Origin of the sequence: Rhodococcus sp. BP-261 (assembly GCF_019835205.1) — a bacterium.
Lineage (GTDB): Bacteria > Actinomycetota > Actinomycetes > Mycobacteriales > Mycobacteriaceae > Rhodococcoides > Rhodococcoides kyotonensis_B.
Window position 1 is genome coordinate 288358 of record NZ_JABUCO010000003.1, and the last position, 114541, is coordinate 402898.

110 protein-coding genes and 1 pseudogene (2 of these 111 running past the window's edge) are annotated in these 114541 nt (G+C 64.2%); 63 read left to right on the forward strand and 48 right to left on the reverse strand.

What is annotated here, in order from left to right; translation table 11 throughout:
* Positions 1-538: the 5' portion of a LacI family DNA-binding transcriptional regulator gene (locus HQ354_RS05185; protein ID WP_068431592.1), read on the reverse strand. Its footprint begins 473 nt before the window's first position; 538 of the gene's 1011 nt are visible here — the first part of the coding sequence; it begins with the start codon at positions 536-538; its stop codon lies beyond the left edge, outside the window.
* A gap of 188 nt (positions 539-726) precedes the next feature.
* On the opposite strand from HQ354_RS05185, the gene HQ354_RS05190 reads away from it, so the two are divergent.
* Genes HQ354_RS05190 through hydA form a run of 4 tightly spaced genes read left to right on the forward strand, consistent with a single transcriptional unit; the run spans position 727 to position 4616 of the window.
* Positions 727-1692, forward strand: a complete 966-nt coding sequence (locus tag HQ354_RS05190) for a dihydrodipicolinate synthase family protein (protein WP_068431595.1) — start codon at positions 727-729, stop codon at positions 1690-1692.
* Entirely contained in the window at positions 1682-2830 is a 1149-nt protein-coding gene (locus HQ354_RS05195; RefSeq protein WP_068431598.1) for an FAD-binding oxidoreductase, read from the forward strand. Before HQ354_RS05190 ends, HQ354_RS05195 begins: the two co-directional genes overlap by 11 nt.
* A 14-nt stretch (positions 2831-2844) precedes the next feature.
* On the forward strand, positions 2845-3231 hold the full coding sequence (locus HQ354_RS05200; RefSeq protein ID WP_068431601.1) for a gamma-glutamylcyclotransferase: 387 nt from the start codon (positions 2845-2847) through the stop codon (positions 3229-3231).
* Positions 3228-4616, forward strand: a complete 1389-nt coding sequence (hydA, locus tag HQ354_RS05205) for a dihydropyrimidinase (RefSeq protein WP_068431604.1) — start codon at positions 3228-3230, stop codon at positions 4614-4616. The genes HQ354_RS05200 and hydA overlap by 4 nt, the downstream gene beginning before the upstream one ends.
* 20 nt (positions 4617-4636) lie before the next feature.
* Here the strand turns inward: hydA and HQ354_RS05210 are convergent, their stop codons facing one another.
* The 4 genes from HQ354_RS05210 to HQ354_RS05225 form a co-directional block, all read right to left on the reverse strand.
* On the reverse strand, positions 4637-7120 hold the full coding sequence (locus HQ354_RS05210) for an ATP-binding protein (RefSeq protein WP_167674677.1): 2484 nt from the start codon (positions 7118-7120) through the stop codon (positions 4637-4639).
* 235 nt (positions 7121-7355) lie between these two features.
* Positions 7356-7697, reverse strand: coding sequence for a hypothetical protein (locus HQ354_RS05215; RefSeq protein ID WP_222634280.1), 342 nt, complete (start codon positions 7695-7697; stop codon positions 7356-7358).
* A 188-nt stretch (positions 7698-7885) separates the two neighbouring features.
* On the reverse strand, positions 7886-8176 hold the full coding sequence (locus HQ354_RS05220) for a hypothetical protein (RefSeq protein WP_157105431.1): 291 nt from the start codon (positions 8174-8176) through the stop codon (positions 7886-7888).
* A gap of 290 nt (positions 8177-8466) precedes the next feature.
* Positions 8467-9171, reverse strand: a complete 705-nt coding sequence (locus tag HQ354_RS05225; RefSeq protein WP_068431617.1) for a GAF and ANTAR domain-containing protein — start codon at positions 9169-9171, stop codon at positions 8467-8469.
* 555 nt (positions 9172-9726) lie between these two features.
* Between HQ354_RS05225 and HQ354_RS05230 the strand changes: the two genes are divergently transcribed.
* A complete protein-coding gene (locus tag HQ354_RS05230; RefSeq protein WP_222634281.1) occupies positions 9727-10053 on the forward strand; it encodes a hypothetical protein in 327 nt (108 codons plus the stop codon).
* Positions 10054-10273: 220 nt separating this feature from the next.
* Here HQ354_RS05230 and HQ354_RS05235 read toward each other — a convergent pair whose 3' ends face one another.
* On the reverse strand, positions 10274-10669 hold the full coding sequence (locus HQ354_RS05235) for a metalloregulator ArsR/SmtB family transcription factor (protein ID WP_167674679.1): 396 nt from the start codon (positions 10667-10669) through the stop codon (positions 10274-10276).
* Between the two features lie 62 nt (positions 10670-10731).
* Between HQ354_RS05235 and HQ354_RS05240 the strand changes: the two genes are divergently transcribed.
* Positions 10732-12681, forward strand: a complete 1950-nt coding sequence (locus tag HQ354_RS05240; protein WP_374107298.1) for a heavy metal translocating P-type ATPase — start codon at positions 10732-10734, stop codon at positions 12679-12681.
* On the opposite strand, the gene HQ354_RS05245 is transcribed toward HQ354_RS05240, so the two are convergent.
* Positions 12682-13710, reverse strand: a complete 1029-nt coding sequence (locus HQ354_RS05245) for a hypothetical protein (RefSeq protein WP_308115118.1) — start codon at positions 13708-13710, stop codon at positions 12682-12684.
* A 254-nt stretch (positions 13711-13964) separates the two neighbouring features.
* Between HQ354_RS05245 and HQ354_RS05250 the strand changes: the two genes are divergently transcribed.
* Entirely contained in the window at positions 13965-16055 is a 2091-nt protein-coding gene (locus HQ354_RS05250; protein WP_167674684.1) for a catalase, read from the forward strand.
* Positions 16056-16058: 3 nt separating this feature from the next.
* Here the strand turns inward: HQ354_RS05250 and HQ354_RS05255 are convergent, their stop codons facing one another.
* Positions 16059-16517, reverse strand: coding sequence for an ankyrin repeat domain-containing protein (locus HQ354_RS05255; RefSeq protein WP_308115117.1), 459 nt, complete (start codon positions 16515-16517; stop codon positions 16059-16061).
* A gap of 43 nt (positions 16518-16560) precedes the next feature.
* Between HQ354_RS05255 and HQ354_RS05260 the strand changes: the two genes are divergently transcribed.
* Genes HQ354_RS05260 through HQ354_RS05275 form a run of 4 tightly spaced genes read left to right on the forward strand, consistent with a single transcriptional unit; the run spans position 16561 to position 18854 of the window.
* Complete coding sequence (locus HQ354_RS05260) at positions 16561-18111, forward strand: YhjD/YihY/BrkB family envelope integrity protein (protein WP_167674686.1); 1551 nt, start codon at positions 16561-16563, stop codon at positions 18109-18111.
* Positions 18108-18380: a hypothetical protein gene (locus HQ354_RS05265; protein ID WP_068431635.1), complete on the forward strand. Its 273-nt coding sequence runs from the start codon at positions 18108-18110 to the stop codon at positions 18378-18380. Before HQ354_RS05260 ends, HQ354_RS05265 begins: the two co-directional genes overlap by 4 nt.
* Positions 18377-18649, forward strand: coding sequence for a DUF4235 domain-containing protein (locus HQ354_RS05270; protein ID WP_068431638.1), 273 nt, complete (start codon positions 18377-18379; stop codon positions 18647-18649). The genes HQ354_RS05265 and HQ354_RS05270 overlap by 4 nt, the downstream gene beginning before the upstream one ends.
* A gap of 37 nt (positions 18650-18686) precedes the next feature.
* Positions 18687-18854, forward strand: a complete 168-nt coding sequence (locus tag HQ354_RS05275; RefSeq protein ID WP_165839527.1) for a hypothetical protein — start codon at positions 18687-18689, stop codon at positions 18852-18854.
* A 52-nt stretch (positions 18855-18906) separates the two neighbouring features.
* On the opposite strand, the gene HQ354_RS05280 is transcribed toward HQ354_RS05275, so the two are convergent.
* Positions 18907-20367, reverse strand: coding sequence for an aminotransferase class I/II-fold pyridoxal phosphate-dependent enzyme (locus tag HQ354_RS05280; RefSeq protein ID WP_167674688.1), 1461 nt, complete (start codon positions 20365-20367; stop codon positions 18907-18909).
* Positions 20368-20445: 78 nt separating this feature from the next.
* On the opposite strand from HQ354_RS05280, the gene HQ354_RS05285 reads away from it, so the two are divergent.
* The 6 genes from HQ354_RS05285 (at position 20446) to HQ354_RS05310 (ending at position 26207) form a co-directional block, all read left to right on the forward strand.
* Positions 20446-21831 carry a cytochrome P450 gene (locus HQ354_RS05285; RefSeq protein ID WP_167674690.1) on the forward strand — a complete coding sequence of 462 codons (1386 nt, stop codon included), beginning with the start codon at positions 20446-20448 and terminating at the stop codon, positions 21829-21831.
* A 1-nt stretch (position 21832) separates the two neighbouring features.
* Positions 21833-22921, forward strand: a complete 1089-nt coding sequence (locus HQ354_RS05290) for a glutamate--cysteine ligase (RefSeq protein WP_167674692.1) — start codon at positions 21833-21835, stop codon at positions 22919-22921.
* Positions 22922-22925: 4 nt separating this feature from the next.
* A complete protein-coding gene (locus tag HQ354_RS05295; protein ID WP_167674694.1) occupies positions 22926-23990 on the forward strand; it encodes an NAD-dependent epimerase/dehydratase family protein in 1065 nt (354 codons plus the stop codon).
* Between the two features lie 74 nt (positions 23991-24064).
* Positions 24065-24571: a CinA family protein gene (locus tag HQ354_RS05300; RefSeq protein ID WP_068431647.1), complete on the forward strand. Its 507-nt coding sequence runs from the start codon at positions 24065-24067 to the stop codon at positions 24569-24571.
* Between the two features lie 44 nt (positions 24572-24615).
* Positions 24616-25458 carry an ammonia-dependent NAD(+) synthetase gene (nadE, locus tag HQ354_RS05305; RefSeq protein ID WP_167674696.1) on the forward strand — a complete coding sequence of 281 codons (843 nt, stop codon included), beginning with the start codon at positions 24616-24618 and terminating at the stop codon, positions 25456-25458.
* Positions 25455-26207 carry a CDP-alcohol phosphatidyltransferase family protein gene (locus tag HQ354_RS05310; protein WP_167674698.1) on the forward strand — a complete coding sequence of 251 codons (753 nt, stop codon included), beginning with the start codon at positions 25455-25457 and terminating at the stop codon, positions 26205-26207. Before nadE ends, HQ354_RS05310 begins: the two co-directional genes overlap by 4 nt.
* On the opposite strand, the gene HQ354_RS05315 is transcribed toward HQ354_RS05310, so the two are convergent.
* Positions 26100-26927, reverse strand: coding sequence for a YihY/virulence factor BrkB family protein (locus tag HQ354_RS05315; protein WP_261769121.1), 828 nt, complete (start codon positions 26925-26927; stop codon positions 26100-26102). The genes HQ354_RS05310 and HQ354_RS05315 overlap by 108 nt on opposite strands.
* A 157-nt stretch (positions 26928-27084) precedes the next feature.
* Here HQ354_RS05315 and HQ354_RS05320 point away from each other — a divergent pair, with 157 nt between their 5' ends.
* A complete protein-coding gene (locus HQ354_RS05320; protein ID WP_222634329.1) occupies positions 27085-28290 on the forward strand; it encodes an NAD(P)/FAD-dependent oxidoreductase in 1206 nt (401 codons plus the stop codon).
* Between the two features lie 29 nt (positions 28291-28319).
* Complete coding sequence (locus tag HQ354_RS05325; protein WP_068431660.1) at positions 28320-29636, forward strand: NAD(P)/FAD-dependent oxidoreductase; 1317 nt, start codon at positions 28320-28322, stop codon at positions 29634-29636.
* Between the two features lie 4 nt (positions 29637-29640).
* Here HQ354_RS05325 and dapA read toward each other — a convergent pair whose 3' ends face one another.
* Positions 29641-30519, reverse strand: a complete 879-nt coding sequence (dapA, locus tag HQ354_RS05330) for a 4-hydroxy-tetrahydrodipicolinate synthase (protein WP_084424065.1) — start codon at positions 30517-30519, stop codon at positions 29641-29643.
* Positions 30520-30653: 134 nt separating this feature from the next.
* Here dapA and glsA point away from each other — a divergent pair, with 134 nt between their 5' ends.
* On the forward strand, positions 30654-31859 hold the full coding sequence (gene glsA / locus HQ354_RS05335) for a glutaminase A (RefSeq protein ID WP_222634282.1): 1206 nt from the start codon (positions 30654-30656) through the stop codon (positions 31857-31859).
* Here glsA and HQ354_RS05340 read toward each other — a convergent pair whose 3' ends face one another.
* The gene (locus tag HQ354_RS05340; protein ID WP_222634283.1) at positions 31860-32474 is read right to left on the reverse strand and encodes a TetR/AcrR family transcriptional regulator; all 615 of its coding nucleotides are present in this window, start codon (positions 32472-32474) and stop codon (positions 31860-31862) included.
* A 115-nt stretch (positions 32475-32589) separates the two neighbouring features.
* Between HQ354_RS05340 and HQ354_RS05345 the strand changes: the two genes are divergently transcribed.
* The 7 genes from HQ354_RS05345 to HQ354_RS05375 all read left to right on the forward strand — a co-directional run bounded on the left by HQ354_RS05345 (position 32590) and on the right by HQ354_RS05375 (position 39439).
* The gene (locus HQ354_RS05345; RefSeq protein WP_068431670.1) at positions 32590-34167 is read left to right on the forward strand and encodes a carboxyl transferase domain-containing protein; all 1578 of its coding nucleotides are present in this window, start codon (positions 32590-32592) and stop codon (positions 34165-34167) included.
* A gap of 8 nt (positions 34168-34175) precedes the next feature.
* Positions 34176-36167: an acetyl/propionyl/methylcrotonyl-CoA carboxylase subunit alpha gene (locus HQ354_RS05350; protein ID WP_222634284.1), complete on the forward strand. Its 1992-nt coding sequence runs from the start codon at positions 34176-34178 to the stop codon at positions 36165-36167.
* A gap of 2 nt (positions 36168-36169) precedes the next feature.
* Positions 36170-37336: an acyl-CoA dehydrogenase family protein gene (locus HQ354_RS05355; protein ID WP_222634285.1), complete on the forward strand. Its 1167-nt coding sequence runs from the start codon at positions 36170-36172 to the stop codon at positions 37334-37336.
* Positions 37333-37818, forward strand: coding sequence for a MaoC family dehydratase (locus HQ354_RS05360; RefSeq protein ID WP_374107300.1), 486 nt, complete (start codon positions 37333-37335; stop codon positions 37816-37818). Before HQ354_RS05355 ends, HQ354_RS05360 begins: the two co-directional genes overlap by 4 nt.
* Positions 37815-38627, forward strand: a complete 813-nt coding sequence (locus HQ354_RS05365; protein WP_222634286.1) for a CoA ester lyase — start codon at positions 37815-37817, stop codon at positions 38625-38627. Before HQ354_RS05360 ends, HQ354_RS05365 begins: the two co-directional genes overlap by 4 nt.
* A gap of 61 nt (positions 38628-38688) precedes the next feature.
* Positions 38689-38988 carry a WhiB family transcriptional regulator gene (locus tag HQ354_RS05370; protein ID WP_308115116.1) on the forward strand — a complete coding sequence of 100 codons (300 nt, stop codon included), beginning with the start codon at positions 38689-38691 and terminating at the stop codon, positions 38986-38988.
* Between the two features lies 1 nt (position 38989).
* Positions 38990-39439: a MarR family winged helix-turn-helix transcriptional regulator gene (locus tag HQ354_RS05375; RefSeq protein WP_222634287.1), complete on the forward strand. Its 450-nt coding sequence runs from the start codon at positions 38990-38992 to the stop codon at positions 39437-39439.
* Between the two features lie 12 nt (positions 39440-39451).
* Here HQ354_RS05375 and thiD read toward each other — a convergent pair whose 3' ends face one another.
* The 10 genes from thiD to HQ354_RS05425 form a co-directional block, all read right to left on the reverse strand.
* Entirely contained in the window at positions 39452-40243 is a 792-nt protein-coding gene (gene thiD, locus HQ354_RS05380) for a bifunctional hydroxymethylpyrimidine kinase/phosphomethylpyrimidine kinase (RefSeq protein WP_222634288.1), read from the reverse strand.
* Positions 40244-40414: 171 nt separating this feature from the next.
* Complete coding sequence (locus tag HQ354_RS05385) at positions 40415-41605, reverse strand: CaiB/BaiF CoA-transferase family protein (RefSeq protein ID WP_222634289.1); 1191 nt, start codon at positions 41603-41605, stop codon at positions 40415-40417.
* Positions 41602-43065: a dihydroorotase family protein gene (locus HQ354_RS05390; RefSeq protein ID WP_222634290.1), complete on the reverse strand. Its 1464-nt coding sequence runs from the start codon at positions 43063-43065 to the stop codon at positions 41602-41604. The genes HQ354_RS05385 and HQ354_RS05390 overlap by 4 nt, the downstream gene beginning before the upstream one ends.
* Before the next feature lie 28 nt (positions 43066-43093).
* Positions 43094-44449 carry an FAD-binding protein gene (locus HQ354_RS05395; RefSeq protein ID WP_222634291.1) on the reverse strand — a complete coding sequence of 452 codons (1356 nt, stop codon included), beginning with the start codon at positions 44447-44449 and terminating at the stop codon, positions 43094-43096.
* The gene (locus HQ354_RS05400) at positions 44446-45078 is read right to left on the reverse strand and encodes a hydantoin racemase (RefSeq protein WP_222634292.1); all 633 of its coding nucleotides are present in this window, start codon (positions 45076-45078) and stop codon (positions 44446-44448) included. The genes HQ354_RS05395 and HQ354_RS05400 overlap by 4 nt, the downstream gene beginning before the upstream one ends.
* 11 nt (positions 45079-45089) lie before the next feature.
* A complete protein-coding gene (locus tag HQ354_RS05405; RefSeq protein ID WP_207890766.1) occupies positions 45090-45794 on the reverse strand; it encodes an ABC transporter ATP-binding protein in 705 nt (234 codons plus the stop codon).
* Complete coding sequence (locus tag HQ354_RS05410; protein ID WP_222634293.1) at positions 45791-46513, reverse strand: ABC transporter ATP-binding protein; 723 nt, start codon at positions 46511-46513, stop codon at positions 45791-45793. The genes HQ354_RS05405 and HQ354_RS05410 overlap by 4 nt, the downstream gene beginning before the upstream one ends.
* Positions 46510-47553, reverse strand: coding sequence for a branched-chain amino acid ABC transporter permease (locus tag HQ354_RS05415; RefSeq protein WP_222634294.1), 1044 nt, complete (start codon positions 47551-47553; stop codon positions 46510-46512). The genes HQ354_RS05410 and HQ354_RS05415 overlap by 4 nt, the downstream gene beginning before the upstream one ends.
* Entirely contained in the window at positions 47550-48542 is a 993-nt protein-coding gene (locus HQ354_RS05420) for a branched-chain amino acid ABC transporter permease (protein WP_084424067.1), read from the reverse strand. Before HQ354_RS05420 ends, HQ354_RS05415 begins: the two co-directional genes overlap by 4 nt.
* A complete protein-coding gene (locus tag HQ354_RS05425; RefSeq protein ID WP_222634295.1) occupies positions 48539-49759 on the reverse strand; it encodes an ABC transporter substrate-binding protein in 1221 nt (406 codons plus the stop codon). Before HQ354_RS05425 ends, HQ354_RS05420 begins: the two co-directional genes overlap by 4 nt.
* A gap of 250 nt (positions 49760-50009) precedes the next feature.
* On the opposite strand from HQ354_RS05425, the gene HQ354_RS05430 reads away from it, so the two are divergent.
* Together HQ354_RS05430 and HQ354_RS05435 are read left to right on the forward strand one after the other, a co-directional pair.
* The gene (locus HQ354_RS05430) at positions 50010-50810 is read left to right on the forward strand and encodes an IclR family transcriptional regulator (protein WP_261768479.1); all 801 of its coding nucleotides are present in this window, start codon (positions 50010-50012) and stop codon (positions 50808-50810) included.
* Positions 50807-51646, forward strand: a complete 840-nt coding sequence (locus HQ354_RS05435; protein ID WP_261768477.1) for a CoA ester lyase — start codon at positions 50807-50809, stop codon at positions 51644-51646. Before HQ354_RS05430 ends, HQ354_RS05435 begins: the two co-directional genes overlap by 4 nt.
* A 51-nt stretch (positions 51647-51697) precedes the next feature.
* On the opposite strand, the gene HQ354_RS05440 is transcribed toward HQ354_RS05435, so the two are convergent.
* Together HQ354_RS05440 and HQ354_RS05445 are read right to left on the reverse strand one after the other, a co-directional pair.
* Positions 51698-53110 (reverse strand): MmgE/PrpD family protein, encoded by a 1413-nt coding sequence (locus tag HQ354_RS05440; protein WP_222634298.1) that lies wholly within the window; start codon positions 53108-53110, stop codon positions 51698-51700.
* Positions 53107-53919: a cyclase family protein gene (locus HQ354_RS05445; RefSeq protein ID WP_222634299.1), complete on the reverse strand. Its 813-nt coding sequence runs from the start codon at positions 53917-53919 to the stop codon at positions 53107-53109. The genes HQ354_RS05440 and HQ354_RS05445 overlap by 4 nt, the downstream gene beginning before the upstream one ends.
* A gap of 162 nt (positions 53920-54081) precedes the next feature.
* Between HQ354_RS05445 and HQ354_RS05450 the strand changes: the two genes are divergently transcribed.
* Complete coding sequence (locus tag HQ354_RS05450) at positions 54082-55440, forward strand: MmgE/PrpD family protein (RefSeq protein ID WP_222634300.1); 1359 nt, start codon at positions 54082-54084, stop codon at positions 55438-55440.
* Here HQ354_RS05450 and HQ354_RS05455 read toward each other — a convergent pair.
* The 4 genes from HQ354_RS05455 to HQ354_RS05470 are packed head-to-tail and all read right to left on the reverse strand — an operon-like array spanning position 55434 to position 58750.
* Entirely contained in the window at positions 55434-56795 is a 1362-nt protein-coding gene (locus HQ354_RS05455; RefSeq protein ID WP_068431710.1) for an NAD(P)/FAD-dependent oxidoreductase, read from the reverse strand. The genes HQ354_RS05450 and HQ354_RS05455 overlap by 7 nt on opposite strands.
* Positions 56792-57802 carry a hypothetical protein gene (locus tag HQ354_RS05460; protein ID WP_068431712.1) on the reverse strand — a complete coding sequence of 337 codons (1011 nt, stop codon included), beginning with the start codon at positions 57800-57802 and terminating at the stop codon, positions 56792-56794. The genes HQ354_RS05455 and HQ354_RS05460 overlap by 4 nt, the downstream gene beginning before the upstream one ends.
* 13 nt (positions 57803-57815) lie before the next feature.
* Entirely contained in the window at positions 57816-58307 is a 492-nt protein-coding gene (locus HQ354_RS05465; RefSeq protein ID WP_068431715.1) for a hypothetical protein, read from the reverse strand.
* The gene (locus tag HQ354_RS05470) at positions 58304-58750 is read right to left on the reverse strand and encodes a hypothetical protein (RefSeq protein WP_068431718.1); all 447 of its coding nucleotides are present in this window, start codon (positions 58748-58750) and stop codon (positions 58304-58306) included. The genes HQ354_RS05465 and HQ354_RS05470 overlap by 4 nt, the downstream gene beginning before the upstream one ends.
* Positions 58751-59001: 251 nt before the next feature.
* On the opposite strand from HQ354_RS05470, the gene HQ354_RS05475 reads away from it, so the two are divergent.
* The 4 genes and pseudogenes from HQ354_RS05475 to HQ354_RS05490 all read left to right on the forward strand — a co-directional run bounded on the left by HQ354_RS05475 (position 59002) and on the right by HQ354_RS05490 (position 64623).
* A complete protein-coding gene (locus HQ354_RS05475; protein ID WP_068431721.1) occupies positions 59002-61674 on the forward strand; it encodes an aminotransferase class III-fold pyridoxal phosphate-dependent enzyme in 2673 nt (890 codons plus the stop codon).
* 245 nt (positions 61675-61919) lie between these two features.
* Positions 61920-62797, forward strand: a pseudogene (locus tag HQ354_RS25475) (MMPL family transporter); the annotation flags it as partial.
* 129 nt (positions 62798-62926) lie between these two features.
* The gene (locus HQ354_RS05485) at positions 62927-64018 is read left to right on the forward strand and encodes an MMPL family transporter (protein WP_261770481.1); all 1092 of its coding nucleotides are present in this window, start codon (positions 62927-62929) and stop codon (positions 64016-64018) included.
* 23 nt (positions 64019-64041) lie between these two features.
* Positions 64042-64623: a phosphoribosylanthranilate isomerase gene (locus HQ354_RS05490; RefSeq protein ID WP_068431727.1), complete on the forward strand. Its 582-nt coding sequence runs from the start codon at positions 64042-64044 to the stop codon at positions 64621-64623.
* Between the two features lie 92 nt (positions 64624-64715).
* Here the strand turns inward: HQ354_RS05490 and HQ354_RS05495 are convergent, their stop codons facing one another.
* Positions 64716-66023, reverse strand: coding sequence for a DUF3500 domain-containing protein (locus tag HQ354_RS05495; RefSeq protein ID WP_222634332.1), 1308 nt, complete (start codon positions 66021-66023; stop codon positions 64716-64718).
* Between the two features lie 162 nt (positions 66024-66185).
* Here HQ354_RS05495 and HQ354_RS05500 point away from each other — a divergent pair, with 162 nt between their 5' ends.
* The 3 genes from HQ354_RS05500 (at position 66186) to HQ354_RS05510 (ending at position 68460) form a co-directional block, all read left to right on the forward strand.
* Positions 66186-67130 (forward strand): iron-siderophore ABC transporter substrate-binding protein, encoded by a 945-nt coding sequence (locus HQ354_RS05500; RefSeq protein ID WP_222634303.1) that lies wholly within the window; start codon positions 66186-66188, stop codon positions 67128-67130.
* A gap of 80 nt (positions 67131-67210) precedes the next feature.
* Positions 67211-67624, forward strand: a complete 414-nt coding sequence (locus tag HQ354_RS25860) for a GntR family transcriptional regulator (protein ID WP_157105435.1) — start codon at positions 67211-67213, stop codon at positions 67622-67624.
* 44 nt (positions 67625-67668) lie between these two features.
* Entirely contained in the window at positions 67669-68460 is a 792-nt protein-coding gene (locus HQ354_RS05510) for an SDR family NAD(P)-dependent oxidoreductase (protein ID WP_068431737.1), read from the forward strand.
* 12 nt (positions 68461-68472) lie between these two features.
* On the opposite strand, the gene HQ354_RS05515 is transcribed toward HQ354_RS05510, so the two are convergent.
* On the reverse strand, positions 68473-68835 hold the full coding sequence (locus HQ354_RS05515; protein ID WP_068431740.1) for a hypothetical protein: 363 nt from the start codon (positions 68833-68835) through the stop codon (positions 68473-68475).
* Between the two features lie 128 nt (positions 68836-68963).
* On the opposite strand from HQ354_RS05515, the gene HQ354_RS05520 reads away from it, so the two are divergent.
* The gene (locus tag HQ354_RS05520) at positions 68964-70388 is read left to right on the forward strand and encodes an MFS transporter (protein ID WP_068431743.1); all 1425 of its coding nucleotides are present in this window, start codon (positions 68964-68966) and stop codon (positions 70386-70388) included.
* Entirely contained in the window at positions 70385-70786 is a 402-nt protein-coding gene (locus HQ354_RS05525; protein ID WP_068431746.1) for a MarR family winged helix-turn-helix transcriptional regulator, read from the forward strand. The genes HQ354_RS05520 and HQ354_RS05525 overlap by 4 nt, the downstream gene beginning before the upstream one ends.
* Before the next feature lie 9 nt (positions 70787-70795).
* Here the strand turns inward: HQ354_RS05525 and HQ354_RS05530 are convergent, their stop codons facing one another.
* The 5 genes from HQ354_RS05530 to HQ354_RS05550 all read right to left on the reverse strand — a co-directional run bounded on the left by HQ354_RS05530 (position 70796) and on the right by HQ354_RS05550 (position 77930).
* On the reverse strand, positions 70796-72691 hold the full coding sequence (locus tag HQ354_RS05530) for a carbohydrate-binding domain-containing protein (protein WP_068431749.1): 1896 nt from the start codon (positions 72689-72691) through the stop codon (positions 70796-70798).
* Between the two features lie 437 nt (positions 72692-73128).
* On the reverse strand, positions 73129-74739 hold the full coding sequence (locus tag HQ354_RS25485) for an HNH endonuclease signature motif containing protein (RefSeq protein ID WP_068431752.1): 1611 nt from the start codon (positions 74737-74739) through the stop codon (positions 73129-73131).
* 43 nt (positions 74740-74782) lie between these two features.
* Entirely contained in the window at positions 74783-75751 is a 969-nt protein-coding gene (locus HQ354_RS05540) for an arabinofuranosidase (protein WP_068431755.1), read from the reverse strand.
* A gap of 69 nt (positions 75752-75820) precedes the next feature.
* On the reverse strand, positions 75821-76255 hold the full coding sequence (locus HQ354_RS05545; RefSeq protein WP_068431757.1) for a DUF6069 family protein: 435 nt from the start codon (positions 76253-76255) through the stop codon (positions 75821-75823).
* A gap of 226 nt (positions 76256-76481) precedes the next feature.
* On the reverse strand, positions 76482-77930 hold the full coding sequence (locus HQ354_RS05550; RefSeq protein WP_068431760.1) for a glyceraldehyde-3-phosphate dehydrogenase: 1449 nt from the start codon (positions 77928-77930) through the stop codon (positions 76482-76484).
* Between the two features lie 249 nt (positions 77931-78179).
* On the opposite strand from HQ354_RS05550, the gene HQ354_RS05555 reads away from it, so the two are divergent.
* Genes HQ354_RS05555 through HQ354_RS05570 form a run of 4 tightly spaced genes read left to right on the forward strand, consistent with a single transcriptional unit; the run spans position 78180 to position 80784 of the window.
* Positions 78180-78677, forward strand: coding sequence for a pyridoxamine 5'-phosphate oxidase family protein (locus tag HQ354_RS05555; RefSeq protein ID WP_068431762.1), 498 nt, complete (start codon positions 78180-78182; stop codon positions 78675-78677).
* Positions 78678-78695: 18 nt separating this feature from the next.
* Positions 78696-79079 carry an STAS domain-containing protein gene (locus HQ354_RS05560; protein ID WP_068431765.1) on the forward strand — a complete coding sequence of 128 codons (384 nt, stop codon included), beginning with the start codon at positions 78696-78698 and terminating at the stop codon, positions 79077-79079.
* Positions 79076-79507 carry an ATP-binding protein gene (locus HQ354_RS05565; protein ID WP_068431768.1) on the forward strand — a complete coding sequence of 144 codons (432 nt, stop codon included), beginning with the start codon at positions 79076-79078 and terminating at the stop codon, positions 79505-79507. Before HQ354_RS05560 ends, HQ354_RS05565 begins: the two co-directional genes overlap by 4 nt.
* A complete protein-coding gene (locus HQ354_RS05570) occupies positions 79504-80784 on the forward strand; it encodes a PP2C family protein-serine/threonine phosphatase (RefSeq protein WP_222634304.1) in 1281 nt (426 codons plus the stop codon). The genes HQ354_RS05565 and HQ354_RS05570 overlap by 4 nt, the downstream gene beginning before the upstream one ends.
* 23 nt (positions 80785-80807) lie before the next feature.
* On the opposite strand, the gene HQ354_RS05575 is transcribed toward HQ354_RS05570, so the two are convergent.
* On the reverse strand, positions 80808-82004 hold the full coding sequence (locus tag HQ354_RS05575; RefSeq protein ID WP_068432076.1) for an ROK family transcriptional regulator: 1197 nt from the start codon (positions 82002-82004) through the stop codon (positions 80808-80810).
* 123 nt (positions 82005-82127) lie between these two features.
* Here HQ354_RS05575 and HQ354_RS05580 point away from each other — a divergent pair, with 123 nt between their 5' ends.
* Positions 82128-82442 carry a WhiB family transcriptional regulator gene (locus HQ354_RS05580; protein ID WP_084424080.1) on the forward strand — a complete coding sequence of 105 codons (315 nt, stop codon included), beginning with the start codon at positions 82128-82130 and terminating at the stop codon, positions 82440-82442.
* 21 nt (positions 82443-82463) lie between these two features.
* Here HQ354_RS05580 and HQ354_RS05585 read toward each other — a convergent pair whose 3' ends face one another.
* Positions 82464-83489: a LacI family DNA-binding transcriptional regulator gene (locus tag HQ354_RS05585; protein ID WP_068431774.1), complete on the reverse strand. Its 1026-nt coding sequence runs from the start codon at positions 83487-83489 to the stop codon at positions 82464-82466.
* A gap of 143 nt (positions 83490-83632) precedes the next feature.
* Here HQ354_RS05585 and HQ354_RS05590 point away from each other — a divergent pair, with 143 nt between their 5' ends.
* A complete protein-coding gene (locus HQ354_RS05590; protein WP_068432078.1) occupies positions 83633-84808 on the forward strand; it encodes a Gfo/Idh/MocA family protein in 1176 nt (391 codons plus the stop codon).
* 71 nt (positions 84809-84879) lie between these two features.
* Positions 84880-85872, forward strand: a complete 993-nt coding sequence (locus tag HQ354_RS05595) for a sugar phosphate isomerase/epimerase (protein WP_068431777.1) — start codon at positions 84880-84882, stop codon at positions 85870-85872.
* Between the two features lie 66 nt (positions 85873-85938).
* Here the strand turns inward: HQ354_RS05595 and HQ354_RS05600 are convergent, their stop codons facing one another.
* Genes HQ354_RS05600 through HQ354_RS05615 form a run of 4 tightly spaced genes read right to left on the reverse strand, consistent with a single transcriptional unit; the run spans position 85939 to position 88817 of the window.
* Entirely contained in the window at positions 85939-87174 is a 1236-nt protein-coding gene (locus HQ354_RS05600) for an alpha/beta hydrolase (protein WP_222634305.1), read from the reverse strand.
* Complete coding sequence (locus HQ354_RS05605) at positions 87171-87416, reverse strand: hypothetical protein (RefSeq protein WP_222634306.1); 246 nt, start codon at positions 87414-87416, stop codon at positions 87171-87173. The genes HQ354_RS05600 and HQ354_RS05605 overlap by 4 nt, the downstream gene beginning before the upstream one ends.
* On the reverse strand, positions 87413-88042 hold the full coding sequence (locus HQ354_RS05610; protein ID WP_068431785.1) for a VOC family protein: 630 nt from the start codon (positions 88040-88042) through the stop codon (positions 87413-87415). The genes HQ354_RS05605 and HQ354_RS05610 overlap by 4 nt, the downstream gene beginning before the upstream one ends.
* Before the next feature lie 22 nt (positions 88043-88064).
* On the reverse strand, positions 88065-88817 hold the full coding sequence (locus tag HQ354_RS05615) for a maleate cis-trans isomerase (RefSeq protein ID WP_068431788.1): 753 nt from the start codon (positions 88815-88817) through the stop codon (positions 88065-88067).
* Positions 88818-89073: 256 nt separating this feature from the next.
* Here HQ354_RS05615 and HQ354_RS05620 point away from each other — a divergent pair, with 256 nt between their 5' ends.
* From HQ354_RS05620 to HQ354_RS05640, 5 genes are read left to right on the forward strand one after another with little or no spacing between them, the layout of a single operon-like run.
* Positions 89074-91176, forward strand: a complete 2103-nt coding sequence (locus tag HQ354_RS05620; protein WP_222634307.1) for a hydantoinase/oxoprolinase family protein — start codon at positions 89074-89076, stop codon at positions 91174-91176.
* 18 nt (positions 91177-91194) lie between these two features.
* The gene (locus HQ354_RS05625) at positions 91195-93516 is read left to right on the forward strand and encodes a hydantoinase B/oxoprolinase family protein (RefSeq protein ID WP_222634308.1); all 2322 of its coding nucleotides are present in this window, start codon (positions 91195-91197) and stop codon (positions 93514-93516) included.
* Positions 93513-95210 carry a (2,3-dihydroxybenzoyl)adenylate synthase gene (locus HQ354_RS05630; protein WP_261780793.1) on the forward strand — a complete coding sequence of 566 codons (1698 nt, stop codon included), beginning with the start codon at positions 93513-93515 and terminating at the stop codon, positions 95208-95210. Before HQ354_RS05625 ends, HQ354_RS05630 begins: the two co-directional genes overlap by 4 nt.
* Before the next feature lie 32 nt (positions 95211-95242).
* Positions 95243-96769, forward strand: coding sequence for an FAD-dependent monooxygenase (locus HQ354_RS05635; protein WP_222634309.1), 1527 nt, complete (start codon positions 95243-95245; stop codon positions 96767-96769).
* 25 nt (positions 96770-96794) lie between these two features.
* Positions 96795-97502 carry a TetR/AcrR family transcriptional regulator gene (locus tag HQ354_RS05640; RefSeq protein WP_206030354.1) on the forward strand — a complete coding sequence of 236 codons (708 nt, stop codon included), beginning with the start codon at positions 96795-96797 and terminating at the stop codon, positions 97500-97502.
* A 28-nt stretch (positions 97503-97530) separates the two neighbouring features.
* Here HQ354_RS05640 and HQ354_RS05645 read toward each other — a convergent pair whose 3' ends face one another.
* The 3 genes from HQ354_RS05645 to HQ354_RS05655 all read right to left on the reverse strand — a co-directional run bounded on the left by HQ354_RS05645 (position 97531) and on the right by HQ354_RS05655 (position 98731).
* Positions 97531-97800, reverse strand: coding sequence for a lipopolysaccharide assembly LapA domain-containing protein (locus tag HQ354_RS05645; protein ID WP_114329878.1), 270 nt, complete (start codon positions 97798-97800; stop codon positions 97531-97533).
* Positions 97801-97899: 99 nt separating this feature from the next.
* Positions 97900-98070, reverse strand: a complete 171-nt coding sequence (locus tag HQ354_RS05650) for a CsbD family protein (protein WP_222634310.1) — start codon at positions 98068-98070, stop codon at positions 97900-97902.
* A 406-nt stretch (positions 98071-98476) separates the two neighbouring features.
* Positions 98477-98731 (reverse strand): hypothetical protein, encoded by a 255-nt coding sequence (locus HQ354_RS05655; RefSeq protein WP_222634311.1) that lies wholly within the window; start codon positions 98729-98731, stop codon positions 98477-98479.
* 299 nt (positions 98732-99030) lie between these two features.
* Between HQ354_RS05655 and HQ354_RS05660 the strand changes: the two genes are divergently transcribed.
* The 3 genes from HQ354_RS05660 to HQ354_RS05670 all read left to right on the forward strand — a co-directional run bounded on the left by HQ354_RS05660 (position 99031) and on the right by HQ354_RS05670 (position 100362).
* Positions 99031-99606 (forward strand): dihydrofolate reductase family protein, encoded by a 576-nt coding sequence (locus HQ354_RS05660; protein ID WP_222634312.1) that lies wholly within the window; start codon positions 99031-99033, stop codon positions 99604-99606.
* A gap of 76 nt (positions 99607-99682) precedes the next feature.
* Positions 99683-100087, forward strand: a complete 405-nt coding sequence (locus tag HQ354_RS05665) for a VOC family protein (protein ID WP_114329879.1) — start codon at positions 99683-99685, stop codon at positions 100085-100087.
* The gene (locus HQ354_RS05670) at positions 100084-100362 is read left to right on the forward strand and encodes a helix-turn-helix domain-containing protein (RefSeq protein ID WP_068431866.1); all 279 of its coding nucleotides are present in this window, start codon (positions 100084-100086) and stop codon (positions 100360-100362) included. Before HQ354_RS05665 ends, HQ354_RS05670 begins: the two co-directional genes overlap by 4 nt.
* 12 nt (positions 100363-100374) lie before the next feature.
* Here HQ354_RS05670 and HQ354_RS05675 read toward each other — a convergent pair whose 3' ends face one another.
* The 3 genes from HQ354_RS05675 to HQ354_RS05685 form a co-directional block, all read right to left on the reverse strand.
* Positions 100375-101418, reverse strand: coding sequence for an NAD(P)-dependent alcohol dehydrogenase (locus HQ354_RS05675; protein WP_068431869.1), 1044 nt, complete (start codon positions 101416-101418; stop codon positions 100375-100377).
* A gap of 148 nt (positions 101419-101566) precedes the next feature.
* Positions 101567-103063 carry an MFS transporter gene (locus tag HQ354_RS05680; protein WP_068431872.1) on the reverse strand — a complete coding sequence of 499 codons (1497 nt, stop codon included), beginning with the start codon at positions 103061-103063 and terminating at the stop codon, positions 101567-101569.
* Positions 103064-103673: 610 nt separating this feature from the next.
* A complete protein-coding gene (locus tag HQ354_RS05685) occupies positions 103674-104564 on the reverse strand; it encodes a LysR family transcriptional regulator (protein ID WP_068431875.1) in 891 nt (296 codons plus the stop codon).
* A gap of 120 nt (positions 104565-104684) precedes the next feature.
* Between HQ354_RS05685 and HQ354_RS05690 the strand changes: the two genes are divergently transcribed.
* Entirely contained in the window at positions 104685-105932 is a 1248-nt protein-coding gene (locus HQ354_RS05690; protein ID WP_222634313.1) for an MFS transporter, read from the forward strand.
* A gap of 47 nt (positions 105933-105979) precedes the next feature.
* Here HQ354_RS05690 and HQ354_RS05695 read toward each other — a convergent pair whose 3' ends face one another.
* The gene (locus HQ354_RS05695) at positions 105980-106615 is read right to left on the reverse strand and encodes a TetR/AcrR family transcriptional regulator (RefSeq protein WP_206030356.1); all 636 of its coding nucleotides are present in this window, start codon (positions 106613-106615) and stop codon (positions 105980-105982) included.
* A gap of 286 nt (positions 106616-106901) precedes the next feature.
* On the opposite strand from HQ354_RS05695, the gene HQ354_RS05700 reads away from it, so the two are divergent.
* From HQ354_RS05700 to HQ354_RS05735, 8 genes are all read left to right on the forward strand, one after another.
* Complete coding sequence (locus HQ354_RS05700) at positions 106902-108080, forward strand: LLM class flavin-dependent oxidoreductase (protein ID WP_068431878.1); 1179 nt, start codon at positions 106902-106904, stop codon at positions 108078-108080.
* Positions 108081-108091: 11 nt separating this feature from the next.
* Positions 108092-108955 (forward strand): enoyl-CoA hydratase/isomerase family protein, encoded by an 864-nt coding sequence (locus HQ354_RS05705; protein WP_167674730.1) that lies wholly within the window; start codon positions 108092-108094, stop codon positions 108953-108955.
* 2 nt (positions 108956-108957) lie between these two features.
* Positions 108958-109755, forward strand: coding sequence for an enoyl-CoA hydratase/isomerase family protein (locus tag HQ354_RS05710; protein WP_068431880.1), 798 nt, complete (start codon positions 108958-108960; stop codon positions 109753-109755).
* Between the two features lie 150 nt (positions 109756-109905).
* Positions 109906-111795 carry a long-chain fatty acid--CoA ligase gene (locus HQ354_RS05715; protein ID WP_068431883.1) on the forward strand — a complete coding sequence of 630 codons (1890 nt, stop codon included), beginning with the start codon at positions 109906-109908 and terminating at the stop codon, positions 111793-111795.
* A gap of 8 nt (positions 111796-111803) precedes the next feature.
* Entirely contained in the window at positions 111804-112559 is a 756-nt protein-coding gene (locus HQ354_RS05720) for a creatininase family protein (RefSeq protein WP_068431886.1), read from the forward strand.
* Positions 112560-112635: 76 nt separating this feature from the next.
* Complete coding sequence (locus tag HQ354_RS05725; protein ID WP_261768475.1) at positions 112636-113154, forward strand: flavin reductase family protein; 519 nt, start codon at positions 112636-112638, stop codon at positions 113152-113154.
* Positions 113151-114185 carry a 3,4-dihydroxy-2-butanone-4-phosphate synthase gene (locus HQ354_RS05730; RefSeq protein ID WP_068431889.1) on the forward strand — a complete coding sequence of 345 codons (1035 nt, stop codon included), beginning with the start codon at positions 113151-113153 and terminating at the stop codon, positions 114183-114185. The genes HQ354_RS05725 and HQ354_RS05730 overlap by 4 nt, the downstream gene beginning before the upstream one ends.
* A gap of 87 nt (positions 114186-114272) precedes the next feature.
* Positions 114273-114541: the beginning of an AMP-binding protein gene (locus HQ354_RS05735; protein WP_068431892.1), read on the forward strand. Its footprint extends 1354 nt past the window's final position; only the first 269 of its 1623 coding nucleotides appear in the window; its start codon is at positions 114273-114275; its stop codon lies off the right edge, out of view.

Here is a 114541-nt window from a genome sequence, read left to right on the forward strand (position 1 = left end):
TGCGGGTGTGCCCGAGCGAGAGCAGGTGCGCGGTCGCCTCTTTCGCTCCCTCCAGGTCGTCGGCGAGAACCGTCGGCGCCCCACTGCCCCGAACGGACCGGATGAGATTGACGACGCCCCTTCCGGCCGACAACAGTGCGTTCGACGCGTCGGCGCTGCGACCGCTGCCGATGACGATAGTGCCGTCGACCCCGTGTTCGCCGAGCATCGACAGAACGTCGTTCTCCTTGCCGGGGTCGGCGTCGGTGATGCACAGCAACACCTGGAATCCGCTCGCCGACGCCCGCTTCTGCACGACCTCGGCGACGGTGTGAAACGTCGCGTTGATCAGGTTGTTCATGACGAGCCCGATGAGATGGGACCGATTGGAGCGCAGCGCGCTCGCTGCACGATTGGGCCGGTAACCCAGGGCCCGTGCCGCGTGTTCCACTGCTGCGCGGGTCTCGGCAGAGATCAGCGATGATCCACTGAGGGCGCGGGACGCTGTACTCCGCGACACTCCCGCAGCCTGTGCGACATCGATCAAGGTGACTGTCATTCGCTCCTGCTCGCTCTCGGACCTGGTTGTCGCGTAGGGGTATTCGATCGCGTCTGCGTTACATCTGTGTTTCCCGCTTGACTGCTCGACCCCTCCGACGGCAGTCTATGCAATCGATCCCATAACCCGCGCACAATCAGCGCGATCGGATATTCGAATCTCAGCGCACTCCGCTCGAAAGGCTCCTCATGAATCGCGATGACGTCGCATGGTCCGGTTACTGGCCCGCAGCTCCCACCCCGTTCACTGCAACCGGCGCCCTCGACACCGACGGCCTCGGTGCCCTGATGAACCTCTACGCGGACATGCGCGTCGACGGGGTTCTGGTGAACGGAAGTACCGGTGAATGGTACAGCCAGACCGAAGACGAGCGCCGTACCGTGACAGAGGTGGCGGTCGACGCAGTCGCCGGACGCTTCCCTGTCGTGATCGGCGTCAGCGCCTACACCGAAACCGAGTCGTCCGCCCTCGCCAAGCACGCCGAATCCGCCGGTGCCGACGGAGTTCTGGCGACGCCACCGCCGTACGTCCACCCGAGTCCCGACGAAATCGTCTCGTATTACGACGCCGTCGCGGGCGCGACACAGCTCCCCTTCATGGTCTACAACTGGCCGCGCGGCGTTGCGGTCGACATGGGGTCGACGCCCGGCCTGTTCTCTCGGCTGGCAGACATCGGAAACGTGGCGGCCATCAAGGACAGCACCGGGGACTGGCTGAAGATGCTCGACACCGTCGAAGCGGTGTCCGATCGAGTACGCGTTTTCGGCAGCTTTCTTCACCGCCGCGGTCTCGCCACCCTGCTCGACCTGGGTGGCGACGGCAACATCGACGGTGGCGGCGTCGGTGCGCCGTTCGCAGTCCCGTTCTATCGGGCGGTGGCCGACCGCGACGTCGAGACCGCGCGTATGTGGGCGGACAAGTACCGCGCGTACTCGTCTCGTCTCATCGGCGGCGATTACAGCGGTGTGTACGCGTCGCCGATCCCCCAGCTCAAAGCCGTCATGAATCTTCTCGGCCAACCCGGCGGACACGTACGCCCGCCGCTGTTGCCGGTCACTGCCACCGACACTCTCGCCGCGCTGCAGACCATTGTCGACGAGTCCGGCGTCGCCGAGGCATCGGCACGAGTCCTCGGAGCAGGCCATGCAGCCTGAGGTGGATGTCGTCGTCATCGGAGCCGGAATCGTCGGCGCGGCTACGGCGCTCGCTCTGGTCCGCGCCGGGTCCACGGTCGCAGTCTTGGACCGGTCCCAGGCCAATACCCAGGGTTCCGGAACCACCGCAGGCAACCTGCATATCCAGAGCATCCACACCCGACGCCCGGGGCAGGGAACGCCGATGGATGTGAAGAAGCTTCTGCCACTGCAGAATGCGACGAGCATTCTGTGGGACGGTTTGGCCGAGAACGTTCCTCAGCTGGGGCTGAATCGGTGTGGCGGCTTCATGGTCGCCGAAACCGAAGCGCAGGTGGCATCTCTGCACGAAAAGCACGAATGGGAGACAGCCGCGGGCATTCCCACCGAGATATCGACCGGATCCGAGGCGCGACAGGCGTTGCCCCTCCTCGGTCAGGACGTTCTGGCTGCGACCTGGTGCGCCTGGGACGGTTTCGCCGAGCCCGATCTCGCGACGCCTGCACTTCTGCGCCAGGCCATTCTCGAAGGCGCGATCTTCTACCCCGACACCCCCGTGACCGCGCTCGACCGTCGAACGGACGGCTGGATCGTGACCTCGTTCGACCGAACGTGGAACGCACACTCCGTAATCGACGCCGCAGGCCCGTGGATGGCCGACGTCGCGGCGCTGGCGGGCGTGCATCTCGATCTCAGGCCGACGTCGTTGCAGATGCACACGCTGGAGGCGGCCCCCGGAACGCTCGACGTCCTGGTTCAGCACGTCGGCGAAGGAATGTCCGTCAAACAGGATCGACGCGGACGAATCGTCCTCGGTGGCGGTTGGCCGGCCGGACCGTTCCATCCGACGGGGAAAGCTCCGTTGAACACGGACAGCACCACCGGCAGTCGCGCGCAGGTGTCCCGGATACTTCCATCCTTGGGCCACGCAACGCTGCTCGACGCATGGACGGGTCCCGTCGTCACCACTCCCGACGAGATGCCTGTCATCGGTGAACTCGATTCCGCGCGCGGTCTTTTCGTCGCCGGTGGCACATACTCGTTCACGTTCGCGCCACTGTGGGCGGACGTTCTGACGGCGCTCGTACTCGGTAAGAACCCAGCGGTCGACGTCGACGCGTACTCACCTGCGCGTCTCGTCGCCACCCCGACTCTCTAGAGGAGATACTTTCGATGGCACTGGTCACGATGTTCGTCAACGGACAGGCGATGTCCGGCGGTAGCCTCAACGACGCCCTGCAGAACGCGAAGTTCGTCGGCAAGGTCGACACCGCACCCAAGTACCGCTTCTACTCCGTCCGCGACGAGTTCCCCGGACTGCACCCCGTCACCGACGACGGTCGCGTGGTGCCCGGTGAGCTGTACGAGGTGGAGTACGACGTGCTGCGCGAGGAATTGCTTCCGCGCGAGCCGGTCGAACTCGAACTCGGCGTCATCGAGCTCGCCGACGGGAGCGGCTCGTTGTCGATGCGGATGCGCGAGAACGCACTGACGGCCGACGGCGTCGTCGACATCAGCGACGCAGGCGGCTGGCGCGCGTACCTCGGGGCCAGGTCGTGAAGGTGGTGCGCGGCGGGACCGTCGTCGAAGCCACCTGGATGGGACCAGCGGATTTGCTCGTCGACGACGGCAAGATCCTCGCTGTGCTGACACCGGGTGCGCCCGTGGACGAGTCCGCCGAGGTCGTAGACGCCACCGGCAAGCTCGTGTTGCCGGGCGGTGTCGATCCGCACTGTCACGTCGGATTCACATCCGGAGAGTTCACCTCACTGGATTCCTACCTCGAGTGCACCACCGCCGCCGTGTTCGGGGGAACGACCACCATCGTCGACTTCGCGATTCCGCGGCCCGGGCAGCGTCCACTCGACGCGGCAGAGGGTCAGCGCGCGAAAGCGTCCGAGGGACTGTGTGATTCGGCGCTGCACGCGTGCGTCGTCGAGTGGGACGACACCACCGCCGAGCAGCTGGCGACCATGGCCGACGCAGGCATACGCACGGTCAAGATGTTCACGACATATGCCGGCGAGACGATGGCCGACGAGCACACGATTCTCAACACGATGCAGACGACGCGGGATCTGGGCGGCATGGTGATCATCCATTGCGAATCCGACGCGATCGTCGTGGATGCGCAGAACCTCGCAGCACACACCGACGGGATCGACGCGTCGAACATGTCGCGTACTCGTCCGGAGCTGGCCGAATCCGCCTCCGTCGCAGCCGTACTCGCCATCGCGGAATCCCAGGGCGCACCTGTCTACTTCGTGCACCAATCGAGTTCCGCCGCAGTGGAACTCGTCGCCGACGCTCGCAAACGTGGGCTCGTCGCGTTCACCGAGGCCGTCGCGCACCACCTCGTTCTCGATGACTCCCAGTACTCCGGCGACGAACCGGAACGGTTCGTCTGCTGCCCGCCGTTGCGCTCCGCCGACGTGGTCGACGGCCTCGGAAAACATCTTTTCACCGGTCAGATCACGACGATCGGTTCCGATCACTGCTGCTACGACCTGACTCAGAAGCAACGCCACCGTCACGACGTCAGGCACATGCCGAACGGTTTGCCCGGTGTGGAAACGCGGCTACCGGTCGTGTTCTCGAAGTACGTCGGTGAACGCGGGCTGACGCCGAGCAGATTCGTGGAACTCACGTCGACCAACCCGGCACGAACGAACGGACTCTATCCACGCAAGGGGTCGCTGATGCCGGGCTCCGACGCGGACATCGTCCTGTGGGATGCCGACCTGAAGTGGACCGTCGACGTCGAGGACCTTCACATGGCCACCGATTACACTCCCTACCAAGGCATGCAGCTACGCGGTAAGCCGGTGACGGTGCTCGTCGGGGGCCGCGTCGTCGTCCGCGACGGCGAACTGGTGGATTCAACCCCGCGGGGCCGCCACATCGAAGCCGCCCCGCTCGACTTCAGCGGGGCGTTCAGTATGTGACTCGTTGCGGTGGAGATCGTCTACGAACGCGTGAAGTCCGCGACTATCTCCGCCGCCACATCCCTCGCCTTTCGGTTGCTGTGTTGCGAGAAGGTCGTCAGCTTCGTGAAGGCCTCGTCGGCATCGCAGTTGTTCGCCGCCATCAGCAGACCGATCGCGGTGCCGATCGTGCTGCGGGTCCGCATGGCCTCCTTCAGCGTCGTCGCCTCGTTCTGACTCGCCTCGAGCAATTCTTCTCGGAACGCAGCCAATTCGAGATGCACCCGCAGACGAGCGATCAGCTCGCGGGGCGCGAACGGTTTCACCACGTAGTCGTCGGCGCCCGATTCGAGACCCTCGACGGACGATTCGGTACCTGCCCGCGCGGTGAGGACGACCACAGGCAGACGCACGAGAGCTGGATCGCTGCGGACCTCACGAACGAGGTCGAGGCCGCTTCGCCCGGGCAACATGACGTCGGTGAGCACCAGCGACGGGGGTGTCGAACGCGCGTGAGCCAGAGCAGTCTCGACGTCACCTGCCGCGTGCACGTTCCAGTTCTCGGCCGTCAACAGTCCTACGAGGTACTCGCGCATGTCGACGTTGTCCTCGACCAGCAGAACCGAGCGCGTCGCATCGCCGCGCACACCCCGGTGAATTTCGAGCTCGCCCGAACTCGGCTGTATTACAGCGCTGTCCAAGTCGATCACTGCCGGCGTGGACGCCGGCGGAGGTACCGACACGTCGCCTGCGGGCACCACGACGGTGAAGGTGCTCCCCTCACCGAGTGTGCTGTCCACCGTCACCGTGCCGTCGAGCGCGGCGACCAGCTCCGCCACCAGTGCAAGTCCGATTCCCGAGCCCTCCGCACTTCGGCCTTCCGCGCCGGCGACTCGATAGAACCTGTCGAAGACGCGCGCACGGTCCTCGTCGCTCAGACCGATCCCCGTGTCCGATACCTGCAGAACGAGATTCCCCGCCGAACGACCGAGCGACACTCCGATTCTGCCGGCGCGCGTGTAGTTGATCGCGTTCGCGACGAGATTGGTCGTGATACGTGTCCACTTCTCGCGGTCCATCGACACCATCGCAGAGGGCCTCACGTCGATCGACACGTCGAGTGTCAATCCTGCCGCCTCGACCGCGCCGTCGAACCGGTCGACGCAGGCGCGGGTGAGTTCGTCGATGTCCGTGGGCGCACGATCGAGTGCAAGTGCCCCGGCCCCCGCTCGGGCGACGTCGAGAAGGGAATCGACGAGTCGTTGCAGCCGCTGAGCATTGCGCAGTGCGAGGTCCGCTGCGGCACGGTCGGACCCGTCGGTCGACTGCACCAAATCGCGAAGTGGAGCCAACAGCATCGTCAGCGGGGTACGGAACTCGTGGCTGACGTTCTGCAGCAGCCGGGTCTTCGCTTCGTCCAGTTCGGCCAATGCATCGTTGCGGTGACGTTGATACTCGAACGCCAGGACATCGGTGAGCGTCGTGGACAGACGACTTGCGACGACATCCAGGAACCAGCGGTACTGATCGCCGACCACCTGGAGCGGATTGGTTCCGACGACCAGAACACCGACCGGCTCCGTCCTGCCCGAAATTCGCAACGGAAGCAGAACGATGTCGCTGATGGGCACTGACTCGACTGCGGGCCCGCCGTCGACAGTGGGCAGCCCGCCAGCCAGGTCGACCGACCCGGAGGCGACGGCTTCGGCGATACCGCCGGTGCCATGGGCAGTGGCGATCCATCGGTGCGCGTCGTCGGGCTCGATGCCCTCACCGACAGCGACCAATTCCAGCGTTCGGCCGTCGTCGAGCGGCACGACGTTGTCTGCACTCCCGAGTCGATGCGCACCGTCGACGTCGAACGTGGCCACCGGATCGAGATAGAGCATCAGCACGGGCATGTCGGACTCGTACTCCGACAGCATCGTCAACGCGGCGCGGCAGGTCGTCACCGGATGCTGACCCTGTGTCGTCGATATGGCACCGAGTCGCTGCATCGCGGTCATACGGCGATCGGCGAGGACCCGTCCGGTCACGTCACTGGTCGCGACGAACACCCCGAGCACGCCACCATCGGCACTGCGAATCGGACTGTAGGAGAACGTCCAGAAGGTTTCTTCGGGCACCCCGCCACGCCGGTCCACGAACAGCCGGACCTCGGTGCCGTGCGTGGTTCGCCCCTTCAGTGCTTCGTCGGCAAGAGGACCCATGTCCGGCCATACGTCCGGCCAGCATTCGGCGGCGGGCTGACCGATCGCTGTCGGATATTTCGTACCGAGAAACGGCGTGTACGCGTGATTGAAGATCTGAACCAGGTCGGAACCCCACCACAGCAGCATCGCCACGTCCGAATCGAACACCGTCGCGACTGCAGCGGTCAGCTCCGGCGACCAGGATTCGACGGGACCGAGCGGCGTACTTGCCCAGTCGGTGGCCCGATGGTCGCCTGCCGTGATGTCGTCCCCCGCGAACAGGGAGTTCGCAGTCCACACCGATGCCGTGGTGTCGCGTAGTGAGTCAGTCATCGCTCTTGTCTCGCTATGTCGGTCGGTCTGCTTCTAGGCCGAAGGTCGGATTCATCCTGCCTGGGATCGAGGACGCGTCAACCATGCGCTCCCCGATTGCAACAGCCCGTGTCCCGATCGTTACTGCTCTGCACCCTATCCGTCACCGACGTCGACTTTCGAATCGCCGGTTACCTCCGGCTGCGCGCACCCGCCCCGATCGACCTCCGCGACAGGGCGCTCCGCGCCCCGATCGTCATGCGACGACGTCGTACCCGTCCGAACCGGGGACCCATCGGTCGAGTCCCTGGAACGACGTCGAGTGCCGGAGGAATTGCAGGATGACCACTCCCGCAGTGATCGTCGTCCAACTGATCGCGGTTTTCGTCACGATGGCCCGCGGGTCCTCCGCGCCCGTCGTCCAGACACCGGCCACGAAGAGCAGCGAACCGAGCAGCAGCAGTGGAATTGCCGGGGCGAAAAGCCGGTCGGTGGCTGCGATTGCACCTCGACCGAGGACACCGATACCCGCAATACCTGCGGTGAGCGCGACAAGAACAGCTCCTGCGACGACGAACGCACTTGCGTCGGCGATCATGCGAACCCCCCTCGCATCGGTCTCGTCCGTACCATCCATGCTCGCCGCTACGGGCCAGGCCGAACAACGGTCTTCGGTCATCGGTCTGCCTCGGGGACAAACCGTCCAAAAGATTGTTTCGGACGATGGTACACGTCCGTCGGTACGTTATGACGGCGCACCATGCCCGCTGTCTGCCGTTCCGGCAATCACGTACTGACGTAGAGTCCGGCGATCGGGTGACACAGCCACGCAACGATGCGTCGCACCGAATTCTCGGCGTCGGGGTCGACGGCAAGCCTGGAACAGCCCAATTCGGGGTCGAGCCCGATGACGACAGCATGTCCGAAGTGCGTCGCGTCGGACCACACCGTCAACGACAGTGGCCGGTGCGACGGCCCGATGCCGTCGATCGATGCACGCAACCGTGCGACCCATTCCGATCGGGTGTTCTCGACGCAGACGACGATCGCGACGCCGTCCTTCGGATGCAGATACATCTCAGACACCGCGCAACCGGCGACAAGCAACCAGCGCGATCGACCGATGCATAACTTCCATGTTTCCCGAAAATTCGGGCGCGAGAGGGAAAACGGACCGAAAAGTTCGAAAGAGCAAGTACAGAGCCGAGATCGACGGGAACAGGTGAAGGCCCCGGCAACGGGGGGGTTTTGCCGGGGCCTTCGCGTCCCTCTTCTGGCCCGGACTTGTCAAAGGGGGGTGGAAGTCCGCAGCAAGGAACGACTTCGACGCTACTCCGGACCCCACCGGCTGGGAACCCCCTCCAGCATCAAAGTCGAACTCGATAGTCGACGACCGCCTGCGCGACGTCTCGCAACCTCATCCGGTGACGGCGAGCATGATGTCGCATTCGCTCGAAGGCTGCCTCCGTGTCGATGTTGCTCGTCGCAGCGAGAACGCCCTTCGCCTGCTCGATCACGATGCGCGACTCGAGAGCGTGCTGCAGCTGTTCGGACACCTCGGTCATCGTGCGGAGCTGTTTCGCAGAGGCGCGCTGAGCGATCGCGAGCCGTGCGAGAACCCTGGTCGCATCCAGGTCGGTAGCCGACCACGCTCGAGACACAGTCGAATACAGAACCAGACTGCCCATCACGTCGTCGTTCCCACGCTGCAACGGGAATGCGGCCACCCCACCGATTCCCGCGTGTGCAGCAACGTCCACGAATTGCGGCCAACGATGGCGAGCCCGCGCGATGTCGGCGACGGCAACGATCCGCGAACCGCGAAAGGCGTCGTACGCGGGGCCGTGCTGTACAGCGGTCTGACATCGTTCGATCGCTTCGATCGCCCCCGAGGTCGAAGCGACGTGGAGATCGTCGTCGTCGCCCAAGACGAGCACACTGGTGCCGACGATGTCGAACACAGCAGTCAGCGCAGCGGTCAGTTCGGTGAAGACGGCGTCGTCGTCGGACATCGATTCGGCGACCGTGACCATCCGGTCCACGACATTCACGAATTTCTTGGCGTCGTACACATCCCTACCTCCGGCTCTCTCCGAGCAGACGCAAGCGTGTACATCCCCGACGCCCCGTGCTGGACGGTCGACCAATTCATGTTCCTCCTGCAGCAACCACACGAGGAGGGTGAAACAAGTCGATCGCATGCTATCGCACTGGAACATCGGACCGAGTCGTGGTTAGATTCTCGAAGCAAACGACATCGCCCCTGACCTCGGCGACACGCCTGCTGGTGACACCCGAGCATCCCGGTGTCCTCCGAACGATGTGCCGTTAGCGGCAACTGTTATCGGCAGTTGCACACACTCGCGCGCATCGTGTTTCACCGTCGACGACGCGATCGAGAGAACGGTCCGCCCTCCTCTTCGACTGCCTCGCCGCGGCACAACGGCGCGGGGCGGCGCGAGGGGTCGAGGGGTCTCCTCGCGCGTCGTATGCGGATTGTTCGCGACTCCGCCCCGCGCCCAGTGCACATCCGACGCACACCAGACGACATACGCACAGCGAGTGACGGCATCAGTTCGAAACGGGGGGTATACATGTCGAACGACATCGATTCGATCATGGACCTAGTGGAAACAGCGACTCTGTCCGAGTTGGACTCGCCCGAGGCAGTGGCAGCATTCGCGTTGATACGCAGCCGATTACGGCCCGGGCAACCCGATCGATTCGCCGAATTGTCCGCCACCGTCGAGCGACTGTCCGGCCCTCGATTCACCGAATCCGTCGACGCCGAATTAAGCGATGCGCTCCGGACCGTGTCCCGCACGGCCGCTGTCGACGAACTGGTGCGATCGGCGCGTGAGCCGATCGCGAAACTGGCTCTCGCCCAACTCCTTCGAGATCGCGGCCTCCGACATCGCGGCCGCGACTCCAACGGTCCAACAGATCTGTCGTAACCATCAATTCCTGCTGAACGGATTTCATCTCGTGGACAGCCTTCATCCAGATCAGGAACGACGTCCGGAACGTCCTGGACACCTGTCGTCCGGCTCGCACGTCGGAGCGTCGATGAGCACCGAGGCAATCAAAGCCCATCTCGCCCGCATGTTCGACGATCCCTCCGAGAACGCGAAACATCGGAAACCGTAGCGACACAGCGCCACTCGAACTCAGCCGCTATGCGTCGAGTGCGCCCGACTCGATCCGGTCGGTCGACTCCGCATCGACAGGGTCCGAAGCCGCCATTCCTAGATGCTCGATGTGGTACACGGCCTCGTCGAGCAGCATCGCGACGTGATTGTCGTACAGCCGATAGATGACGCTGCGCCCCGAACGGGCGCCTGCGACGAGCCCCATCGCGCGTAGCAGCCGGAGTTGGTGCGACACCGCCGACTGTTCCATCTCGACCGCGTCGGCCAGGTCGTTGACGCCACTCGGCCCCTGACGCAACTGCGTCAGGATTCGCAGCCTGCTCGGGGTCGCCAGCGCTTGCAGCGTGGCCGCGACCGTGGCTGCAGAATCCGCATCGAGCTGCGCCGGAGGTGTGGTCCGTCCGTCGACACCGTGTCCCATGTCGTAACTATATCCAATGAACAGATGTAAACGTCTTCATATATTCCTGTACGCTCTCGGACGTGACTGCAACACATGTCTCGACCACCACACCCCGAACTCCTGCGCTCGACTCTCGCGGCACCCGAACGCGCGTGTTGTCCGTGCCGGAGGTGCGGTGGGCGCTGGCTTCGCTCGTGTTCTTCCTGGCCGGCCTTGCCCTCCAGCTCTCACCTGCTCCCTCGGCACTGGCCTGGGCGCTGTACCTCGCCTGCTATGCGTGCGGCGGGTGGGAACCGGCCCTGGAGGGCCTCCGCGCGCTGCGAGAAAAATCGCTCGACGTCGACCTGCTGATGATCGTCGCCGCTGTGGGCGCGGCCGCTATCGGGCAAATCTTCGACGGTGCGCTACTCATCGTCATCTTCGCGACGTCGGGAGCTCTCGAGGCAGTGCTCACCAGGCGTACCGCGGATTCGGTGCGAAGCCTTCTCGATCTTGCGCCGGACACGGCCGACGTTCTCGGTGACGACGGAACCGAACGGAACGTACCCGCGTCTTCCCTTCGCCCGGGCGACGTCGTCGTCGTTCGGCCGGGGTCGCGCATCGCCGGCGAAGGAACCGTCGTCGACGGTGGCAGCGACGTCGACCAGTCGTCGATCACCGGTGAGTCGGTTCCGGTCTACAAGAGCGTCGGGGACAGCATCTTCGCCGGTTCCGTCAACGGCACGGGAACGCTCCGGGTACGTATCGACGTCGATCCGTCCGAGACCGTTATCGCTCGCATCGTCGCGATGGTCGAGCATGCGTCGGCGACCAAGGCGAAGAAGCAATTGTTCATCGACAAGGTCGAGCAGTACTACTCGACGATCGTCGTGGTGGCCACCGTCGCGATCTTCGCGATCCCGATGTTTCTCGGCAGCGAGTTCCAGCCCGCCTTGCTCCGGGCCATGACGTTCATGATCGTCGCTTCACCGTGCGCGGTCGTGCTGGCCACGATGCCCCCGCTGCTCGCGGCGATGTCGACGGCGGGTCGATCCGGAGTGCTGGTCAAGTCCGCCGTCGTGATGGAACAGCTACGCACGACGTCGGTCGTGGCGTTCGACAAGACCGGCACCCTGACCGAAGGCACACCACGAGTCGACACCGTCGAGCTTCTCCCCGGTTCGGACTACGACGAGAACAGCGTTCTTCGCCTGGCCGCCGCGGTGGAGACAGCGAGCGAGCATCCCGTCGCCGCCGCGGTGGTCGGCTACGCCCGTGCCCGTGGGTTGACGCTGCCCGATGTGTCGGCATTCGAGTCGAGTCCGGGTTCGGGTGTCAGCGGAGTCGTCGAGGGTCGGCTCGTCACCGTCACGAAACCCGCCGGACCGGACAACGATCTCGGCGTCGTTCGCTCCGCCTTGTCGGCGGGGAAGACAGCCGTCGTCGTCCGCGTCGACGGTGCGCCGACGGCTGTGATCGGCGTAGCCGACACCGTGCGCGCCGACGCGGCGGCCGCGGTCGCCGACCTCGAAGCCCTCACCGGACGCCCCTCGCTCTTGTTGACCGGCGACAACACCCGCGCCGCCCAGGACGTGGCGAGGCGAACCGGAATCGACGACGTGCGCGCCGATCTGCTGCCCGAGCAGAAAGCCGAAGCGGTGCGCGCGGTACAGGCCGAATCCGGCGCGCGGGTACTGCTCGTCGGCGACGGCGTCAACGACGCGCCTGCGCTGGCCGCGTCGGACATCGGAGTCGCCATGGGCCGCAAAGGTTCCGATCTCGCTCTCGACACCGCCGATGCCGTCCTCGTGCGCGACGATCTCGGTGCGCTCGCGTCCGTGATCGCTCTGTCGCGGCGCGCTCACCGCATCGTCGTCGCCAACCTCGTCATCGCCGCGACATTCATCGTCGTGCTCGTGACGTGGGATCTGATCGGCACTCTTCCACTCCCCGTCGGGGTGGCCGGGCACGAAAGCTCGACCGTGCTGGTCGCGCTGAACGGAATGCGGTTGCTGTCCACGCGAGCGTGGCGGCGAAGCCACGAGCGCTGATCAGGTCTCGTCCGCGGACTGCCTGCGAATCAGTTCCCGATGACCGTATGTCGCGTTCAGGATGTCGCCCCGGTCCGCGACGGCGGATCCGACGGCGCCTGCAACGGTGCCCAACGACGCCGCGAGCCACGCGAGTGAAATGTAGTCGCCGAAGTTCGCCGAGCGGTGAATCTGCTCGGCCAGGAATTCGGGTGAGATGACGATGGCCGCGGACCCGAGAACGACGACGAACAGCACCGCATACATGCACAGCACACCGGACACCACCGTGCCGAGCGTTGCCGCGTTGTACATCCATCGATCGGTCGTGGACGTCCTGAACTTCCGCGTCTCCCACATTCCGTTCGGGAGAATCAACCACACGCTCATCGCGGCGATCGCGGTGATCCCGACCGCGGCGAGGCGCTGAACCGACATGAACGCCGCCATCTGCCAGATGCTGGCGTAGAAGACACCGAACGCCGACGCGGCACTTGCCGCGCCGAGCGCACCGGACAGCGTCGGCACCAGCCGCCATGGCCTGTTGCAGCGGATCATTCCCAGAACCATGCGTAGACGCCCGAACATGCCGGGCGTCAACAGGATTCGCTCCTCCGCTCCGCCTGGACCGGGTCCGGGCGCCCACCGTGCCATGGACCTGCGAAGGTGCGGACGCGACGTGGTGTCGGTGCCGAGAAAGTCGTGAACGATCGCGAGCGCCACCGCGACCGCGCGTCGACGCACCGAGACCGTCCCGAACGACGGGATGTACAACGCCGCGGTGTTGTCCTCGCTCAGCTCGGCCACGACAGGCCTCGAACGTTGCCGCCGAGGGATCTCGGACAGGAAAAGCACTACGTCGTAGTCGTTGCGTGCGCGCACCGACTCGAGCCAGCGCCCCAGTTGCGCCGAGCCCGTTTCGGTCGGCGGGAGCGCCATCGAGGACCGTTCCGTTTCGATGGCGAGAACTCGCCCGTCCACGGGAACCCGTTCCGGCAATGCATCTCCGATCGCCGACGCGATGGTCGACGCAAAACCTTCGTCGGCCACGATGCCGATCGTGACGGTACGAGATGAAGTGTTCGTTTCCTCCGACGCCATTCGATACAGCTACCCCGGTGCCCGGCGTCCGACACGTAACGCGGGGTACGAGAGTCCATGTATGGGACCGACCACGACGGGGTACAGCTGCCCTCGCGGGTCGAGCCACGGACCGCAGTCGAATCGCCGACAGAACCACACTGTGCGTCGTCGAGCGTACGGAAGACAGCCCCTTCACCACTTCGACGAAAGCTGATGCATACATGCCTCCAACACCCCGTCCCGACCAGTCCTCCCCCGCGCCCGTGGGGCCGACAGGGTCGGCCGACACCCGCGCACAGGACGGCACGTTCCTGACCACGGCGCAGGGCGTCCGGATGCCGGACACTCATCATTCGCTCAAGGCCGGGGATCGAGGCCCGACCCTCCTCGAGGACTTCTATCTCCGCGAAAAGATCACCCACTTCGACCACGAGCGCATCCCGGAACGCGTCGTGCACGCCCGCGGCGCCGCGGCGCACGGAACGTTCGAGTCGTACGGCACCGCGAAATCGGTGACGAAAGCGGGCTTTCTGGCCGAAAAGGGCAAGAAGACAGATGTTTTCGTCCGTTTCTCGACCGTTCTCGGATCGCGTGGCTCTGCCGACACCGTCCGAGACACACGGGGTTTCGCCGTCAAGTTCTACACGGACGAAGGTACATTCGACCTCGTCGGCAACAACATGCCGGTCTTCTTCATCCAGGACGGCATCAAGTTCCCGGACATCATCCATGCGGGTAAGCCGCAGCCGGACATCGAACTGCCACAGGCACAATCGGCGCACGACTCGTTCTGGGACTTCGTATCTCTGCACACCGAGGCCACGCACCATGTGCTGTGGAACATGAGCGACCGCGGGATTCCGCGGTCGTACCGCACGATGGAGGGCTTCGGCGTCCACACGTTCCGGCTCGTCGCCGAGAACGGCGACACCAGCCTCGTCAAGTTCCACTGGAAACCCGTTGCGGGCGTTCATTCGTTGGTGTGGGAAGAGGCCCAGATCGCCGCGGGCGTCGACCCGGACTTTCATCGGCGGGACATGGCCGACGGCATCAAGGCGGGAGCACCGCTCGAGTACGAATTCGGCATCCAGGTCATGCCCGACGACGGAACCGACACGTTCGAAGGCATCGACCTCCTGGATCCGACCAAGCTAGTTCCCGAGGAACTCGCCCCGGTGCAGCCGATCGGCAAGCTCACGCTGAACGCGAATCCGACGAACTACTTCGCCGAGACCGAGCAGGTCGCATTCCACACCGGCCACCTGGTGCCCGGCATCGAGGTCACGAACGACCCGCTCATGCAGGCGCGGCTGTTCTCCTACCTCGACACTCAACTCACCCGGCTCGGTGGACCCAATTTCGCGCAGCTGCCGATCAACCGTCCCCACGCGCCGGTCAACGACATGTTTCGAGACGGCATGCATCAGACGGCTGTACACACCGGGGTGGCGCCGTACCGGGACAACAGCCTCGACGAGGGCGAACCGATCGACGCCGACGCCTCCGACCGCGGATACGTGCAGACGCCTCGGCCGATCGAGGGCAAGGCCGTGCGCGCGAATCCGGCGTCGTTCGACGATCATTTCACCCAGTCCGCGATGTTCTACCGGAGTCTGAGTTCGATCGAGCAGGACCACATCGTCGAGGCCTTCACGTTCGAACTCGGGAAGGTGTTCGAGCAGGCGATCAAGGAACGGGAGCTGGCCGTTCTCGCGAACGTCGACGCCGACTTGTGCAGTCGCGTCGCAGCCGGTCTCGGACTACCGGCACCGACGGGCACGCCGCCGACGGATGTCGTCACCTCGCCTGCACTGTCGCAGGTCGTCACGACACCCGGCCCGATCGACGGACGCAAGATCGGTGTGATCGCCGACGCCGACTCCGATCTCGCCGGCATCGACACGTTGCGCACGGCAGCCGAAAGTCGCGGGGTGACGGTGCATGTCATCGCAGCGACCGGTGGCTTCCTCGGCGACGGCCCGAATCGTCAAGTCGTCGAACGCACGTTCCTGACGGTTCGGTCCATCGAGTTCGACGCGTTCGTCGTCGCGGGCGGCACTGCACCCTCGAACGACATCAAGCTGGTTCTGTTGCTGCAGGAGGCTTTCCGCCACTGCAAGGCAGTCGGCGCATGGGGCGACGGTGTGGCAACGCTCGAGGCCGCAGGCGTCACCGACGGCGGTCCCGGTGTGGTGACCGAGGATTCGCCCGGTGACAGCTTCGGTGACGCGCTGTTCGATGCCATGGGCCTGCACCGAGCATGGGACCGCGCCGCTGCGGTCATGGGATCGGAAGTGCCGCCGTCGAACTGACGGTCAGGAATGCTCGCGGGACCCGGTCAGCAGTGCCGTCATGTCGTCGAGACCGAAGAACTCGGCGACCGACACTGCGGACCGGGTTCCCGCGAACGGGTCTGCCCCAGCACGCAATAGAGCGCTCACGATGTCGGTCGACCGGCGAAACGCCGCTGCTCCCAACGCAGTCTGCCCGTTGTCGTTGAGACGTTCGACGTCTGCACCCGCATCGAGCAGCAGAGCCACCGTGCCCGGATGGGTGTGATACGACGCGAGTATCAACAGGGTGTCGCCGCGATCGTTGGTGAGATTCACCGGGCCGCCCGCACCCAGAAACCGTCGTAGCAAGTCTGTTTCGCCCTGCCGAGCCCAATCGAATGCGGCACGGAGAACGGCGATCTCGTTCTCGGTCAGGTCTACGGATTCGTCGTGCGACATGGTCTCGCCGATACCCGTGACCTGCGGGAGCGAAACGGGCACCGCGCAGCGTTTCCGGACGGGACAGGTGGGTATCGCACCCGTCATGAACCAACAGGATGCCGCGTCCACTGCGCCTGTCGACGCCGATCCCGACGACCCACGAAAAGCGGATTCTCCTACCGAACTGACGAAGCCGTCGTGGATGTTCGTCTTGAAGAAGACCGCTCGCGAGTTCTCGCGCGATCAGTGCACCGACCTCGCAGCCGCACTCACGTACTACGCCGTGTTGTCCCTGTTTCCGGCGATCCTGGCGGTGGTGTCACTGCTCGGTGTCTTCGGGCAGGGTCAAGCCACCGTCGACGGTGTGTTGCAGATCGTCGGCGATCTGGGCCCCTCGTCGGCGGTCGACACGTTGCGCGGCCCCATCGAGCAGTTGGTCCAGGCTCCCGCTGCCGGGTTCGCTCTCCTCACCGGTGTTGCCGGCGCGTTGTGGTCGGCCTCGGGTTACGTCGGAGCATTCGGCCGTGCGATGAATCGCATGTACGAGGTCGAAGAAGGCCGACCGGTATGGAAGCTACGGCCGGTGATGCTACTGGTCACGCTCGTCGGTCTGCTGCTGGTCGCGTGCGCTGCGGTGATGCTGGCCATCAGTGGTCCGATCGCGTCGGCTGTGGGGGACACGATAGGCCTCGGTGACACCGCGTTGACCGTCTGGAACATCGCTCGCTGGCCGATCGTCCTTGTGATAGTCGTTCTGGCCGTGGCCATTCTGTACTACGCGACCCCCAATGTTCAGCAACCGAAGTTCCGATGGATCTCGTCCGGCGCGGCACTTGCCATTCTGGTGTGGATCCTGGCATCGGTGCTGTTCGGGTTCTACGTCGCGAACTTCGGAAGCTACAACAAGACCTACGGCTCGCTCGCCGGCGCGATCGTGTTCCTGCTGTGGTTGTGGATCACCAACCTGGCCTTGTTGTTCGGCGCGGAGCTCGATTCTGAGCTGGAACGTGGTCGTCAGTTGCAGGCGGGAATGGTTGCGGAAGAACGACTTCAGCTTCCCCCGCGCGATACCCGCGTGTCGGACAAGAACGAACAGAAGGACGCCGATGCCGTCGAGCAGGGTCGCCGTCTACGTCTGGCACACGAACAGAACGACTCCCCCGATGCGCCGACCGCAGAACAAGCGGATCGGCCACGTACGAGAACAGGAGATGTCATGACCGACCGTTCTGCACCGCCACCCGATACCAGGGCGGCGTCGACTCGACCGGTGAGCGACCTGTCGACGGTCCAGCTCGTCGAGAGGTTGACCGACCAAGTGTCGACCCTCGTCCGGACCGAAATTCGATCGGGCCTCGACGAGGTCAAGAGCAAGGGCACACGCGTCGGCGTCGGTATCGGCATTTCCGGCGCGGGGGCACTACTGCTGTTCTTCGGCGTCGCCACGCTGATCGCGACCGCCGTGCTCGGTCTGGCCACCGTCGTCGCACCGTGGCTCGCCGCGTTGATCGTCGCCGTGGTGGTGCTCGTCGTCGGCGGCATCCTCGCCGCAGTCGGCGCGTCTCGCGCGAAAAACGCACTCCCACCGGTTCCCGCCGACACGGCGGCAAGCGTGAACGACGACATCTCTGCGATCAAGAAAGGTATCCGATGAGTGGAAAGCACGCCGAGACACCGGAACCCGACGACCTACCCAGCGTCGAGGAACAACGTGCGGACGTAGCCGAGACCGTCGCGGCGCTCGCGGCCAAGGCCGACGTACCTGCCCGCGTCGCCAACGAGGCGTCGTTCCAGGCCGAGCGGGCGAAGACGGCGGCACAGAAGAACCCGCAGGTGATTGCCGCAGCCATCGGTGCGGTGGTGGCGGGAACCATCGTGACGATCATCATTCGCAGACGACGATCCCGGAGGATTTTCCGATGAGCGCAGTATCGAAGGCCATGTACAAACCTCTCGCCCTGGCGACCAGCGTGCTGGGTGGTATCGCGGCGGGCGCCGTGTTCAAGCAGATCTGGAAGTACGTGGGCGACAACGACGTCGAAGCTCCCGACCCGAAAGATCTGAACCGGTCGGTACAGGAAGTGTTGCTGGCAGCGGCAATTCACGGAGCCGTGTTCGGAATCGTCAAGGCAGCCGTGGATCGTGCAGGTGCCACCGGCTACCGCGCACTCGCGCACGAAGACCCGTCCTGAAGGTTTCGAGCAACCACCGAAAGGAAATACACCCCTCATGACCCAACCCAACCACGACGAACCGAACCTCGACGACGTCATCGTTCCGACCGAGGAAGTGCATCCGGACCATCGCGAGCACGCGAAGGAACCGAAGCACCTCGACGACACGGAGCTGGACGCCCGCACCGAACACGAGCGTGAGGAAACCGGCGCCGACGAGTGACGCCGACACCGAACGGGGGCCGCGAGATTCATCTCGCGGCCCCCGTTTCACGTCAGCGGACCACTCTGAACGTCCGAAGTGACTTGTCGGTGGCGTCGGGGACGTTCATTCCCGCGGCGATACCGGTCGTGAGATAATCGACGACCCCGTCGGTCAGCTCCTCCCCCGGCACCGCGACCGGGATACCAGGCGGGTACGGGGTGAGTTGTTCGGCCACGATCCGTCCCGGGGCGTTCTTCGCGTCCACCATTTCCGTGTCGCCGAAGAATGCGTCGCGGGGCAACATCACCGAGCGCAAAGAAAGATCGTTCGGATCGGGCAGGTACATCTCGTTCGGGGCGTCGAAAGCAGCTGCAGCAGAAGACAATCCACGTAACGCGGCGTACAGTCTCTCGGCGGTGGCCTCGCTGTCGGCGAACGAGAACGTCGCCAGGATTCTGCGGTGATCGCTCATCCCGATGTCGAGGTGATGCGTGTCCCGCAGCCAATCCGCGCACTGATATCCACTCACACCCATCGACGACACGTCGATCATCACCTGCAGCAGATCGAGATCCTTCGACGCCTCGGCCCCGATCAGTTCGTCCTCGAGAACGCTGAGGCCGTCGATCTCCGAAATCTCGCGACGCGCCGACCTGGCGAGCGCGAGCGCCGAGCCGAGCAACTCCGAACCCTGCTCGACCATCTGGCGGCGCCACCCGTCCATCGCCGCGTAGACCAGGACGTTCGGACTGGTCGTCATCAACAGGTCGGCACACAACGCGACATGGCGGTCGTCGACGAGGTCACCTTGAACGTGATACACCGATCCCTGCTCGAATCCCGCACCCATCTTGTGCACGCTCACGACACAGATATCCGCGCCCGCGTCCATCGCCCACGTCGGAAGGTCGTCGTGGAACGGCAGATGCGCACCCCACGCCTCGTCGACGATGAGCGGTTTGCCACGTTCGTGGCAGATGTCGGCAATCGCAGCGATGTCGGCGCACGTGCCGTACGGCGTCGGGCTGACGATCAGCGCGCCGGCCGCGTCGGGATTGTCGTCCCAGGCTCGGCGCACCTGCTCGGGCGACGGTGGATGCGAAATGTGGTGGTCGGTATCCCAGCGCGGCGGGATCCAACGCGGTCTGACACCGCTGAACACCAGGCCTGCGACGATCGCCTTGTGACTGTCCCTGGCGACGAGCAGACCACCGTCGTCGTTGCCCGCCACCGCCATCATCGCGGCCTTGACGGACAGCGAACTGCCGCACGTCGAGAAGAACGCCGAGCGCGCGCCGACGGCCGATGCCATCAATTGTTCTGCACGCGTGAGATATTCGTTCGACGAGTGCCGATCGTCCATGCCGCCCGACGCCAACAGATCGGATCTGAAACTCGCAGCGCCGAGTACGTCGGTCACGCGTGGGTCCACACCGACTCCCTGCCGGTGTCCGGGCGGCGTGAAACCGTAACGGTCGTCGCGGTGGTAGCGGGCGACAGCGTCCAACAGAGGTGTTTCCGATTGGTTCACGTGGGGGGCCATACCCGGTCACGAGGTCGACCATTCCTGGCCCGTTTCGCCCTGTTCGGCGCAGGGTAGGCAGGGTGCATGCCTACCTCCGAATCCACCGTACCGACGCCGTCGGCTGCCCCGACGGTGCCGGCGGGCCCTGTCGTGACGGGAGTAGCCGCCGCCCGGCTTCTGGCGAAACTCTCGGGGCCGTTGGTGGCAGGCGGTGTCATCGCACGAAGACGAACGGTGATGCCGCTGCTCGAGAAGCGCCAGAGCGATGCCGACACCGTCGAGACGATGCTGGAACTGCGCAGCGAGTACGGACCCGGTCCGCTACGCCTCGAGTTGCCGGGGAGGACGGTCGTCGTTCCGTTGACGGCGGGCGACGTCGAGCGCGTTCTGGCGCAGTCCCCCGAGTTGTTCACCCCCGCCAACCGGGAGAAGCGCGCCGCGCTCAGCCCGTTCCAACCCCACGGTGTGTTGATCTCTCGCGGACGTGCTCGCGAATCACGACGGACGTTCAACGAACAGGTGCTCGACAGCGATCTGCCACTGCACCATCTGGCCGGTTCGCTCGCTCCGACGATCCGCGAAGAAGCAGGCAACATCGTGGCCGAGGCGAGCGGCAACGACGGTCTGCTCGACGCGAGTGTGTTCGTCGAGGGGTGGTGGCGGATGGTACGACGTGTCGTGCTCGGTGACGGCGCGCGCGACGACGATGCCGTGACGGATGATCTCTGGACACTGCGGGGCGACGGCAACTGGTCGTACCTACGCCCGCTGCGGCGTCGCGTGCGCGATCGTTTTCTCGACCGCCTGTACGAGTACGTCGACGACGCCGAACCGTTGAGTCTTGCGGGGGCCGTCGCGGCGGCACGACCGGACTCGACGGTCGATCCGGTGGGTCAGATTCCGCACTGGCTTTTCGCGTTCGACGCGGCCGGGATGGTCGCGCTCCGCGCACTTGCCGTGCTGTCCGCGCAGCCCGAGCACATGCGGCGTGCTCGTGACGAAATCGCCGAGATGGATCTGTCTCAGCCGCAGGTACTTCCGTATCTGCGGGCCTGCATTCTGGAATCCGTTCGTCTGTGGCCGACGACCCCGGCGATTCTGCGCGATTCGACGACCACGACGCACTGGGGTGAGGGCGACCGCCGAATCGACATCGAGTCGGGTGCAGCCTTCCTGATCCTGACGGCGTTCTTCCACCGGGACCGGACGAGCATCGATTTCGCCGACGATTTCACACCCGATGCGTGGCTCGACGGTCGCATGAGCACACAACGCGCGGTGGTGCCGTTCAGCGCCGGTCCAGCCCGGTGCCCCGGACAGAATTTCGTTCTGTTCACCACGAGCATGATGCTCGCGAACCTGATCGAATCGCTGCCCGACCTTCGACAGCAGTCGACACCGTCCCTCGGCGGCGAGTCACCCCTTCCGGCAACGCTGAACCACTTCTCGATCGCACTGAAAGCTCACTGACATGGGCCGGGAACCCGTTCCGACGTTCGGGGTGGAGGAGGAGTTGCTGCTCGTCGATCCGAACACCGGGATCCCGTCGATGCAGAACGAGGTGGTTGCGGACAATGCACGTCAGCTCGGTCTCTCGCTACAGCTGGAGCTCACACCGTGTCAGATCGAGACCGCGTCGAGCGTCCTGCACACGTCGGCGGAACTGGCCGAGTCGCTGGCCCGGTCTCGTTCGACGGCAGCCGTGGCCGCGCGTCGTGCGGGTGCCGCGTTACTTCCCGCCGGGGTCCCTCCACTGCTTCCGGAGTTGGGCCCTATCACCGACACCAAACGGTACCGACGGATCGCGGACGAGTACGGCATGATCGCGCTCGAACAGGGAGTGTGCGGAGCCCACGTGCACGTCGCGGTTCCCGACCGGGAATTCGGTGTCGCAGTGAGCAATCACGTGCGTCCATGGTTGCCGGTTCTGCTTGCGTTGACGGCGAACTCGGCTCTCTACGCGGGCCGCGACACCGGTTACGCCAGCTGGCGATCGGTGCTGTGGTCACGGTGGCCGAGTGCAGGCCCTCCCCCGTACTTCGACTCCGTCGACCACTACGACGCGCTGATCCGCCAGATGTTCGACGTCGGAGCCATTCTCGACGACGGGATGGTCTACTGGGACGTCCGACCGTCGATGAATTTTCCGACGCTGGAGATCCGCGTCAGTGACGTACCGGCGAACACGTCGGACACGGTCCTGTTGGCGGTGCTCGTGCGCGCGTTGGTCATGACGGCGTCCGACGCGATCGATCGTGGCGCCTCTGCACCGCGCGTGGCGGAACATGCTCTGCACTGGGCATACTGGCGTGCAGCCAGGGACGGCCTCTCGGACCGACTGGTCGATCCTGCCACCGGGCGGCTCGGCACCGCTGCCGGCGCACTCGATTCCCTCGTGTCCTACGTGACAGGAGCACTGGAGACGACCGGCGAGCGCGACCTCGTCGACTCGGCTATTCGACGAAACGTCCAGCACGGCAACGGGGCTCGTCGCCAACGCGATGCAGTGAAGACATCGGGAGCGATCACCGACGCTGTTCTCGACCTGATCGAAGGATGATTCGATGCGTGTGGCCATCACCGGTGCGACCGGAAACGTCGGGACGACGCTCCTGCGGCGACTTGCGGGCGAGGACGTCGACGTCGTCGGAATTGCTCGTCGGCGCCCGCCGGAAACCGATCCCTACGCCGGCGTGCAGTGGCACGAAATCGATCTCGCCGACGCCGATGCGGAGAACCGGCTCGTCCCGATTCTGACCGGAGTCGACGCGGTGATACATCTCGCGATCGGATTTCAGCCCATGCGTGAGCGAGACTATCTGCGCCGCACCAACGTAGGGGGAACCGAGGCGGTCGCGAACGCGGTGGGACGGGCCGAGGTCGGCCGACTGATCCACATGTCGTCGAGCGGGGTGTACTCGCCCGGCGCCTACGGCCGCCGCGTCGACGAGACCTGGCCGCGGGACGGCGTTCCGTCGTCGACGTACAGCGTCGACAAGGCGGCCGCGGAACAGGTGCTCGACCGTTTCGAGACGCGCGCTACCGGAACGACAGTCGTCCGTCTCAGACCCGGGCTGATCGGCCAGTACGCGTTCGGCAGTGCGCTGCTTCGGTATTCGCTACCCGACCTCGTGCCGTCGTGGGTCGTGGATCGCGTGCCGGTTCTGCCGATGGACCGGTCGATCACGATTCCTGCCGTGTCGACGAGCGACGTCGCCGACGCGATTCTCGCTGCGTTGACCTGTCCCCGCAGCGACGCGTTCAACCTGTCCGCGCCGACTCCTGTTCGCACCGCAGATTTCGAAGCCACCTTGTCCGCGCATGCGATTCCCGTTCCGCGCGTCGCCATGCGCGCCGTGGCGGCGGCGACGTTCACCACGAGGCTGCAGTCCGTGCACCCGGGGTGGATCGATCTCGCATACGAGACTCCCCTGCTCGACACACGCCACGCCGAGACGGTACTGAAGTGGGCGCCGACGCTCGACGGGCCCGAAGTGCTGGCGGAGACGATCCGCGGTATGCGCCAGGGGGCAGCCGCATCCAGCCCGCCTCTGCGCGCACGGACGTTCCTGGATCGCATCGGCTCGGCTCTCGGCCGAGGTCCGGTGTCACGGCGCCGCGAACCCTGACGAGCGGGGTTTCACCCCGCGGGCGCACGGGTATCGGGCGGACAGGGGGAAACGCTTGTAGGAGGTTTTCTTTCATGTCGACAAGTCCCGAGGAGCGCATCGACGTCCGCGACGATCTGTCGGAATTGTGCGAAGAATTGTCGGAGTTGGCTCTGGAACATTCGATCGCGGTCGCCACGGTCGAGTCTCTGACCGCAGGCAATCTCGCCGCCATGCTCGGCAAGGCCCCGTCTTCGGGTGACTGGTTCCGAGGCGGAATCGTCGCCTACGACGCCGATGTCAAGCACTCGCTTCTCCGCGTTCCCGAAGGTCCGGTCGTCAGTGAGGTCTCGGCCGCCACGATGGCCCGTTCTGCGTGCGAACTGCTCGGCGCCGACATGGCCATTGCCGTGACCGGCGAGGCAGGGCCCGAGACACAGGAGAACGAACCGCCGGGGACGGTATGGGTGGGCATGTGCGACCGAGGCGTCGTCACCACCGAACGCAAGCAGTTCGACGGTGAGCCTGAAGAGATTCTGGCACAGACGTTGTCGCTCTCCATCGAATCTTTGGTGGGCCATGCTCGCCGACGCTCCGCCTGAACGATCCACCACATCCTTCGACCGAGACAGGGATAACACGCCGAATGGACACCTCATTGCGTTCACACATCCAGCACGAGCTCGCCGTGAAGCCGGCGATCGACCCCGAGAACGAGATTCGCGACCGAGTCGAGTTCCTGGCGGACTACCTCCGCGCCAGCGGAACCCGTGGGTTCGTACTCGGTATCAGCGGTGGACAGGACAGCACTCTGGCGGGTGCCCTCGCACAACGTGCCGTGCGTGACGTCGTGGCGTCCGGTGAAGAGGCCGAGTTCGTCGCCGTGAGGCTGCCGTACGGTGTGCAGGCAGACGAGGACGACGCCATCACCGCCGTCGAGTTCATCGGACCCGACCGCACGGTCACCGTCGACATCAAGGACGCAGTCGACGCGTCGGCGCGCGCGGCTGCGAAAGCCCTGGGCGTGGACCGCCTCGACGACTTCGTGCGCGGCAACGTCAAGGCACGTGAGCGCATGATCGCGCAGTACGCGATTGCAAGCCAGGACAACCTCCTGGTCATCGGGACGGACCATGCTGCCGAGGCCGTCACCGGGTTCTTCACCAAGTACGGCGACGGCGGAGCCGACGTGACACCGCTCGAGGGCCTCACCAAACGGCAAGGAGCGCAACTCCTTCAGTTCATGGACGCACCCGAGTCCACCTGGAAGAAGGTGCCGACGGCCGACCTGGAGGACGACCGCCCGGCCCTGCCGGACGAGCAGGCACTCGGCGTCACGTACGCACAGATCGATTCCTACCTCGACGGCGGAGATGTCGACGACGACGCCGTCGCCGTCATCGAACGCTGGTACACGAAGACCAGGCACAAGCGCACGACCCCGGTCGCGCCGACCGACCGATGGTGGCGCCGAGAGCCAGGCGAGTGACCGATCTCGGACCCTCCTCGGCTACAACGGTTCTGACCAGGGAGCAGTACCTCGACCGGTGGCGCGTTCTGCACGGACAGTACGACCAGAACGCCTCGTCGCTGGTGCGGCCGTGGCTGAGCGCCGTCTACCGCCTGTCGGCGCCGCTCGCACGGAAACATCTGTCGCCCGACATCGTCACGGCCGCGGGCGTGGCGACGGCGGCGGGCGCGGCCGCAGCGTCGTGGACCGGCGGCGCGTGGCTGTTCCTCGCCGCCGCGCTCGTCCTCGTCGCCTCCGTGCTCGACGGTATCGACGGCGCAGTGGCCGTGATCTCGCGACGGGACGACGCGTGGGGTTTCGTCGTCGACACCGTGGCCGATCGCTGCAGCGATCTGTTGATTCTGGCGATCGTCGGATTCGCCGGTGCCCCATGGCCACTCGTCGCCGTGATGATGGCTTTCACCATGATCCACGAGACCCTTCGTGCACGTGCAGGCGCGGCCGGGCTGCGCGAGGTCCTCGTGATCACGGTGTGGGAACGGCCGTCGCGAGTGGTCACGTCGATACTGATCGCTGTCACCGCCGCGGCAGTGCCGTCGGCCGCAGTCACGACGTCGACACTGGGCGCAGTGGTCGGCGCTGTACTAGCCGCGTGCGGGCTACTTCACTTGGCGATCGCTGTCCGACGCGCCCTGCGGGGACGCGTCGTCGAACCACCATCCCAGTTCGTCGATGGCAAGCGTCAGAGCCCACCCGACGAGCAGTAACACGTGCAGCAGGAACATCCACAGTCCTGCTGCGATCACGGCTCCGATCACGGTCAGCCCCCCGAAGGGAGCACCGAGATCGACCGGTATCGCCAGGAACAGCACGAACCCCTGCGCGAACCCGGCCAGGAACGACGCGGTGACCAACGCTCCGGCGGCAACGACCGTCGCGCGCGGGAGACCGGGACCGACGACCGCGAAGACCCAGCTCACGGCGACTGCGAGCACGAGCCACGTTCCGATGAATCCGATCCACACCCGCAGCGCCAGACTGCCCACGCCTCCCGAGGTGGTCGCGTCGGCCAGCCACTCCGCGAGACGCAGCATCACCACGACGAGGAACGGCGCCAACAGGACGAACGGGAGGACGAGGGCTCGGCCACGCCAGCCCGTCAGATTCTCGTCGACGGGACGGTACGCCACGAGCGCGCGCCGAAGCCCTTCTCCGTAGAACGTCGCCGGGAAGATCGCGATCAGGACTCCCAGCAACGACAACGTTGCGCCGGCCTCTGCCAGCGTGATGACCGCCGACCGTGCGCCGAGCGCATCGGGTAGCAACTCGGCGACGTCGGCCATGCGGGACAGCACCCATTCCGGAGACGTGACGACAGTCGCTGCGCGCAAGGCCAACAGCAACACGGGTACGACGGCGATCGCCGCGTAGAAGGTCAATCCTCCCGCGACGAGAGACAGGTCCGACGCACCCAATCGGGTGGTCATGTTCCGCCGAACCGACCGCAGCCACTCCGAGTGCATCGTCACCGTCACCTTCTCCTCGCGTCGAGAGGGCGCATACCCGCGTACGTCGTCCCCACGCGCCCGCGGTTTCCCGATGCGACCGACGGGTAATGCGGCACAGGTGAACAGACTGGACCCGATCACGACCTCGACCGACATTCCCACTTTCGACGTCCTGGTCATCGGAGGCGGGAACGCCGGTATCAGCGCCGCTGCCCGAGCGATCCGAACGGGCATACGAGATGTCGCGGTGATCGAACCACAGCAGGTACACACCTACCGTCCGTTGTTGTCCTACGTCGGCGCCGGGCAGGCCACGCTGAACGAGGCGCAACGCACGCAACGGTCCGTGATCCCACGAGGTTGTACGTGGATCGAAGACTCGGCGACCGTCGTCGACGCACCGAACAACACGGTCACGTGCGCGTCAGGACGCCGATTCCGCTATCACGACCTCGTGCTCGGTCCCGGACTCGTACCGGACGACGACGAACTCCCCGGCACTGCCGAGGCCGTCGACTCGCCCGGAGTGGCCAGCAACTATCTCGACCGCGCCGACAAGACCTGGACACTGGTGGAGAACATGCCTGCGTTCGGGCACGCCGTGTTCACGGTGCCGCGGCCGCCGGTCAGCTGCACCGGGACGACACTGAAACCTCTGTTTCTGGCGGCGTCGCACTGGCACCGCGTCGGCCGACTTTCGGGCATCGAGATCACTCTGCTCGTCGACCGTCCTCGCCTGCTCGGAGTCCCGGAGCTCGACGCTGTGCTGATGGATCGGTTGCAGCAACTCGGGGTTCACCTCCACTTCGACACGACGGTCGTGTCGCTCGAACCGGCGTCTCGGCGGATCGAGACCGTCACCGCAGGCTCGACGCCGAGCACCGTCGAGTACGACTTCCTGCATCTCGTACCGCCGTTTCGTGGACCTCGATGGATCACCGAATCGAACCTGAGTGCCGACGGCATGCACGGGCTCGTCGACGTCGATCCCCACACGTTCCGGCATCGCACGCACCCGAACATCTGGGCCGTCGGCGATGGCGCGTCGATCGACACAGACCCGTCGGGTGGCGGTCTGCGCAAACAGGTTTCGGTGCTCGTCGACAACATCCATGCGACGCGTGAGGGTCGGGCCACGTCGACGTACGACGGTTACACGGTCGCCCCGATCCCGCTGGACGACCGTCATCTCGTCGCCGCCGAATTCGACCGCGCCGGAAGACTGTCGTCGTCGCTGCCCTCGTTCCTCGACCCGCTCACGCCCCGCCGATCCGCGTTCGCATTCGACAGATACGGTCTACCCCAGATCTACTGGCACTCGATCCTCCGCGGTCGAGTCTGAGTCACGAACGCACCGAGAGGATTTCATTCATGACCGCACCCGGTAGGCCGCATGTCCTCGTCATCGGCGGAGGCTTCGGCGGCCTGTACGCGGCAAAGCGACTGCGCCACAGCGACGTGGCCGTCACCGTACTCGAACGAGGCACCAGCCACGTGTTCCAACCGTTGCTCTATCAGTGCGCGACGGGTCTCGTGTCCGAGGGTTCCATCGCGAGCCCGCTGCGACATCTGTTGCGGCATCAGGACAATGCCCATGTCGCTCTCGGTGAGGCCTCGGCCATCGACGCCGAAGCGCGCATCGTCACGGCCAGCCGATTCGACGGGTCCACGTACGAGTTGAAGTACGACTTCCTCGTGGTCGCCGCCGGGATGCAGCAGGCCTACCACGGTCACGAGGAATACATCCAGTACGCGCCCGGCATGAAAACTCTCGACGACGCCCTGACGATCCGACGGAAGTTGATTGCCGCGTTCGAGATGGCCGAATCGCTCCCGACTGCCGAGGAGCGACAGCCCTGGCTGACGTTCGCGGTCGCGGGCGGCGGGCCCACCGGTGTCGAATTGGCCGGTCAGATACGGGAACTCGCGACGAGGGCACTGTCGCACGAGTTCCGTTCGATCGACCCGCGCGAGGCAAGGGTGTTGCTCTTCCACGGCGACGATCGAGTTCTGCCGTCGTTCGACAGGAAACTGTCGGCGGCGGCTCAGAAGACCTTGGACATCGTGGGCGTCGAAACGCACCTCGGCGTGCACGTCACCGACGTCACCGAGACCGATGTCGAGACCACGACGAAAGCCGAACCGAAGACGAAGACCCGGTACGACGCGCGCACGGTGTTGTGGACGGCGGGTGTCGAGGCCGTGCCGTTCGCGCGCACGTTGGCGACAGCGCTCGGCGTCGATCCTGACCGGTCCGGCCGGATTTCCGTCGGGCCCGATCTGTCGGTCCCCGGACATCCGAACGTCTGGGTGGTCGGCGACATGATGGCGAAGGACGACCTGCCGGGCGTGGCCGAGGTGGCGATGCAGGGCGGACGCCACGTCGGATCGGTCATCGCGGCGGAGCTCGAGCACCCGGGCAACGCCCGAGCTCCGTTCAAGTATCGCGACCTCGGCAGCGCGGCCTACATCGCGCGCGGACACGCGCTCGTGCAGGCCGGACCGCTGCGCATGTCCGGTTTCCTCGGATGGCTGTCGTGGGGGTTCATTCACATCGCGTTCCTGTCGGGAGCCAGGAATCGCGTCGGGACTCTCGTCAACTGGGCGGCCACGCTGGCCACCAACTCGAGACGCGAGCGAGCCATCACCTACGGGGATCCGGAAACCGCCCGCAAGCCCTACAGCTGACGGGTCAGTCGATCAGTTCCGCGTTGCGTAGTGCGGCGCGAACGTCGGCGTGATGCCATTCGTCCAGTTCGACGAGAGGCAGGCGAATACCTCCGGACATCAATCCCATCTCGGCGAGGGCCCACTTGACCGGGATGGGATTGGGCTCGGCGAACAGGGCGCTGTGCAGACCGGCAAGGGTCGCGTCGATGTCCGACGCCGTGTCCGCGTCACCCGCGAGGGCGGCGGCACACATCTTCGCCATCGCGTCCGGTGCGACGTTGGCCGTCACCGAGATGTTGCCGTGGAAGCCCGCGAGCATGCTGGCTCGTGCGGTCGAGTCGTCGCCCGAGTACAGCCCGAAATCGGGCAGTTCGAGAGCCACGAGATCGCGCGTTCGATCCAGGTCTCCCGACGCTTCCTTGATGCCGACGATGTTCGGCAGCTCGGCGAGCCGGGCGACGGTGGACGGCAGCATGTCGCAACCGGTCCGCGACGGGACGTTGTAGAGGTACTGAGGAAGGTCGACTGCCTCACCGATCGCCTTGAAGTGGCGGTACAGGCCTTCCTGAGGGGGCTTGATGTAGTACGGGGTGACCAGGAGTGCGCCGTCGGCGCCTGCGACGCGGGCCGCCTCCGTCAGGTGGATGGCCTCGTCGGTGGAATTCGCGCCGGTGCCCGCGATCACGGGGATCCGTCCTGCGACGACATCGATGGTGCGTCGGATGACGTTCTCGTGTTCGGACACCGACAGGGTCGACGACTCACCCGTCGTTCCGACCGACACTATCGCCGAGGTACCGCCGCTGATCTGTCGCTCGAGCAGGGAATCCAGCGACGGGTAGTCGACGTCGCCGCTGTCGGTCATGGGCGTGACGATCGCAACGATGCTTCCGGTGATCACGGTGGGGCTGCCTTCCTCGGGTCTGTGGTTCGTCCCGAATCGTAGTCGACCGCAGCGTCACGGCACCTCGACCATCGCCGCTGCTCGGTCGTGCCGACCGTCACCGACGTGTGTCGAACCGTTACCGTCGAGAGATGGAATCCCCCATACCCGACTATCTGGACACCGTGCTCGCCGAATGCCGATCGGTCGACGGTGGTTCGATCGAGAGCGGCAACCGCCGACTGGCTGCGGCCGATCCGGACATGTTCGGGGTCGCGATCGCCACCGTCGCAGGCACGGTCTACACCGCCGGTGACGCCGACGTCGAGTTCTCGATTCAATCGATCGCCAAGACGCTGGCGTATGCACTGGCGATTGCCGACAACGGCCTCGATGCGATGTCCGACGTCGTCGACGTCGAACCGTCCGGCGACTCGTTCAACGAGATCTCGCTCGAACCGGGATCCGGTAGACCACGCAACGCACTGATCAACGCCGGTGCACTCGCAGTACACGCGATGGTGCGTGCCGACTCGGCGCGTGAGCGCGTCGAACGTATCCGCGCGCTGCACAGTGCACTCGCGGGTCGTGAATTGTCCATCGACACAGCCGTGTACGAGTCCGAGCTCGATGCCGACGACCGCAACACCGGAATCACCCACCTGCTGAAGGCCGTCGGTGTGCTCGGAGCAGATCCCGATGAGGTCGTCGACGGCTACGCGGCGCAATGCGCCATCTCCGTCACCTGCCGCGACCTCGCCGTCATGGCCTCCGTGATGGCGAACGGTGGGCTCGAACCCGGTTCCAGTACACGACTTCTCGACCTCTCGGTCAACAGCCACGTCCTGTCCACCATGACGACGTGCGGCATGTACGACGGCACGGGAAGCTGGATCTCCACGGTCGGCATTCCGGCCAAGAGCGGAGTCTCGGGTGCGATCATCGGCGTGCTCCCCGGCCAGGTCGGCATCGCCGTGGTGTCGCCCCGCCTCAACGAGCACGGCAACAGCGTGCGCGGCGTCGCTGTCTTCGAGCGGCTGTCTCGCGATCTCGAACTGCACATGATGCACGTCTCGCCGTCGGGAATGTCCTCGCTGCGGACTGTCGACGAGAGCGACGACGCGACGGTCCTCGAATTGCAAGGAGACCTGCGCTTCGCCGGCGCCGAGTCGGTTCTCGCACGTCTCGGAAACGGCATACCGTCGCACCACCGCATCAGGCTCGACTTCGAGCACGTGCGCGCCGTCGACGACGCCGCGAGACGATTGCTGCTGGAGGCGATGGACCGACTGCGATCGGAGGGCCACGACGTCGATGTATCGGACCCGCACGATCTGCTCGAACCGGCCGACACGTAGTCAGTCCAGTCGAAGAGCGCCGAACACCATGTCCCGCAACAGAGGTCGAGTCTGCTTCGACGGGGATCTGCCGGCACTGTAGGGCGTCGAGTTGATCAGTCCGAACACCGCGTGCGCCTTCGTCCTTGCGTCCGACTCGCCGAGTGTCGCGTCCGCGTCGCACAGCGCGGACACCCACAATTCGACGTATTCACGCTGCTTGCGTCGGACCGACCGGCGCGGCGTCTCGGGCAGAGACTCCAGATCACGGTCCTGAATTCGGATGAGCGCGGGCGAGGCGAACGCGAAGTCCAGATGGAAATCGATCAGGCGCTCCACCGTGGCGTCGCTCGGCGCATGCTCGTCGACGACGGCGCGGCCACCGTCGAGCAGGTACTGCGAAATTCCGACGAGCAATTCGACCAGGACGGCTTCCTTGCCCGAGAAGTGCCGATAGACCGCTGGTCCGCTGATACCGACGGCTGCTCCGAGATCCTCGAGGCGCACCGACGAGAAACCGCGCTCGGCGAACAACGACGCCGCTGCCTGCAGGAGTTGCTCACGACGCTCGGCCTTCTTCTGGTCACGGGACGTCGCGGGCTTGTCTTCGAGCCCGGGGTCGGTCGGTGTCGCCATCTGTCGTCGCCTCTCTGGACATCTCAGTTAATCGTAGTTTACTATTGCAATCAGTTATTCCGAGTTAACTGAAATCGTGTTCCGACAGACGAGACCACCGAGGACGCGCACCACCATGGCTATCGACACCGCTGCCAACAGGGCAGACCACGAGCTGCTGACTGCCCAGCTCTCCGAGCGGCTCGCCTTGGCGGCACTCGGCGGGAGCGAGAAATCCCGAGAGCGCCACGTCGCACGCGGCAAGCTGCTCCCCCGTGACCGCGTCGACGAACTACTGGACCCGGGCAGCCCGTTCCTCGAAATCGCTCCACTGGCCGCCAACGGTCTGTACGACGACGAATGCCCCGGTGCAGGCATGATCGCCGGCATCGGCCGCGTCTCCGGACGCGAGTGCGTCGTCGTGGCGAACGACGCAACGGTCAAGGGCGGCACCTACTACCCCATGACCGTCAAGAAGCACCTACGCGCGCAGGAGATCGCGCTGCAGAACACTCTGCCGTGCATCTACCTCGTCGACTCCGGAGGAGCATTCCTTCCCCGTCAGGACGAGGTGTTTCCCGACCGCGACCACTTCGGCCGCATCTTCTACAACCAGGCCAACCTGAGCGCCAAGGGAATTGCCCAGATCGCCGCGGTCATGGGTTCGTGCACGGCAGGTGGTGCGTACGTACCCGCGATGAGCGACGAGGCGGTCATCGTCCGAAACCAGGGCACCATCTTCCTCGGCGGCCCGCCACTGGTGAAAGCCGCGACCGGTGAGGTCGTCACAGCCGAGGAGCTCGGCGGCGGCGATCTGCATTCGAAGATCTCCGGAGTGACCGACCACCTCGCCGACGACGATCGCGACGCGCTACGCCGCGTCCGGAAGATCGTCTCCACACTCGGTCCGCGCACGCCGCGCCCGTGGGACGTGATCGACGTTCGCGAACCCATTGCAGATCAGACCGAGCTCTACGACGTGGTCCCCACCGACTCCAGAACTCCGTACGACGTGCGCGAGGTCATCACCCGGGTCGTCGACGCGGGCGAGTTCGACGAGTTCAAGGCAGAATACGGCAAGACACTCGTCACCGGCTTCGCACACATTCACGGCCACCCCGTCGGGATCATCGCCAACAACGGCGTGCTGTTCGCCGAATCAGCCATGAAGGGCGCGCATTTCATCGAACTGTGCGACAAACGCAGCATTCCGCTGGTCTTTCTGCAGAACATTTCCGGATTCATGGTCGGCCGCGACTACGAAGCGGGCGGCATCGCCAAGCACGGCGCCAAGATGGTGACCGCAGTCGCGTGCGCACGGGTGCCGAAGCTGACCGTCGTCATCGGCGGGTCCTACGGTGCAGGTAACTACTCGATGTGCGGCCGCGCGTATTCCCCACGCTTTCTGTTCATGTGGCCGAACGCGCGCATCTCCGTCATGGGCGGCGAGCAGGCAGCCTCCGTCCTCGCGACCGTCCGCGGCGAACAACTCGACGCGGCAGGCACCCCGTGGACGAGTGACGACCAGGAATCGTTCAAAGCGCCCATCCGCGAGCAGTACGAAACCCAGGGCAACCCCTACTATTCGACGGCTCGGCTGTGGGACGACGGCATCATCGACCCGGCCGACACCAGAACCGTTCTCGGACTTGCGTTGTCGGCATGCGCCAACGCACCGCTCGAACCGGTTTCCTACGGCGTCTTCAGGATGTGACGACACACATGACCACGCAGATCGACACCGTTCTCATCGCCAACCGTGGCGAGATCGCAGTCCGCGTCGCACGCACGTTGCGGCGCTTGGGTATTCGCTCCGTCGCCGTCTACAGCGACGCCGACGCCGACGCTCGGCACGTCGCCGAAGCCGACACCGCGATCCGCCTCGGACCGGCGAACGCACGCGAGAGCTACCTCTCCATACCGAAGGTCATCGAGGCCGCCCGGATGACCGGCGCACAGGGCATCCACCCCGGATACGGCTTCCTGTCCGAGAACGCCGAGTTCGCCTCCGCATGCGAGGCCGCCGGTATCGCGTTCCTCGGCCCGTCCGCCCGCGCGATCGAGGTGATGGGCGACAAGATCACCGCCAAGGCCGCGGTCACCGAGTTCGGTGTCCCCGTCGTCCCCGGCATCTCGCGGCCGGGCCTGACCGACGCGGATCTGATCGCGGGTGCCGCCGACGTCGGCTTTCCGGTGCTCGTCAAACCCTCCGCAGGTGGCGGCGGCAAAGGCATGCGTCTTGTCGAGCGCGCCGAAGACCTGCCTGCTGCGCTGGCGAGTGCGCGTCGGGAGGCGTCGTCGTCGTTCGGCGACGACACTCTGTTCCTCGAGCGTTTCGTGCCCAGGCCCAGGCACATCGAAGTCCAGATCCTGGCCGACACACACGGCAACGTCATCCACCTCGGCGAGCGCGAATGCAGCCTGCAGCGCCGTCACCAGAAGGTGATCGAGGAAGCGCCGTCGCCGCTCCTCGACGCCGAGACCCGCGCCCGCATCGGTGAAGCAGCCTGCAACACGGCCCGTAGCGTCGACTATGCGGGTGCAGGCACCGTCGAGTTCATCGTTTCCGCCGACAGCCCAGACGAGTTCTTCTTCATGGAAATGAACACCCGTCTGCAGGTCGAGCACCCGGTCACCGAAATGGTCACCGGTGAGGACCTCGTCGAATGGCAGGTGCGTATCGCGGCGGGCGAGCACCTGACACTCGCACAGGACGACGTCACGCTCACCGGACACGCCATCGAAGCGCGCGTGTACGCCGAAGATCCGGGCCGTGGGTTCCTGCCCACCGGCGGCACCGTCGTCGGACTGCGTGAACCCGTCGGCGACGGCATCCGCGTCGACTCCGGGTTGCAGGTCGGCACCGAGGTCGGCAGTAACTACGACCCGATGCTGTCCAAGGTCATCGGGTACGGCCCCGACCGCGCTGCAGCACTGCGGACGTTGGACCGTGCCTTGGCCGACACCGCAGTCCTCGGAGTCGTCACCAACATCGAGTTCGCTCGATTCCTGCTCGCCGACAACGACGTTCGAGCCGGTGCGCTCGACACCGGCCTGCTCGATCGCCGCGCCCCGGACTTCACCGCATCGGCGGCACCGGACGAAGTGCTCGTGGCGGCCGCGTCGGTGTCCTGGTTGGCGACGTGGGACAGCCGCGGCGACGATCCGTGGTCGACGCCCAGCGGCTGGCGCGTCGGCGCGCATGCGCCGTACACGGTGCGACTGAAGACCGGTGACCGTTCGGTGCACGTCGCCATCACCGGAACGCCGACGTCGGCCAAGGTGACGCTCGACGACCAGCCGCCGATGGCATTGACCGCCGAGGCGTCGCAGAACACCGTCACCGTCGTGCTCGACGGCCGGCGAGACACCATGCGATTCAGCCGCGACGGAGCCGAGACGTGGATCTCGGATTCACGTGGAACGTGGGCATTGCGTCCCGTCGACGAGCCGAGCGTGCGCGAAACCGACGCGCATTCCGGCGACGCCGAGATCCTCAGCCCCATGCCGGGTTCCGTCATCGCCGTCGCAGCCGCGTCGGGCGACACGGTGACCGCGGGCAGTGCCGTCGTCGTCGTCGAAGCGATGAAGATGGAACACACGTTGACCACCCCGATCGACGGCACCGTCGAACTCGACGTCGCCGTCGGCGACCAGGTTCGAGTCGATCAGCTCCTGGCTCGTATCGTCCCCACCGAGAAGAACGAAGGTTGACAATGACCGACTACCTGTCGTCGGCGAATTTGCCCGACGAGTACCAGCAACTGGCGAAGTCGGTGAACGACTTCGCACGTACCGTCGTCGCACCGGTCTCGGCGAAACACGATGCAGAGCACTCCTTCCCGTACGAGGTCGTCGCGGGCATGGCGGAGATGGGGCTGTTCGGACTGCCGTTCCCCGAAGAATACGGCGGCATGGGCGGCGACTACTTCGCTCTCTGCCTCGCCCTCGAAGAACTCGGCAAAGTGGACCAGAGCGTCGCGATGACGCTCGAAGCCGGTGTGTCGCTCGGTGCGATGCCGGTGTTCCGATTCGGCAACGACGCCCAGAAGCAGGAATGGCTGCCGAAACTCACCAGCGGTACGGCGCTCGCCGCGTTCGGACTCACGGAACCAGGTGCAGGCAGCGACGCCGGCGGCACCAAGACCACGGCCAAGCGTGACGGCGGTGACTGGATCATCAACGGCAGCAAGCAGTTCATCACCAACTCCGGTACCGACATCACCGAGTTGGTCACCGTCACGGCAGTGACCGGGGTCGACGAGGCAACCGGTCGCAAGCAGATCTCGTCGATCCTGGTCCCGACGAACACTCCGGGTTTCGTCGCGGAGCCCGCGTACGACAAGGTCGGATGGAACGCGTCGGACACGCACCCGTTGAGCTTCACCGACGTTCGCGTCCCACAGGAGAACCTGCTCGGCGAGGAAGGGCGCGGGTACGCGAACTTCCTGCACATCCTCGACGAGGGTCGCATCGCGATCGCGGCGGTGTCGGTCGGCGCGGCACAGGGATGCGTCGACGAGAGCGTCAAGTACGCGAAGGAGCGCGAGGCGTTCGGGCAGCCGATCGCGAACAATCAGGCGATCTCGTTCAAGATCGCGCGCATGGAGGCGCGTGCCCACACCGCGCGGACGGCGTACTACGACGCGGCCGCATTGATGTTGGCGGGCAAGCCGTTCAAGAAGGCCGCATCGATCGCGAAGCTCGTCGCGTCCGAGGCAGCGATGGACAACGCTCGCGACGCCACGCAGATCCACGGCGGCTACGGATTCATGAACGAGTACACCGTTGCGCGGCACTACCGCGACAGCAAGATCCTCGAGATCGGTGAGGGCACCACCGAAGTGCAGTTGATGCTCATCGCCCGGGGACTCGGGCTGTGAGCGAGAAGCGCATTCTCCAGCGCGGGTTGTGGTTCGAGGAGATGGAACTCGGGGCCGTCTACGAACATCGCCCCGGGCGCACGATCACCGAAGCCGACAACACGCTGTTCACCACCCAGACGATGAACACGCAGGCGCTCCACCTCGACGCCGCGTACGCCGAGACGACCAGTTTCGGTGAGCGACTTGTCAATTCGATGTTCACCGTGTCCACACTCGTCGGCCTGTCGGTGGCACAACTGACGCAGGGCACCATCGTGGCGAATCTCGGCTTCTCCGAAGTGTCGTTCCCGAAGCCGCTGTTCCACGGCGACACCCTGTACGCGGAAACATCGATCTCGGACAAACGAGAATCCAAGTCACGCCCGGGCGAGGGCATCGTGACCTTCACGCACACCGGACGGAACCAGCACGGCGACATCGTCGCGGTTGCCGTCCGAAAGACGTTGGTACGTATGCGACCCGAGGAGGACGCGTCGTGACGTGGACACCGCCGGGACCTGCATGGTTGTTCTGCCCCGCGGACCGGCCCGAACGCTACTCCAAGGCTGCGGATCGGGCCGACGTCGTGATTCTCGATCTCGAGGACGCCGTCGCACCCGCGGACAAAGACGCTGCCCGGGAAGCACTCACGTCCACCCCCCTCGATCCCGAACGCACCGTCGTACGGATCAATGCGCATGGAACCGCAGACTGGACAGCAGACCTCGAAGCCCTGGACAAGACCGAGTATCGCGTCGTCATGCTGCCGAAGTGCGAAGCGGTGGAGCAGGTCTCGTCGTTGGCGCCTCGTGAGGTCGTCGTTCTCGTCGAGTCCCCGCTCGGCGCGATCTCGGTGGCCGATTCGTTGACAGCGCAGAACGCCGTCGGCGCGATGTGGGGCGCGGAAGATCTGGTCGCCGCGCTGGGTGGCAATGCGAGCAGATTAGCCGGTGGCGGTTACCGCGACGTCGCACGGCATGTCCGGTCGCAGACATTGCTTGCGGCCAAGGCACGGGGGCTTTTCGCACTGGATTCGGTCTTTCTCGACATTTCCAACCTCGACGGCCTTCGGGAGGAATCCGACGATGCGGTGGCGGTCGGTTTCGACGGCAAGGTGGCAATCCACCCGAGCCAGGTCCCGGTGATCCGCGAAGCCTACGCACCGACAGACGAGGACATCGAGTGGGCGACACGACTCCTCGCAGCGGTTCAGGACAACCGCGGGGTGTTCACGTTCGAAGGCCTCATGGTGGATGCGCCCGTAATCCAGCAGGCACGGCGCATCGTCGCACGCGTCCCCGGTGCGTGAAGTTCTTCACAACTACTAGGACTTCCACTACTAGGATGCCCGACCATCTAAGCTGACACTCGTGACCAGTGTTCAACCGCTGTACCCGGGTTTCGACGACCTCACGTCGTGGTCCGAGAGTGCCGCGTGCCGGAGTTCTGCCGGCGAGATGTTCTTCCCGTCGGGTGACGAGTACAGCGGGGCGTCGATCGAGGATGCCAAGCGTGTCTGTGGTCGATGCCCCGTCTCGAGGGAATGCCTGCGGCACGCGATGCTGAACGGTGAACAGCACGGCATCTGGGGTGGACTGACGCCCTCGGAACGACGACGAACCCGGTTGCCGCGCCTCACACGCCGGCCGATCCACAGCGTCGGGAGTTGACGTGCACGGCCACGAACTGGCTCCCCCACGAGGCACCGTCGCGCTCGACCTCGCGGCGACGCTCATCCGCGTTGCGAACACCATGCGGACGCGGCTCGACGAGGTCCTCGCAGGCCATCGCGTCAGCTGGGCCGGATACGAAGTTCTCGACCTCGTCTGCACCGAGGGTCCGATGACGTACCGGGCCCTCGCCCACACGCTGGACCGGCACCGCACCAGTGTCCGCAGCATCGTGGCCGGTCTGGTCGACGTAGGGCACGTCACCCGTAGTCTCGGCGGACACCGCAGCGACGAATTCGTCGTCGAGCCGACACGATCCGGGCGTGCCGTGCACGAGCGGGCTCGTCGCGCACTGGATGCGTACGGCGGCGACCTTCTCGCCCTCGACGACCCGGGGACGATGATCGATCACCTACACGCCCTCGACCGAGCTCTACGCGGTCGTCGATAGATCTGCCCGCGGTCAGCCCTGCCAGCCGACGGCGGCGAACGGCGCATTCGTCGTGATACGGCCGACGATGCCGGCGTGGGCGAAATCTTTGGCGGTCTGCACGGCGTCGCCGACGGGTGTGCCCTTCGACAGTTCGGCGGTGATGGCCGCGGCGAAGATGCATCCTGCACCGGACACTCGTTCGTTGCCGATTTTCGGTGCGCGCAACACCGTCACGTCCTGACCGTCGAACAGCACGTCGACGGCTTCGTCGCCGGGCAGTCCCGCGCCACCCTTGACGACGACGTACTGCGGGCCGAGATCGGCGATGCGACGGGCCGCCTCGGCCAGGTCGTCGACGGATTCGATCGTGTCCATGCCGGAGAGAGTCTGCGCCTCGAACAGGTTCGGGGTGACCACGGTCGCCAGCGGCAGGATCTCGGCCCGCAGCGCGTTGTCCGTGTCGAGTGCGGCGCCCGGTTCCTGACCCTTGCAGATCAGGACAGGGTCGACGACGACGTGACGCCAGCTCTGCTTCTTCAACGAATTCGCGACGGTCGCCACGGTCTCGGGCGTGCCGAGCATGCCGATCTTCACGACGTCGAGGTCGTGAGCCGACGTCGCGGCCTCGATCTGGTCGGCGATGACCGAGCCGTCGATCGGAACGAACCGGTGGCCCCAGCCGGCTTTCGGGTCGAACGACACGATGCAGGTGACGGTTCCGACACCGTAGACCCCGAGGCGCTCGAAGGTCTTGAGGTCTGCCTGCAGACCTGCTCCTCCGGTCGCCTCCGAGCCTGCGATGACATACGACAGTGTCGACATTCGTTCCGCTCCTCTACTGCGCTTTCGTTCCCTGCGACCCCTCGCTCGAGCCGCGGGACCCCGAAGGTTCAGTATGGCAACAGCAGATGTTCACCGACGAAGGGGCTCCGCCCTCGTGCGCGGGAATGTATAGCGGGCTATACATTCCCGCGCACGAGCGGCGGAGCCGCTCTAGACGACGCCGGACTTGTGCAACTCCTCGATCGAGTCGGCGTCACAACCCAATTCGGCGAGCACCGCGTCGGTGTCCTCCCCGTGGGCGCGCCCGGTGTGCCGGATACTTCCGGGCGAACCGCCCATCCGCCACATCACGTTCTGCATTCGGACCGGGCCGAGTTCGCGGTCCTCGACGGTGGTCACCATCCCGATCGCGTTGACCTGTGGATCGTCGAGCAATTCGCTCGGCCTGTAGACGGGAGCGACGGCTGCGCCCGCCTTCTCGAACTCCGCCACCACTTCCTCGCGCGTGCGCTCTCCGATCCACCCGCCCACGTACTCGTCGAGCAGATCGGCGTGAGCCGCACGCTGACGGCCCGTCGCGAACCACGGTTCGTCGATCACCTCGGCATGACCCACCAACGTCAGCACACGCTCGGCAATCGAGTTGGCGCTCGTGGATATCGCCAACCAATGGCCGTCGGACGTCTTGTACAAGTTCCTCGGTGCATTGTTGCTCGAACGGTTACCCGTTCGCTCCTGATCGATTCCCAACTGGTCCGCATAGATGATGCCCGGTCCCACTGCAGCCATGATGGGGCTCAGCAGATCCAGGTCGATGACCTGTCCCTTACCGCCGTTGTTCGTCCGATGCAGGAGTGCCATCGAGACCGCCGACGAACCGGCGATGCCCGCCAGCGAGTCCGCCAGACCGAAGGCAGGCAACGTCGGTGGGCCGTCCGCGGCCCCGGTCAGATGCGCGAATCCGCTCATCGATTCGACAAGGGTCCCGAAGGCCGGCCGCGTCGAGTACGGGCCGGTTTGCCCGAAACCTGTGACGCGCAACAGGATCAGACCGGGATTCTTCTCGGAGAGCACGTCGTAGCCGAGTCCCCAACGCTCGAGCGTTCCCGGCCGGAAGTTCTCGACGACGACGTCCGCCTCGGCTGCGAGCGATTCGAAGATCTCGGCGCCTTGCTCGCTTCCGAGGTTCAACGTCATCGTCCGCTTGTTGCGACTGATCATCGTCCACCAGAGCGGATGCCCGTCCTTGTCCAACCCGTGCCCACGCATACCGTCGGGCCGGGTCGGATGTTCGATCTTGATGACGTCGGCACCGAAGTCACCGAGGATCTGAGCGACGAGCGGACCGGCGAGGATCGTCGAGATGTCGAGGACCTTGATGCCCTCGAGCGGCCCGGTCACTTGTACGGACGGTGCAGGTAGCGGCCGGCGGGCGCACCGGACACGGCACCGTCGGCGAGGACGCGCTGTCCGCGGACGAATGTGTCGGTGACCTTGGCTCCCAGTTCGAAGCCCTCGAACGGCGTGTACTCCTGCGTCGATTCCGAGTCTTCGGGACGCACGGTCCAGGTGTGGTCGGGGTCGACGAGCGCGATGTCCGCATCCATACCGATCGCGATGTCGCCCTTGCCAGGAAGTCCGTAGCGCGACGCAGGGTTGAGCGACGTCAACTCCGCGATGCGTCGCCAGCTCAAGCCTCGTTTGCGGCCCTCGCTGACCAGGCCGGGCAGCAGGTATTCGGCGCCGCCGAATCCTGACTTCGCGGCGAAGATGTCTCCACGATCCTCGGCGAACTTCTTCTCGTCCTTGCAGCACGCGTGGTCACTGACGACCCAGTCGATGTCGCCTGCGATGAGGTGCGCCCACAACGCCTCGACGTCCTCGCGTGGGCGCAGCGGCGGGTTGACCTTTCCACCGAGTCCGTACGCGGTGTCGATGTCGGCCAGAAGGTGTCCGATCGTGACCTCACGACGGAAGTTCACGTGCGGGAACGCCTTTGCCATCCTCATCGCGGCAGTCAAAGCCTTGCGCGACGACAGGTGCAGCAGATTGATGTTGGGAAGCTGGGTCTCGTCGGCGAGGAAGGACGCGATCGTGACCGCGAGTCCCTCCGAGTGCGGCGGACGTGACGCACTGTAGGCGGCCAGACCCTGCAGGGTGCCTTCTTCTTCGACGATCTTCGTGTATGCACTCATGATCTCGGCCGTCTCGCAGTGCAGGGACAGCGAGATGTGATCTGCTTTGTCGCCCAGCTGTTCCCGGGCGGCCTGGATGCCACGCATGACGAACTCGAAGTGCGCCAGGTCGTAGCGCTCCCCTTCCGGCGTCATGAGGAATTCGCTCTGGTCGCTCGAACGCCCGTGCAGCCCGTGGCTGCCGTAGAACATGAAGATCTTGAACGACGTCACACCGTGATCGGTGATGAGCGAGGGGATTTCGGTGATGTGTTCCTTGGACATGGGCGCAAGGTGGTACGCGTAGTCGACGTAGGGCCTGCCCTCGGTTGCCTCGAGTACCGTCGGGAACACATCGGCGTAGGAACCACCCGTGTTCATGTAGTACTGACCGGTGCGCATGTAGGACAGCGACGTCGTGACGCCACCCTGCACGCAGGCGCGTGACTCGGTTTCGGCATCGTCACCGAGGGAGTTGTAGATGCCCCAGTGCTGGTGCGCGTCCACGACACCGGGGAATGCCACCTTCCCCGCCGCATCGATGACGGTGTCGGCTGCGTCGGCCGGAAGGTTCGCTTCGATTCGGGTGAACTTGCCGTCTTCGATCAGCAGATCGAGGAATTCGCCGTCCTCGGGAGCATCCGCGCCCGGGCGTACGACGCGTGCATTGGTGATCAACGTGGACATCGAGAGATCCTTTCGAAATGGGAGAAAATCAGATGAAACTAGCCGCGAGGTAGGCAAGTCCGAGCGCCGGGAGCAGTCCGTTGCCCGCCAGGTACCCGGCTGCTCCGTGGCCTGAGATGCCGATCGCCGCGCCACCGGACGCGAACAGACCGTCGATCGGCCGGTCGTCGGCACGCAGCACTCGTGCGTGTTCGTCGACGACGAGCCCACCTTGCGTATGGAACAGCGCAGGCACGATCTTGATGGCTGCGTACGGCGCACCCAGGACGTTCTCGAACGATGTGCGCCCGAACGGATCCCGCCCTTCTCCGCGCGCGTACCCCCGCACCGCCGCCAGTTCCTGTTCGACGGCATCGCGCGGCAAGCCGGTTGCGTCGGCGAGTTCGGCCGAGCTGTCGGCCCACGTCGCCGCGCCGGACTCCACGGTCTGACGAAAGTCGGTGAACGCCAGACACTTGTCGTAGATGGGGCGGTCGATGACGATCCAGCCCTCGGATTCACGTTGCGCTGCGAGACGAGCCGCATACTCGGAGTAGCCCGTGGTTTCGTCGCCGAAGCGGCGCCCGTCGAGATCGAGAACGATACCGCCGTGCATCACGGTTGCCCACCCGACGAGCGTCGTCGCCTTCTTCGACAACGCCGCATGTCCCTGGTAGGCGTCGAGGTACTTCGATTTCGCGCCGAGGCGTGCACCGATGGTCAGCGCATCACCGGCCGAGTACTCACTGCCGTGGTACCGAGCCGCCGAGATTTCCGGAATGTGCTCGGACACCATGTCGGTGTTCGCGCCGTATCCGTTGGTGGCCAACAGAACTGCTCGCGTAGGAATCGATTCCGTCGTGCCGTCGGGAAGGGTCACGGTGGCTCCGTTCACCGCGCCGTCGACGTCGATGGAAATGTCCGTGAGCCGCGCAGGCACGAGTATGTCGATGCGCGGCTCGGCGTTCGCTGCACGGACGAGGTAATCGAGCAGAATGCTGCCGTGCCTCCCCTCCACCGTGTGGCATCGGAAGCTCGAATGTCCTGGATAGGCGAAGTCGGTGACCAGCTCGAGCGGAATGCGTAGATGGTCGGCGAGCCACTCGACCAAGGGGGCGCTGACGTCGGCCAGTGCTGCAGTCAGTCGCTCGTCGGCGGTGCCCTTCGTCTTCCGCATCACGTCGTCGACGAAATTCTGCGGCGTGTCGCCGATTCCCGCATCGCGTTGCCAACGCGAGCCTGCACCCGGGATCATCGCCGTCGACATCGCAGTGTTGTTGCCGCGCTTGAAGTGTTCGCTCGCTTCGACGACGAGAACATCCAAGCCACGCTCGGCCGCGCGCAGAGCGGCGACCAGACCGCCGCCGGCACCGGCCACGACGAGGTCGGGTCCGTTCTCGCTCATGCGACCGACTCGAGTTCCGAGCTCAGCCCCAGAAGACGCAATGCAGTCGCCGTCGGGTCCACGACGAGCGGCTGCCGCGGAGGGTCGACGAGTTCGACGGCCGAACACGCGTTGATCGCCACCGAGCAGGTCAGCCCACGTGCGTGCGCGATGACCGCGTCACCCCACGCGGCCGTATCCGCGATGTCGTGGACGTCCAAGCCGAGTACGTGGGTCGGATCCGCGTCCAGGCGGTAGAACGCCAGTCGCCGGTCGAGCTCGGCGGCGATCGCCGCGTTTCGGGCCAGCGCACCGAGGCGCTGTCCCTGAGACGCGTAGAACGAGGCGGTCAGACGCGACAAGCCGTAGAGCGGCACAGCGAAGTCCTCCGCTTGCTCGGCACACGGATCGAGAACGCAGTCGGGAAGGAACCCGTCGAATCCCGTCGGATCGACTGCGCGGAACGCCTCTGTCAGAACGTCTTCCGACGCCCTGATGTCGGCTTCGGTGTTCAGCGCCGACGGTGCGACCGAACCGATGTTGCGCAGCTCGACGGTGACCGACGTCGGCGCCAAGTGGTCGTACCGTTCCTGACGGCGACGCAGTTCGGCTGCGTCGACGTCGATAGGCGTGAAAGCCAGAAGGTGCATGTACAGAACTCCTAAATACCGAGATAAGCCGCTTTGACGCGGTCGTCGTGGGCAAGCTCGGTCCCGCTGCCGGTCAGCACGATGGAACCGCTTTCGATGACGTAGGCGCGGTCGGAGATTTCGAGAGCCTGAGCCGCGTTCTGTTCCACGATCAGAACGGTGACGCCGGTGTCACGGATGCGCACGATGGCCTCGAGGACCTGCGCCGCCAGTTTGGGTGCAAGCCCGACGGACGGTTCGTCGAGGGTGAGCACGCGCGGCCGCGCCATCATCGCTCGTCCGATCGCGAGCATCTGCTGCTGCCCGCCCGACATCGTGTCCGCCCGCTGCCCCCGTCGCTCCGCGAGAATCGGAAACAGATCGAACACCTGGTCCAAGGATTCCTTCACGGAGCTGCGCTTCTGCGTGTAGGCACCCATCTCGAGATTCTCGAACACGGGGAGGCTGCCGAACAGCGCGCGGTCCTGCGCGACGTGCACCAAACCTTCCCGGACGATGCGGTCCGCACGCATTCCTTGAATCGGATTACCGTCCAACAGGATTCGTCCACCACTGGGCGAGACCAGCCCGGACAGCGCACGCAGTGTCGTCGTCTTGCCAGCGCCGTTCGCGCCGATCAACGAGACGATTTCGTTGCGTGCGATGGACATCGTCAGTCCGTGCAGGATCTCGAGCCGTCGATAGCCGGCGTGCAGGTCGTCGATCTCCAACATCATGCGGGTGCCTCCTCGCCGAGATAGGCCTCGATGACACGACTGTCCTCGATGACCGTCCGCGGTTCCCCGGACAGGAGCACCGCGCCTTCGTGCATGACGACCAATCGTTCGGACAGCGCCATCACTGCCGCCATGATGTGCTCGACGAACAGAACTGTCTGCCCTTGACCGTGCAGGGTTCGCAACAGGTCGATCATCGGTGCGCGTTCTGCGGGAACAAGTCCCGCGAGCACCTCGTCGAGCAGAACGACACGCGGCTCCATCGCCAATGCGCGCGCGAGTTCCAGACGTTTGAGGCCTGCTGTCGACATCGTCGACACCTTGCCGCCCACCTGATCCGACAGCTGAACGCGGTCGAGCACCTCCAGTGCGTGCGCGCGAGCGTCCTTCCGCGAGCGACGTTTGGTGAGCGCCGCGATGGTGACGTTCTCGAGCACCGACATCGACTCGAACGGACGCATCAGCTGAAAGGTACGCACGAGGCCATGACGCGCGATCTTGTCGGCGGACCACCCCGTGATGTCGGTGCCGTCGAAGATCACGCGCCCCTCCGTGGGAGGCTGCTCGCCGGACAGCAACGAGAACAGTGTCGTCTTGCCCGCGCCGTTCGGTCCGATGATTCCGAGAAATTCGTGTTCGGCCACGTCGAGCGTCACATCACGCACCGCGTGAATACCCGAGAACGATTTGCTCAGTCCCTCGATGCTCAACAGGCTCACCGGAACCACCTCTCACGGATCGTGCCGAAGATCCCCTTGGGAAGGAAAATGACGATGAGAATCAGGATGATCGAGTAGGTCGCGACGTCGAGACCGATCGTGCCCCCGAGGAAGTCGAGAAAGGCAGGTGGGTTTCGCATGAAATCGTTGATCACCTCGGACAACGGCCCGATGACCGCGGCGCCGAGGACGGGGCCCCATATGGTTCCGATTCCGCCGATGACGGCCGGGACGATGGCCTCGACCGACACTGCCGAACCGAACGCCTGCTCCGGCCCGACGAAGAAGTAGTACTGGGTGTAATACACGCCGGCCACAGCCGTGAGTGCACAACTCGCGGCCACTGCGATCAACCGGTACTTCATGGTGTCGATGCCCAGAGATGCTGCAGCTGTTGCGTCGTCACGCACCGCCTGGACGAATTGTCCAGGCCGAGAACGCACGTAGAAGATCGTTCCGAGCACCGCCAGGGTCAGGATCACGAGCGGAATCCAGATGTAATTGGGGCTGCCTTTCTCGAACTGCAGCATCCACCACGAATCACGCGGCAGGATAGGCACGTTGAAGCCCTCGGTCTTGTGAAAGACCTCCAAATTCTGCACCAGGAGCAAGAACATCTGCGCGAAAGCGAAGGTCGCCAACGCGAAATACGATCCAGCGAGCCGATATCGGAGGCACAGGTAGGCCAACAGTGTGCCGACGGTCGCTGCGATGATCGCCGCCAACACCATGGAAATCCACGGCGAGATGCCGTGATCGACGAGAAGGTACGCGCCGGTGTACGCGCCGATTCCGAAGAACGCCGCGTGACCGAAGCTGAACATGCCGCCGAAACCACTCATGATGTTCCACGCGACCGCCATGATGGCGAAAATCAGCGTGCGTACAGCGACTGTCTGCGCCTGTTCACCCAGCGCAAGAGGAAGACAAGCAACGAGAACGAATACCACTGCCAGCGTGAGCAGTTGGCGGCGTAGCCATGTGTCCTTCAGTCTCGAATCCTCGCGCACCGGTGTCGATGCTGTCACGGTTGCGGTCATCGGCGAGCTCCGTACAGTCCTTCGGGCTTGAGAAACAGAACGAGAATGAACACCGCGAACACCAGAATGAGCGAGCCGGTGCCGGGTAGGTACAGCGCGCCGACCGTCTGCACGAGGCCGATCACCAGACCACCGACCACCGCGCCGACGACGCTTCCGAGGCCACCGAGAACGACGATGACGAACGCCAGAATCGTGAATTGCTCACCCACGGAGGGCGTGAGGCTGGTGAACGGGGTCATCAGTCCCCCGGCCACCGCCACGCACGCCGCACCGATACCGAACGTGAGCGCGTAGACGCGTCCGATGTCGACTCCGACGAGCTTCGCACCCTCCGAATTCGACGCCACTGCACGAATCGACAAGCCGAGCGGCGTGCGCCTCAGCACGGCAGTCAACGCGAACGCGACGAGAGCGGCGCCGACGAATGCGATCACGCGGGGCCACGACGCGACAGCGCCCAGAACGGACAGCGAACCGTCGACCGGCGCCTGGACCGACTGCGGCCGGCCGCCGAAGATCATCAGCAGGACGTTGATGATGAGCAACGACAAGCCGAGGGTGACGAGCAGCGGACCGTCGTGGCTTCCGCTGACGGTGAGCTTGGTCAGCAATGCCGCCTGAACGATCATGCCGAACACGAACATCAGAGGTACCGCGATGATCGTTGCGAGATAGACGGGCAATCCTGCGGTCGACAGCGCATAGACGACGTACATGGCCATGGTCAACATGGCGCCTTGAGCGAAATTGACGATTCCGAGCACCCCGAAGATCAGAGTCAGACCGACCGAGATCAGGGCGTACACGCCACCCAACAGCAGCCCTGAGACGACGGATTGGGTGACCAGTCCTTGGTCCTTACCGCCGACCGAGTAGATGACGGCCATGATGACGACAATCGCGCCTGCTACCGCAACCCCCGGACTACGTCCCGAGATGCCACGGAGGCCTTTCGTCGTCGACACCGCCTGGGACGCAGCGGTCACTGTCCGGCTCCGGCTGGGAACTGGAGTGCGTCGGTGGCGAATTCCTCGGGGAACACCTGTAGAACCGAGCCATCGCGAACCTGGGTCACGATGACGGTCGCGTTCTTGTTCTGCCCGGTCTCGTCGAACTCGATGGGACCGGCGAACGCCAACAGCGGATCGTCGATCGACACTCCGGCAATGGCTTCGCGCAGAGCTTCCGGATCGCTGTCGGCGCCGCTGTTCAGGCCTTCCGCGATGACCTCGACTGCCTGGTAGGACAACATTGCCGCCGTTTCCATCGGGCGGCCGAACTGCTGCTCGAAGCGGGCACGGATGTCGTTGGTGCGCTCACTCGTCGCGTCGTAGTGGTAGTTGGCGCTCAGCACGCCTTGTCCCGCTGCTCCTGCGTCTGCCGGGAACGAACTGTCGTCGAATCCGCCGTTCGCAATTCCGTACAGGCCTTTGACATTCAGACCGAGCTGGTCGACTGCGCGCGCGATCAGCAGCGAATCCGGGTAGTAGCCGGTTGCGACGATGACGTCGGGGTTGCTCACGGCAGCTTCGCGCACCTGGGTGGTCGCATCGGAGAAATTCGTTGCCGGATAGGTGATTTCCTGCACCGACGAGATGCCTTGGCTGGCCGCCTCGGCCTCGAACGCGTTGAAGACGCTGTCTCCGAACGACCCTTCGATGTGGAGATAGGACACCTTGTCGATGGGCTGACCGGTCTGTTCCTCGATGGCAGCCAACGCCCGTGCGCCGTCCGTCCCCATGCTCGACGCGTTCGGCTGGATACGGAAGGTGTACTGGTATCCCTGATCGAGAATCTTGTCGTCGACAGCGACGTCGATGACGAATGGCACGCGAGACCGCTCGGCCACCGACGCGACGTTCTGCGTGACGTCGCTCTGATACGTCCCGATCAATGCGACTGCACCGTCGTCGATGAGACGCTGCGCCTCGCTCTGACCGACCTCGGCCTTGCCCTGACTGTCGCCCGATACCAACTCGAGCTGTCGACCGTCGAGCGCTGCGATGCCGCCCGCAGCATTGATGTCGGCAACGGCAAGAGCGGCACCGTCGTTCATCAATCCACCGACACCGGCGAGCGCACCGGTAGTGGGGTGCACCGAACCGATCTTGATCGCCCCCGAGTCGTCGCCACCGGAGGACGAGCCGCATGCTGCCGCGCTCATCACCACGGCGGCCGTCAGCACGCCTACGAGCTTCTTCATTGTCGAGTCTGCCTTTCGCGCCCACTTGGCACCGAGTCGAATCATTCTTTCGACGCTCTTAGCGTTCCGCTGAGCGCACCAGTTGAATGAAGAACATTCCTTCTGACGACGAGTATGACACGGGACACGTGGATGCAACAGGTCGTTTCGTGACTTTCTTGTAAACCAGATGGTTCGCCCAGCGGAACGGTATGGTCATCTCGAGACGGTCGACTACGAAGTCCCGCCCACATCAGGAAGGATGACCCATATGGTCACGCCGCCCAAATCGAGACCCCCGGTCGAGACGTCGACGGGCACCGAATCGGCAGATCGCGTCGCAGACGTTCTTCTTGCGTTCGCGCAGTCCGAACGCGCACTCGGAGTCACCGAGATAGCCCGCCGCCTGCAGCTCAGCAAAGCCGTTGTGCACCGGATACTGCAGTCCCTGGCGTCACGGTCGATCGTGCAACCGATGGCGGGCGAATCGACGTATTCGCTCGGGCCCGCAGCGATCGGACTGGGCACGAAAGCCTGGAGCCAACTCGACGTTCGATCGATCGCCGCGCCGGTCCTGCGGAAACTGCGAGCGGAGACGCGTGAGACTGCAACGCTGTCCGCCCTCGTCGGCCATCGCCGCGTTTATCTCGACCAGTACGAGAGTCCGCAGGAAGTGAAGATGGTGATCGAGATCGGTCCCCAATTCCCTTTGCATTCGGGGGCGTCGAGTCTGGCGATCCTCGCTTTTCTGCCGGAACATTTCGCCGTGGATGCCGTGCGGGAATTGCGGGGCGCCACACATGAAATCGACGTGGAGGCTTTCCATGCGCGTCTCGCACGCATTCGTGACGACGGATACGCGACCTCGATCAACGAACGAAAGACCGGTGCCGCATCCATAGCCGCGCCGTTCTTCGACGGGGCCGCGCACGTACTGGGGTCGGTGAGCTCGTCGGGCCCCGCATTTCGCTACTCGGCGTCTGCCGACGAGGAACACACTGCCCATGCACGTTTGGTGATCGCCGCAGCGCAACAGATCACCCAGATGCTCGAATCGCGGACTGCCCGATGACCGATCCCGTTCCCCGTTCTTTTCTTTATGTACCCGCGGTGAAGCCCGAACTCTTCGACAAAGCGGCCGGCGGTGACGCAGACGCGATCATCGTCGATCTCGAGGACGCGGTTCCCCTCGCCCTCAAGGACGCAGCTCGCCGCGATGTGCGCGCCTGGCTCGACAAACGCATCGCCACGCGCGCCGAGGTATGGGTTCGTGTCACTCCGGAGTTTCTCGACCAGGACCTGGAAGTCGCGGCGAGCGCAGCTGTCGACGGCGTCGTGATCGCGAAATGTTCCGTCGACGCTCTCGCCCGGGCCGAAACGGTGCTCGACGAACTCGAGACGGCCCGCGGATTGCGCCCGCTCGGACTGATCGGACTCATCGAGACAGCCGCATCGCTGCGCTCCATCGATGGAATGGCGAAGTTCCAACGGGTTCGGACCTTCGGCATAGGCGAGGTCGATCTGCTTGCGGATCTCCGGATCACCCGGACCGCCGACACGACCGGCGTGATCGATGCACTGCGACTACAGGTCGTGATCGACTGCGCCGCTGCCGGTCTGGCTGCACCGATCGCGCCGACCTCGACGGATTTCCGCGATCTCGATGGATTCGCCGCTACGACTACCCGTTTCGTGGAGATGGGGTTCCGTGGCCGTACTGCGCTGCACCCCAGGCAGATTCCGATCATCAACGACGCCCTTACCCCATCCAACGAGGATGTCACCCGCGCCCATCGCCTGCTCGAGCTGTATCGCCTCGCAGACGGCGGACCCACAGTGGACGACAACGGCCGATTCGTCGACGAAGCTGTCGTGCGCGGGGCCAGGGAGATCCTGGCCCGCGTATAGGCCCGCCGGTGATGTGAACGAACCCGTCGTTCACATCACCGGCACTCGGCTCTAGCGAAGCTTCGTCAGAGGAGCCAGCAGGTCCCCGACGTCGCTCAGAGTGGCTACTGCGTGGCATCGTTCGGCCAACTCGTCGACTCGATCGTCGGTGAGCAACGCGCCCGCGTTGGCTCTGAACTTGGCCGACACTTCGTCGAAGGACAACGGACGTTCCGGTCCCCCGCGCGTCGTGAGTACCTCCTCCACAACAGTCGACCCATCGGTCAACGTTGCCGTGAGTACCGCCGGGAACTGATGTGGGAAGATCGCGTCGCACTGCTCGTCGGGAACGACGTCCACCTTGGCCATCAGCGCTCGACGGTCCGTCGACCGGGCCAAGTCGTCGGAATAGTCTTCCAACGCCGCACCGAGACCACCACCGCCGAACAGTCCGACCGCCACCGCGTACGGTCCGCTGAACTGCGCCATGTAGCCGGTTTCCGGAGCTCGCTTGACCTCGATGGGTTCGCCGATCGTCCGCAGATTGGCGGCAGGAACACCGAGCACCAGTTTGTCGATGTCGTCAGCAGTGATACCGCGTTCACGGAGCGCCGCACCCGCGTCCACTGCGGCATGCGTGAAATGGTTTGCCGGGTAGGGCTTGAAGAAGATACCTGGCACAGCCCACTGCGCGCCCAAACCGTCGACGATCTCGGACGAGCGGGGAGCGTCGTGGAGCCAAGCCTGGTAGAACCCGAACCGGCCCTCGAGGACGGTCGGAGGGCCTGTGATGCCATGCCGCGCAAGTCCGGCCGCCGACACTGCGGAGTGTGCCGCCCAGCCGCAGTGCAGTCGTTTCACCGTGCCGCCCGTACGGTTCGCTTCGATGATTCCCGATGCCATCGACGCAGTGACACCGAGTGCATCGACAATTCGACCTTCCGATGCGCCACCGATCACCGCGGCCGCGACGGCTCCTCCCATCGCCCCGCAGATCGACGTCGCATGCTGGCCGTGTTCGAAGAAGACCGAATTCTTCGTCTCCGGGTCGAAGCCGGCCATGCCCAACCGGACACAGACTTCGAGCCCGATGGCGATGCCGCGCACCAGAGCCCTGCCATCTGCCCCATGCTGCTGCGCCGCCGCGAGCGCAGCGGGCACGACGCTCGCGCTCGGATGCAGAATCGAAGGAAGGTGGGTGTCGTCGAAATCGAGAGAGTGCGCCAGCACGCCGTTGACGAACGCTGCCAACGGTGCTGGAAGCGCCTCTTCGACACCGACCGCATACGCGGTCGCCGCACCTCCTTGCTCGGCAGCCCACGCGATCGCAGCGCGGCTGGTGTCGAGTTCGGTTGCAGCGATCGCGATTCCGAGTGTGTCGAGGATACGCATTCCGACACTCGCGACGACGTCGGCCGGCAACGTGTCGAACGTCGTATCGACTGCAAAGCGTGCAAGATGCTGCGCCAGTGTCGGTTCCGTCATGCCGACTTCACCGCCAAAGGGCGAACGGGCGACCCGGTGGCGCCGAAGATGTTCAACGGAACGAGCAGAAAGGTGAACTCGTACATCTTCTGCGCTGCCAGTTCCTCGAGGTCGAGTGCTTCGATGATGTAGATCCCGCTCTCCACCAACAGGACTCGATGAGCGGGTAGAAGTGCGTGCCCCCCACCGGGCGCCAATCGTTCGAACGCGATGGTGTCCGCGCCGGCTGCATGCACCTTCTTCTGCGACAGCCATTGTGCGCCCGCCTCGCCGACGCCGGGAACGCCCGAGGGTCCGCCGACATACGCCTGCCCTTCGGAGAACAACTGGCCCCATCCGCTGCGGATCAGTACGACGTCGCCCTCGGCGATCTCGACACCTTCGGCCTCGCATGCCGCGTCGAGATCGGCGACGGTGATCTCGTATCCGCCGTCGCATCGTTCGACGCCGAGGAGCCCGGGGATGTCCAGCAGTACACCGCGCCGAATCATCGGCGAGATGGTGTGCACACCGTGTTCGACGTACTTGCCACCCAGGCAGGACTGCCCCGCGTCGGCGCCACCGTGCAGCTTGCCGTCGTGCGACACGTGGGCCAGAGCGTCGATGTGGGTGCCGACGTGCGTTCCGGTGGTGATCATGTCGTTCGCCGCGCTGCCACCGTCCGACCGCGTCATGTCACCGTGCCGTCTGGGCAAAGTGTGCCAGAACTGCGGGTGATTGGGCGACTGCGGCATACCCACCCGCAACTGTCTACCCAGGTCGACGAACTGCACCCCGGCCTGCACGGCCTGGAGGAGTTGATCGGACATTACACGTCTCCTTCGTCTGCTTCGCGATGCTGTACCGAATTTGCCGTTCCGCTGAAAGAAACGATCTGACAAGCGAGGCTGCGGTGTGAGTCACACTATCATTGCAGGCAATCTTGGTGTGATCCATTGACCAATCCCTACGTTGTCTTTACTGTGCGAGGCATGCCGGAGCAAGACTCGTTCCGCTCAGAGGAACATCAAGACCGCGTCGCGTCGCTCGCTCGAACCGTCTGCCGCCTTCGAGACGAGGCCCTGCCGACGCCACTCGCCGACCGCGCACGCTCTATCCTTCTCGATCTGTTCGGTGTCACGATCGCAGGAGCGCGCACGACCGAGCTGCGCGCGTTGTCATCGGCCTGGCGCTCCGAAGCGGGTTCGGTCACTCCGCTCGGAACGACCGTCGGTACCACCGCGGCGACCGCGGCCGAGTTGGACGCCATCGCCTCCTGCTGTCTCGAACTCGACGAAGGCAACAAGTACGCCGCAGGGCATCCGGCCGCGCATGTCGTCCCGGCGGCCGTCGCGGCGGCGAGGTTGTCCGACACTCCCGTCGACGGGCAGGCGTTTCTTGCTGCAGTGGTCGGCGGATACGAGGTTGCGGCCCGGTTCGGCCACGCACTGACCCGCGACCCCCGCTGGCATACCCACGGTCATTGGGGTGCGACGGGAGCAGCTGCCGCTGCCGCGTCCATCTGGGGCGCGGACGCCGAGTGCGTGGCCGGAGCAATCGATTCGGCATCGGCACTGGTCCACGTGGCCCCGTGGGGCGTCGTGCTGGACGGTAACTTCAGCCGGAATCTGTGGATAGCAGGCGCCGTCCGAGCCGGACTCGACGCGGCCCGTCTGTCGAGCGCAGGGCTCGTGCGCAATTCCGGTGCAGTTGCCCACAGCCTCGGCGACATCGTCGGAAGCCTCGATCTCGATGTGCTGACGGCCGATCTCGGCGACCGTTGGCTCCTGCTTCACGGCTACGCCAAGCGTCACGCCAGTTGCTCCTACACGCACGCCGCGATCGATTCGGTGCGGAGCATTCGAGCCGGTGCAACCTGGACCGCCGATGATGTCGAAACGGTTCGCGTGCAGACGCATTCACTTGCGGAGCCTCTGTTTCGGCGACACCCGGTCACTCGCCTCGGAGCTATGTTCTCCCTCCCTTTCGTCGTGTCCGCTGCCTTCGTCACCGACGACATCGACGCCGACGCGCTCGACCCGGGCGGTTCGGTGTTTCCCGACGCGGAACGGTTCAGCAGTCGAGTGGAGGTCAGCGCGTCCGACGAGCTCGACGCGCTCCTGCCACACCGCAGAGCTGCCGAGGTGACGGTGACACTCCGCAGCGGCGAGGAAATCGGCGCGTCGACGCCCAACCCCGTCGGCGACGTCGACCATCTTCCGATGACCTACGACGACATTCACCGCAAGATCACCAGGCTGATCGGCACCGATGCGGATCGTCTTGCACGCGTCGTCGAAGGAATCCCCGAATCCCGCGACGTCGTGGCGCTGTTGTCCGACATTCAGTGAAGCAACTGCCGTGCGTGTGCTGCGGCCCTCTCCCCCGCCCGCACTGCACCGTCGATGTACCCGTTCCACACGTCGGACTGCTCGGTCCCGGCCCACACGAGCCTGCCGGTTCCGTGCGAATGCCCGTGGGTGGCGGTCAGAACGCCCGGCGCGACGCTCGGGATGCATCCTTCGATGTAAGGTTCTGCGCGCCAATCGACTTCGGTGAAGTAGGTGGGGTGTCGCGCCTCGTCGCCGAAGAGCTCGGCGAAACATTCGAGGACGCCGACGCGTCGCACATCCGGGTCCTGTATCTGCTCGATCGTCGGCGACGCGGGATGATCGGACACCGTCCCAGCGACGAAGGCCGACAGCACGCCCACTCGATCGTCGGCGGGTGAGTTGTCGAACACCACCGGTGCCGGACCGACGTCGGACACCGCTTGGCCGTTGAACCCGCGCGCACGCCAGAACGGCGTCGGATAGACGGCGTGCACCTTGATGCCGGAGTACTGCGCACTGAGCGCAATTCGGTCCCGCTCGATGGGCGGCAGTTCGGGCACCATGTCGATGTGTCCACGGTCGATGGGGCACATCGCCACGACGACCGCCGACGCTCGAAATTCGTGCCCTGCTGCCCGCACCGTCGCGGTGTTCGCGTCCCATTCGATCTGCTTCGCGGGCGTCTCGAGCAAGACACGACCGGGCATCCGGTCGGCGAGCGAGGTCGAAATGGATTGAGCGCCGGTGATCAGGCGTCGGTCCTGGGCACCCCCACGCACCCCGATCAACCGAAGCAGACCTCCTGCGCTGCGAATGTGTTGCAGCACACCGAGAAGCGACAGATCGCGCGGATCGCCGCCCAGCGTCAACGCGGAGACTGCATCGAAAATGTGCCTCGCTGCGACGGTCCGCGTGTGCTCGGTCAACCATTCGTCGAACGTCGTCCGGTCAAGGCCTGCAGCTCGCGCCGACGTCCACGGCCGTTCCCTGTTCACCCGGGCTGCCAGCATCTGCAGCCTCGTGATCGCGATCGAAAGGTCGAGCGTGACGAGCGGCCATTCGAACGGAACCCCGACACGGCTCGTGGACGTACGTCCGCGCAGACGAAAGACAGTGCGTCCGTGAGTGTAGGTCGGCGTGGTCTCCAGACCGAGTTCGTCGATCAACTGCAGAACGGCAGTCTGTCCCGGACCGAACCATTGCCCACCCCCTTCCAGCAGGACGCCGTCGGGCGAACGGACGGTGCGAGTACGACCTCCGACCCGGTCGGAAGCCTCGAGCACCAACGCGTCGATCCCGGCCTGCTGCAGTCGATACGCGCACGTCAGACCGGATACCCCAGCACCGATGACAAGAACTCGGCTGTCGTTCATGATGCACTCACCCCCGTGAATCGTCGGTTGAAACGCCTGGCTGCTTCTCGTGCGACGTACGTCAGTTCGGCGGACTCGTCGCCGTCCGAGTCGACGAAATACAGGTCGAGCGCAGCTGCGACGCCGGGTTCGCGCCGCCCCAAGATCGCGAGCCCGTCCTCGATCTCGACCAACAATTTCGTACATCGGTGCGCTGAACCCCGGTTGGGTAACGGACCGTCGATTTCCGGGTAGAGCCCGACGAGGAACGCATGCAGGCGACCGAGCATGTCGACCGTGTCGCGGTAGCGCCGACGCCGGTACAGCCATCCCCCGACGCCGAGCACCACCAGGCCTGCCAGGCCGGACGTCGCGAACACGATCAGCAACGCAAGTGCAACCACGTCGGTCGTGCCCTGCGGTGAACGGCCCACTCCGATCACCGAGGACCAGTGCGACAGCGGACGCCAGATGCCGTACGCGACCGCGGCACAGCTCCCAGCACTGACCAGCACCGCGGACCACCAGAGCATTCGGCTACCGGAAGACAGTAGTCGAGGACCGAGAAGCATTGCGCCCGCGCCGAATCCGAACGCGAATGCCAGACCGATCGCGGTCCAGTACGCCGCTTCGACCACCGACCCACTTGGGGCTCCGAGCACCACGATGGGCTTTCCCGACGCGTCGGCGACGAGCGACATCGCAGCTGCGAACGTCGCAAGCGCGACGTACGAGATCCACAGCACGCGCACGCGCCCGCCTTTCTCACCCGAGACGACCAACCGCCACTGCAGGAGAAGAGCACACGTGGCCAACGTGCAGACGTCGGCCGACACTCGGGGAAGGGCCGTCCACGGTCCTGTCGGCATGTCCATTGCGTACGAATCGAAGATCGACGACGCTGCACCGAACAGCAGGGCGAGACCCGGCAGTCGCGACGAACCGTGCCTCTCTGCCCACGACACGAACGCCACACCGAGCGCGGCGTAACACAGGGCGGACACGACGAAGAGCGCTACGACCGTCATCGCATACGCTCCCTCACCAGTGCGTGCGCACCGGGTGAGTGAGCGAAGCCCACAGGCGGCCCGCCGCGGTCACTTCCGTGTTCGACTCGAGAATGCGCCGCAGCGTCGCTCGTGCGAACAACTCGGCATCACGCTCGGGACCGGTCGTGAAATCTGTACGACGCGCCGAGCATCGAAAGTTCGCCACTGCGTCGGGCATCAGGACCGAGAACTCGATCGGTTCGACGTCGTCGCCACGAGCGCTGTCGTGCCCGAGAATCACGTGTCCGACCTCGTGCAGGATCGTGTTCAATCGCGCGAGCCGCGGCAAGACCTGATCGTGGACGATGACATCGCTTGCCTCGGAACGAAACAACGCACCGGCGACGCCGTACGGCAGCGCTGCTGACTCGACTCGCAATGGACGTCCGGTCACGGCGGTGACCTCGTCGCACAAGCGATCGATCGAGAACGGATCCGGAACCGACATTCCGCGAAGCAGTCGCTGCCGACGCAGATGCTTCATCGCTGCTCGTCCCCCTCCCCCGGATCCGCGGGCAACCCCTCCTTGATACGCATGAATCGGATGAAATCGATCACCTCGGACAGACGCGTCTCGGACAGATCGACCATACGGTGCGCCGCGGCGTGTATTCCGGGACTCGACTGCAGCCGCAGATAATCGATTTCCTGGACACCCCGCTCGTACACGTCACGGTCGGTGAAGAACCTGATGTCCACACCGAACGCACGTGCCAGGCCCTCGGTATGACGCAACGACGGATTCTCCTTGACGCCGCTGCGAAGTTGGTAGAGATACGCCTCGGAAATCGGATAACCGAAATCGGTGCTGCGACGCGCGATTTCGGACACCGACCACCGACCTCCGGACGCCGAGGGCAATTTACGGAAGAGATGGTCGAGGCGGGCGGCGAAACTGTCTCCGTTCGCATCCGAGTTCGTACTCATGTGGCCCTGCACTGTTCGTAGTCGTTCGGTGGACGTTCGGTAAATTGCCACAGCATAGCTCGCAACTGTGGCACTCACCACAATTCCGCGAAAATACGCTCTGACCAGGCGCAACGCGCTGACCAACCCGGCGAAATACCCACCGCACCCGACGTACATCTGTACTACAGCACAGTGCTGCAGTAGATTTCTGCCCGCTCCAGCGGACGCGGTTCTCGCGTCCGTCCATTGTGTAGACGGGGGTTATACACATGTCTAGTTCGTCTCGGCTGTTCGGCGTGAGCCACCTGGCGGAGTTGCCGGAGTTGGTTCGCGGAACGTTTCGAGAAGCCATCCGCATCATCGTCTGGACGACCGTTTTCGCGCTCCGCTACTACACGCGCCCGAAACGACTCAGAAGCGACGAGTTCATGGCGGGTCTACTCCGAGGATTCCTGCTTCGGATGGGTCCGCTGTACATGAAGGCAGGACAGGTGCTCGGAACGCAGTCCGGGCTGCTGTCCAAAGATGCGACCGATCGATTCCGGTCCTTCTTCGCCGATCTGCCACCGATGAGCACGCCGGAACTGCGTGAAGTGCTCGACGAGCATTTCGGACGTCCGGTCACGGCCGTGTTCGCCGAATTCGATTGGGCACCCATCGCCGTCGGTTCGGTCGCCCAGGTTCACAAGGCCCGGCTGGCCACCGGTCAAGACGTCGCGATCAAGGTCGTCAAGGCGGGTGTCGACCTGCGGCTGCGCACCAGTGCGTGGGTCATCGGGCGCCTCGCTGCCATCGCCCACCGCGCATCGTCACGAGCACGCAGCTACGACTTGCCCGGGCACTTCGCCGAACTTCGCCCTCTGCTGACCGGTCAGACCGACATGGTGGCCGAAGCTGCCCGCCAGAACGAACTCGCGGAGAACTTCCGCAGCCACCCGCATCTGCGCGTACCCGCCACGGTGGATCATCTGACGGGCCGCAAGGTTCTCGTCATGGAGTTCGTGCACGCGACGCCGGGCCCGGACTTCGAAACCGTGAAGTTCCCGCGACCGGAGATCGCCCGCCGTCTGCAGGACGCGTTCTATGCGATGTCGTACTTTCACGGCTTCTTCCACGTGGACCCGCACCCGGGCAATCTGATGTTCACGGACGAGGGGAAGATCATCGCGCTGGACTTCGGTCTGGTCGGCCGCCTCGACGAGAACGACAAATGGAATCTCGCGTCCTTCTACTACGCGTGTGTCAAGGGTCAGTGGGAGCTCGCCGTCGAGCGATGCACACGTGCGTTCGTCGCCGACCCCAGCCTTCTGGACGATCACCGAGCGGAATACGACGCGAAGCTGGAGGTCGTTCTTCGCCGCCACTTCGAGGAGACGTCGGCCCGCTGGTCGACGATGTCCTTCTTCGACGACGCGACCCGGCTGCTCCGCGAGTACAACGCTCGTGTCTCGACACGATTCTCGTTGCTGGCCTTAGCCTTTCTGACGGGTGAGGGTTTCATCTCGCAGATCGATCCCGACATCGACATCTGGGCGAACGGGCGCACCTTCACCGATCGCTTCTCGCCGTACATGAGCGAAGAAGTCGCCGAGCAGTTCGATCGCGAGATCGGCGACCGGATTCCGAAATCCATGGCCGAGAAGCGCGATCCGGATCGTCGCCTGATCGCGCCGACCCACCTCGATCGGTTCGCACTGCCGAGCGCTTTCCCACTTCTCGTCAAGTCGGCGCAGGGAAGCGTCCTCTCCGACGTCGACGGCAACGACTACATCGACCTGTCGTGCGGATACGGCCCTCACATCCTCGGTTACGCGCATCCAGTGCAGACTGCGGCAATCGCCGAGGCCGCAACCGCGGGCTCGATCAACGCTCTCGGCAACGAGCCCGAGATCGCACTGGCACGGCAGTTGTCCGACGCGTTCGGCTCCGATAACCGTGTCATTCTGTCGAATTCGGGCACCGAAGCCGTCCAGATGGCAGTCCGACTCGCTCGTGCGTACACCGGAAAACAACGTGTGGCCAAGTTCGAAGGTCACTACCACGGTTTCTCCGATCAGGGACTCGTCAGTTCGTGGTTCCGCTACAGCGGTAGCGCCGACCGCCCGGAGCCGACGGGAACTGCAGGCATGGCGGCGTCGACCGTCTCGGAAACCCTTGTGCTCCAGTACGGAGAACGTGGATCGATCGACCGGCTCGTCGAATCCGCGTCCGACATCGCATGCGTTCTCGTCGAACCGATGCCGACGGCGATGGCTTCGTACGATCGTGCATTTCTCGAGGATCTGCGTCGCGCATGCGACACGCACCGCATCGTTCTGATCTTCGACGAGGTGGTCACCGGATTCCGCGTCGCATATGGCGGCGTACAGACGCTCGCCGGCATTCGTCCGCACCTGACATGCCTCGGGAAGATCATCGGCGGTGGCCTTCCGTGTGGGGCCGTCGTCGGTGATGTCGACGTCGTGTCCATGGCGAAGACTACCGAGGACCCGTTCGTCGACATCGAACGCCAGGCATTCCTCGGCGGCACCATGAGTGGCAACTCGATCACCGCCGCAGCAGGGTCGGCGACGCTGGCGTACCTCGACGAGAACCGAGAGATCTACGACGACCTCGAGCGCAGGACGGACTGGCTCACCGACGAACTGCGGGATCGCGCAGCGGGACTGTCCGTGCCGTTGTCGGTCAAGGGGTTTCGGTCGATCTTCTCGTTGACGTTCGACTACGCCAAGCCCAAGCGCGTCCGAGATCGGCTGGCGGGCTCCAACATCAAGGCCAACATCGCGCTGGCGTACTACATGCGTCGACACGGGGTGTACATGCCCGAACTGCACACGATGTTGCTGAGCGCAGCGCATTCCGACACCGACATGAAGGTCGTGGCGGAGGCGTTCGGAAACAGCGTGTCCGACATGTCCGCAGCCGGCTTCTTCGCCACCTAGATCGCAGGCGATCCGTGAACAACCATGTGACGTCGACTGTTTCGGTCGCGGCGGCCCCACCTGTCTCGCTTCTCGACAGGTGGGGCCGCGCGGTCGCCCGCCGTGCCCGCCTCGTTCTGGTCCTCGCCGCGCTCGTACTCGCGGTGGCGGGTGTGTCGGCAGCGACGATCGAGCAGAAACTCGGTGCACCGGACTACACCGTCGAAGGATCTCAGTCAGCGGCGGTCGAGCAGGACCTCGCACGCATGTTCCCTGCGCTCGGTAGCGAACAACAGGCAGTCGTGTTCGTAGCAGAGGACCCCGAGACGACCGTCGACGATCCATTCTTTCGCGCTGCCGTCGAGCGGGTGATACGTCCTGTTCGTGAGCACTCTTCCGTCGCATCGGTGATCACGCCGTACGATGCGGCCGGCCAGGGTCAGGTCGCGGCGAGCGGTACCGTCGCCTACGTGGCGGTCGCCATGGACGGCGGACCTCCCGATCGCGCGCGGGCAAGCCGAGAACTCCAGGAGACCGTGTCGAAGTACGGGGCGGGGACCGGCGTCACCGCAGTCCTCACGGGTGCGTCGGCTCTGTCCAACGATCTGGCCGACGTCGAGGTCGCCGACCAGCAGACCGCCGAGATCATCGGCCTTCCCGTCGCTCTCGTGGTACTGCTGTTCGTCCTCGGAGCTTCGTTGCCGCCGCGGTACCACTCGCGGCTGCGGGCGCTGCCGTCGTCCTGTGCACGGGCGTTCTGGCCGCGTTGACGTCGATCTTCCCTCTGAGTCAGTTCGTACTCGTCATCGCGACCGTGCTCGGCCTCGGTGTCGGCATCGACTACGCGCTGTTCGTCGTCAGCCGCTTTCGTGAGGAACTCGCCACCGAGTCCGTCGAGGGAGCGGTGGGGCGTGCACTCGCGACGTCGGGCCGAACCGTCGTGACATCCGGCGCAATCGTCATCGTGTCCGTCGGCTCGCTGGCCATGATCGGCGCACATGTCTTCCGCGAAATAGCACTGGCGGCAGGCCTCGTCGTGTTCTGCGCGGTCGTCGTTGCCCTGACTGCATTGCCGGCTGGCCTCGCGCTGCTCGGCACACGCGTCGCGAAGGGGACACTTCCCGCGATGCTGCGTCCGAAAAAGTCCGACGGGTCATCGAGGCGATGGGAGGCGTGGGGCCGTGCGGTACTGCGCCGGCCGTTGGTCTTCGGAATTCCGGCCTTGCTGTTGCTGGCGTTGACGGCCGTCCCTGTGTTCAGGATCGAGCTCGGCATGGACCTCGGTTTGTCCTCGCTCCGTGACACACCGTCCGGCCACGGTCAGCACGTTCTGCAGGAGTCGTTCTCGGCGGGCAGCGTCGGCCCGGTCCAGATACTTGCGTGCGGGCGAGGTGCGACCGATGAGGCAGGCCTGAATTCACTCGCGGCCCTCACCCAGTCCGTAGGCAGCGACCCGGACGTCGCGTCGGTGGTGTCGTTGACATCCGTGCTTGACGATCAGTTCGGCGGTCACTCGCCCGCTGATCTGGAACGCCTCGTATCGGCGCCCACAGCAGCACCCATCGTCGACGCGCTCGTGGACACCGACCGCACGTGCTTCTACCTCCAGGCGGTGACCTCCGTTGCCATCGACTCGTCCGACGCGTCGGCGACAGTGGAACGAATACGCGGACTTGCGGACGAGAACGATCTCGACATACTCGTCGGGGGCGTGACCGCGCAGTACACAGACCTGGCGACCGTCACGGTCGACTCGCTCCCACTCGTCGTCGGCGTAGTGCTACTGATGTCGTTGGTGTATCTCGTCTTCGCGTTCCGCAGCATCTTTCTCCCGGTGAAGGCGGTCGTGTTGAACGTTCTCGCGACGTCATCCGCGCTCGGTGCCACCGTCGCGATGTTCCAGTGGGGTTGGGGCCAAGGAATTTTGGGCTTCGACAGCCCTGGGACGGTGCAGGCGTTCATTCCGGTCGCGCTGTTCGTCCTCCTCTTCGGACTGTCGATGGACTACGAAGTGTTCCTCGTGGAACGTATGCGTGAGGAGTGGCAGAAGACGAACGACAACGACCATGCCGTGCTGACGGCCCTCTCGCGTGGAGGTCCTCAGATCACGGCAGGCGCAACTATCATGGTCGCGGTCTTCGGCGCCCTCGTCGTGGGCGACGTACTCGAAGTCAAACAGTTCGGCTTCGGGCTCGCGATCGCGGTGCTTCTCGACGCCACCCTGGTGCGCATGGTCGTCGTGCCCGCCGCGATGGCGGTCGCCGCGTCGGCGAACTGGTGGTTCCCCGGACGGCGTCGACGGGCCGACCTGGCTGCCGAGCCGTCGGACACTCGGGAGCTGGCAGACGCGTCGGGAAGCCGTTGACGACAGCTCGGTAATCTGGACCCGTGACGTTCATCAAGCTGTGCGGGTTTCGCGATCGGTCGACCCTCGACGTCGCGCTGTCGTTGGACGTGGATGCGATCGGCTTCGTCTTCGTACGAAGCCCACGGCAGATCTCGGTCGAGGATGCGCGGCCTCTCGTCGAGCTGACGCGTGGCCGCGCCGAGCCGGTGGGCGTGTTCAAGGGCGCGACCGTCTCCGACATACTCGCGACGGCGTCCGACGCCGGATTGCACACGGTGCAGGTGCACGACCTCGCAGGAAGTGACGACGTCTCACGCCTGCACGACGCCGGGCTCACGGTGTACCGCGCAGTTACAGCCGGAGCCGACTACACCTCGATCGGCGAGGACGATCTGTTGATCGACGGCTCGACAGCCGGCGCGGGCGAGGCGTGGGACTGGGATCGTCTGGAGCGTCCGGATCGTCCGTGGATCCTCGCGGGCGGGCTCGGCGTCGAGAACGTTCGTGAAGGCATCGCGGCGACCGGAGCAGCAGGCGTCGACGTCTCCAGCGGGATCGAGTCGTCGCGCGGAGTCAAGGACGCACGATTGATCGAGCGGTTCGTCGCCGAGGTTCGGCGGTAGGAACGAAGCCCGGGCAGGCATCGATGGTCCGTGGCAACCGTCTATCGGCTGCCACGGACCATCGATGCCACTGCCGGGTGGGCAGATTCGGATCAGCCCGCGGCCGGCGGGGCTCCCATCTCACCCGCCGGAGGCTGTCCGCCACCCGGAGCACCCATTCCCCCGCTCGGGGCACCAGCTCCACTGCCCGGGGCACCTGCTCCGCTCCCGGGACCTGATCCTGCCTGCTGCGTCGCGCTACCCGCGTAGTCGTTCGTCGGATCGCGGTAGATGGTGTGCACGTGGCCCCATCCCGACGTCGTGACGCCCGAGACGTCGGCACCCGCCGAACCCTGCTGGGCTGCGAACTCGATGTAGACATCGGGTCCGGAGATCTGGAAGTAGATGCCGTCACCCTGGCTCATGTCGTACGTCGTCGCACCCGACCAGTTCACGTAGGTGGTGTCGAGCGTCGCCTCGATCTTCGCGAGTGCGTCCGACATCGTTTGTTCGTCGGCCAGACCTGCCCAGTTGGCGATGACCTCGAGGAGGAGCTGCTTCTGCTCGTCCTCGAGGTCGGCACCGGAAATCCCTGTGCCCGTTGGGTAGTCGCACGTGCTGCCAGGTGCGCACACCATATTTGCGACACTGGTTCCCTGATACAACGTCGCTTTCTGCTCGTCGGTCAGACTGTCGTAGAACGCGAATGCATCGGTGTAGATACCGTCGAACGGCTGCACCTCGTTGCCGTCGGCGTCGGTATAGACGGCGGGCTGAATTCCCAGGTGAGTCGGCGCGAATGTCACGGAGTCCTCGGCGCCGTCGAGGGTTGCGTTGATCCCGAGGTGGTGGCCGCCGAACTGGACTTCCCAGGCACTCGAATCGGAAGGATCGCCGAAGAACGCGATGTAGTACTGTCCCAGCGATTCCTCGGTCGAACTGCTGTTCTCGTGAAGATACTCGTCACCACCCATGATGCCGGTGACCGTCTCGTATCCCTCGTCGCTGAGCAGCGCCTCGAGCACGTTCAGCGCCGCAGCCTTCTGCTCGTCCGTCAGATCGGCCAGGTTCAGCCCCGCTCGATCGACGAAGGCGACCGGGAAGTTGGACCACGACGTCGTCTTCGTCTCGTCGTCGAAGGCGTACGTGACCTGCTCACGCTGCTCGTCGGACAGTGTAGCCAGAAATGCTTCGGCGGCTTCCGTTGTGGCGGAGATCGTTTCGGCCGTCGTGGACGCGTCGGTGGAAGTGGCGGTGGTGGCCGTCTGCGACGTGGAGACCTGCTGTGCTGCGGCCGTCGTCGTCGCGGCGTCGGTGGCGTCGCTCGCGCAGCCGCCGAGAAATAGGCCGCCGACGAGGACCAGCGAGGTCACGGCAACTTTGCCTCGTGTGCGACGAGTCGCGGAAGAACTTCGAATCATCATGTGGAGGACGATATTTGCCGTTCCTGCAAGAACCCTGTGAGCCAGCTGGATGCCAGCCGGGAGTTCGGCAGCGTCGTCGGACCCAGAATCGGACGGTAATGTTACGCTGCCCTAACTTCAGACATCGGTAAGGGGCAGCAGTTGCGGATTCACACGTGGATGGCGAGTACGAGCATAGGGTTGCTGGCGGTAGCACTGGTGTCGTGCAGCGCCGACACCGATCGAGACGCGTCGAGCGACGGTTCCGTCACCATCGAGCACATCTTCGGCAGCACGACGATCGACGAGACGCCGAAACGCATTGTGACACTCGGGGTTTCCGATGCCGACGCAGCCATCGCCCTCGGCACGGTCCCAGTCGGCAACACCGGCTACTCGTTCTACGAGACAGGACTCGGCCCATGGACCGACGAGGCGGTCGGTGACGCACCGCTCACCCTGATCGACTCGGACTCCGAACCGAACCTCGAGCAAATTGCCGAACTTGCTCCAGATCTCATCGTCGGTATCAACGCCGGTTTCGACGAGGACGTCTACAGGAAACTCTCCGACATCGCGCCGACGATCGCGCGCCCCGCGGGCACCGCGGCGTACACGGTCAGCAGGGAGGACGCGACATCCACCATCGCAACCGCCCTCGGCGTCCCTGAACGCGGTGACAAATTGAACCGCGAGACAACCGAATTACTGAGCCAGGCCAAGTCGGACCATCCTGAATTCGCAGACATGACCGGCGTCGCCGTACTCCCCTACGACGGTCAGTACGGCGCGTTCCTGCCAGGAGACGCACGCGGGCAGTTCCTGAACTCGCTGGGCCTCGACACACCCGAGGCCATCACCAGCCAGGACACCGGCGACAGCTTCTTCGTCCCCGTGTCGGCGGAGAACATCGGAATGCTCGACGCCGACGTCGTCCTGTTCCTGAGCACCGACCAAAACGTCGACGTCGTCGCCGAGAACCCTTTGTTCGGTACTTTGCGTGCGGCCCGACAGAACAACGTCATCGCGACGTCGATCGATCAGCGCGGGGCGATCACGTACAACTCGGTCCTGTCGATTCCCTACGCCATCGACACGTTGGTTCCGCGGATCAACACGGACTGATCGCGTACACGGCGGCGCCGACGACACGCCTGCAGCTGAGGCGTTTTTGATGGATTCGAGGCTGTCGAATTCTGCCCCTGGTGGCCCAGAATGTGAGTTACTTCGTTGTCGGCGCTATCCCGCCCGGCGAAGCACGAGGGCTACCCGGGGAGGCGACAGCAATGGAAGAACACCTGTCTCCGACGACTGCCGAGTCGCCAGGCACCGGTGCTGTCGACACCGTTGCGAGTCGGACCAACTCGTCTGCGATGCCGACCTGGGTTCATTCGATCGCCCTGCGGCACTGGCATGCCGTACCTGTCTATTTCCAGCTCGCGACGCAACTGCGAGACCTACACGAACAGGGCGTCATCACTGCCGGCGAACAGCTTCCGCAGCTGCACAGGCTCGCGTCGTGGGTCGGCGTCGGCAAGAAGACCGTTCGCTCCGCCGTCGCCGTTCTCGTGGACGACCGGTTACTGCACCGCAGCGGTGACGATTTTCGCTTCGCCTAGATCCGCAACTCGGGTAGCGCGCCCCGGGTGAATACAGTGAATTCATGCAGCCTCACTCCGACGACGACACCGCTACGCGCACCGCTCTGATCACCGGCGCATCTCGGGGCATCGGCAGAGCAACCGCCGTTGCGTTCGCCGCAGCAGGCTATCGCGTCGCGGTGCATTACTCGTCGGCATCCGCAGCTGCCGAGGAAACGTTGGGACTGCTCGACGGCTCAGGCCACATCGCGGTGTCCGGCGATCTCGCGTCGACGACGGCAGGACCCGGCATCGTCTCCGGCGCTGTCGATCGACTGGGCAGGCTCGACGTACTCGTGAACAACGCGGCAGTCGGCCCCACCGAGCAGAACCGTCATCGCATCACCGAGGACACGTTCGAGCAGTGGGAAGCGGCCTGGCGAGACATGGTGCAGGTCAACCTGATCGGCACCGCGCACCTCTCCTGGGCCTTCGCGCGCCACCTCATCGACAGCGGCCGCCCCGGGGCCATCGTGTCGGTGGGATCGCGCGGCGCGTTTCGTGGCGAGCCTGACTACCCCGCATACGGCGCCGGCAAGGCCGGACTGCACGCGTTCAGCCAGTCGATGGCAATTGCTCTCGCACCGCACGGCATTTCGGTGACTGCCGTCGCACCCGGGTTCGTCTCCAGTGAACGCCAGCTCGGAAAGCTGAACGGACCCGCAGGCGACGAGATCCGAAGCCAGAGCCCGTTCGGTCGAGTCGGTACCCCAGAGGAAGTCGCATCGACGATCGTTCATCTCGCCTCCCCCGAGGCGGCGTGGTGCAGCGGAACGGTCGTCGACATCAACGGATCGTCGTACGTTCATCCCTGAGCCAGGGATGCTCTACCTCGGAGACGTCAACTGCGCGCGAATCGTCACCGCGCCGTCCGGATCGCGCGTCGCCACGGCGTGCGCGTCGTAAGTGCTGTCCCCCAGTGTCAATCGCATCGGCGCACCTTTTCCGAGGAAGTTGCGCCACCAGGTCTTCGCGTCGGGCATGACGCACCCGATCGTGACCGTGTCGCCTTCTCGCCTGTAGCCCACGACGAGAGTGAACTCCTTGCCGGACTTGCGCCCGGTGTAGGTGACCTCCGCCATCGACTCCTTCAGCTTCGCGCCGACCGGTCCACCATGCCGAAGCAGCGGGACGACGCCCTTGTTCACCACGTTCGCAACCGTCCGAAAGATCTGCCCGCCGTCCACCATGGTCGACTCCCTCCGTCGCCGCCCAAGGGTACCGACATGCGGGAAATCCGGCACCGGGACTTGCATGTAGAGCCCAACTAGTTTCATACTTCAGCTAATAGTTGTAGTACTACAAGTATTGGACGCACATGACCGACTTGACGAAGCGGCACCGCTATCTGGTGTTGGCAATCTGCTGCATGAGTCTGTTCCTCGTCAGCATCGACAACACCATCGTGAATGTCGCGCTGCCCTCGATCCGCACCGATTTGAACGCGTCGGTCTCCGGACTTCAGTGGATCATCGACGCCTACACACTCGTCCTTGCTTCGCTCCTCATGCTCGGCGGTTCGAGCGCAGACCGATTCGGGCGCAAGAGATTCTTCATGATCGGCACCGCGACGTTCGTCGCTGGTTCGCTGTTGTGCAGCATCGCGCCGTCGCTCGCCTGGCTGGTCGCGTTCCGTATGGTGCAAGCCGTCGGTGGCTCGATGATGAATCCCGTTGCTATGTCGATCATCACCAACACCTTCACGAATCCGAAGGAACGTGCAGGCGCCATCGGCGTGTGGGGTGGCGTCGTCGGGATCTCGATGGCGGGTGGTCCACTGATCGGCGGGGCGCTCGTCTCGTCGGCCGGGTGGCAGTCGATCTTCTGGGTCAATGTTCCGATCGGGCTCTTTGCACTGTTCGCGACCTGGAAATTCGTGCCCGAATCCAAAGCCGCACACGCCCGCCGTTTCGATCCCGTCGGCCAGATTCTCATGATCGTTCTGCTCGCGAGCGTGGTGTTCACGATCATCGAGATCCCGAGCAAAGGATTGTCGTCGACGCCCATCCTCCTGTCTGCATCGGTGGTCGTGCTGTCCCTGATCGGGTTCTTGTACGTGGAGACTCGACAGAAAGAACCGCTGGTCGAACTGGGTTTCTTCCGATCTGTTCCCTTCTCGGGTGCGACGATCATCGCCGTCTGCTCGTTTGCGTCCCTCGGCGGATTCCTGTTCCTCAACACGCTGTACCTGCAGGACGTACGTGGATATTCACCGCTGCACGCCGGGCTGTACACGTTGCCCATGGCGCTGATGACGCTGATCCTCGCGCCGATCTCCGGACGGCTCACCGGATCTCGCGGCCCCCGAACATCGTTGGTAGTGGCCGGAATCGGATTCATCGTGTCCGGAGCACTGTTGACTCGACTCGGTCCCGACACACCGTTCGTGTGGCTTGCGCTGCCGTACATCGTGTTCGGCATCGGATTCGGAATGGTCAACGCGCCGATCACGAACACAGCGGTATCCGGAATGCCGCGCAGCCAAGCAGGCGTCGCGTCGGCAATCGCGTCGACCAGTCGTCAGGTCGGACAGTCTCTCGGTGTTGCTGTAGTCGGTTCGATCGTCACCGCCGGGATGGTGGGTAGCTTCGCAGACGGCTTCGTCGACGCGGCCCGCCCCGCCTGGTTCGTCCTCCTCGGCGCCGGTGTGGTCGTACTGGCGTTGGCGGTGGTGACGACGGGAACCTGGGCGCGAGCCACGGCGGAACGCGTCGCCGCACGGGTGCCACAGGAGGTGGCGTGAGCACGGAGGACGTTTGGCGCGACATGCGCACGTTGATGTTCGATGTAGCCGATCCGCACGGCGCCGTCGTTGCCGCAACGGGCGTCAGCTTCTTTCGGTGCAAGCTGATGCGGCGGCTTCAGGCCGGCCCGATGTCTGCTGGTGCGCTCGCAGAATTACTGGGATCCGATCCTGCCTACGTCTCGATCACCCTACGTGACTTGGAAGCCCGCGGATTCCTCGTGCGCACGCAGGACCCGGAGGATCGTCGTCGACGATTCGTCGAACTCACCGACGAAGGACGTGACATCGCCGCGCGGGCCGACCGTGCCCTCGCCACGCCCCCGGAGTCGTTCTCGGCCTTGTCCGACGACGACCTCGCGAGCTTGGGACGAATTCTCGCCACACTGCTTGGATAGGCCCTCCGATCAGCGCTGCTGCTGACACCCGCTGTCGAACATCGTCGCCATCTGGACATCCGTCGACGTGAATGTCGGTGCGAGGTAACGCAACTTACCGATCAGCGACTTGGGCAGCGCGTCGAGCGACATCGGATACGTGGAGCCGTCGTCGGGGCTCTGCGCGTAGATCGCGAAGTTGGCGGCACCGTCTGCGTTGAATCCGCCGTACGTCTGCAACGCCTTGGCCACCATCTTCTGGAACGGTGTCAGCCCCAGCGTGTCGAGATTCAGATTCGGGTCGAGCTGAATCCTGACCCCTTCCGGGACGCCACCGGACACCGTTCCGTCCGAACGTGTTGCCGGATAGAAGAATTCCGACGAGTTGTTGGGTATCGCGAAACGCAGCGCGTGGTCGATGACGCCTGCCCTGACGTCCTGAGGGGTGATCATGCCGGCGACGTACGACAGTTCACCACCCGAGTGCGCCGGCCCGCTCGCGTGTGCACCCGATCCCGTGTATGCCGGGTAGCTGGCCTGAGCGATTGCGGTCTTGTTGCTCGCATTGAACGCTTGGAATTCGTACAGGCAGCCGTTGCTCTCGTCGATGATCGACAGATGCGCGTCCGCGTCCGGCGTCGGCTTGTACGACGACAGGTACGGAACAGTGATCGTCTTGTTCGAATTGGTCACTCGCACAGTGGTCGTCGGCGTGCCTGCGGGCGCCTTGTAGATGCCGGTGCTCCACTGCGACGAGTTCACGTTGATCGCGTTGTTCCGGGAGTCGTTCGCGACCATGGTCCGCCACGTCTCGCTGTTCGGATGCACGATCGCATTGGATGGAATCGGCTGGTTCCAGAAGGAATTGGCGGCGAAGTAGTTGCCGTTGTTCGAAGCCGGACTCGTTCCCGCCGGAGTGATCGAAAAGTGCTGGTGCCCATTCTTCGTCGGGTTCGACACCGCGACCGAGACCGTATGAAGTCCGGCGGTGACGTTCGTGGTCGTGTGGTAGCGCCCCCAGGTCTGATTGGGCCAATAGTCGATCAACGACTTACCGTCGATCTTCGCCTGCACTCCGACGAATCCGGTTTGAGCGTTGACGTTGTAGGTGCCCGACGTCGGGAAGTTGATGGAGCCGGTGTAGAGAACCGAAAAGTTACCTGCGTTGACGCCCGGGGCGGGAGACTGTGCGTCCCAGGTGTTTCCGACCGAGTACTCGCACCGACTCGTCACCGGCGTGCCAGTCGCGGTCAAGTTGTTGTAATACGCCGCGAGGTACATGTTGACTCCGCATTTGCCGGTGTCGACGGGCGGCGTGGTGGTCGGCGGCGTCGTGGTAGTCACCGGCGGCTTCGTCGTCGTGGTCACCGGCGGCTTCGTCGTCGTGGTCACCGGCGGCTTCGTCGTCGTGGTCACCGGCGGCTTGGTGGTTGTCGGGGGTTTGGTTGTCGTGGGGGCCGCGGCGATCGCGGTCACCGAACCGATGTATGCGTTACGGTCACACAACGATCCGTATCGGTAATCGTTGGTGAATGTGATTGCAACAGAGTGGCTTCCAGCTGGGAGCGCCGTCTTGATCGTGTAGTTCGCCCAGATCCCGGACAGTGTCGCGGTGCCCACCGCTTTGCCGTCGACGGCGACGGACACTTTGGCCGCGCCCAGGCAACTGTCGCCGCGCGCACGGAGCGTCAGTCCCGTCGCCGACGGGGTGGTCATCTGAGCCGTCGCGGTCGACTGGGACCACATTCCCAGCGTTCGCCCACCTGGGGCAGCACTCTCGTCGAACACCGCGCCGGACGTCGACGGCGACAGCACGAAGGCAGGCGCCAGCGCGACAGCGTCTTGGGCCACGGCGTGCGGCGATCGAATTACGGCGCCGGCCACCAGGGACAAAATTGCGATAGGGACGAGCGCAAAACGGTTCATCTATCCGCCTCGGTAGGAATACCCCAATGGCATCATGAACCCCAGTAGTTAACAATAGACACAGAGTTTGTCTTGGCGCACGTATGGAACCGACTGGTTGCTCTTCGGCGATTAACCGACAGATAGCTTTTTTCGCGCGAATTATCCCGAGATACGTAGGTCATGGAATCGCTTGGCGTGCTTAGCAATACGAAATACTTCGACGGTAGCAGGCCGAGACCGAACCCTGAAGGGTTTCGCGTGCGCGTCGATGTCGCGCTCTAGGCACCCGTACAGCAGACACGGCGCCCCCGCCTCGACGGACTACCGCGACCACGTCTGGCCCTGCACCGGGTTGTTTGTCCGATGCAGGGCTGGTGTGCAGTGGTGTGCGGCGACCGGTTTATGTCGGGTCGTTCTGCTCCGGGCACCCGTTCTGCTCCGGACACCTGGTCTGCTTAGGGGGCTTCGGTTCGAGGGCACGGGTCGTCGGAACGGGTCGACGCTGGCGGGTGGGATGAATTCGGGGTGCCGGTCGGTTCCATCACCACTTCCCAATCGGAGTGGTGCAGTATCCGGTGGTGGTATCCGCACAGCAGGACCAGGTTGTCCAGGACCGTCGGTCCGCCATCGATCCAATGCTGAATGTGATGCGCTTGCGTCCACGCCGGGGGTTGCGTGCAGCCGGGGAAGGCGCATCCGTGATCGCGTGCGACGAGTGCTCGACGCTGTTTGCGTGAGGCGAGCCGTTCGGAATGCCCATGGTCGATCGGCACATGATTCTGGTCGAGAAAGATCGGATGGAGGATGCAGTCACAGGACAATCGGCGTGCGGTCGTGACGGTGACCGGCCCGGTCCACGGCACCCAGCCGACACCGGCGTCGTCGATCAGGTCACGGTAGAACGAGGTATCGCGAACACGTTCGTTCCTGGGCCCAGCATCGCCGGCCTCATCGAACTGCTGTGTTTGATTGAATTGCTGGGCCCAGGCGGTCCAGTGGTCGGCTTCGTTCCAGGTATCGCTGTAGGACAGCAGCTTCACCCGCAAGTCTGCGGATGCGGCCGGGTCCCAGCCCCCGGTGATATCCCAATCAGCGGGGGTATCGCGTCCGGTCACCCGGGCGATTGCATCGTCGGCGAGCAGTCGGTGGAGTTCGTTGTCCCGCGCGGCGTTCCAGTGATGTGGGTGTTCTGCGGGTTCGTCGTCGTAGCGTTCGTGTGGTTCGTGGTCGACGTGGTTGCGGGTGCGGTGGATGTCGGCGAGGTGATCGGCGCGGATGTGCAGGTTGATGTGCGGCTTCTCCCCGCCCTCGGTCGGTCCTGTGCCCGAGGCGAGGTAGCGTTCGACGAGTTCGGTGAATCCGTCGGCGCGGCGTTTGGCCGGGGTACGCGGGTCGGGGGTGCCGTCGTGCGCGGGAACGGGTTTCGACAAGGCTGACAGTGCGGTGAGGAATTGTTCTCCGGTGGCTGCGTCGAGGTCGGCTTTGACCGCGACGCGGCCGTTCAAGGTGGTCGAGGCGTGCAGGGTGTTGCGGTCGAGGTCTTCCGACGGCGGCGGGTCGTCCGAGTCGAAGATGTGCTCGAGAGTCTTGATGCCGTCCCGGACGACGTCGCGGCTGGCGCGGGGACCGGTCGCGGCGGCGACCAGGGCCGCCAAGGCGGGTTCCATCGCTTCCTCGGGCATGTTCGCCGGCGGCTTCTCGCAGAAGTTCAGCAGCATCACTGCCAGATCGATGGGCATCGATCCGGTGTAGAACGCGTCGGCGACGGGCTTGTGGTGTTTCAGTCCGCGGGCCAGGGCGAGGATCCGGCCTGCTGCGGTGTTGTCGAGCAACGTCGACGCCACCAGCCACGGCCGCACAGTCTTGAACCCGAGGACCTCGGCGGGAACACGATCGTCGATCGCACGCACCAGCCGGATCCGTTCGATCTCCAAATCCTGAATCTTCTGCGACAACGCGACGGCATCCTGAAGAAGCTCCCGCTCGGATCTGCGCCACGTCTCGTCCGACAAATCGCCGGTCACAACACCGGCATTCATCTCGATCGTGTCTGCGTCCCCGCCCATGAACCAAGACTATAGAACAGATGTTCGAATCGCAAGGCTTCTGTCAGGCGGGTTCTCTCAGCACGCCCACGTGCCTGACCGTTCCGGACAACCCCGGAAGCTCGTTCACCGGCGACCAGGTCCGCATCCCGTCCGAGCTGTCCGAGTAGAGGTACCTGTTCTCGGTGTACTTGTCGAGATAGATCCGCCAAGCCCCGTTGGGCAGCTGAACCACCGCAGGCCCTTCGACGAACGACCCCCAGTTTCCGGGCGGCACGAACGTGTAGGGCCCGGCCAGGGACGGCGAGACCGCATGTTCGACGACCTTCGTCGTTTCGTTCTTGGTGAACGCGTGATAAGTGTTCCCGACCTCGACGACCGTCGTGTCGATGTGGTCCGCCCCGATCCCTGCCAGCGGTACCGGGAAACTCCACGCGGTGAGCGACGGATTCAACGCCGTCATCAGGTAGGGCACGAACCCGCCACCCGTCGACAACGAGACGATGACATTCACGCTGCTGCCGTCGACGAACCACTCCGGCGCCCACGCCTTGGTGGTGAACGGCGACAACGACGGGCCGTCCGACGACCCTGCAGATCCCGTGAACCCAGGCAGACTCGCGGAACCCGTCCCATCCCCTGTCCCCGGCAAGAATGCACAGCAGAACGGAACCGGGTAGTTCCCCATCGGCGTCCAGCTGACGCGATCGACGCTGCGCGCGAAACCGATGGTTGCCCCGCTGCCGGTCGTGTACGTCAGGTAGTACGACCCGTCGGTGTGCCGGAAGATACTCGGGTCACGCACCAGCCCCGCCTGCGGCCGGAACGCACCGAGCTGCACGGGCGCGAACTGCGTGCCGTCTCCGGACTCGTACACGTCCATGTCACGGTCGTTCGTGTTGCTGAACGCCACCATCGTGTATCTCCAGGCGGACGGTTCGGCGCCACCGATCCCCTGCCCCGAAACAAGCAAGGCGACGACGGCGAGCAGTACGAGACCTATCGAAAAGCGGGACCCCCCGGTCTTGTTCACCGAAGCAGTATGGCTGAAAAGCGCTCGGTACGGGCGGGTTCGGGCAGGGTGCTCTTCGCGATCGTGCGATCAACGCCGCGGATCCACAAGGCGTCGACGCATCGCTTCCAATCCGAAGAACACGACGGCGGCGATGACGACGTGCATGAGCGACAGCATGACCGTGGAGGCTGCGTCGAAGTCGGCCGAGATGGTCATTGCAATCGTGGCCAGTGGCGCGATCACGCCGACGACCTGAGCCACCCGCACGACACCGACCCATCGCAGCGACACGAGCGCAGCCAACCCCATGCCGACGACCATCGGCACGACCGTCAACATCACTACACCTCCGGGCGCGACGGCCATGGTCTCGCCGGCGTCTGTCAGTTCGAACGATCCGCCTGCAGCGAGTCCGATCAGCCACAGCACGAGGTTGGTCGCGAGCGCGGCAAGCACCGAGAAAAGAACTGCCTGCCACCGAGAAAGCGACAGTGAACGAGTGGTCGAAGCCGAAATCGCCATGATTGGGTCCCGTCGTTGATGGGTTGCATCGAACTTGTCGACGGATCCGACTTGGCGCGACCGCGGAACTCATCGGACACCGTGAAATCGCGCGTAGTCGGATGGACGGATGAAGGCATCCTCACGTTCGGTCGTCGCCACTGTCCAGACGGGCCTAGTCGATCTGCTTCGTAACGACGAACTCCCCGCACACCCGGCTCGGGCGTGCGGGGAGCGTCGGGCACCGTCAGTTGTTCGACGCGACTGCCGGATAGATCGGGTACTCGATGCCCGACAGGTACTGCACCGTACGCACGACCTGGCTGGAGTAGCCGAATTCGTTGTCGTACCAGACGTAGACGATGGCGGTGTCGCCGTCGACGATCGCAGCGTTCGCATCGACGATGCACGCGGCCCTCGAGCCGATGAAGTCGCTCGAGACCGCGTCGGTTGCCGCCGTGTAGTCGAGGTTGCGGCTCAACGGGCCCGTCAGCGATGCGAGCCGGAGCGAATCGAGCACCTCGCCCTTGGTGCTCTCACGCTTCAACTGGAGATTGAGGATTGCGACGGAGACGTCCGGTGTGGGAACGCGGATCGAATTTCCGGTGATCTTGGCCTTCAGCTCGGGCAGCGCCTTCGCGACGGCCGACGCTGCACCGGTCTCGGTCAGTACGAGGTTGAACGGCGCGGAACGTCCACGACGGTCCGCGTTGTGGAAGTTGTCCAGCAGGTTCTGGTCGTTCGTGAAGGAGTGGACGGTCTCGACGTGTCCGCGCACGATGCCGAATGCGTCGTCGAGCGCTTTCAGCGGCGGGACGATCGCGTTCGTGGTGCACGACGCGCACGAGAAGATCTGTTCGTCGGGGTTCTGAGTCAAGTGGTTGACCCCGTGCACGATGTTCGGGACGTCACCCTTGCCGGGGGCAGTGAGCAGAACTTTGGCGATACCGGGACGCAAGTGCGCGGACAGCCCGTCGCGGTCGCGCCACTTACCGGTGTTGTCGATCAGAATCGCGTCGTCGATGCCGTGTTCGGTGTAGTCCACACCCGACGGGTCGTTGCTGTAGATGAACTTGATGACGTTGCCGTTGGCGATCAGCGCGTTGTTCTCCACGTCGATCTTGATCGTGCCGTTGAACTTGCCGTGAACCGAGTCGCGTCGAAGGAGCGACGCGCGCTTGGCCAGGTCGCCTTCCCCGCCCTTGCGCACGACGACGGCTCGCAGATTCAGCCCTCCGCCCGATCCCGACTTCTCGATCAGCAACCGAGCGACGAGGCGACCGATCCGGCCGAATCCGTAGAGCACCACGTCACGCGGCCCGGCGTGCGGCTCGTCGGGGTCAGCGCCGGTGACCTCAGCCAGTTGTTCTGCTGTGAACGCGGGGACCGACAGTCCACGATCGTCGGCGTGGTACGCCATCACCAACAGAGCGAGATCGATCTTCGACGGCCTCAGATCCAAGTCGGCCAGTGCCTGCAGGAACGGGAACGTCTCGTCGACCGACAACTCCTCGCCGCTGATCTGCCGAGCGAAGCGGTGTGTTCGAAGAATGCTGATCACCGACTTGTTCACCAGCGACCTGCTGTGCAGAAGGATCGTCACATTCTTCGCGCGATGCAATGTACCGATGATCGGGATCATCGACTCTGCGATCGCTTCCTGGGCATTCCAACGGGCGAGTTCTACTGAGGACACGAGGACATCCTAGGTTCCCCGGATTTCGCCTCGCCGTCGCATCCTCGAAACGTACGAGCGGAACATACTCGGGCGTCCAAGCTGTCCGCACGCAGTTCGACCGACCGGAAATCCTGAATCAATTCAGTCGGAATCGGCTGTTGCCGTGTGAATCTGCGCCTGAGCGAACCGCTGCACAGACGAACGAATCGAGCCCGACGGTGTCGAGGTGGTGTTTCCTTCAAGCTCGAGACGGGTAACTGTGGCGGCATGACTTCCACCGACGACCACACAGCCGGAATCACGAAGGTTGCCGAGCTGATGAGCGATTCCAAGCTGTGCATGTTCACGACCGTCGGCCGCGACGGGCATTTGCTGTCTCGACCGATGGCGTTGCAGGAGACGGAGTTCGACGGCGACTTGTGGTTCTTCGCCCGCAACGGTTCACGCAAGGTCGAGGACATTCGTGCCGACGATTCGGTGAACGTCGCATTCCAATCCGGCACTGCCTGGGTGTCTTTGTCCGGCAGCGCGGAGATCGTCGTCGACGATGTCGCGAAGAAGAAGGATCTGTGGAACCGAGCTGCGGCCGCCTGGTTCGACAACGGGCCCGAGTCCACCGAGGTCGTGCTGATCAAGGTTCGCGCGGAGGGTGCAGAATATTGGTCGGCGCCGGGTTCGAAAGTCTCCACACTCATCGCCTACGCGAAATCCCGCATCACCGGCGAAAAACCGGATGTGGGAAGCAATGACACCGTCGACCTCTGACCGAAAGGCGAACGATCCATGACGACCGAGCCTCCGGGCAGGCATTTTCATGCACAGGTGACCCGCGATGGGCAGGTGACCATCTTGACAGTCAGCGGCGAACTCGACGTGTCGACTGTGCGCAACCTGGCAGACACTGCACGGCCGGTAGCCGAATCTGCAGAGGCCGGCTTGGTCGTCGATTTGTCCGACGTGCGGTTCCTGGCGTCGAGCGCGATCACCGAACTGGTCCGTACCCACGAGCATCTGCCGGCCGCTGCGACGATGGCGCTCGTCGCAGTGAACAATCAAGTTGTGCTGCCGATTCAGCTGAGTGGTATCGATCGAGTCATGTCGACGTTCGCGAGCATCCCTGCCGCGGTCGCTTACATCCGGGATCGAGCTCAGGCGGCTCGATCGTGACCGAGACCTCGACGGGCGAGCCCGGTTTGGACCCCGACCGGTGGACACACACCAGCCCCGCCGCGCCGGACGCCGCCACCACGTTGCGACGCCGTGTACGCAAGTGGGCAACAGGGCTGAAGGTCGCTGACAGCGTCGTCGACGCCATCGAACTGGCGTCGTACGAGGCGTTGGCGAATGTCGTCGAACATGCCTACGCCCGCTCCGAGAACAAAGGAGAGATGACGCTGACGGCCATCCACGAATCGCACGCGCTCAGCGTGACCGTCTCCGACACAGGGACCTGGCAGCCGCCCACTCCGACACCCGATCGCAGCCACGGTCTCGCACTCATCGAAGCGGTCAGCGACAACCTCGATGTCGACAACACCGACGACGGCACGGTGGTGACCATCGTCTGGAGTCTGTCGGAACCCGCGTCGTCATGACCGCACCCGGCAGTCCCGAAAGCCTTTCGGCCGAAGGGATCTCGGAGTTCATCGACGATGCTCCCTGCGGGATCGTCGTCGTCGACGCGGACTCCGAGGCCGTTCGTTACATCAACACGACGTTGCTCCGCCTCGTGCGACGCGATCGCAGCGATGTGATCGGATCGCCTCTCACGCGGCTGTTCACCGACGACAGTGTCGAGACACTGTCGATTCTCCTGGCTGTCGCGTCGCACTCCGACGGTACGTCGATCGGGGCCGCAGCCGATTTGGCCGCACCGGACTCGACGCGCGGTAATCCAGTGTCACTCGTGGCCAATCACCGCGTATCAGCGAGTGGCGACGCCGCGGTGGTCATCTCGGTTCACTCCACGGGCGATCACGTAGTGCGAGAAAATGCCTTGATCTCCGACCGCGACACAGCGCACGCGGCGCAGATCGACGCCGAAGCAGCTCTGGGGCGAACTCGGATCGCGCTCGACGAGTCCGAGGACGCCAGGAGAGTCGCCGAGGCGGAGCGAACGCAAGTCCAGGTTCTCGCTACGACCTTGCAGCGGACGTTGTTGCCTCCCGTGTTGGCAGCACCACCCGGCATGGAAGTGGCAGGCTTCTATCACCCCGCGTCGCTGGACGAGGTGGGCGGCGACTTCTACGACGTGTTCCCGTTGGACGAGGCCACCTGGGCGTTCTTCCTCGGAAACGTCAGCGGCAAGGGCGCAGGGGCGGCTGCCGTCACATCGCTCACCAGGTACACGCTGCGCGCAGCAGCGGTATTCGATCGCGACCCGATCGCCGTCCTGCACAATCTCAATTCCGTTTTGCATCAGGAGTTTCGGGGTGACGATCCCCGATTCTGCACAGTCGTGTACGGAACGATCACACTCGGCGACGACGGTGTCGTGGTCCATCTGGCCAGCGGAGGACATCCCCCGGCGCTACGGCTACAAGCAGACGGCACAGCCGAGTATGTGCACACCCGCGGCGGCCAGCTCGTCGGGGCGTTCGCGTCCGCCCACTTCGTCGCGGCGACCGTGGATCTGCGGCCTGGGGACGTCTTGGCCTTCTACACCGACGGTCTCACCGAAGCTGTTGTAGGGCCTGGTCGGGCTCGGTACGACGACGACGGTGCACTGCAGTCCTTCGCGACGGCAGCCGCGCCGACCAGCGCACAGTCGATCATCGGCCGTCTGGCCGAACTCCTCGACAGTTTCGGCAGCGGTCTGCAGGACGACGTGGCTCTGTTGGCGCTCGGACTGCCTGCGACATCGGACGATTGACACCGCGCCCGCCGCTCGCCCGGTCAGGCCGAGGCCGAACTCGCACGCAGCGAGGCATCGATGGCGTCCGAACTCAACACGCGATCGGAAACCAAGGCGGCGCAGCCGATCACACCGGACTGGCCACTGTGCATGGTGGCTCTGATGGTCAGGTTGCGGGTGGCCAGAGCCGTCGCACGTCCATAGACCGTTTCCCGCAGTCCTGCGACGAAGATGTCGTACGACTTGGCCATGTCTCCGCCCAGGACCAGAATTTCCGGGTTGAGCAAATTCACTGCGCCGGCGAGTGTCTCGCCGATGTGGCGTCCGCTGTCGCGGATGAGCCGTCGCGCTTCGGCATCTCCGCCGACCGCGAGATCGACGACGTCTCGGATATGTCCGACCGAACGCCCTTGGTCCTGGAGCGCGTGAACCAGAGCCCACCCGCCCGCTATTGCCTCGAGACAACCGGAGTCCCCGCAGCGACATGCCACGCCTGCAGCCGCGGCCGTCTTGGTATGCCCGAACTCGCCTGCAGCACCCAAGGATCCGCGTTGCAGCACTCCGCCCGCAATGATCCCGGCACCGAGACCGGTCGACGCCTTCACCAACAGAACGTTCTCGAAGTGTTCTCGGGTGTCGCGTCGTTCGCCCAGGATCATCGCGTTCGCGTCATTGTCGAGAAAGACTGGCGCGGAGGTCAATTGGCCGAAGTAGGGCGCCAGTGGAACGCCGTCCCATCCGTGCATGATCGGCGAATCGAGACTGCACCCACGCACCGTGTCCGCGGTACCGGGTATGGCCAGTCCGACCCCGAAAATTCGGTGGCCGGCGCGTCCTGCGTCGTCGATCAGCGCGTCGAACCGTGTGGTGATCTGCGGCATCAGCTCATCTGGTCCGACGCCGATCTCCTGGTCGACGGTATCCCCCGCCAGGAAGTCACCCCCGACGGTGAACACTGCCAACTGCGAGCGACTGCGTCCGATCGCGGCAGCGAGCACGATGCCTGCGTCGACATCGAACGACAGTCGCGCAGGCGGTCGACCGCCGGTCGACCGATCGTCCTCGGTCTCGACGACGAGTCCGAGCGCACTCAGCGCATTGACACGCGACACGATGGCCGAACGTGACAAGCCCGTGTGTTTGGCCAGATCGGCGCGGGTCGTCGCAACTCCGTCACGAACAAGCGCGAATACGGCACCCGCGGTGGCAGAAGGCGCGCTGGGTCGCGGTGTTCGCATGAGGCCATTGAACCAACTGGACATGACAACAGCAACATACTTACGACTTTTAAATACCTAAGTGGGGTTGTTTAACATCCGAAGTCGCTCTAGGGTGGTACCCGAGGACCTGAAGGAGGAGCAATGACATCACCGAGAGTCCGCGACGTTCCGACGAAAACCGTGTGGCTGCCTCCTGCCGTGACAGAAGAGTGGGACTGGCAGCTCCACGGAAAATGCCGCGGCCACAGCTCTTCCCAGTTCTTTCACCCGTACGACGAGCGCGGGCACGCGCGGGTGCGCCGAGAACAGGAAGCCAAGGCGATCTGCACGGGGTGCCCAGTGCTCGAGCAGTGTCGTTCGTATGCGCTCAAGACCCGTGAGCCGTACGGTGTCTGGGGCGGAATGTCGCAGACGGAGCGGGCGGATTACCTGAGGGCGCAGCGCAAGACAGCGTAACGGTCGCGGGCCCTGGGGTGGTCAGACGACTCGGTCGGTTGCCGCAGGCACCGGACCAGTAGTTGCCCGCACCACGAGACGGGGTCTGAGGACCGTCGACGCCGCCTCGTCGCGGCCGTCGTCGAGCCGCTCGACCGCAGCGCGCACAGCCCTGACTGCCTGCTCCTCCGGCCGCTGGCTGACGGTCGTGAGATCGATGTGCGCCATTCGGGCGAGGGTACTGTCGTCGTACCCGGTGACCGACACGTCGCCGGGTACCGCGAACCCATTGCGCCGCAACGCATCCAGAAGACCGGCGGCGCTGAGATCGTTGGCTGCCACGATTGCGGTGGGCCGCGGCCCCGAGGAACCGAACAACTCGTGGACGGCGCGCGGCGCGCAGTTCTCGGTGAAGTCACCGTCCACTACGCACTCGTACTCGGCAAGGCCGTGCCTGCGCATCGCGCGACGATACCCAGCCGATCGATCGATCGCGATCGATCCGGAGCCGCCGGTCAAATGTGCAATTCGGCGATGCCCGAAGTCGACGAGATGATCGACGACGTCACTCATGCCGGGCGAATCCCCGGCGCGCACGACATCGACACCGGCCCCGGTGACGCGACGTCCGACGGATACGACGGGCACACGCTCGGCCCACAGCATCAGCGACTCCGCGGGGGCTTCGGGTCCGAGAAGAACGACAGCCTCGCATCGAAAATCCAGAAGCGTCTCGATCACCTTGGACTCGGGGTGCGTCGACGTGACGGCGCCGAGAACTATCTCGTACCCGACCGCGTCTGCCGCAGCCACCATGTGCTCGACCATCTCGGCATGGAAGGGGTTGCGGATGTTCGTCATGACGCCGATCAGATGCGTGCGTCGCAGGGACAGCAAAGCCGCGGTGCGATTCGGGCGATAGTCGAGCTCGGCGGCGACCTCGAAGACCCGCTCCTTGGTCTCGGCGCTCGGGCCCGGTACCCCTCGGAAGATCATCGAGACGAGCGCCTTCGAGACACCCACCCGATCCGCAATGTCCTGCATCGTCACCGAACGCCCGTTACCCATGCGCCCTCCTCGCTTCGACGGTTCCGATCATCGCCTACGCCGCCTTGACATGGCCGTGACCGGTGTCTCATAGTAGCCATATTAGACCGGTCAAATAGATCGAACTAAATGTGCAACTCCCCACGACAGAAAGCATCACGCTCATGAGACAGGACTCCATCGGCGTTGCCGTCATCGGCGGCGGAATGGCCGGCCGCGCCCACGCAGCCGGATACCGCATGGCATCGACCCTGTTCGGTACCGACCGTCCCGACGTACGGCTCGTCGCGATCGCCGACACGAACGAGGCCATCGCCGACGACACCGCCAAGCGCTACGGCTACGAACGTGCGGAGTACAGCTGGCAGGCCATCGCCGCTGCCGACGACATCCAGGTCGTCAGCGTCGTCGTCGCCAACCACCTGCACCGCGAGATCGTCGAAGGACTCCTCGCCGCGGGCAAGAACGTGCTGTGCGAAAAGCCCCTCGCCGGTTCCATCGCCGACGCTCAGTCCATGGTCTCCGCAGCAGCGTCCGCGACCGGCATCGCCTCCGTCGGCTACACCTACCGCCGCTCCCCCGCGGTCCAGGCCATCGCCGACGAACTCGAAGCCGGCCGCCTCGGCGACATCGTCCACTTCGACGGCCGTTACCGCGCCGACTACTCCCTCGATCCCACCGGACCGATTACCTGGCGCTACAAGGGCGGCCTCGGCACCGGCGCCCTCGCCGACGTCGGTAGCCACCTGATCGACCTCGCCGAATACGTCGCCGGACCCATCACCTCGGTCCGTGGCGCGCAGTTCTCCACTGTCATCACCGAACGCCCCGTCCCCGTCGGTGTCACCTACGGCCACACCAAGGCCGACACGACGGGCGAGATGGCTGCCGTCGAGAACGAGGACGTCGCCACCTTCACCGTGCAGTTCGAGGGTGGGTTCGTCGGAACGTTCTCCGCTTCCCGTGTCTCGCACTGCAACCCGGACGGGCTCTCGTTCGACGTGTTCGGCACGAAGGGCTCCGCGTCCTGGGCACTCGAGCGCGCCTCGGAGTTCCACATCTCCACCACCGACATCGACGACACGGTCAACGGCCGTCGTCAGGTCATCATCGGACCCCAGCACCCCTACATTCGCGGCGGCCTGCCCATGGATGCCGGCGGCGTCGGACACGGCAAGGCCGAGTTCTTCGCCTATCAGGCACGTGCGTTTCTGGATCAGGTTGCTGGAATCCAAGGTTTGCCCGAGCTCCCCGACTTCGCGCACGGCCTGCGCGGCATGCAGATCGTCGCCGCCATCACCGAGTCGGCCGCAGGCAACGGCATCGCCGTCAAGATCTGACAGTCGGGGGGCTCCGTCCCCAACAGCCCCCGAAAAGACCACCACCGCAGACTCTTACAAGGACTGACAACATGAAGCTCGGCGTCTACAACGCAATCCTGCACGACAAGACCCTGCCCGACGCCATCGCGACGGTCGCGTCCCTCGGTCTCGAAGGCATCGAGATCAACTCCGGTGGCTTCCTGCCCCCGAACCACCTTCCCGTCGACGACCTCCTCGCCGGAAAGATCAGCCCCGAGGAATACTTGAAGAACTTCGAGGGCACCGGCGTCTCCATCGCCGGCCTGAACTGCAACGGCAATCCCCTGCATCCCGATCCCGAGGTCGGCCCCGAGGACGCCGAGGACCTGCGCAAGTCCATCGAGGTCGCCGGACTGCTCGGCGTCGACCGCGTCGTCACCATGTCCGGACTACCGGCAGCACACGAGGGCGGCACGTGGCCGGCATGGCACGTCAACACGTGGGATTCGGGCTACCTCGACTCCCAGGACTACCAGTGGGACCAGGTCGCCGTCCCGTTCTGGAAAGAGATCGACTCCCTCGCCCGCGAGAACGGCGTCAAGGTCGCCATCGAGATGCACCCGCAGAACCTCGTGTTCAACCCGCCGACGATGAAGCGTCTGGTGGAGAAGGGCGGGCTGACGAACGTCGGCGCCGAAATGGATCCGTCGCACCTGTTCTGGCAGGGCATCGACCCGGTCAAGGCCATCGAATGGCTCGGACCGCTGGTCTTCCACGCTGCCGCCAAGGACACCCGTATCAACCCGAACTGCGAAATTTACGGCGTCCTCGACGACCGCTTCACGCGCATCCCTGCCGATCAGAACCCCACCGGTCTCGGCGGCAGGCACGTGGTCAACAAGTGGCCCGAGGACTCCGCCTGGGACTTCGTCGCCGTCGGTGAGGGCCACGACGTCGAGTTCTGGACCCGCTTCCTCGCAGCGCTTCAGAAGATCGACCCCAACATGGCCGTCAACATCGAACACGAGGACACCGCCTACGGTCCTCTCGAAGGTCTCCAGATCGCCGTCGATACGCTGAACAATGCCAAAGCTGCTCTCTGACAACGGCATCCGGGCGCAGCATTTCAGCCGCGCCCGGATGAGTCGTCTCAGACCGGCTTCTGTTGTCTACCGGTCGAAGTGCTCGGCAAGCCACGCGCCGATGTCGGCGGCAGCCAGCGAAGCACCCGGAGGTGCGCCGGGGGCGATCGGTCCTCCGAAATGGGTTCCTGCGACCCCGACGGTGGTCTTGTCGACCGAGCCCAATGCATCGAACATGACTTCGGCGTCCTCCGGGAAACACGCCTGATCGCCGGTCAATTCGACGAACAACGACGGCACCACCACGCCTGGAGCGCATCGAACGAAATCCGCGTTGGTGGACAGTCCCGACCATGTGGACAGCCAGGCGTCCGGAGTGGACAGACGCCCGAACCCGACGAGCCCGTAGTTCGTCAGGTCGGGCCGACGGCCGAACAACGACCCGTACGGCCGGTCGTTCGGACTCAACGACAGATCCATGAACCTCGGATCGGCGTCCGTCCGGTGAACGGTGAGGATTCTGGGGGCGAGGGCAGTTCGGCGGTCGACGGGGTTGCCGCTGGTCTCGAACCGTCGACGAGCGTCCGTCGCCTCGGCGACGCGGTCACGCGCGATCTCGTCGAGACGCTCGATTCGCTGTCGCTGTGCTGCGCGATACCGTTCGAGGAATTTCGGCGAGTACGAGGAACTCTCGGGCGCCTCGGCGAATCCGTTCGCCGGATCGAACGGATCGAGAGCAGAATCCACCGACATCGGATCCGACTCGTCGACGACCGACGGGTCGATCAACCGCAGCAGCAGAGCGCCCTGGCCGGGATGCGGTGCCATGAACAGCGCGCCGTCGGGGATCGGCATGTCGGCCGATGCAAGGTCGATCGGCCGTCCCGCCGGGGTTGTCGTCAATCGCTGCGAGGGCGAGAGGCCTGCCTGCTCGTGGTAGAACGCGAAGAGCGTACCGCCCCCCGAATGACCCAACGTGACAACGTGATCGAATTTCTCCTGCACGAAGACTTGCCCCGCGGCGACGTCGAGAAGCGCCTGCTCGTGCACCAGGGACAGATCGTTGTTGACCGATCGGGTGCCCTGGGTCCACACCGCGTACCCGCGAGCGAGCAGCTCGGGAACCAGAACGTGGTGTGTCAGGTCCTGCCGTGGATGCATCAACGTGACGACGGTGCGAGCGCCCGGGACGGTTCGTAGGACGCCGCTCACTCGGGCATCGTCGGCCGTCCGCAACTCGTGTACCGACGTCATGGTGGAGGGCGGCGCCTCCGCGGCATCGATGTAGCGGCCTGCGCCCAGCCTCGAACTGGTCGAGGTCATAGCGAGTCGACCCGCATCGCGTCCTTGTCCCACTGCAGAATTCGGGACCGATGCAATCCGGCGACACTGGAGTACCAGACTGCGTGTCTGCAGCCGGTCGCTCGGCGATCGATCACGATCTCGCCAGCGGATCGAATACGAAAGTACGGTCCCATGCGATCGATCTCCACCGCCGAATCCTGGCCTGCGACAGCGGCGATCGCGGTGTTCTCGGGAACATCCAGAACGAACAAAGTAGTCATCGAGTACCGACCTCTTCGGGAACCCAATCGGCTGCGCGTTCGACGATCAATTCAGCTTTGCGCGTCAACAGGTTCGCCATGCTGGGGTCGGGACCGCGCACGACATCGATGAGAGCATCGATAGTCAAGTTCGCGTCGAGATCTTCCTGCGGGGTGACCGGACGCATGGCCCTCGTGATCTCGATCATGTATCCATTGGGATCGTGCGTGTAGATCGACTCGATCGTCTCGTGCTGGATCTGCATCTCGACAGGCCATTCACTGCCGTCGAGACGGCGCCGATACTCGAGCAGATCGTCCTCGCTGTCCACGTGGATCGCGAGGTGCCGTGATCGGATGAAGAAGATCGGCACGTCCTCGGCGAACCGCGAGTACGAATCACCCTGTGGCCCACCGTCGAACGGTTCGAGTCCGAAGTAGTAGAAGAAGGCGAGTCGATCGTCGTTTCCGATGTCGAAGAAGAAATGAATGAAATCCGGGTGCTTCTCCGGGCCCCAGCCTGCTGCGCAGATGGAGTGCACGACGGGGAACCCCAGGACGTCGCGGTAGAACTCGACCGTCGCGGCCGGGTCGAACGTCGGGTAGGCGACGTGGTCGACGCCTTTGACCTTGTGTGGGAGGGACATCTGATCTCCTTTCTGGAGAGTTCTAGAGGGTTACTGCCGCGTCTGCTCGAAGCAGGGACCCCGCGTCGGGCAGATCGACGGGTAGGTCGAGTGCACGAAGCAGGCTGTATGCGCCTGCGGTCGCTGCCGACAGAACCGGAATTCCGAACTCGTCTTCGGCTGCCTGCACGAGCGGCAGCGACGGCATCTGCACGCAGGCGGAAATGACGAGAGCGTCGACACCCGTCAACTCGAGCGACCGCGCGGCATCCATCACCCGTGCTCCGGGGATGCAACCGACCTCTGCATTGTCGGACACCTCGAGTGCGCGCCAGTCGACGATGTGAAAGCCTTCGGCTTCGAGGTATTCGACGACCTTCTCGGCCAGCGGCTTCATGTACGGCGTGACGAGTGCGATGGAGGTGGCCTTCAGCGCGTTCAATGCTTCCACCAACGCGCCGGCACTGGACCTGACGGCCGCGTCGGACCCTCCCGCCGCCAGTTGTTCGGCGACGAGCCCTTCGACACGCTGGTGTTCGCCGGGGCCGGCAGCCATCAGCGCGACCAGGCATGCGTACAGGATCGCGTCGACGTCGGCATCACCCAGTTCGAGAATGCACCGCTCACGTTGGGCATTCATCGCGCGCAGCTGTTCCGGTGACACGGCCTGCATGCGCATACGGCTGGAATGGAACGAAAAGCGCGCATCCGAGTGCCGCGCCAACAGCTCCGGCATCTCGGTCTCGACGGTCACATTGGAACTCGGTACGACGAGTCCGATGCGGTGAAAACTCATGGTGTGCCCTTCGAATCGAAGAAATTTACGCCAATGACGAGTATTCGACGTCCGCGACGATCCGTCAAGCCCGCCCCAGCTGCGCCATCCCGACCCGGCGGGCCATCAGGCAAGATCACAGGTGGTGATCCCGCTCACGTTTACTACTTGACATGTTTTCGTCAACGTCGAATACTCGACGCAGACGTAAGCGGTGTTGGAGCACGCACTCACACCTCTCGGGCGTCTTCGACTCGGACCTAAGGAGCACACCGACATGACCTACGTGATCGGAGTGGACGTCGGCGGCACGTTCACAGACGCAGTACTCGACGACGGATCCGGTACCGTCGTCGCAGCCAAGGCACCCTCGACCCCGCCCGACTACTCCCAGGGCGTCATCGACGTGCTGGAAGTTCTGGCCGCTCAGCTCGGCCTACCGGTTGCCGAGATGCTCGCGAACACCCACCACATCGCACACGGCACCACGTCGTCGCTCAATGCGCTGGTCATGGGCAACGTTCCCCCGGTCGGCTTTCTGACCACCAAGGGGCACCGAGACTCGATCTACATCATGAACGTCGAGGGCCGGTACCTCGGCCGGTCACCGGAGCAACTGCAGAACGTGCTCGGCCAGAGCAAGTCTCACGGCCTCGTGCCCAAGAAACATGCCCTCGAGGTCACCGAACGCCTCGACCGCGACGGCAACATCGTCGTCGCCCTCGACGAGGACTCCGCGCGTGATTCGATCCGCCGGCTCGTGGACGACGGCGTGTCGGGCATCGCCGTATCGTTGCTGTGGTCGTTCCGAAACCCGGTGCACGAACAGCGAATTCGTGAACTCGTGCACGAGATCGATCCGACCATGTTCGTTTCGCTCTCGTCCGAAGTAAGTCCTCGCATTCGCGAGTTCGCCCGCAACGCGACCACGATCATGAGCACCCAGATCGGTCCGGGGCTTCGCGACTACCTCGGTTCACTCGAAGAGAAGCTGCGCGCGCTCGATCTGGCCGGTCCTCTGTTGGTCATGCAGAGCAACGGCGGCGCCGTCGCTGCCTCCGAAGCACCGAACAATGCCATCAGTACCGTCGGTTCCGTCCTCACCGGTGGTGTCGTCGGGGCGGTCTCGCTCGGCAAGCAACTCGGGCACGAGAACATCATCGCCACCGACGTCGGCGGTACCACATTCCTCGTGGGACTCGTCGTCGACGGAGAGCCGGTACGAGCGTCCAGCACCATCATCAACCACCACCCGATCAACGTGCCCACCCTCGAGGTGCACGCCATCGGATCGGGCGGCGGCGCGATCGCGTGGGTCGACGCAGGCGGCAACCTCCAGATCGGACCACACAGCGCACAGGCAGTACCGGGCCCCGCGTGTTACGGCCAGGGCGGAACCGAACCCACCAACGCCGACGCGAACCTCGTCCTCGGGATTCTTCCCGAACGCGGATTGCTCGGTGGCCGAAAGGCTCTCGACAAGGAAAAGGCACGCGAGGCCATCCGGCGTCGCATTGCCGAACCGCTCGGACTGACTGTCGAGGAGGCCGCCGCCGCGATCTACGCCGTTCAGAACGCTCAAACGGGCGACCTCCTCCGCAAGACCGTCGTCGAAGCGGGCCACGACCCACGAGATTTCGTTCTCTACGCCTTCGGTGGTGCAGGACCAGCGCACTGCGCCGGATACGCAGCCGAGGTCGGAGTCAAGGAAGTGATCGTGCCGCTCGGACAGGTCGCGTCGGCCTTCTCGGCCTACGGCCTGGCGTCGTCGAACATCGTTCTGGCAGCCGAGTTGTCCGATCCCGCAGCCATGCCACTCGATCCCGCCCGTGCAGAACAGAATTTCGACGGCCTCGAGCAACGAGTCCGCGAAGCGCTCGGTCGACAAGGCCTGAAGTTCGCCGACATCGAGATCGAGCGCGAGATCGACATGCGGTACACGATGCAGCTCGCCGAGGTCGCGACGTCGATACCCGCAGGCAATCTCGACGCCGCGAGCATCGCTCATGCGTCGGACCTGTTCGAGATGCGGTACGCGGACCTGTACGGCAAGGACAGCGGATTCCGCGAGGCAGGAATTCAAGCCATCACCTATCGCGTACGCGCCACCGGCGTCCTCCCCTTCTCCCCGACACTCCCGGAGCTGAAATCCGCCGACTCGGCCGACTCGGCCGACGCACGCATCGGATCACGGCAGGTGTGCCTCGACGGTCGAATCGGCTACGTGGACACCGACATCTACGACTACAGCAAGCTCGCCGCAGGCCATGTCATCACCGGTCCCGCGATCGTCGAGGTCCCCACCACGACTGTCGTCGTTCCGCACGGCACCACAGGCACCGTCGATCGCCTCGGCAACCTGAACATCGTCGCCCAGTAAGCACCCAGGAGCATTCCCATGACATCAGCGATTCCCGGCTCGGAAGTGTTCTCGAGTCGACCCGTCGACCCCGATGCTTTGTCCCGTTCCCTTCCGCCGAGCCTGCCGATCCATACCGTCACCCAGGAGCAGATCGACGATCTCGATCCCCTGACGTACGAGGTCGTGCGACACAGGTTGTGGTCGGTGACGGACGAGATGGGCGAGGCACTCAAGCGTATGTCCGGCTCCCCCATCGTCACCGATGCGAACGACTTCGACTTCGCCATCAGCGACGAAGTGGGACAAGAGGTGCAGGTCGGTCTGTACAACACGATGCTCGTCGGGGCCGTGGACTTGGCGATCTATTGGACGCTGCAGAACCGAGCCACCAATCCCGGCATCGAAGAGGGCGACATGTTCCTCTGCAACGACCCGTGGGTCGGTGGTGGACTGCATCAGAGCGACGTCATCGTCTACCAGCCGATCTTCCACGACGGCAAGCTGTTCGCGTGGACGAGCGCGATCTGCCACGAGCCCGACCTCGGTGGCTCCGGCCTCGGATCGTTCGACCCGTCGGCGAAAGACGTCTTCTCCGAATCACTTCCGACCCCACCTGTCAAAGTGGTTCGCGGACACGAACTTCAGCGTGACATCGCCGACCTGTGGGTCAGGCGGTCACGAGTGCCCATGCTCGTCGGCCTCGATCTGCGGGCGAAGATCGGCGCCAACACCGTCGGACGCAACCGTATGCTCGCCGTCATCGAACAGTACGGCGCCGATACCGTCAAAGCCGTCATGAAGCGCATGATGACCGACGCCGAATCGCGCCTCCGCAACAAGCTTTCAACGCTTCCCGACGGAACGTGGAAGGCGACCGGCTACCAGGACCAGTCGAGCGTGGGTGATCGCGACGTCCACAAGATCACCGTCGCGATGACCAAGACCGCCGATCACCTGACGTTCGACTTCACCGGGACGGACCAGCAGACCGGCGTCATCAACTGCACCTACGCAGGTATGCGCGGCGGCGTCATGCTCGCCCTGCTCCCGATCCTGGCCGGTGACATCCCGTGGTCGGCAGGCGGGCTGATGCGTTGCTTCGACTTGGTGTCCGAGGAAGGCACGATCAACAACGCGAGCTTCCCCGCTGCCGTCAGCCGAGGCCCCATCGGACCAGCCTGGTTGACCGGCAACCTCATCGCCGAATGCCTGTCACAGATGCTCGACAGGTCCGTCGACCTGGGCAAGAGCGTGCAGGCCGCATGCTGCGGCACATGGGACACCGCTGTGATCGCCGGCCTGGACGAACGAGCCGAACAACCGGTCCCGTTCCTGAACATCATGATGGAGCCCATGGCGGGCGGGTACGGGGCGCAACCTACAGCCGACGGCATGGATACCGGTGGCCTCTTCTGCATCCCGATGGGCCGCATCCCCGACACCGAAATGACCGAGTTCCTGTACCCGCTGCTGACGCTGTGGCGTCGCGAAGAGCCCGACTCCGGCGGCCCGGGACGCCACCGAGGCGGTGTCAGCGCGTCGCTCGCGGTGACACCCTACGGAACGTCGCTCCCCATGGGTCTCGTCCTGGCCTCCGCAGGCAAGGCCGTGGCACAGAACAACGGTCTCGCAGGCGGCTACCCAGGCAACACCGGTCTCGAGATCCTGGCGCGCGGCACCGACATCAACGAGCAATTCGCGGCAGGCAGGATTCCGTCGACTCTCGACGAAGTCGCGGGAGGCCAGGAATTCGGCCCCTGCTATGCCGAAAGCTACGTTGCGCCAGGCGAAGTCCTGTACATGCACTGGCAGGGCGGCGGCGGATACGGCGACCCGCTGCGTCGCGATCCGGCTGCGGTGGTCGTCGACCTCCGCGAAGGCAAGGTCACCGAAGAGGGCGCGTCGGCCGTCTACGGTGTCGTCGTCGACGCCGGTGCCGTGGACGAATCGGCCACGGCCGATCGGCGCCGGGAGATGTTCGCGCAGCGTCGAGCCCGTTCCACGACGCACGGCGACGCCCCCACGATGGATCTGACGCTCGCGCGCCGTCTCGACGACAATCTCGCCGAGATCACCGTCGCCGACGTCCGCGTCGTCGCGTGTGCCCATTGCGGACGCCTCCTCGGCGACGAGAAGAACGACGGCACACTGGAGTTGGCTCGCTACGAAGGACCGTCCTCGGAGGCAGGGCCGCAGGTGACGTCCGACGCCTCCGAGTACGTCGACACTCCGATCGTGTTCCGTCAGCTCTGCTGCCCGGGATGCTGGACCGCCATCTACTCCGGCATCGTTCCTGCCGACCATCCCGATCACTCGCTCGAGATGTCCCGGCTTCTTCCCGCGGTGGCAGAAAGATGACGATGGCAGCGAGTCAGACGTACTTCGACTGGGGTGGGCACTTGGTGCCCTATCCGGAAGAGCGCGCACGCCGCTACCGCGACAGCGGTTCGTGGAGTGACCTCCCTACGGGCAGGCGGTTCCACGAGGTTGCACTGCGGTACCCCGACAGGCAGGCTCTCGTCACGGCCCAAGGCTCGCTCACCTACGCCGAACTGGACCGTCGCACCGACGCGATCGCCGCAGGTCTGATGCAGTTGGGATTCACGCGACTCGAACCTGTGCTCTTCCAGATCACCAACCGCCTCGAGACCGTCCTCGCCTGGTACGGGTGCATCAAAGCCGGCCTGGTGCCGGTTGCCACGCTGGCCGCGCATCGGATGCACGAGATCGGCCACGTCAGCAAGACCGTCGGCGCTGCACTGCACATCGTCGAGGCAGAATTGCCGTCGTTCGACCTGGTGCAGTTCGCCCGTGAGCACGCGTCGGGCAGCGAGACCGTGCGACGCGTCATCACGGTGGGAAGCAACAGTGGCGATGAAATGCGTCTCGAAGATCTCGGACACGGAATCGACCCGGGTGACGCCAGGGCGGCGGTCGAAGCGATCGAAGCGGACACCGACCCCCAGGACGTCGTCGCCTTTCAGCTCTCCGGCGGAACGACGGGTGTCCCCAAGGTGATTCCGCGCATTCACGCCGAGTACTGGAACAACGCACTGCTCTATGCGCAACGACTCGAATGGACGATGGACAGCCGGGTCGCGCACCTGATTCCGATCGTGCACAACGCCGGTATCTCGTGCGGGCTGCATGCATCGCACGCCGTCGGAGCATGCCTCGTTCTGGCAACGGCCGACCCCGGACCCGCACTCGACCTCATGGAGTCCGCACGGGCCACCGAAGTCTTGATCGGCCACGGTCACTACCAGACCGTGCTCGATCCGGACTTCGACAGGGTGCGAGGCGCACTGAAACATGTCATCCTGTCCGGGGCCAAGGTGTCGAATGCGTTGATGGACCGCGTCGACGACGGGGAAAGCCACTGGGCCGGGCAGCTTTTCGGAATGTCGGAGGGCTTGTTCACGGTCACGCCGGTCGACGCACCACGTGAGGCCCGCATCGCAACCGTCGGCACACCGGTCTCACCGGACGACGAAGTGCGCATTCTCGACCCGGGCACCGAGACCGAACTCGCGGACGGGGAGGTCGGCGAACTGAGCTGCAGGGGTCCGTACACCATCGCCGGTTATTTCGCAGCGCCAGAACACAATCGGACGGCATTCACCTCCGACGGGTTCTACCGCACCGGCGACCTCGCATCGGTCACCGTGATCGACGGCCAGCGGTTCGTCACGATCGAAGGCCGCATCAAGGACCTGATCAACCGCGGCGGAGAGAAGATCAACGCCGAAGAACTCGAAGTTCTCCTGCTTCGACACCCCGGCATCGTGGGTGTGGCCGTCGTCGCGATGCCCGATCCGCGTCTCGGCGAGAAGACGTGCGCATATCTCGTTGCGGCAGAACAGGAGTTGACGCTCACCGAGGTCCAGGACCATCTGACCCAGCTCGGCGTCGCCAAGTTCAAGTGGCCCGAGCGCCTCGAATGGCTCGACTCGTTGCCCCGAACCAACGTGAACAAGATCGACAAGAAACGGCTTCGGATGGACATCGCTGCGAAGGTGCAGACCGAAACCACGCCCGGGTCCACCTCGTAGACCGGGTATCACGTTCGAACACTGGAGTATCCATGAAACTCGACCGCGTCGCAGTCATCGGCGGGGGGCCAGGCGGCCTCTACGCAGCACGACTGCTCAAACTGTCCAACCCCGACGCAGAGGTCACCGTCTACGAACAGAGCGCGCCGGACTCGACGTTCGGGTTCGGCGTCGGTCTCGCATCGCGAACTCAGCGCAACCTTCGCGCAGCCGACGCGGCATCGCTCGATGCCATTGTCGCCGAGGCCTATTCGCACGAGATGTCGTTGCAGGTGGGAGACCGGACGGCGCGCCTTGCACACGGGGATCTCCTCGCGATTGCACGCACGACCCTACTGGCCGTACTGCAGGACCAAGCGAGGGACGCCGGGGTACGTCTGGAGTTCGGCGAACGCCGCCATGCCCAGGAGCTCGACGTCGACCTCGTCATTGCGGCCGACGGAATCAACAGTGCGACGCGCTCCGGCGAGCCCGCTTTCGGAGCCGACATCTCCACCGGTTCCGGGCTCTATCTGTGGTGTGGAACGGATTTCGCGCTGCCGAGCGCGATCTTCGTCCCGGTCACGACCGAGCACGGGACGTTCGTCGCACACGCTTATCCGTATGCGTCCGATCGCAGCACGTTCCTCGTCGAAACGGATGAAGAAACCTGGCGTCGAGCAGGATTCGACGCCGCGGATTCCGTCGAGCCCGGCGACAGCGACGAGGCGTCGTTACGGTACCTCGAAGCCGCGTTCCGCGAGACGCTGCAGGGACACAGCCTTATCGGCAACCGAACACGGTGGATGCGATTTCGGACCGTCTCCTGCCGCAGCTGGTCCGTCGGAAACGTCGTCCTTCTCGGCGACGCCGCCCACACCGCGCACTACTCGATCGGCTCGGGCACCAAGCTGGCCATGGAAGACGCCATCGCGCTCGACGCCGCTCTGACCTCTGCGAACTCCATCGACGACGCACTCACCGAGTACGAGCGTGTTCGTCGCCCGGATGTGCGGCACCTCCAGGAAATCGCGCGTCGCAGCGAACACTGGTGGGAGTCGTTCCCCCAGCGCATGGACCTGCCCGTCGAGCAACTGATGGTTGCCTACATGACTCGCGCGGGAAAGGTCGGCTTGGAACGGTTTCTCGAATCCGCACCCGACGTCGCGTGGAACGGTATTGCGAGCTACGCGAACATCGGTGGCCATGTCGAGCCACCCGAGGAAATCTCCGACTGGGTTCTGCACCGTCCACTCGCACACCGTCGAGGCACATTCGACACCCGATACGCCCCAGCGTCTTTGCGCGACGAGCCGTCCACGGCCGTGCTGTCCGTCGACGTCGAATCGGCATGGAACGAGAAAGCCACGGCGCTCGTCGACGAGGCTCGCGCGTGTGCCACCGTGTGGTTGACGGGTCCGCCCGACCGGACGGCTGTCCTCACGCGGCTCGACGTGGCCGAGCGGATGATGCGTGGCAGCGATGCTCTCGTCGTCGTCGCCGTCCCGTCGACCTGCACGTCCGACGCTGTCGCAGGGCTCGTCAGCGCGCGCACGCACCTCGTGTCGGTGGAGTCGTGACTTTGGCGACGGTTATCCTTCGACAATGACACGCGAGGACGCATCCCGGGGATCCGCGCGCAACCCGCGTCGCGAGCTGGTCGAGAATCAAATACTCGACCAGGCGACGCGGCTGTTCGCGGAGAAGGGCTTCGCCAGCACCACGCTGCAGGACATCGCCGACGCCACCGGACTCACGCGGCCTGCTTTGTATCACTACGTCGCGAACAAGGACGCACTTCTCGCGAGGCTCGTCAGCGAAAGCACCGAGACACCTGCCGCGGTGTTGCACGACATCAACGAAAGAACGGATCTCGGCCCCACCGAGAAATTGCGCAAGATGGCCACCGCGATCGCGCTCAACCAGGCGCAGAGTTCCGATCGCTTCAAACTGATCATCCGATCGGAAGCCGACCTGCCAGAAGAGATTTCACGGAAGTACCAGCAGAGCAGACGGCACGTGTTGAAAGAGTTCGTCCTCGTCATCGAACGTGGCATCAAGACCGGCGAGATGCGGCCCGTCGACCCTCGCACCGCGGCCCTGGGCATCATCGGCATGCTGAACTGGGTTGCCTGGTGGCATCAAAGCGGCGATCCCGACGCCGATCGTTCGGTAGCAACGCATCTCGCTGACATGGCCATCCGAACCGTCGCCAAGAACGACGGCGAACCGTCGGCGCCCGAGGGCCCGGAGCGAGCGATCGCCATGCTCCGCCAGGACCTCGACTATCTCGAGAGGCTCCTGAAGGACTGAGCAGCTGCTCCGGGCGCGGCTCGCGTGTCTAACGCACCGCCCGGCGCACACGTAGCGAGGCTGCGGCGGCGAGGGTGATGATCGATCCGACTGCGGCAGCGCCCAACAGCCACACTCCCTGAGGAAGGCCGAAGTTCCAGCCGAGGAAATTGACGTTCTCGTGCACGGTGTTCTGCAGCACGAAGATCACCAGGGCGATCGTGAACACCAGAGCCACGATCAGCGACAGCTTGGCTGCGAATCCGCCGCGGCGGCGCGGGCGGGCGGGTGCGATGGGAGTGGAATCGGCGGTAGTCATGTTCGGTCCTCACGGTAGAAGTGAATGGTTGCGAGAGCGGGGCCGCCGACCAGGTCGGCGGCCCCGAACACGCCAGGCAGTGAATGCGGCAGGGCAGTTCTACTTGAACGTGTCCTTGATGTTCTCGCCGACCTTCTTCACTCCCGCCTTGCCCTGATCGGCCTTGCCCTCGGCTTCGAGGTCCTTGTTGTCGGTGAGGTCTCCGACGACTTCCTTGGCCTTTCCGAGGGCGTCTTCCGCTGCGTTCTTGGCCTTGTCGACAAAGCTCATGTCTTCCACCTTCTCGTTGAGCGTGATCAAAAGTTGCAGTAAGTAGTCGGTTCTCACGCCCGAAAACAAACGGCACGCATCTGTGATCTGCCTCGCAGCCCGATTGCCAATCCGCCCGCCATAGCCTGCCGAATACAAGACTCGAATTCGGCCTTCTACCGGCGCGTTTGGCTGTAGAACGTGTCGAGTAAGTCGAAGTCCCGAAGGTCCGGGTCCTCATGTCGGAGTGTTCCCACAGCGTGCACGATCGGCGGGGTTCTGGTATTGCGCACGCACGACTCAGGCTCTCTGAAGATGGGCGGCCTGAGCAGCGTCGAAGACGGACGGGCGGGCCGGTCCACGTGCACCCCGGAAGGACTGGGGCCCCGGCATCAGCCGCGGCCGAGGCTGTGAAAATCGTTGTACGTCAACGGGGCTGGGGTCGATTGACGGTGTTGCGTGCGCCGCTCGGCGGAGATTCGCTGATCGGGACAAGACGTGCAGCGGGGTCTTCGTACAGATGCTTTCGCTCGGGATCGCCTGGGGCTTTCCTGCGGGCGCGGGCGTCGAGAATGCTCACGGCGACCATCCTCGATTCGAACCACCTCGACCGCAGCAGATCGCGTACGCTCTCCAGGTCGAGGTGCGCATTCGCTTTCGCCAGGTCGAAAACGTGCTTCATACGAACGCCGACGACCTGCGAGCGGTCGACCCGCTTCGCTATCGGATCGACCTGTTCGGCATTCGGGCCGAACGTAGGTCACGTTCGATCTTTTCGCACATCACCGTTCATCTCTCGCCTCCCGTTGTGGTCCGACAATGCACCTAGAGATGACTGGCGTCGACCCGAGGAGTAAGCAATCGGCACGTACCGGACATTTCGAGCCAGGCCCGGCTAGGGTTTACCGGTGTTCCAATCCCACCCTTCGATGCCGTCCAGGATGCGGCATCGTTCAGAATTCCGAATCGGAGATACAGCACATGGCGCGTGAATTGGTGTGGACCGGCTTCATGTCGATCGACGGAGTCGTCGACTCCCCCGGCGGCGAATCGGAAGGCCACCCCAGTGGCGGCTGGGTCGTCCGCACGCCGTTCGTTCCCGAAGCGTTCTCCCTCAAGGGCGAGGAACTCGCCGATACGACAGCATTGATGTTCGGCCGCAACAGCTATGAGGCATTCGCTCCGATCTGGGTCGACTCGGAGGACCACGCCGCCTACAAGGAGCTTCCCAAGTACGTGGTGTCCACCTCACTCGAGGATTCCGCGCTGATCGACGGCTGGGGTGACACCACCGTTCTGCGGTCGACCCAGGAGGTCGCCGAGGTGAAGGAACAGGATGGTGGAGCAATCTTCGTCCATGGCAGCGGCGAACTTGCTCGCAGCCTCGCCGACGCCGGCTTGATCGACCGCTACAACTTGTTGGTATTTCCGGTCGTTCTCGGTGCCGGCAAGAATCTGTTCAGCCATCAGAGCCGGCCCGAGCAGCGCCTCGAACTCCGCGAATCCGAGGCCTACTCGAACGGGGTCGTCAAAGTCGTGTACGACGTCGTTCGCTGACGGGTCGAGGCGGAGAAGGCTTGGGCGCACAACGCTGCCCTTGACTACGCACTTGCATTTTGCAAGTGTACGTTGCATGAGCCTGTTCATCACTTGCCCGGTCGACGACGTCCAACGCGCGACCGAGTTCTACACCGCACTCGGCTGGACCCTCAACGCCGACATGTCCGATCACAACGTGTCCTGCTTCGCGATCGCACCCGAGCAATACGTCATGCTCGGCAGCCGCGAGATGTACGCGAGCGTCGGCGGCACCGAAGAGCTGATCGGCGGACCCTCCACACCCTCGAAAGTCACGGTGTCCTTCGACCTCGACAGTCGCGAGGCAGTCGACGCACTCGTCGAACGTGCCGCCGCTGCGGGCGGGCGTATCGGCGACACCGACGACTATCCCTTCATGTACCAACGCCAGTTCGACGACCCTGACGGCTACCACTACTCGCCGTTCTGGATGAAGCCGGACGTCGACACGACTGCATGAGCGACCTCGCCGCCGCCCTCGACGTCGTAGGAGCGCGGTGGGCGCTGCTGATCGTCGAGCGGCTGCTAGACGGGCCCCAGCGATACGGCGACCTGCAACGTGACCTCGGAGTGCCGACGAACATGCTCGCAACCCGCCTGCGCGAGCTCGAAGCGGCAGGCGTCCTCACCCGTCTACCCCTGCGGCACAACACACGGGCCTACGCACTCACCGACCGCGGACACGACCTCCGCGAGGCCATCGATGCGCTCGGACGTTGGGCGGCCGACCTCTAGGTCTATCGAATTTCAGGTGTGTGGGATCACGACCGCGCGTCCATTGATCTGTCCACGCGCGAGCTTGTCATACGCTTCGGCGGCTTCGTCGAGCGTGAATGTTTCGACTTCGACCTGCAGCTGGCCGCGTCTGGCCATGGCGAAGACTTCGATCAGTTCGCTTCGGCTTCCCCAATACGGTGATCTGACATCGACGTCGAACGCTGTGGTCTGAAATCCCACCGGCAACTTTCCCCCGCCGATGCCGATGATGGAGACGTCGCCTTCGGCGCCTACTACCGCTGCGGCTGTGGTGACGGTTGATTGGCTCCCGACGAAGTCGAAAACCGACTGAACCCCTGCGGGCCCGGCCAGCGTACGGATGGTCGCTATCGCTTCGTGATCGCTCTGGATGGCGTGGTGTGCCCCGTGTCGAAGGGCCAGTTCGAGTTTCGCTTCGGTCAGATCGGTGGCGATGACCGTCGAGCCGGTCAGCTGCCGCAGTATCTGGACGGCGACGTGGCCCAGACCCCCCACCCCGATAACCAGAGCTGTGCTTCCGGCGGTGAGTTTGGGAATCGATTTCTTGATTGCGTGATAGGGAGTCAGGCCGGCGTCGGTCAGCGACACGTTCGCTACAGGGTCGAGGTCGTGGAGAGGGACGAGATGGCGAACGTCGCCGACGATCATGTACTCGGCGATTGCCCCGGGAGAACCCAGCCCGGGAGGGCGGATGGACAAAGATCGTGCATGGATACAGTAATTCTCCTTTCCCACAGCACATTTCACGCAAAGACCACAGCCCCACGGTCCGTAGACGGCCACCGCATCGCCTATTCCGACACCGCCGACTCCCTCGCCCAAAGCATCGACGACGCCTGCTCCTTCGTGGCCGAGCGTCAGCGGTAGTCGGCCGAAGCGGAAAGCCGATTCTGGTGTGTTCATGACAACGTGGTCCGAATGACAAAGGCCAGCTGCTGTCACTTTCAGGCGAATTTGTCCCGGTTGCGGATCGGGTGTCGGAATGTCCACCACTTCCGGAACGTGCCCGAAGACGCGGTACTGCAGGGCTTTCACTTATTCTCCTTCGGGTCGAGCGCTGTCGACGAGATGCCCGTGACGCCGTGCCGCGGTCCTCCGTGGCGCAGGGGTCGTGTCGGCGGGTATTGCGGCTGACCGAAACCCCGGTACGCGTGCACTGATCTGCGTGACTCGTTCTCGTGCATTAGTTTTCGGACGGGGTGATCGACGTTGCGTCCCGCGCGGCCTCCCGGGGAAGCACCGGGGCCGGGCCCTGACTTGTTCGTGGCCTGGTTCGAGCGGCCAAAACCAGCAGTAGCGCGACAGTTGCAATGACCGCTTGAACCGCCCACGAGGTCGAAAATGCGCTCCAGGGCAGCGTCGCACCGTCGTCGCCCGAGCCTCCCGTGAGAACGGCTCCGCATACCTGGGCGCCGATCGTTCCCGCAACGGCTTGAATGGCGAAGTTCAGCCCGTTGAATTCGGTCACCTTTTCAGCCGGTACGCCACTGACAACCAGGTTCAGCGACTGAGTCATCGAGACACTGATCCCGAAATTGACGAACAACGCCGCCGCCAAGATGGTGACGATGCTGCCGCGTTCTCCCAGGCCGATCATGATTGCCGCACCGAACATGATCGCGATCGGTCCGATGGCGGACGCGAATCGTGGTCCGACCTTCCTGTCCAGGAAGGAGATCAGGGGGGCGGTCAGTCCCATCAACATAGCCGACACGAGCACAAGTGAGGTGGCCGTCGCGGACCTGCCCAATCCGTGAGACACCGAGTCCGGGAGCTGCATCTGCAACGGAACGCTGATCAGGGTGGCATTGATCGAGAACCCGGCGAGGAACATCATCCCCGACGCCGCCACGACAGTGAGGCTTCCCATCAAGCGAATGTCGACGAGGGGTTGATCGACGGTGAGTTCTCGACGGATGAACAGGAGGAGACCCAGTAGCCCAGCGGCGGTCAGTAGAACGAACTTCGGCGACAGCCACCCCCACTGCGGGGCGAACGTCAAGGCGAGCAACACACATGCGAGCCCCGCCGCCAGGAGGAGGCTGCCGACGACATCGAGACTCGGCCGCTCGCCACTGCGTAGTCGTGGCGAACGCGGTACGAAGACCCACACGGCTACGAAGCACAACGTCAAGGCAACGAACGGCACCCAGAAAAGCCATCGGTAAGAAAGGTAGTCGGCTATCGGTCCGGCAATCATCGTCCCGGCCGCGGTACTGGCGAAGATTGCTGCAACCATGAAACCGTTCGCAGATTTGGTGCGGGACTCGGTTTGCGTGTCGCGGATGATGCCGATCGCCAGGGGCACGGTACTCAGGCCGATACCTTGCAGGAGTTGGCCGGCGATCAGCATGCTGATCGACGACGACAGGGCAGACGTCAACGTGCCGAGCGCCACGATGGTCAGCACGACGAGAAGTGCCCGTCGTTTGTCCCAAACCTCCCCGAGTCTGCTGACAATGGGGGTAGCGATCGTTCCGGTCAGCAGTACGCCCGTCAGCACCCACGCAATGGTCGACGCAGGAGCCTGAAACTCTTCTTGCAGAACGGGGAGCGCTGGAGGTGTTACCGACTCGTTGAGTCCTTTGAAGGCTGCCACACAGGCAATCGACGTAGCGAGGACGGCGGTGGCGTTGGTTCGTACCTGTGCGTGTGACATGCGAGTTCTGTTCAAGCGCATGAGCGCTCCTTCGAGGAGGGAGATGGCAGACCGCGCATCGTTGCGCTGGCCGTCGGAATGGACGCCGGTAGAGTTTGCTGTGGGAAGAGATAATCCATGAGTCTGTTCGGTGGCGCGCAATCGCCCGAGTTCGTGCACGCGACGCGTGCCGCCTGCCACGTCAAGTAACGACGTCGAGGACGAAAAGCTCTGTAGCAGGCGACGTTTGCGGTACACCCGTGTTCTGTTCGTCGGGCGGCAGTTCTGCAACACCAGACCCGAGCTTGACGTAGCGCGTGCGACTTGCGCTGCGACGTAGGGCGATGGTGACCATGCCAGACAACTCCTTGAATGTGAGTCAAAATTAACATAGATCTGGTGGTGTGATCTTGTCAACACCTGGAGTACGCGTCGTGTACCGGTAGCGTCGGATTCAAATCCACAGTGGAGTGCATCATTTCGCGCTGCCATCGACAGGCCGCGTTGCGTGACCGACGAGCAGCGATAGAGTGTCGTGGACGATACCGTGAATTATCCTTAACTGCTTGTCGAATCGTCTCGGTCGCCCGACCACGCAGTCGTCGACGTGCGCCGAGCTTGCCCTGCCTTTGGGTGTTCGTGCTTGCATGGGCTAGGTGGCGCGTTCTGTGTCTTCGACGAGTTCCAGCAACGCTTCGACCGCCGTGGTGGTAGGCCGCACAGCCGATGTAGCTACGGACAGGGCGAGAGTCAGATCGGCGTCGACTACGGGGACGACAGGTAGGTCGATGACGGCGTCGAGGATGTAGCGCGGCAACAGCGCGACTCCGAGGCCATGGCGGACGTAGTCGACGCCGGTGGCGAGATCGGTTATCTCGATGCTGACACGACGCTGTATCCCCGCGTGATCGAAGGCGCGATCGATCACCGTCCTGGTGCCGTATCCGACTGGGGCGTCGATGAAGTCGAGCCCGGCCAGGTCAGCGATCGAAGCTCCGTTGCTGCCGTCGAGTACATACTCGTGCGGTATCACCAGATCCAACACCGAGAACGCGAGACTGCGTAGGACGACACCCGCTGGACGTTCTTCCGGTTGGGACACGAATGCCAGGTCGAGACTGCCGTCCGCGACTGCTTCGAGAAGACCCTGTGTCCCTGACGGGGCGGCCCTGGTCAACAGCCGCACGCGTGGGTAACGACGGTGGTAGTGGCCGAGTAGTTTGGGAAGATCGTACAGAGTGATCGATCCGATGATTCCGATACGCAGAGAACCGCGTAACCCGCCGTTGACCTCATCGACGACCTCCCGCGCAGACCGAGCAGCCTCGAGCACCGCCCGTGCCCGCGGCAACAGTGCCGCACCAGCATCGGTCAGTAGAACGCGCTTGGAGTTGCGATCGAGCAGGGTCGCCCCGAGCTCGCGCTCTAGCGCTTTGATCGCTGCCGAGACGGCCGACTGCACGATGTGCAGTCGGCCGGCGGCGCGAGTGAAATTCCGTTCGTCGGCAACTGCGACGAAGTACTCGAGATGACGTAGCTCCATTGAACAAGAATCTCCGTTCGCGATAGTTTCGAGCTGCTTTTCATGTTGGACTGCGAACTGTGTCGACGGAGAGAATTCTCTCGTCGAACCTTCTTCCACATCTCGCATCGGAGTCATTCATTGATCTCGCATAGAAACAGCTCAGATTTTGCGCGGCATGCACACCGCTGCGAAAATCGCCGCCACGGCGTCGGATTCTGGATCGTGGCGGTTGCATTTCTGACTGCAATGGCATTTTCCACAGCACCTAGCCCGCTCTACCCGATTTATCAACAGCTCAACTTGCTTTCGACATTCACCGTGACTGTCGTTTTCGCGGTGTATGCCCTCGGGGTGGTGTTCAGCCTGTTACTGGTCGGCCACGTATCCGACTTGGTGGGGCGTAAGAAAATCCTGATTCCGGCACTGCTACTGGAGTTGGGTGCGGCAGTCCTGTTCATGACGAGCAGCTCACTGGTTGTGCTTCTGATTGCCCGGTTCGTGACGGGTCTGGGCATCGGGATTCTGACTGCCACTGCAACGGCGTATTTGTACGAACTGCACGCTCGACACCGTCCCGATCGGCCGAGCCACCGCTTCGACAATGTTTCGACCCTTGCCAATATCGGCGGTCTCGGGGTCGGCCCGCTGATTGCGGGGGCACTGTCGCAGTGGACCGACGCGCCCCTGCAGGCACCTTACGTCGTGTTTGCGGTAGCGCTGGCGGCAGTAACCGTTGCGGTCGTCATCGTTCCCGAGACCACCGTTGCGCCGTCCGTGCGCATCGCATATCGCCCGCAACGAATCGGTGTCGGTCAGGGTGATCGGCCGCGCTACATCGCCGCCGCGACGATCGGCTTTGCGTCATTCGCCGTGATCGGATTGTTCACCTCTGTCGCGACGGGATTCGTTGCGGGAACCCTGCACCAAACGTCTCGGATGCTCAGCGGTCTGATCCTGTTCCTGGTGTTCGGGGCTGCTGCGCTATCGGGAACATCGACGCGTCGCCTGTCGCCCCATGTGAAAGCACGGTCGGGAATGGGCGCCATGATGGCCGGCATGGCGGCCATCATGGCGGGCAGTGCGGGCCAGCACTTTGTCGTCTTCGTCGTTGGAGGTGTCAGCGCGGGTGCCGGGGCCGGAATTCTGTTCAAGAGCTCGGTCGCCACTGTGGCAGCGATGGCAGTGCCCGCTGCTCGAAGCGAGGCGCTCGCTGGACTGTTCTTCGTGTCCTATCTGGGCCTGAGCTTGCCGGTATTGAGCGTAGGGGTCACGACACACTTCGTCGCGCTCTCGACGGCTATCTCAATTCTCGTGGGAGTGGTACTCGTGCTGCTGTCGACGGTTGCTTGGTTTACGCGTGGCACGTTCGTCGCCCGCTCGAAATAGGTGCCGAGGACTCATCGACCTGTCGATCGGTCAGCGGTTGCACTGCGCTATGGGCTGGTCGAGTCTGTTCGAACGCTTCGAACAGTCGGCCGCGGCGCCGTCAACGCCTGGAGCGCGGCGTTCGACATGGTCGCGATAGTGGCGTCTTGATCCAACCCTCGGTTGAGCGTAGGAAGCGTATTGAGCATCGAGAACACCGAATGCGTCAGAAGTCGAACCTCGGGCTCGGACAAGTCCGGACGCAACGGTGCAACGATCGAAATCCACTCCTCGGCGTATTGGTTCATAGCGCGGCGGATACGACGACGGTCCACTTCAGGAAATGCATGCTCGTTCTTGAGAAAGATCAGCGTCGTCGGCGCAGCGGACAATACAGACCGGATATGAAAATCGACCAAGGCCTCCAACGCGTCGCGCGGTTCTGATACCGATTCGACTGTCTCACGCGCATATTTCTGGAGAAATTCGAGAGGGTTTTCCACCACGGCGATGAGCAATGCCTGCTTGTTCTGGAAGTGGCGGTACAGTCCCGGCCCCGAGATGCCGGCCTGGGCACACACCATTTCCACGGTCACCGAATCGTAAGCGTTGTGTAGAAACAGGTCGGCAGCAACGCGCAAGAGGGCCTCCCGGCGAGTACGGCGCGCTGCCGGTTCCATCCTCGCATCCCGTGCGTCAGTCATGCTCATACGTTAACCACCGTTCGTCGGTTCTGAAGCCACCGCACCTGTGCGATCTCGCATCGACAGCCGCAGGCGGCTTCAATGTTAACAGTCAGTAACTCGATACATGTCGCAATGCGAAAAGCGAGCATCGCGCCTCGCATCAGGTGTGTAGCTTTCGCGCAAGTCTTCGCTGTTGAAACGTTCTGTGGAGAAAATCCGCCGAATCTGTTGACATGGACGGTGACTGAGCTTACGTTAATCATCATTCACATCACTGCATCACTGACCGGAAGGGTTGAGGACGATGCGATTCATTTTCATGAGTGAGGGCGAGACGCCCGCGGGCCACACGCACGAGCACCGCTACCGAGAACTCATCGATGAAGTTCTGCTGGCAGAGGAGGTGGGCTTCGACGCTTTCGGCACTTCCGAGCAGCATGTTGCCATCGGTACAGCGACGACGTCGGCACCCGAGGTGATCTACCCGTATCTAATGGCGCGTACGAGCCGCATTCGGTTCATCCACCTGGTGACCCTTCTGCCCACGCGCATCAACCACGCTCTCCGTGTGGCGGAAAGGCTCGCCACCGAGGACATTCTTTCCAACGGACGCGTGGAACTGGGTGTGGGACGCGGTAACACCACACTCGCTCTGCGAGCGTTCGAAGTCTCGCCTGCGGAGAACAAGGCGCAACAGCTCGAGGGTCTCGAGGTAATACGTCGTGCGTTGCACAACGACGTCTTCTCTTTCGTGGGCGAACATTACAAGATCCCTCCACGAAGCCTGGTGCCTAGGGGAATTCAGACTCCGTACCCCCCGATTCACATGGCAACCGGCTCGCCCGAGTCGGTTCGCGCCGCGGCCGAGCTGGGGGTCGGAGCCATCGTCGGAGGGTTCTATCTCGGCTTCGAGTTCCTCGAGAACATGCTGAGAATCTACGACGAGGCGCTCGCAGGCGCGGCGCACACCTACCCGCTACAGGCACAAAAGCTGGTGGCAGTCGGTGGCGGGATGCACTGCGCCGAAACCCGGGACGAGGCGCAGCACTGGGCGCGGAAGTTGACAGAATCGGTCGCTCTGTCGACCGACGCCTACCAGCGACTGTCGAAGCTGTCGAGCGACTATCAGTACATGGGAGCGGTCAAAGACCTCGACTTCCACGACGAGCGGTACATGTTCGAAGATTCGTCGGGCTTCATCGTCGGCGATCCCGACGATTGCATCGCGCAGGTTCAGCGGTTCGCCGACCTCGGTGTCGATTCCTTGGTAATGCGCATCGACGGACTCCCGCACAGAGAACTCATGAAGTCGATCGAATTGTTCGGCAAATACGTGATCCCGCACTTCAAGAACCCGCGTGCGGTCGTGCGCAGTCCGGAAAAAGTGCTCGACGACATTCGGGCCGCACGGCCCGACCACTACGCCGAGGTCGAAGCGCTCGCCGCGGCTGACAACACCCGATCACACGCACCATCGAAGTAGAAGGAGTTCTGATGACCACGCTGCCCGCAGACGATATTTTCAGCAAGTACCCCGAAGAAATTTCGATCGAGCGTAAACCCCACGGGGTTCTGCTCATCACCATCAACCGCCCCGACCGACTCAACTCGCTCACCATGCCGATGTTCAAGGCGATGGCCGACATCTGGGTGGACGTCGACCGAGATCCACAGACACGGGTTGCCGTCGTCACCGGGGCCGGCCGCGGTTTCTGTACGGGAATGGACGTTCGTCAGCCAGACCCTACTCTCGACGACGCAATCGAGCTGATGGAAGACGAACGCCGACGGATCTCGACCCTGCTGAACATGGACAAGCCTCTGATCTCGGCCATCAACGGTCCCGCAGTGGGATGGGGCCTGTCGATGGCACTGCTCGCCGACATCAGCGTCGCAGCAGACGATGCGCTGCTCCGCGATGGACACACCCGCATCGGCGTCGTAGCCGGAGACCACTCCTCCCTCATCTGGCCTCTTCTGGTCGGCATGGCCAAAGCCAAGTACTACCAACTCACCTCGGCAAGCTTGACCGGCGCAGAAGCAGAACGCATGGGACTGGTGAGCTTGGCGGTACCGAAGGACGACGTCCTGGAACGGGCGCTGGCCATTGCCGACGATCTTGCGCAAGGCTCCCAGCAAGCCATCCGCTGGACCAAACGCTCCCTCAACACCGGATGGCTGACCAACGCACTGCCCCAGCAGGAACTGTCTGCAGCACTGGAAACCATCGGATTCGCCAGCGCCGACTACATCGAAGCACGACAGGCCTTCCGCGAAAACCGGCCCGCACGCTACCCCTCGGCCCACGGGAACAGTCATTCCGTCCTCGTCGCCTCGACCCATAACGTAGCGAACTGACCATGACTGATCTCGCCATCGAGCACGCGGACGGCATCGTGCTCGACGATCACGACGGAGTTCTCGTCCTCATTCTGGACCGCCCGCCCGCAAACTCCCTCGATGGCGCACTCATCGAAGCGATCGGTCGATTGTTCACCGATCTCGCAGCCACGCCGACCCCGCCTCCGGTCGTTCTCACCGGAGGCGGCGAGCGGTTCTTCTGCGCAGGAGGCGACATCAAGGAACTCGACTATGCGCAGCGCGGTGACATGGACTCCCGGATGCGCAACTTCCACGCGATGCTCGTCGCACTCGAGTCGTACCCGCGCCCCGTCGTCGCCGCGGTGAACGGGCACTGTGTGGGGGGCGGATTGGAGCTTGCACTCTTCGCCGACGTCATCTTCGCCGCCCACACTGCACGTTTCGGGTTTCCTGAGATCAACCACGGGTTGCTTCCAGCGGACAAAGGCATCCAGCGCGCCTCCCGCCTGCTCGGAGTACGCGCGACCAGGCAGATGGTGTTGTCAGGCGATCTGTTCAGTGCCGAGCGTGCACATCGGATGGGCATCGTCGACGAACTGATCGATCCCGATGGACTGCTCGACGCGGCCGTCGCTGCGGCACGCGCTGCCGGTCGAAAAGCTCCCGTGCTGTACGCAGCGCTCAAACGCAGCGTGAACAACCCGAACGCACACCACGACGACGATTCTCTTCGGCGAACCCTCGTCGCCTCCACCGAATATTTCGACGATCCGACCGCAGCCCGCCTACGCCAGAGCTGGAATCGTGACCGCCCACGCACCCCTGCCCGGCAATGACGGCCGACCCCCGACAGCTCGACGATCAGCGTGCTCACAGTGTGGCGGCGACAGGGACGTCGACGGACAATCCTATGAACAGAACGCTTCTCACTATCCGCAGCGGCGACCGCGCCGACGGATCGACTTGATACGAATACGGAGAACAGAGTGACAACGAATTCACCGGACGACGGTCAGGACACAGTTCCGGTACTGCGCAATGTCACGGACTTCGAGGCGGTCGACCGCACGTTCGCACAGATGCTGTGCACTCGTGCCGAGCGCGAACCGGACGGCGTTGCGTTCCGCAGCTGGACGAACGGAGCTGTCCGCTCCACCAGTTGGAAAGAGTATCTCGACGCCGTCACCGACGCAGCTCTCGGCCTGCATCGACTGGGCATCGTGCACGGAGACCGGGTGGCGATCATGTCTTCGACCAGAGGGGAATGGGTCGTCGCCGCTCTGGCCATCCTCGCGATAGGCGCCGTACCTGTCGGGGTGTACCCGACCAGCTCAGCTGCCGAAGTCTCCCACGCCCTCGAAAGCACCGGTGCCGTGGCTATATTCGCCGAGAGCGCGAACGACTGCGCCAAGATCGCCGCCGTGGCCACTGAAACACCGGATGTGCGATCGGTGATCGGATTCGACGATGCACCCGATGGATTCGCGAGCGGCGTGCAGGTCACCGAATGGGTGGAACTCCTCTACAGCGGCCGATCGTCGAGCATGGCCGAGCCCACCCTGTTTTCACAGCTCGTCGCCGCCGGTCATGTAGACGACTTGGCTGCATTGTTCTTCACCTCGGGTTCGACTGGTGCACCCAAAGCTGTCAAGCACACGCACCGAACCCTGCAGTACTCGGTGTTGGGGTTCGCCGCGTCGTATCCCGACATCGGATCCACCCGGCACGATATGGTCGGATTTCTCGGCCTCTCTCACGTTGCGCCTGCTCTGCTCGGCGTATTTGCGCCCATCATGACCAAACTGGTCATGACGTACTGCACCATGGACCAGCGGCTGGAAGTCCTACGTGCAGTAAGGCCGAACACTGTTCTGTGGCCACCGCGCATGCACGAAAAACTTGCCAGCGAGACCCTCGACGCACTATCCGAATCCGGCCGCCTCTTCCGTCTTCGGCACGCTGCCGCAATGAAAGTCGCCCGCCGAGTCAGTGCGCTCCGTTGGGCTGATCGGCCGATACCCCGCTACCTCGACACGCTGAACGATGCCGCGGTGAAGTATGCATTCATGCCCCTGCGCGCCAAAGTCGGAATGGACCGAATCACGGTCAGCTGGACCGCCTCTGGAACCATGACACCGGACGTAGCTGCCCTCTGGCATATGTGGGGGCTCGATCTGCGCGAACTGTTCGGCACCACCGAAACATGCGGGTCGGTTATCGCCCAATGGGATAGAGCATTCCCCACCCCCGGCACCATCGGCAAAGCATTGCCCGATCCGCGATGGGCCGTCCGGGTGTCCGAGGAGGGCGAACTCGAGCTGCGCAGCCCGTGTCTGTTCGATGGATACTGGAACAATCAGGACGCGACCGAGTCGGCTTTCGAGGACGGCTGGTATCGCACAGGCGATTTGGTCGACATCGACGCCCACGGCGAAGTTCGAATAATCGGCCGGCTCAAAGACGTTCTCAAGACCAGCGGCGGCAAGAGTGTGAGCCCGCAGCCCATCGAGGTACGACTCAAAGCGAGCTCGCTGATCGAGGAAGCCATAGTTGTAGGAGAAGGGCGCAAATATCTGACCGTGCTGCTCAGCGTCAGCGACGAAGCACAATTGATGGCCCCGCGAGAGCGTGACGCCGCGCTGACGAACTGGATCGACGAAGTCAACACCGAATTGTCGCGGCCGCTGCAGCTGAAGAAGTTCAAAATCTTGCCGCGCGCCTTGTCCGCCGCTGCAGGAGAACTGACAGCCAAAGCGACAATCAGACGGGCAGCGATTCTCGAATCCTTCGCCGAACTCATCGACGAGCTGTACGACGGTGACGAGCAGAACGAGATTGCCCGCCAAGCGCGTTATGCGCCGACGGGCCGCAAGTAGGTGACATCGTGACCGAGCTGCGGATCGAAAACCTGACAACCGAAGAAGTCCGAGAGGCAATCTCGGGAGGCATCCGTACGGCCATTCTCCCCCTGGGCGCAACAGAACAACACGGATCTCATCTACCCTTGTCGATGGATGCAGACCACGCTGATGCGTTGGCGGTCCGCATCGCCCACGAACTCGGCAACGCACTGGTGCTACCCACCATTCGGGTCGGCTACTCCCCTCATCACCTGGGCTTTCCAGGAACACTGACAATTCGGGCGTCTACCCTCGAAGCGCTGTGCGAGGACTACGGGGCGCACCTGACCGACAGCGGATTCGAGCGACTGATCGTGTTCTCCGGGCACATCGGAAACTATCCGGTCATGCGCGAATTCAGCGGTCGGCTCGCTGCCAAGTTAGCGCCGCTATCGCTCGTCGTCTTCGACGACGGCGAGGCGATCATCGACGCCTGGCGCCGCACCGCGGACGAAATAGCCTCCCTGGGCGCATCCGTCGGAGGTCATGCCGACGTCGCGGAAACGTCGGTGATGCTGGCCCTTCACCCCGAGAAGGTGCGAGCGAAGCGCTATGCCCGCGGATTCACAGGAACGGTGGACACGGAATTTCTCGAGCGCACCTTCCGAGACGGCATCGAATCGATGTCCCCCTCCGGCATTCTCGGAGACCCACACGGGGCATCGAACGCCATCGGCGTCGCTTGCCTGCATGCAGTGACCTCGCTGATCGTCCAATACGCGCGACATCACGGCGCCTGACATCCACAAACCCTTCGAGGCGGCTCACATGAACTATCGAACGACCACAAACGGGCTCCACGCACCCTCGACACGCTTGTCCCCCATCGACTCCGGCGACACGGATACTGATTTGACACGGCTGCGCCGACTGTACGGACGCTATCCGACCGGCGTCGCTGCCATCTGCGCACTCGACGAAGACGGTTCTCCAGTCGGCATCGTGGCCACCTCGTTCACACCGGTTTCGATGCAACCGGCATTGGTGTCCATCTGCATCCAGCACACCTCTACGACGTGGCCGCGGCTGGCGGGTACTTCCGCACTCGGAGTGTCGGTCTTGGCCACCGACCAGGAAGCGGCCAGCCGCCAGCTGGCAGCGAAGAATGTGGACAGGTTCGCGGGAACCTCCTGGTTCACCGACGACTCCGATGCTGTGTTTCTCACCGGAGCAGCCGCGTGGCTCGAATGCACCATCTCGACCAGCGTTACCGCCGGCGACCACGACGTGGTCCTACTCGAAGTGCACCACTCCGCAGCCGACGACTCGGCCGAGCCATTGGTGTTCCATGGCAGTATCTTTCGCTCTCTCGCAGCCACGGAACGTCCCCGATGATCACGACCACACGACTCGATGCGGCACTGCAGTCCCTCACAGCCGGCCGTCCGGTAATCATCATCGACGACGACGGGGCCGAGGTGGTGCTGTCCGCTCAGCTCGCCGACACCCACTGGACGGCCTGGGCTATCCGGCACACCTCGGGCCTGCTATGCGCCGCCCTGCCTGCGTCCCGCGCCGACGAACTCGACGTGCCGGCGATGTCCGCTGATGCTCGATACCGTGCCCAGACCACCACCTTCGGTGTTGCCGTCGATGCAGCCGCGGGTGTCGGAACGGGCATCAGCGCCACCGATCGAGCCCGCACCGCACGCACGCTCGCATGTCCCGGCAGTCGACCCACAGACCTGACGCGACCCGGACACGTCCTGACGGTCAGAACGACCGACGGCGGAACACTCGCACGGAGCTCGAAATTCGAGGCGGCAGTGGATCTGTGCCGCCTCGGCCGACTCGAACCGGTGGCGCTGACCGCAGCCCTGCTCGACGACGACGGAGCCGAAATCGCCGCTTCCGCGCGAACCTCCTTCGCCTACGAACACGACGTCCCGATCATCGACGTTCGCGACGTCGCGCACCACCGTCTACACCACGGCGACGGCCACCGCGAACGGGTGCGTCCAGTGGCCAGCCGCACCGTGGACGTACCCGAGGGAACGGTGCACGTCGTTGACTACCTCGACGAGCTGACCGGGGCGTCGCACTTCGCCTGCGTCGGCGTAGGTACAACAGCTACCCACCCGGTGCACGTCATCATCGAATCGTCACACCACGACCCGTTCGTCTCCGCCGCTCCCAGCCAACAAGACTTCGAACAACAGATATCACGGATCGCCGAAGAGGGCGGCACTGTGGTCTACCTGCGCTCCTACTCGTGGTTCCACCGCCGGTGGGCAGTGTCGCAGGACGCGCTGATGCAAGGAGCTGCCGCGGCCGTCGTCGCGAACCTCAGCCGCACGCGAGCAGAGGAACGCAATCGAGAGACGACGACCGGCGCATCCTGTTCTTCAGAGCCGGTGCTCCGGTAGTTGCTTGCCCACAGCACGATCTCGAACGATCCGATCGATCTTTGACCGCAGCGCTCTGACTCGAGCGCTCTACAGCTTGGAGAAACTGTGTCCGGTCTCGATGTGCCCTTGACGCCGCTTCGATTTCTCGAACGCGCCGCCGAGGTCACGCCCACCAAGACAGCCGTCATCGACGGTGACCGCAAATGGACGTACGAAGAGTTTGCAGCAGCGGTGCAGAAACTCGCGAAATCGTTACGTGCGCAGGGAATCTCGGATGGCCAACGAGTCGCCTACCTCGCGACCAACTCAGCGGAACTACTGATCGCGCACTACGCCGTACCGTTGACGCGTGGGGTGCTCGTCGCTATCAACAC

Excerpts from the sequence above, each read along its gene's own strand:
- HQ354_RS05190 (WP_068431595.1), top strand. The coding sequence starts at position 727 with ATGAATCGCGATGACGTCGCATGGTCCGGTTACTGGCCCGCAGCTCCC.
- HQ354_RS05195 (WP_068431598.1), top strand. The coding sequence starts at position 1,682 with ATGCAGCCTGAGGTGGATGTCGTCGTCATCGGAGCCGGAATCGTCGGC.
- HQ354_RS05200 (WP_068431601.1), top strand. The coding sequence starts at position 2,845 with ATGGCACTGGTCACGATGTTCGTCAACGGACAGGCGATGTCCGGCGGT.
- HQ354_RS05210 (WP_167674677.1), bottom strand. The coding sequence starts at position 7,120 with ATGACTGACTCACTACGCGACACCACGGCATCGGTGTGGACTGCGAAC.
- HQ354_RS05215 (WP_222634280.1), bottom strand. The coding sequence starts at position 7,697 with ATGATCGCCGACGCAAGTGCGTTCGTCGTCGCAGGAGCTGTTCTTGTC.
- HQ354_RS05220 (WP_157105431.1), bottom strand. The coding sequence starts at position 8,176 with ATGTATCTGCATCCGAAGGACGGCGTCGCGATCGTCGTCTGCGTCGAG.
- HQ354_RS05235 (WP_167674679.1), bottom strand. The coding sequence starts at position 10,669 with ATGGGACACGGTGTCGACGGACGGACCACACCTCCGGCGCAGCTCGAT.
- HQ354_RS05250 (WP_167674684.1), top strand. The coding sequence starts at position 13,965 with ATGCCTCCAACACCCCGTCCCGACCAGTCCTCCCCCGCGCCCGTGGGG.
- HQ354_RS05260 (WP_167674686.1), top strand. The coding sequence starts at position 16,561 with ATGAACCAACAGGATGCCGCGTCCACTGCGCCTGTCGACGCCGATCCC.
- HQ354_RS05265 (WP_068431635.1), top strand. The coding sequence starts at position 18,108 with ATGAGTGGAAAGCACGCCGAGACACCGGAACCCGACGACCTACCCAGC.
- HQ354_RS05270 (WP_068431638.1), top strand. The coding sequence starts at position 18,377 with ATGAGCGCAGTATCGAAGGCCATGTACAAACCTCTCGCCCTGGCGACC.
- HQ354_RS05275 (WP_165839527.1), top strand. The coding sequence starts at position 18,687 with ATGACCCAACCCAACCACGACGAACCGAACCTCGACGACGTCATCGTT.
- HQ354_RS05285 (WP_167674690.1), top strand. The coding sequence starts at position 20,446 with ATGCCTACCTCCGAATCCACCGTACCGACGCCGTCGGCTGCCCCGACG.
- HQ354_RS05290 (WP_167674692.1), top strand. The coding sequence starts at position 21,833 with ATGGGCCGGGAACCCGTTCCGACGTTCGGGGTGGAGGAGGAGTTGCTG.
- HQ354_RS05295 (WP_167674694.1), top strand. The coding sequence starts at position 22,926 with ATGCGTGTGGCCATCACCGGTGCGACCGGAAACGTCGGGACGACGCTC.
- HQ354_RS05300 (WP_068431647.1), top strand. The coding sequence starts at position 24,065 with ATGTCGACAAGTCCCGAGGAGCGCATCGACGTCCGCGACGATCTGTCG.
- nadE (WP_167674696.1), top strand. The coding sequence starts at position 24,616 with ATGGACACCTCATTGCGTTCACACATCCAGCACGAGCTCGCCGTGAAG.
- HQ354_RS05315 (WP_261769121.1), bottom strand. The coding sequence starts at position 26,927 with ATGACCACCCGATTGGGTGCGTCGGACCTGTCTCTCGTCGCGGGAGGA.
- HQ354_RS05325 (WP_068431660.1), top strand. The coding sequence starts at position 28,320 with ATGACCGCACCCGGTAGGCCGCATGTCCTCGTCATCGGCGGAGGCTTC.
- glsA (WP_222634282.1), top strand. The coding sequence starts at position 30,654 with ATGGAATCCCCCATACCCGACTATCTGGACACCGTGCTCGCCGAATGC.
- HQ354_RS05340 (WP_222634283.1), bottom strand. The coding sequence starts at position 32,474 with ATGGCGACACCGACCGACCCCGGGCTCGAAGACAAGCCCGCGACGTCC.
- HQ354_RS05345 (WP_068431670.1), top strand. The coding sequence starts at position 32,590 with ATGGCTATCGACACCGCTGCCAACAGGGCAGACCACGAGCTGCTGACT.
- HQ354_RS05350 (WP_222634284.1), top strand. The coding sequence starts at position 34,176 with ATGACCACGCAGATCGACACCGTTCTCATCGCCAACCGTGGCGAGATC.
- HQ354_RS05355 (WP_222634285.1), top strand. The coding sequence starts at position 36,170 with ATGACCGACTACCTGTCGTCGGCGAATTTGCCCGACGAGTACCAGCAA.
- thiD (WP_222634288.1), bottom strand. The coding sequence starts at position 40,243 with ATGTCGACACTGTCGTATGTCATCGCAGGCTCGGAGGCGACCGGAGGA.
- HQ354_RS05390 (WP_222634290.1), bottom strand. The coding sequence starts at position 43,065 with ATGTCCACGTTGATCACCAATGCACGCGTCGTACGCCCGGGCGCGGAT.
- HQ354_RS05395 (WP_222634291.1), bottom strand. The coding sequence starts at position 44,449 with ATGAGCGAGAACGGACCCGACCTCGTCGTGGCCGGTGCCGGCGGCGGT.
- HQ354_RS05400 (WP_222634292.1), bottom strand. The coding sequence starts at position 45,078 with ATGCACCTTCTGGCTTTCACGCCTATCGACGTCGACGCAGCCGAACTG.
- HQ354_RS05405 (WP_207890766.1), bottom strand. The coding sequence starts at position 45,794 with ATGATGTTGGAGATCGACGACCTGCACGCCGGCTATCGACGGCTCGAG.
- HQ354_RS05415 (WP_222634294.1), bottom strand. The coding sequence starts at position 47,553 with ATGACCGCAACCGTGACAGCATCGACACCGGTGCGCGAGGATTCGAGA.
- HQ354_RS05425 (WP_222634295.1), bottom strand. The coding sequence starts at position 49,759 with ATGAAGAAGCTCGTAGGCGTGCTGACGGCCGCCGTGGTGATGAGCGCG.
- HQ354_RS05430 (WP_261768479.1), top strand. The coding sequence starts at position 50,010 with ATGGTCACGCCGCCCAAATCGAGACCCCCGGTCGAGACGTCGACGGGC.
- HQ354_RS05435 (WP_261768477.1), top strand. The coding sequence starts at position 50,807 with ATGACCGATCCCGTTCCCCGTTCTTTTCTTTATGTACCCGCGGTGAAG.
- HQ354_RS05440 (WP_222634298.1), bottom strand. The coding sequence starts at position 53,110 with ATGACGGAACCGACACTGGCGCAGCATCTTGCACGCTTTGCAGTCGAT.
- HQ354_RS05445 (WP_222634299.1), bottom strand. The coding sequence starts at position 53,919 with ATGTCCGATCAACTCCTCCAGGCCGTGCAGGCCGGGGTGCAGTTCGTC.
- HQ354_RS05450 (WP_222634300.1), top strand. The coding sequence starts at position 54,082 with ATGCCGGAGCAAGACTCGTTCCGCTCAGAGGAACATCAAGACCGCGTC.
- HQ354_RS05455 (WP_068431710.1), bottom strand. The coding sequence starts at position 56,795 with ATGAACGACAGCCGAGTTCTTGTCATCGGTGCTGGGGTATCCGGTCTG.
- HQ354_RS05460 (WP_068431712.1), bottom strand. The coding sequence starts at position 57,802 with ATGACGGTCGTAGCGCTCTTCGTCGTGTCCGCCCTGTGTTACGCCGCG.
- HQ354_RS05465 (WP_068431715.1), bottom strand. The coding sequence starts at position 58,307 with ATGAAGCATCTGCGTCGGCAGCGACTGCTTCGCGGAATGTCGGTTCCG.
- HQ354_RS05470 (WP_068431718.1), bottom strand. The coding sequence starts at position 58,750 with ATGAGTACGAACTCGGATGCGAACGGAGACAGTTTCGCCGCCCGCCTC.
- HQ354_RS05475 (WP_068431721.1), top strand. The coding sequence starts at position 59,002 with ATGTCTAGTTCGTCTCGGCTGTTCGGCGTGAGCCACCTGGCGGAGTTG.
- HQ354_RS05485 (WP_261770481.1), top strand. The coding sequence starts at position 62,927 with ATGGACCTCGGTTTGTCCTCGCTCCGTGACACACCGTCCGGCCACGGT.
- HQ354_RS05495 (WP_222634332.1), bottom strand. The coding sequence starts at position 66,023 with ATGATTCGAAGTTCTTCCGCGACTCGTCGCACACGAGGCAAAGTTGCC.
- HQ354_RS05500 (WP_222634303.1), top strand. The coding sequence starts at position 66,186 with ATGGCGAGTACGAGCATAGGGTTGCTGGCGGTAGCACTGGTGTCGTGC.
- HQ354_RS05510 (WP_068431737.1), top strand. The coding sequence starts at position 67,669 with ATGCAGCCTCACTCCGACGACGACACCGCTACGCGCACCGCTCTGATC.
- HQ354_RS05515 (WP_068431740.1), bottom strand. The coding sequence starts at position 68,835 with ATGGTGGACGGCGGGCAGATCTTTCGGACGGTTGCGAACGTGGTGAAC.
- HQ354_RS05520 (WP_068431743.1), top strand. The coding sequence starts at position 68,964 with ATGACCGACTTGACGAAGCGGCACCGCTATCTGGTGTTGGCAATCTGC.
- HQ354_RS05530 (WP_068431749.1), bottom strand. The coding sequence starts at position 72,691 with ATGAACCGTTTTGCGCTCGTCCCTATCGCAATTTTGTCCCTGGTGGCC.
- HQ354_RS25485 (WP_068431752.1), bottom strand. The coding sequence starts at position 74,739 with ATGGGCGGGGACGCAGACACGATCGAGATGAATGCCGGTGTTGTGACC.
- HQ354_RS05545 (WP_068431757.1), bottom strand. The coding sequence starts at position 76,255 with ATGGCGATTTCGGCTTCGACCACTCGTTCACTGTCGCTTTCTCGGTGG.
- HQ354_RS05555 (WP_068431762.1), top strand. The coding sequence starts at position 78,180 with ATGACTTCCACCGACGACCACACAGCCGGAATCACGAAGGTTGCCGAG.
- HQ354_RS05560 (WP_068431765.1), top strand. The coding sequence starts at position 78,696 with ATGACGACCGAGCCTCCGGGCAGGCATTTTCATGCACAGGTGACCCGC.
- HQ354_RS05570 (WP_222634304.1), top strand. The coding sequence starts at position 79,504 with ATGACCGCACCCGGCAGTCCCGAAAGCCTTTCGGCCGAAGGGATCTCG.
- HQ354_RS05575 (WP_068432076.1), bottom strand. The coding sequence starts at position 82,004 with ATGCGAACACCGCGACCCAGCGCGCCTTCTGCCACCGCGGGTGCCGTA.
- HQ354_RS05580 (WP_084424080.1), top strand. The coding sequence starts at position 82,128 with ATGACATCACCGAGAGTCCGCGACGTTCCGACGAAAACCGTGTGGCTG.
- HQ354_RS05585 (WP_068431774.1), bottom strand. The coding sequence starts at position 83,489 with ATGGGTAACGGGCGTTCGGTGACGATGCAGGACATTGCGGATCGGGTG.
- HQ354_RS05590 (WP_068432078.1), top strand. The coding sequence starts at position 83,633 with ATGAGACAGGACTCCATCGGCGTTGCCGTCATCGGCGGCGGAATGGCC.
- HQ354_RS05595 (WP_068431777.1), top strand. The coding sequence starts at position 84,880 with ATGAAGCTCGGCGTCTACAACGCAATCCTGCACGACAAGACCCTGCCC.
- HQ354_RS05600 (WP_222634305.1), bottom strand. The coding sequence starts at position 87,174 with ATGACCTCGACCAGTTCGAGGCTGGGCGCAGGCCGCTACATCGATGCC.
- HQ354_RS05605 (WP_222634306.1), bottom strand. The coding sequence starts at position 87,416 with ATGACTACTTTGTTCGTTCTGGATGTTCCCGAGAACACCGCGATCGCC.
- HQ354_RS05610 (WP_068431785.1), bottom strand. The coding sequence starts at position 88,042 with ATGTCCCTCCCACACAAGGTCAAAGGCGTCGACCACGTCGCCTACCCG.
- HQ354_RS05615 (WP_068431788.1), bottom strand. The coding sequence starts at position 88,817 with ATGAGTTTTCACCGCATCGGACTCGTCGTACCGAGTTCCAATGTGACC.
- HQ354_RS05620 (WP_222634307.1), top strand. The coding sequence starts at position 89,074 with ATGACCTACGTGATCGGAGTGGACGTCGGCGGCACGTTCACAGACGCA.
- HQ354_RS05625 (WP_222634308.1), top strand. The coding sequence starts at position 91,195 with ATGACATCAGCGATTCCCGGCTCGGAAGTGTTCTCGAGTCGACCCGTC.
- HQ354_RS05630 (WP_261780793.1), top strand. The coding sequence starts at position 93,513 with ATGACGATGGCAGCGAGTCAGACGTACTTCGACTGGGGTGGGCACTTG.
- HQ354_RS05635 (WP_222634309.1), top strand. The coding sequence starts at position 95,243 with ATGAAACTCGACCGCGTCGCAGTCATCGGCGGGGGGCCAGGCGGCCTC.
- HQ354_RS05640 (WP_206030354.1), top strand. The coding sequence starts at position 96,795 with ATGACACGCGAGGACGCATCCCGGGGATCCGCGCGCAACCCGCGTCGC.
- HQ354_RS05645 (WP_114329878.1), bottom strand. The coding sequence starts at position 97,800 with ATGACTACCGCCGATTCCACTCCCATCGCACCCGCCCGCCCGCGCCGC.
- HQ354_RS05650 (WP_222634310.1), bottom strand. The coding sequence starts at position 98,070 with ATGAGCTTTGTCGACAAGGCCAAGAACGCAGCGGAAGACGCCCTCGGA.
- HQ354_RS05655 (WP_222634311.1), bottom strand. The coding sequence starts at position 98,731 with ATGAAGCACGTTTTCGACCTGGCGAAAGCGAATGCGCACCTCGACCTG.
- HQ354_RS05660 (WP_222634312.1), top strand. The coding sequence starts at position 99,031 with ATGGCGCGTGAATTGGTGTGGACCGGCTTCATGTCGATCGACGGAGTC.
- HQ354_RS05665 (WP_114329879.1), top strand. The coding sequence starts at position 99,683 with ATGAGCCTGTTCATCACTTGCCCGGTCGACGACGTCCAACGCGCGACC.
- HQ354_RS05670 (WP_068431866.1), top strand. The coding sequence starts at position 100,084 with ATGAGCGACCTCGCCGCCGCCCTCGACGTCGTAGGAGCGCGGTGGGCG.
- HQ354_RS05680 (WP_068431872.1), bottom strand. The coding sequence starts at position 103,063 with ATGCGCTTGAACAGAACTCGCATGTCACACGCACAGGTACGAACCAAC.
- HQ354_RS05685 (WP_068431875.1), bottom strand. The coding sequence starts at position 104,564 with ATGGAGCTACGTCATCTCGAGTACTTCGTCGCAGTTGCCGACGAACGG.
- HQ354_RS05695 (WP_206030356.1), bottom strand. The coding sequence starts at position 106,615 with ATGACTGACGCACGGGATGCGAGGATGGAACCGGCAGCGCGCCGTACT.
- HQ354_RS05700 (WP_068431878.1), top strand. The coding sequence starts at position 106,902 with ATGCGATTCATTTTCATGAGTGAGGGCGAGACGCCCGCGGGCCACACG.
- HQ354_RS05705 (WP_167674730.1), top strand. The coding sequence starts at position 108,092 with ATGACCACGCTGCCCGCAGACGATATTTTCAGCAAGTACCCCGAAGAA.
- HQ354_RS05710 (WP_068431880.1), top strand. The coding sequence starts at position 108,958 with ATGACTGATCTCGCCATCGAGCACGCGGACGGCATCGTGCTCGACGAT.
- HQ354_RS05730 (WP_068431889.1), top strand. The coding sequence starts at position 113,151 with ATGATCACGACCACACGACTCGATGCGGCACTGCAGTCCCTCACAGCC.